This is a genomic window from Streptomyces sp. NPDC032721, assembly GCF_055579625.1.
This window is the reverse complement of the sequence record NZ_JBVIMX010000001.1, coordinates 1290526-1405868: the sequence shown is the minus strand read 5'-3', so window position 1 is coordinate 1405868 and position 115343 is coordinate 1290526. Positions and strand designations below refer to the sequence as shown.

85 protein-coding genes, 1 pseudogene and 1 riboswitch (2 of these 87 only partly in view) are annotated in these 115343 nt (G+C 71.6%); of the genes and pseudogenes, 63 read left to right on the top strand and 23 right to left on the bottom strand.

Annotation, left to right across the window (positions count from 1 at the left end; genetic code table 11):
• Nucleotides 1–874: the 3' portion of an IucA/IucC family protein gene (locus ACZ5PB_RS06015; RefSeq protein WP_468688307.1), read on the top strand. It extends 1028 nt beyond the left edge of the window; the window shows 874 of its 1902 coding nt (coding positions 1029–1902); the start codon falls outside the window, past its left edge; it ends in the stop codon at nt 872–874.
• 38 nt (nt 875–912) lie between these two features.
• Complete coding sequence (locus ACZ5PB_RS06010; RefSeq protein ID WP_468688118.1) at nt 913–2895, top strand: ATP-dependent DNA helicase; 1983 nt, start codon at nt 913–915, stop codon at nt 2893–2895.
• 96 nt (nt 2896–2991) lie between these two features.
• Here the strand turns inward: ACZ5PB_RS06010 and lexA are convergent, their stop codons facing one another.
• The gene (lexA, locus tag ACZ5PB_RS06005) at nt 2992–3777 is read right to left on the bottom strand and encodes a transcriptional repressor LexA (RefSeq protein WP_468688116.1); all 786 of its coding nucleotides are present in this window, start codon (nt 3775–3777) and stop codon (nt 2992–2994) included.
• A gap of 579 nt (nt 3778–4356) precedes the next feature.
• On the opposite strand from lexA, the gene nrdR reads away from it, so the two are divergent.
• Both nrdR and ACZ5PB_RS05995 read left to right on the top strand, forming a co-directional pair.
• Nucleotides 4357–4869, top strand: a complete 513-nt coding sequence (nrdR, locus tag ACZ5PB_RS06000) for a transcriptional regulator NrdR (protein WP_389245845.1) — start codon at nt 4357–4359, stop codon at nt 4867–4869.
• A 174-nt stretch (nt 4870–5043) separates the two neighbouring features.
• The gene (locus ACZ5PB_RS05995) at nt 5044–7926 is read left to right on the top strand and encodes a vitamin B12-dependent ribonucleotide reductase (protein ID WP_468688114.1); all 2883 of its coding nucleotides are present in this window, start codon (nt 5044–5046) and stop codon (nt 7924–7926) included.
• A gap of 118 nt (nt 7927–8044) precedes the next feature.
• Here the strand turns inward: ACZ5PB_RS05995 and ACZ5PB_RS05990 are convergent, their stop codons facing one another.
• The gene (locus ACZ5PB_RS05990) at nt 8045–8575 is read right to left on the bottom strand and encodes a TerD family protein (protein WP_468688113.1); all 531 of its coding nucleotides are present in this window, start codon (nt 8573–8575) and stop codon (nt 8045–8047) included.
• Nucleotides 8576–8748: 173 nt separating this feature from the next.
• On the opposite strand from ACZ5PB_RS05990, the gene ACZ5PB_RS05985 reads away from it, so the two are divergent.
• Entirely contained in the window at nt 8749–9354 is a 606-nt protein-coding gene (locus tag ACZ5PB_RS05985; protein ID WP_468688112.1) for a YdbC family protein, read from the top strand.
• Nucleotides 9355–9387: 33 nt separating this feature from the next.
• On the opposite strand, the gene ACZ5PB_RS05980 is transcribed toward ACZ5PB_RS05985, so the two are convergent.
• Complete coding sequence (locus ACZ5PB_RS05980; RefSeq protein WP_468688110.1) at nt 9388–10056, bottom strand: TetR/AcrR family transcriptional regulator; 669 nt, start codon at nt 10054–10056, stop codon at nt 9388–9390.
• Nucleotides 10057–10229: 173 nt separating this feature from the next.
• On the opposite strand from ACZ5PB_RS05980, the gene ACZ5PB_RS05975 reads away from it, so the two are divergent.
• The 6 genes from ACZ5PB_RS05975 (at nt 10230) to ACZ5PB_RS05950 (ending at nt 17134) form a co-directional block, all read left to right on the top strand.
• Entirely contained in the window at nt 10230–11807 is a 1578-nt protein-coding gene (locus tag ACZ5PB_RS05975) for an ABC-F family ATP-binding cassette domain-containing protein (protein WP_468688109.1), read from the top strand.
• Nucleotides 11808–11840: 33 nt separating this feature from the next.
• Nucleotides 11841–12521 (top strand): histidine phosphatase family protein, encoded by a 681-nt coding sequence (locus tag ACZ5PB_RS05970; RefSeq protein ID WP_468688107.1) that lies wholly within the window; start codon nt 11841–11843, stop codon nt 12519–12521.
• Between the two features lie 11 nt (nt 12522–12532).
• Complete coding sequence (locus ACZ5PB_RS05965) at nt 12533–13441, top strand: ADP-ribosylglycohydrolase family protein (RefSeq protein ID WP_468688105.1); 909 nt, start codon at nt 12533–12535, stop codon at nt 13439–13441.
• 248 nt (nt 13442–13689) lie between these two features.
• Nucleotides 13690–15507, top strand: coding sequence for a DUF4153 domain-containing protein (locus ACZ5PB_RS05960; RefSeq protein WP_468688104.1), 1818 nt, complete (start codon nt 13690–13692; stop codon nt 15505–15507).
• A gap of 131 nt (nt 15508–15638) precedes the next feature.
• Complete coding sequence (locus tag ACZ5PB_RS05955) at nt 15639–16349, top strand: ribonuclease HII (protein ID WP_468688102.1); 711 nt, start codon at nt 15639–15641, stop codon at nt 16347–16349.
• 131 nt (nt 16350–16480) lie between these two features.
• On the top strand, nt 16481–17134 hold the full coding sequence (locus tag ACZ5PB_RS05950) for a hypothetical protein (RefSeq protein WP_468688100.1): 654 nt from the start codon (nt 16481–16483) through the stop codon (nt 17132–17134).
• A 52-nt stretch (nt 17135–17186) separates the two neighbouring features.
• Here the strand turns inward: ACZ5PB_RS05950 and ACZ5PB_RS05945 are convergent, their stop codons facing one another.
• The gene (locus ACZ5PB_RS05945) at nt 17187–17816 is read right to left on the bottom strand and encodes a hypothetical protein (protein ID WP_468688098.1); all 630 of its coding nucleotides are present in this window, start codon (nt 17814–17816) and stop codon (nt 17187–17189) included.
• Between the two features lie 215 nt (nt 17817–18031).
• The gene (locus ACZ5PB_RS05940; protein ID WP_468688096.1) at nt 18032–20194 is read right to left on the bottom strand and encodes a RecQ family ATP-dependent DNA helicase; all 2163 of its coding nucleotides are present in this window, start codon (nt 20192–20194) and stop codon (nt 18032–18034) included.
• Between the two features lie 112 nt (nt 20195–20306).
• Between ACZ5PB_RS05940 and ACZ5PB_RS05935 the strand changes: the two genes are divergently transcribed.
• The 7 genes from ACZ5PB_RS05935 to ACZ5PB_RS05905 all read left to right on the top strand — a co-directional run bounded on the left by ACZ5PB_RS05935 (nt 20307) and on the right by ACZ5PB_RS05905 (nt 30868).
• Entirely contained in the window at nt 20307–21740 is a 1434-nt protein-coding gene (locus tag ACZ5PB_RS05935) for a DUF4192 domain-containing protein (protein WP_468688095.1), read from the top strand.
• Between the two features lie 152 nt (nt 21741–21892).
• A complete protein-coding gene (locus ACZ5PB_RS05930; protein ID WP_468688094.1) occupies nt 21893–23932 on the top strand; it encodes a glycogen debranching N-terminal domain-containing protein in 2040 nt (679 codons plus the stop codon).
• A gap of 145 nt (nt 23933–24077) precedes the next feature.
• Complete coding sequence (locus tag ACZ5PB_RS05925) at nt 24078–24878, top strand: NUDIX hydrolase (protein WP_468688092.1); 801 nt, start codon at nt 24078–24080, stop codon at nt 24876–24878.
• Nucleotides 24879–25053: 175 nt separating this feature from the next.
• A complete protein-coding gene (locus tag ACZ5PB_RS05920) occupies nt 25054–26889 on the top strand; it encodes an ATP-binding cassette domain-containing protein (protein ID WP_468688091.1) in 1836 nt (611 codons plus the stop codon).
• Between the two features lie 160 nt (nt 26890–27049).
• Entirely contained in the window at nt 27050–27937 is an 888-nt protein-coding gene (locus tag ACZ5PB_RS05915; RefSeq protein ID WP_468688090.1) for a FadR/GntR family transcriptional regulator, read from the top strand.
• Nucleotides 27938–28277: 340 nt separating this feature from the next.
• Complete coding sequence (locus ACZ5PB_RS05910; protein ID WP_468688089.1) at nt 28278–29822, top strand: RNA polymerase sigma factor; 1545 nt, start codon at nt 28278–28280, stop codon at nt 29820–29822.
• Nucleotides 29823–30037: 215 nt separating this feature from the next.
• Entirely contained in the window at nt 30038–30868 is an 831-nt protein-coding gene (locus ACZ5PB_RS05905; protein WP_468688087.1) for a S1 family peptidase, read from the top strand.
• Nucleotides 30869–31208: 340 nt separating this feature from the next.
• Here ACZ5PB_RS05905 and ACZ5PB_RS05900 read toward each other — a convergent pair whose 3' ends face one another.
• Complete coding sequence (locus ACZ5PB_RS05900; protein ID WP_468688086.1) at nt 31209–31439, bottom strand: DUF7455 domain-containing protein; 231 nt, start codon at nt 31437–31439, stop codon at nt 31209–31211.
• A gap of 461 nt (nt 31440–31900) precedes the next feature.
• On the opposite strand from ACZ5PB_RS05900, the gene ACZ5PB_RS05895 reads away from it, so the two are divergent.
• From ACZ5PB_RS05895 to ACZ5PB_RS05875, 5 genes are all read left to right on the top strand, one after another.
• Nucleotides 31901–34018 carry a DNA gyrase/topoisomerase IV subunit B gene (locus ACZ5PB_RS05895; protein ID WP_468688084.1) on the top strand — a complete coding sequence of 706 codons (2118 nt, stop codon included), beginning with the start codon at nt 31901–31903 and terminating at the stop codon, nt 34016–34018.
• Between the two features lie 169 nt (nt 34019–34187).
• A complete protein-coding gene (locus tag ACZ5PB_RS05890; protein WP_468688083.1) occupies nt 34188–35372 on the top strand; it encodes a sensor histidine kinase in 1185 nt (394 codons plus the stop codon).
• 122 nt (nt 35373–35494) lie between these two features.
• Entirely contained in the window at nt 35495–36241 is a 747-nt protein-coding gene (locus ACZ5PB_RS05885) for a response regulator transcription factor (RefSeq protein ID WP_468688305.1), read from the top strand.
• 98 nt (nt 36242–36339) lie between these two features.
• Nucleotides 36340–36825: a DUF485 domain-containing protein gene (locus ACZ5PB_RS05880; RefSeq protein WP_468688082.1), complete on the top strand. Its 486-nt coding sequence runs from the start codon at nt 36340–36342 to the stop codon at nt 36823–36825.
• A complete protein-coding gene (locus ACZ5PB_RS05875) occupies nt 36822–38420 on the top strand; it encodes a solute symporter family protein (RefSeq protein WP_468688081.1) in 1599 nt (532 codons plus the stop codon). Before ACZ5PB_RS05880 ends, ACZ5PB_RS05875 begins: the two co-directional genes overlap by 4 nt.
• Nucleotides 38421–38460: 40 nt before the next feature.
• Here ACZ5PB_RS05875 and ACZ5PB_RS05870 read toward each other — a convergent pair whose 3' ends face one another.
• From ACZ5PB_RS05870 to ACZ5PB_RS05860, 3 genes are all read right to left on the bottom strand, one after another.
• Complete coding sequence (locus tag ACZ5PB_RS05870) at nt 38461–40062, bottom strand: sensor histidine kinase (protein WP_468688080.1); 1602 nt, start codon at nt 40060–40062, stop codon at nt 38461–38463.
• Nucleotides 40063–40179: 117 nt separating this feature from the next.
• Nucleotides 40180–40416: a hypothetical protein gene (locus ACZ5PB_RS05865; RefSeq protein WP_468688079.1), complete on the bottom strand. Its 237-nt coding sequence runs from the start codon at nt 40414–40416 to the stop codon at nt 40180–40182.
• A gap of 145 nt (nt 40417–40561) precedes the next feature.
• Nucleotides 40562–41038, bottom strand: a complete 477-nt coding sequence (locus ACZ5PB_RS05860; protein ID WP_468688077.1) for a DUF6082 family protein — start codon at nt 41036–41038, stop codon at nt 40562–40564.
• Between the two features lie 306 nt (nt 41039–41344).
• Between ACZ5PB_RS05860 and ACZ5PB_RS05855 the strand changes: the two genes are divergently transcribed.
• Nucleotides 41345–42463 (top strand): CobW family GTP-binding protein, encoded by a 1119-nt coding sequence (locus tag ACZ5PB_RS05855; RefSeq protein WP_468688076.1) that lies wholly within the window; start codon nt 41345–41347, stop codon nt 42461–42463.
• Between the two features lie 96 nt (nt 42464–42559).
• Here the strand turns inward: ACZ5PB_RS05855 and ACZ5PB_RS05850 are convergent, their stop codons facing one another.
• Nucleotides 42560–45013 carry a DNA gyrase/topoisomerase IV subunit A gene (locus ACZ5PB_RS05850; protein WP_468688074.1) on the bottom strand — a complete coding sequence of 818 codons (2454 nt, stop codon included), beginning with the start codon at nt 45011–45013 and terminating at the stop codon, nt 42560–42562.
• 280 nt (nt 45014–45293) lie between these two features.
• On the opposite strand from ACZ5PB_RS05850, the gene ACZ5PB_RS05845 reads away from it, so the two are divergent.
• The 4 genes from ACZ5PB_RS05845 to ACZ5PB_RS05830 all read left to right on the top strand — a co-directional run bounded on the left by ACZ5PB_RS05845 (nt 45294) and on the right by ACZ5PB_RS05830 (nt 50115).
• Complete coding sequence (locus tag ACZ5PB_RS05845) at nt 45294–46634, top strand: M16 family metallopeptidase (protein ID WP_468688303.1); 1341 nt, start codon at nt 45294–45296, stop codon at nt 46632–46634.
• A 26-nt stretch (nt 46635–46660) separates the two neighbouring features.
• Nucleotides 46661–48028 (top strand): M16 family metallopeptidase, encoded by a 1368-nt coding sequence (locus ACZ5PB_RS05840; RefSeq protein WP_468688301.1) that lies wholly within the window; start codon nt 46661–46663, stop codon nt 48026–48028.
• 237 nt (nt 48029–48265) lie between these two features.
• Nucleotides 48266–48434, top strand: a riboswitch (cyclic di-AMP (ydaO/yuaA leader).
• Nucleotides 48435–48448: 14 nt separating this feature from the next.
• Nucleotides 48449–49243 (top strand): M23 family metallopeptidase, encoded by a 795-nt coding sequence (locus tag ACZ5PB_RS05835; protein WP_468688073.1) that lies wholly within the window; start codon nt 48449–48451, stop codon nt 49241–49243.
• Between the two features lie 212 nt (nt 49244–49455).
• Nucleotides 49456–50115 carry a GntR family transcriptional regulator gene (locus ACZ5PB_RS05830; protein WP_468688072.1) on the top strand — a complete coding sequence of 220 codons (660 nt, stop codon included), beginning with the start codon at nt 49456–49458 and terminating at the stop codon, nt 50113–50115.
• 159 nt (nt 50116–50274) lie between these two features.
• On the opposite strand, the gene ACZ5PB_RS05825 is transcribed toward ACZ5PB_RS05830, so the two are convergent.
• Nucleotides 50275–50556 carry an HPr family phosphocarrier protein gene (locus ACZ5PB_RS05825; RefSeq protein WP_266660333.1) on the bottom strand — a complete coding sequence of 94 codons (282 nt, stop codon included), beginning with the start codon at nt 50554–50556 and terminating at the stop codon, nt 50275–50277.
• A 203-nt stretch (nt 50557–50759) separates the two neighbouring features.
• On the opposite strand from ACZ5PB_RS05825, the gene ACZ5PB_RS05820 reads away from it, so the two are divergent.
• From ACZ5PB_RS05820 to ACZ5PB_RS05730, 19 genes and pseudogenes are all read left to right on the top strand, one after another.
• Complete coding sequence (locus tag ACZ5PB_RS05820) at nt 50760–53726, top strand: bifunctional acetate--CoA ligase family protein/GNAT family N-acetyltransferase (protein ID WP_468688298.1); 2967 nt, start codon at nt 50760–50762, stop codon at nt 53724–53726.
• 65 nt (nt 53727–53791) lie between these two features.
• Nucleotides 53792–54388, top strand: coding sequence for a DUF5998 family protein (locus tag ACZ5PB_RS05815; RefSeq protein ID WP_468688070.1), 597 nt, complete (start codon nt 53792–53794; stop codon nt 54386–54388).
• Entirely contained in the window at nt 54388–55578 is a 1191-nt protein-coding gene (locus tag ACZ5PB_RS05810) for an alkaline phosphatase family protein (RefSeq protein ID WP_468688069.1), read from the top strand. Before ACZ5PB_RS05815 ends, ACZ5PB_RS05810 begins: the two co-directional genes overlap by 1 nt.
• Before the next feature lie 64 nt (nt 55579–55642).
• On the top strand, nt 55643–56293 hold the full coding sequence (locus tag ACZ5PB_RS05805; RefSeq protein ID WP_468688067.1) for a thymidine kinase: 651 nt from the start codon (nt 55643–55645) through the stop codon (nt 56291–56293).
• Nucleotides 56294–56653: 360 nt separating this feature from the next.
• Nucleotides 56654–57172: an LmbU family transcriptional regulator gene (locus ACZ5PB_RS05800; RefSeq protein ID WP_468688065.1), complete on the top strand. Its 519-nt coding sequence runs from the start codon at nt 56654–56656 to the stop codon at nt 57170–57172.
• Between the two features lie 183 nt (nt 57173–57355).
• A complete protein-coding gene (locus ACZ5PB_RS05795) occupies nt 57356–57811 on the top strand; it encodes a PH domain-containing protein (RefSeq protein ID WP_468688063.1) in 456 nt (151 codons plus the stop codon).
• Nucleotides 57808–59517, top strand: coding sequence for a PH domain-containing protein (locus ACZ5PB_RS05790; RefSeq protein ID WP_468688062.1), 1710 nt, complete (start codon nt 57808–57810; stop codon nt 59515–59517). The genes ACZ5PB_RS05795 and ACZ5PB_RS05790 overlap by 4 nt, the downstream gene beginning before the upstream one ends.
• Before the next feature lie 116 nt (nt 59518–59633).
• Nucleotides 59634–60641: an aldo/keto reductase gene (locus ACZ5PB_RS05785; RefSeq protein WP_468688061.1), complete on the top strand. Its 1008-nt coding sequence runs from the start codon at nt 59634–59636 to the stop codon at nt 60639–60641.
• Nucleotides 60642–60741: 100 nt separating this feature from the next.
• Entirely contained in the window at nt 60742–61311 is a 570-nt protein-coding gene (locus ACZ5PB_RS05780) for a GNAT family N-acetyltransferase (protein ID WP_468688059.1), read from the top strand.
• Nucleotides 61312–61397: 86 nt separating this feature from the next.
• Entirely contained in the window at nt 61398–62399 is a 1002-nt protein-coding gene (locus ACZ5PB_RS05775) for an NAD-dependent epimerase/dehydratase family protein (RefSeq protein ID WP_468688058.1), read from the top strand.
• Between the two features lie 61 nt (nt 62400–62460).
• The gene (locus ACZ5PB_RS05770; protein ID WP_468688056.1) at nt 62461–63843 is read left to right on the top strand and encodes an activator-dependent family glycosyltransferase; all 1383 of its coding nucleotides are present in this window, start codon (nt 62461–62463) and stop codon (nt 63841–63843) included.
• 6 nt (nt 63844–63849) lie between these two features.
• Entirely contained in the window at nt 63850–65130 is a 1281-nt protein-coding gene (locus ACZ5PB_RS05765) for an activator-dependent family glycosyltransferase (RefSeq protein ID WP_468688054.1), read from the top strand.
• A 50-nt stretch (nt 65131–65180) separates the two neighbouring features.
• On the top strand, nt 65181–66488 hold the full coding sequence (locus tag ACZ5PB_RS05760; RefSeq protein WP_468688052.1) for an activator-dependent family glycosyltransferase: 1308 nt from the start codon (nt 65181–65183) through the stop codon (nt 66486–66488).
• A gap of 6 nt (nt 66489–66494) precedes the next feature.
• Complete coding sequence (locus ACZ5PB_RS05755) at nt 66495–67811, top strand: activator-dependent family glycosyltransferase (RefSeq protein WP_468688050.1); 1317 nt, start codon at nt 66495–66497, stop codon at nt 67809–67811.
• A gap of 53 nt (nt 67812–67864) precedes the next feature.
• On the top strand, nt 67865–69163 hold the full coding sequence (locus ACZ5PB_RS05750) for an activator-dependent family glycosyltransferase (protein WP_468688048.1): 1299 nt from the start codon (nt 67865–67867) through the stop codon (nt 69161–69163).
• The gene (locus ACZ5PB_RS05745) at nt 69163–70440 is read left to right on the top strand and encodes an activator-dependent family glycosyltransferase (protein WP_468688296.1); all 1278 of its coding nucleotides are present in this window, start codon (nt 69163–69165) and stop codon (nt 70438–70440) included. The genes ACZ5PB_RS05750 and ACZ5PB_RS05745 overlap by 1 nt, the downstream gene beginning before the upstream one ends.
• A 28-nt stretch (nt 70441–70468) precedes the next feature.
• The gene (locus ACZ5PB_RS05740) at nt 70469–71743 is read left to right on the top strand and encodes an activator-dependent family glycosyltransferase (RefSeq protein ID WP_468688047.1); all 1275 of its coding nucleotides are present in this window, start codon (nt 70469–70471) and stop codon (nt 71741–71743) included.
• 310 nt (nt 71744–72053) lie between these two features.
• Entirely contained in the window at nt 72054–72764 is a 711-nt protein-coding gene (locus tag ACZ5PB_RS05735) for a YqeB family protein (protein WP_468688046.1), read from the top strand.
• A gap of 171 nt (nt 72765–72935) precedes the next feature.
• Nucleotides 72936–74237 (top strand): annotated as a pseudogene (locus ACZ5PB_RS05730) (BTAD domain-containing putative transcriptional regulator); the annotation flags it as partial.
• 526 nt (nt 74238–74763) lie between these two features.
• On the opposite strand, the gene ACZ5PB_RS05725 reads toward ACZ5PB_RS05730, so the two are convergent.
• From ACZ5PB_RS05725 to ACZ5PB_RS05715, 3 genes are all read right to left on the bottom strand, one after another.
• A complete protein-coding gene (locus tag ACZ5PB_RS05725; RefSeq protein ID WP_468688044.1) occupies nt 74764–76335 on the bottom strand; it encodes a cation:proton antiporter in 1572 nt (523 codons plus the stop codon).
• Nucleotides 76332–76970: a flavin reductase family protein gene (locus ACZ5PB_RS05720; RefSeq protein ID WP_468688042.1), complete on the bottom strand. Its 639-nt coding sequence runs from the start codon at nt 76968–76970 to the stop codon at nt 76332–76334. Before ACZ5PB_RS05720 ends, ACZ5PB_RS05725 begins: the two co-directional genes overlap by 4 nt.
• 69 nt (nt 76971–77039) lie before the next feature.
• Nucleotides 77040–78269, bottom strand: a complete 1230-nt coding sequence (locus tag ACZ5PB_RS05715) for a methyltransferase domain-containing protein (RefSeq protein WP_468688040.1) — start codon at nt 78267–78269, stop codon at nt 77040–77042.
• 366 nt (nt 78270–78635) lie between these two features.
• Between ACZ5PB_RS05715 and sbnA the strand changes: the two genes are divergently transcribed.
• Nucleotides 78636–79727: a 2,3-diaminopropionate biosynthesis protein SbnA gene (gene sbnA, locus ACZ5PB_RS05710; RefSeq protein WP_468688038.1), complete on the top strand. Its 1092-nt coding sequence runs from the start codon at nt 78636–78638 to the stop codon at nt 79725–79727.
• Complete coding sequence (gene sbnB / locus ACZ5PB_RS05705) at nt 79721–80716, top strand: 2,3-diaminopropionate biosynthesis protein SbnB (protein ID WP_468688037.1); 996 nt, start codon at nt 79721–79723, stop codon at nt 80714–80716. Before sbnA ends, sbnB begins: the two co-directional genes overlap by 7 nt.
• Before the next feature lie 87 nt (nt 80717–80803).
• Here sbnB and ACZ5PB_RS05700 read toward each other — a convergent pair whose 3' ends face one another.
• The 5 genes from ACZ5PB_RS05700 to ACZ5PB_RS05680 form a co-directional block, all read right to left on the bottom strand.
• Nucleotides 80804–81811, bottom strand: a complete 1008-nt coding sequence (locus tag ACZ5PB_RS05700) for a Gfo/Idh/MocA family protein (protein WP_468688035.1) — start codon at nt 81809–81811, stop codon at nt 80804–80806.
• A gap of 64 nt (nt 81812–81875) precedes the next feature.
• Nucleotides 81876–82505, bottom strand: coding sequence for a dTDP-4-dehydrorhamnose 3,5-epimerase family protein (locus ACZ5PB_RS05695; RefSeq protein ID WP_468688034.1), 630 nt, complete (start codon nt 82503–82505; stop codon nt 81876–81878).
• A gap of 51 nt (nt 82506–82556) precedes the next feature.
• Nucleotides 82557–84029 (bottom strand): NDP-hexose 2,3-dehydratase family protein, encoded by a 1473-nt coding sequence (locus ACZ5PB_RS05690; RefSeq protein WP_468688032.1) that lies wholly within the window; start codon nt 84027–84029, stop codon nt 82557–82559.
• 70 nt (nt 84030–84099) lie between these two features.
• Nucleotides 84100–85209: a DegT/DnrJ/EryC1/StrS family aminotransferase gene (locus ACZ5PB_RS05685; protein WP_468688030.1), complete on the bottom strand. Its 1110-nt coding sequence runs from the start codon at nt 85207–85209 to the stop codon at nt 84100–84102.
• Between the two features lie 115 nt (nt 85210–85324).
• Nucleotides 85325–85858 (bottom strand): GNAT family N-acetyltransferase, encoded by a 534-nt coding sequence (locus tag ACZ5PB_RS05680; RefSeq protein ID WP_468688028.1) that lies wholly within the window; start codon nt 85856–85858, stop codon nt 85325–85327.
• A 360-nt stretch (nt 85859–86218) separates the two neighbouring features.
• Between ACZ5PB_RS05680 and ACZ5PB_RS05675 the strand changes: the two genes are divergently transcribed.
• From ACZ5PB_RS05675 to ACZ5PB_RS05665, 3 genes are read left to right on the top strand one after another with little or no spacing between them, the layout of a single operon-like run.
• Entirely contained in the window at nt 86219–91261 is a 5043-nt protein-coding gene (locus ACZ5PB_RS05675; RefSeq protein WP_468688026.1) for an amino acid adenylation domain-containing protein, read from the top strand.
• A complete protein-coding gene (locus tag ACZ5PB_RS05670; RefSeq protein ID WP_468688025.1) occupies nt 91258–97956 on the top strand; it encodes an amino acid adenylation domain-containing protein in 6699 nt (2232 codons plus the stop codon). Before ACZ5PB_RS05675 ends, ACZ5PB_RS05670 begins: the two co-directional genes overlap by 4 nt.
• Nucleotides 97953–98909, top strand: a complete 957-nt coding sequence (locus tag ACZ5PB_RS05665) for an ornithine carbamoyltransferase (protein ID WP_468688023.1) — start codon at nt 97953–97955, stop codon at nt 98907–98909. The genes ACZ5PB_RS05670 and ACZ5PB_RS05665 overlap by 4 nt, the downstream gene beginning before the upstream one ends.
• Before the next feature lie 72 nt (nt 98910–98981).
• Here the strand turns inward: ACZ5PB_RS05665 and ACZ5PB_RS05660 are convergent, their stop codons facing one another.
• Nucleotides 98982–99965 carry a TauD/TfdA family dioxygenase gene (locus tag ACZ5PB_RS05660; RefSeq protein WP_468688022.1) on the bottom strand — a complete coding sequence of 328 codons (984 nt, stop codon included), beginning with the start codon at nt 99963–99965 and terminating at the stop codon, nt 98982–98984.
• A 371-nt stretch (nt 99966–100336) separates the two neighbouring features.
• On the opposite strand from ACZ5PB_RS05660, the gene rfbA reads away from it, so the two are divergent.
• The 8 genes from rfbA (at nt 100337) to rfbC (ending at nt 108289) form a co-directional block, all read left to right on the top strand.
• On the top strand, nt 100337–101209 hold the full coding sequence (rfbA, locus tag ACZ5PB_RS05655; RefSeq protein WP_468688020.1) for a glucose-1-phosphate thymidylyltransferase RfbA: 873 nt from the start codon (nt 100337–100339) through the stop codon (nt 101207–101209).
• Between the two features lie 72 nt (nt 101210–101281).
• Complete coding sequence (locus ACZ5PB_RS05650; protein WP_468688019.1) at nt 101282–102457, top strand: class I adenylate-forming enzyme family protein; 1176 nt, start codon at nt 101282–101284, stop codon at nt 102455–102457.
• Between the two features lie 28 nt (nt 102458–102485).
• Entirely contained in the window at nt 102486–103952 is a 1467-nt protein-coding gene (locus ACZ5PB_RS05645; protein WP_468688017.1) for an aromatic amino acid lyase, read from the top strand.
• Between the two features lie 71 nt (nt 103953–104023).
• Complete coding sequence (locus ACZ5PB_RS05640) at nt 104024–104986, top strand: LLM class F420-dependent oxidoreductase (RefSeq protein ID WP_468688016.1); 963 nt, start codon at nt 104024–104026, stop codon at nt 104984–104986.
• Between the two features lie 4 nt (nt 104987–104990).
• On the top strand, nt 104991–105662 hold the full coding sequence (locus tag ACZ5PB_RS05635) for a 4'-phosphopantetheinyl transferase family protein (RefSeq protein ID WP_468688014.1): 672 nt from the start codon (nt 104991–104993) through the stop codon (nt 105660–105662).
• A gap of 91 nt (nt 105663–105753) precedes the next feature.
• Nucleotides 105754–106740, top strand: a complete 987-nt coding sequence (rfbB, locus tag ACZ5PB_RS05630; RefSeq protein ID WP_468688013.1) for a dTDP-glucose 4,6-dehydratase — start codon at nt 105754–105756, stop codon at nt 106738–106740.
• Nucleotides 106737–107690: a dTDP-4-dehydrorhamnose reductase gene (rfbD, locus tag ACZ5PB_RS05625; RefSeq protein ID WP_468688011.1), complete on the top strand. Its 954-nt coding sequence runs from the start codon at nt 106737–106739 to the stop codon at nt 107688–107690. Before rfbB ends, rfbD begins: the two co-directional genes overlap by 4 nt.
• A gap of 2 nt (nt 107691–107692) precedes the next feature.
• Nucleotides 107693–108289 (top strand): dTDP-4-dehydrorhamnose 3,5-epimerase, encoded by a 597-nt coding sequence (gene rfbC / locus ACZ5PB_RS05620; RefSeq protein WP_468688009.1) that lies wholly within the window; start codon nt 107693–107695, stop codon nt 108287–108289.
• Nucleotides 108290–108376: 87 nt separating this feature from the next.
• On the opposite strand, the gene ACZ5PB_RS05615 is transcribed toward rfbC, so the two are convergent.
• Both ACZ5PB_RS05615 and ACZ5PB_RS05610 read right to left on the bottom strand, forming a co-directional pair.
• Nucleotides 108377–109864 carry a 4-hydroxyphenylacetate 3-hydroxylase N-terminal domain-containing protein gene (locus ACZ5PB_RS05615; protein WP_468688294.1) on the bottom strand — a complete coding sequence of 496 codons (1488 nt, stop codon included), beginning with the start codon at nt 109862–109864 and terminating at the stop codon, nt 108377–108379.
• Nucleotides 109865–110056: 192 nt separating this feature from the next.
• A complete protein-coding gene (locus ACZ5PB_RS05610) occupies nt 110057–111655 on the bottom strand; it encodes a tryptophan halogenase family protein (RefSeq protein WP_468688008.1) in 1599 nt (532 codons plus the stop codon).
• A 213-nt stretch (nt 111656–111868) separates the two neighbouring features.
• On the opposite strand from ACZ5PB_RS05610, the gene ACZ5PB_RS05605 reads away from it, so the two are divergent.
• From ACZ5PB_RS05605 to ACZ5PB_RS05595, 3 genes are all read left to right on the top strand, one after another.
• The gene (locus tag ACZ5PB_RS05605; protein ID WP_468688007.1) at nt 111869–112666 is read left to right on the top strand and encodes a thioesterase II family protein; all 798 of its coding nucleotides are present in this window, start codon (nt 111869–111871) and stop codon (nt 112664–112666) included.
• Nucleotides 112667–112668: 2 nt separating this feature from the next.
• Nucleotides 112669–113886 (top strand): cytochrome P450, encoded by a 1218-nt coding sequence (locus ACZ5PB_RS05600; protein WP_468688006.1) that lies wholly within the window; start codon nt 112669–112671, stop codon nt 113884–113886.
• A gap of 78 nt (nt 113887–113964) precedes the next feature.
• Nucleotides 113965–115251, top strand: coding sequence for an activator-dependent family glycosyltransferase (locus ACZ5PB_RS05595; protein WP_468688005.1), 1287 nt, complete (start codon nt 113965–113967; stop codon nt 115249–115251).
• Nucleotides 115252–115285: 34 nt separating this feature from the next.
• Here ACZ5PB_RS05595 and ACZ5PB_RS05590 read toward each other — a convergent pair whose 3' ends face one another.
• Nucleotides 115286–115343, bottom strand: partial view of a macrolide family glycosyltransferase gene (locus ACZ5PB_RS05590; RefSeq protein WP_468688003.1) — the 3' end only. It continues 1175 nt past the right edge of the window; only the last 58 of its 1233 coding nucleotides appear in the window; its start codon lies off the right edge, out of view; its stop codon occupies nt 115286–115288.

Sequence of the window (115343 nt, the reverse complement as noted above, 5' to 3'; positions counted from 1 at the left end):
CACCGAGCGCACGGTCGCCGCACCCGCCGTCACCGCCTGGGTCCAGGGGCTCTACGAGAGGGACCCGTTCCTGCGGGACGTGTGCCGGGTCGTGCTGCTCGGCGAGGTCGCCTCGGTGGCGGTCGAGCACCCCGTCTACGACCACCTGCCCGAAGTCCCGTACCAGTACAAGGAACTCCTCGGCGCGATCTGGCGCGAACCCCTCGACAGCCGCCTCGCCCCCGGCGAACGCGCCCGCACCCTGGCCGCCCTCCTGCACACCGACCCGAACGGCAGGGCCTTCACCGCCGAACTCGTCGCCCGCTCAGGACTGGCCCCCGCCGCCTGGCTCCGCCGCCTCTTCGAGGCGTTACTGCCGCCCCTGCTGCACTTCCTCTACCGGTACGGGACCGTCTTCTCGCCGCACGGCGAGAACGCCATCGTGATCTACGACGAGAACGACGTCCCGGTCCGCCTCGCGATCAAGGACTTCGTCGACGACGTCAACGTCAGCGCCGAACCGCTGCCCGAGCACGACGGCATGCCCGACGACGTCCGGCGGACCCTGCTCACCGAGCCGCCGTCCTTCCTCACCCAGTTCATCCAGTCCGGCCTGTTCATCGGGGTGTTCCGCTACCTCGCCCCGCTCTGCCAAGCCCAACTGGGCGTACCGGAAGCGGAGTTCTGGTCACTCGTACGGGCCGAGATCCTCCGCCACCACGCGCGCTTCCCCGAGCTGAAGGACCGGTTCGAGACGTTCGACCTGCTGGTGCCGCGGCTGGAGCGGCTCTGTCTCAACCGCAACCGGCTGCACACCGACGGCTACCGCGACCGTCCGCACCGCCCGCACGCCACCGTGCACGGCACCGTCCCCAACCCGCTGCACCGGCCGTGACCGCCGTTGTCAGTGGTGCGTCGTAGGGTGGTCGGGCTATGACGAAGCCCTCACTCCCCGAGCTCCTCCACGCCGCCGTCGCCTCCGTCGGCGGCGTGGAACGGCCAGGCCAGGTCACCATGGCCGAGGCCGTCGCCGAAGCGGTCGACGACAATTCCCACCTGCTCGTCCAGGCGGGCACCGGCACCGGAAAGTCCCTGGGCTATCTGGTGCCGGCGCTGGCCCACGGCGAGCGCGTCGTGGTCGCCACGGCGACGCTGGCCCTCCAGCGGCAGCTCGCCGAGCGCGACCTGCCGCGCACGGTGGAGGCGCTGAAGCCGCTGCTGCGGCGCACCCCGCAGTTCGCCATGCTCAAGGGCCGCTCCAACTACCTCTGTCTGCACCGGCTCCACGAGGGCGCCCCGCAGGACGAGGAGGAGGGTCTCTTCAATCCGATCGAGCAGTACGACTCGTCCTCCGGCCCGTCCAGCAAGCTGGGCAAGGACCTGCTGCGGATGCGTGACTGGGCCGACGAGACCGAGACGGGCGACCGCGACGACCTCACCCCCGGAGTCGCCGACAAGGCGTGGGGGCAGGTGTCGGTGTCCTCGCGCGAGTGCCTGGGCGCCAGCAAGTGCGCGTACGGTGCCGAGTGCTTCGCCGAGGCGGCGCGCGAGCGGGCCAAGCTGGCCGACGTCGTCGTCACCAACCACGCACTCCTGGCCATCGACGCCATCGAGGGCGCCCCGGTGCTCCCCTCGCACGAGGTGCTGATCGTCGACGAGGCGCACGAACTGGTCTCCCGGGTCACCGGAGTGGCCACCGGCGAACTCACCCCCGGACAGGTCAACCGGGCGGTCAAGCGCGCCTCGAAGATCGTCAACGAGAAGGCCGCCGACGCGCTGATGACCGCGTCCGAGTCCTTCGAGCGGCTGATGGAACTGGCACTGCCAGGACGTATCGAAGAGGTCCCCGAGGACCTCGGGTACGCCCTGATGGCACTGCGCGACGCCGCGCGTACGGTGGTCTCCGCGCTGGGCTCCACCCGCGACAAGTCCGTCACCGACGAGGACGCCGTGCGCAAGCAGGCCCTCGCCATGATCGAGAACATCCACGGCGTGGCCGAGCGCATCTGCAACGGCTCCGAGTACGACGTCATCTGGGTCGAGCGCAACGACCGCTACGGGACCGCCGCGCTGCGCGTCGCCCCGCTCTCCGTCTCCGGCCTGCTGCGCGAGAAGCTCTTCACCGACCGCTCGGTGATCCTCACCTCCGCCACCCTCAAGCTGGGCGGCGACTTCAACGGTGTCGGCGCCTCGCTGGGGCTCGCCCCGGAGGGCACCCAGGGCGAGGATCTGCCGGTCTGGAAGGGCCTGGACGTCGGCTCGCCCTTCGACTACCCCAAGCAGGGGATCCTGTACGTCGCCAAGCGCCTCGCCCGCCCCACCCGGGACGCCGGACGCGAGGACATGCTCGACGAGCTGGCCGAGCTGATCGAGGCCGCCGGCGGGCGCACGCTGGGGCTCTTCTCGTCCATGAAGGCCGCCCAGACCGCGGCGGAGGCGCTGCGCGAGAGACTCGACGTGCCGATCCTGCTCCAGGGCGAGGACACCCTCGGAGAGCTGATCAAGAACTTCGCCGCCGACCCGCAGACCTGCCTGTTCGGCACGCTCTCGCTGTGGCAGGGCGTCGACGTACCGGGGGCGAGCTGCCAGCTCGTGGTGATGGACAAGATCCCCTTCCCGCGCCCCGACGATCCGCTGATGAGCGCCCGCCAGAAGGCGGTCGAGGAGAACGGCGGCAACGGCTTCATGGCCGTCGCGGCAACCCATGCGGCCCTGCTGATGGCCCAGGGCGCGGGCCGCCTGGTGCGTGCCATGGGCGACAAGGGTGTGGTCGCGGTCCTGGACCAGCGCCTCGCCACGGCCCGCTACGGCAGCTACCTCAAGGCCTCGATGCCCGACTTCTGGTTCACCACCGACCGCAACCAGGTCCGCCGCTCGCTGGCCGCCATCGACGCCGCGGCCAAGGCTTCGGAGTAGGGGGCGGGCCCGCTGCGGCATCCCGCAGCACGAAGGGCCGGACCCCGGAACCGGTCGCAGCGTGTTCCGGAGTCCGGCCCTGGCCGGCGGGCATGGTCAGACCCGCCGGAGCACCGCGACGACCTTGCCGAGGATGGTCGCGTCGTCGCCGGGAATCGGCTGGTACGCGGCGTTGTGCGGCAGCAGCCAGATGTGGTGGTCCTCGCGCTTGAACCGCTTCACCGTGGCCTCTCCGTCCAGCATCGCGGCCACGATGTCGCCGTTCTCCGCGACGGGCTGGCGGCGGACGGTGACCCAGTCGCCGTCACAGATCGCGGCCTCGATCATCGAGTCGCCGACCACCTTGAGCACGAACAGTTCGCCGTCGCCGACCAGCTGGCGGGGGAGCGGGAAGACGTCCTCGACGGACTCCTCGGCGAGGATCGGGCCACCGGCCGCGATCCGGCCCACCAGCGGCACGTAGGACGCGGCGGGCTTGCCCGCGGTGTCGGTCGTCTGCGTGCTCGGCTGGTCGGAGCCGCGCACCTCGTACGCGCGGGGACGGTGCGGGTCCCGGCGGAGGAAGCCCTTGCGCTCCAGCGCCATCAGCTGGTGGGCGACGGAGGACGTGCTGGAGAGGCCGACCGCCTGACCGATCTCGCGCATGGACGGCGGGTAGCCCCGCCGCTGCACGGAGTCCCTGATGACCTCGATGACCCGCCGCTGCCGGTCCGTGAGGCCCGAGCTGTCGGCCCTGATCCCGGGAGGTCGGCCGGGCAGCGAGCGCGTGGGCTTGGCGCCCTCGGCGTTCGTGTTCGCGTCGTTCATGGCATGCCCCGGCTCAAGTCGGCCCAGGGAGCGGTCCTGGGCTGCGATCGTTGCACTGTCTGCGGTGGTCGTCATGGTCGGCCCCTCTCGAATGGTCTCCCTGACCGCATAACGGTAGTAGCTTTCGAAAGGTTGCGCCAAACACACGTTCGAGTGAAAAACTGCAGAGTGCCTGCCGTATTCGTACGGATGGGTGTATGGGCGGAGAGTCGGGCCGCTGTGGCGCCAGATCTCCCGAACGGCAATTCGCCTCATTACGGTAACCTTCTCCGTCGGGTCGAAAGTCGCTCGATTACGCCCGAGGAGTCTCTCCGGGGTCCCCGCGGCCTCTCCGTGCGGGGTCCTCCCATGGCGCGGACGAGGACGCGAAAGCCGTCCGATGCGCCGTCCGGGGGACCGGAATCCCGATTGCCTCCCCGCGTCCCGTACCCTCGTGGTCGGCCCGCCCCCACCCCCGGAACGCCGCGACACGCGCGTAGGGGTGATGGCCCGGCCAAACCCCAGATCTAGTGGTTGAATCTCCGCAGCTGCCCACAAGTTGTGGTTCGCGGTCCGAGGGGGCCCGGTCATCGCCTATGCTGGGTGCTGCTTCGAAGGGACCGTTCCGCGGCCCCCGAAGCTCATGAGACGTGCCGCGAAGGAGGCCTTGGAACCATGCACTGCCCCTTCTGCAGGCACCCCGACAGCCGAGTGGTCGACAGTCGCACCACGGACGACGGGACGTCGATCCGCAGGCGTCGTCAGTGCCCCGACTGCTCCCGCCGTTTCACGACGGTGGAGACGGCCTCGCTGATGGTGGTCAAGCGCAGCGGGGTGACCGAGCCCTTCAGCCGTACGAAGGTCATCTCCGGTGTGCGCAAGGCCTGCCAGGGCCGCCCGGTCACCGAGGACGCCCTCGCCAAGCTCGGCCAGCAGGTCGAGGAAGCGGTACGGGCGACCGGCAGCGCCGAGCTGACCACCCACGACGTGGGCTTGGCCATCCTCGGACCGCTCCAGGAGCTCGACGTCGTCGCGTACCTGCGCTTCGCGTCCGTCTACCGGGCGTTCGATTCGCTGGAGGACTTCGAGGCCGCCATCACGGAACTCCGTGACCAGCGGCCGCCCGCTCAGGAGCGCGGGCCCGGCACACCCCCCGGGGTGCCCGTGCCCGCAGCGGCCGCCGAATAGCGGCCACGAGCAGATCGGCCCTCCTGCCGATCAGCCGCCGGTCGCCACGGCCGGCAGCACCAAGGACCCGTCACGGGTGACGCGCTGTGCGCGGCGCCCTCGACATCAGACACACACCGTGCTCAAGGAAGAACTGGGCACTTCTGGGCGTTTTAGCCCGATATGGGAGGCGGCATGACCGAGACGACGAGCGGCCCGGCACGAGGTTCCCGCAACAAGGGATCCAAGGCCAGCAAGGGTCTGCGTATCGACCGCATCCACACCACTCCGGGCGTGCACCCGTACGACGAGGTGGTCTGGGAGCATCGTGACGTCGTCATGACCAACTGGCGCGACGGCTCGATCAACTTCGAGCAGCGTGGCGTCGAGTTCCCCGACTTCTGGTCGGTGAACGCGGTCAACATCGTCACCAGCAAGTACTTCCGCGGCGCTGTCGGCACCCCGCAGCGCGAGACGGGCCTGCGCCAGCTGATCGACCGGATCGTCAAGACGTACCGGAAGGCCGGCGAGGAATACAATTACTTCGCCTCCCCGGCGGACGCCGAGATCTTCGAGCACGAGCTGGCGTACGCCCTCCTGCACCAGATCTTCAGCTTCAACTCCCCGGTCTGGTTCAACGTCGGCACGCCCCAGCCGCAGCAGGTCTCCGCCTGCTTCATCCTGGCCGTCGACGACTCCATGGAGTCGATCCTCGACTGGTACAAGGAAGAGGGAATGATCTTCAAGGGCGGCTCCGGCGCCGGCCTGAACCTCTCCCGCATCCGCTCCTCCAAGGAGCTCCTGTCCTCCGGCGGCAACGCGTCGGGCCCGGTCTCCTTCATGCGCGGTGCCGACGCCTCCGCAGGAACCATCAAGTCGGGCGGTGCGACCCGCCGCGCGGCCAAGATGGTCATCCTCGACGTCGACCACCCCGACATCGAGAACTTCATCGAGACCAAGGTGAAGGAGGAGGAGAAGATCCGCGCCCTGCGCGACGCGGGCTTCGACATGGACCTGGGCGGCGACGACATCACGTCCGTCCAGTACCAGAACGCCAACAACTCGGTCCGCGTGAACGACGAGTTCATGAAGGCCGTCGAGGCAGGCGGCAAGTTCGGCCTGCGCGCCCGCATGACCGGCGACGTCATCGAAGAGGTCGAGGCCAAGTCCCTCTTCCGCAAGATGGCCGAGGCCGCCTGGGCCTGCGCCGACCCGGGCATCCAGTACGACGACACCATCAACAAGTGGCACACCTGCCCGGAGTCCGGCCGGATCAACGGCTCGAACCCGTGCAGCGAGTACATGCACCTGGACAACACCTCGTGCAACCTCGCCTCGCTGAACCTGATGAAGTTCCTCAAGGACGACGGCAAGGGCAACCAGGCCTTCGAGTCCGAGCGCTTCGCCAAGGTCGTCGAGCTGGTCATCACCGCGATGGACATCTCCATCTGCTTCGCGGACTTCCCCACCGAGAAGATCGGTGAGAACACCCGCGCCTTCCGCCAGCTGGGCATTGGCTACGCCAACCTCGGCGCCCTCCTGATGGCGACCGGCCACGCGTACGACTCCGACGGCGGCCGTGCGCTGGCCGGCGCGATCACCTCGCTGATGACCGGTACCTCGTACAAGCGCAGCGCCGAGCTGGCCGCGGTCGTCGGCCCGTACGACGGCTACGCCCGCAACGCGCAGCCGCACCAGGCCGTGATGAAGCAGCACGCCGACGCCAACGCGGCGGCCGTGCACGTCGACGACCTGGACAACCCGATCTGGGCCGCCGCGACGGAAGCCTGGCAGGACGTCATCCGCCTCGGCGCGAAGAACGGTTTCCGCAACTCGCAGGCCTCGGTCATCGCCCCCACCGGCACCATCGGTCTCGCGATGTCCTGCGACACCACCGGTCTTGAGCCCGACCTCGCCCTGGTCAAGTTCAAGAAGCTGGTCGGCGGCGGCTCGATGCAGATCGTCAACGGCACCGTCCCGCAGGCCCTGCGCCGCCTGGGTTACCAGGAGGAGCAGATCGAGGCGATCGTCGCCCACATCGCCGAGAACGGCAATGTGATCGACGCCCCGGGCCTGAAGATCGAGCACTACGAGGTCTTCGACTGCGCCATGGGCGAGCGTTCCATCTCCGCGATGGGCCACGTCCGCATGATGGCCGCGATCCAGCCCTGGATCTCCGGCGCCCTGTCCAAGACGGTCAACCTGCCGGAGACGGCGACCGTCGAGGACGTCGAAGAGGTCTACTTCGAGGCGTGGAAGCTGGGCGTCAAGGCGCTCGCGATCTACCGCGACAACTGCAAGGTCGGTCAGCCCCTCTCCGCGAAGAAGAAGGAGCAGGAGAAGACCGAGGTCACCGCGAAGGCCGAGACGGAGATCCGCAAGGCCGTCGAGAAGGTCATCGAGTACCGCCCGGTCCGCAAGCGTCTGCCCAAGGGCCGCCCGGGGATCACCACCTCCTTCACGGTCGGTGGCGCCGAGGGTTACATGACCGCCAACTCCTACCCGGACGACGGTCTCGGCGAGGTCTTCCTCAAGATGTCCAAGCAGGGCTCGACCCTCGCGGGCATGATGGACGCCTTCTCCATCGCGGTCTCGGTCGGCCTCCAGTACGGCGTGCCGCTGGAGACGTACGTCTCGAAGTTCACCAACATGCGCTTCGAGCCGGCCGGCATGACGGACGACCCGGACGTGCGGATGGCGCAGTCGATCGTCGACTACATCTTCCGCCGCCTGGCGCTGGACTTCCTGCCCTTCGAGACGCGTTCCGCGCTCGGCATCCACTCCGCCGAGGAGCGTCAGCGCCACCTCGACACCGGTTCGTACGAGCCGGTCCTCGGCGAGGACGAGCTGGACGTGGAGGGCCTGTCCCAGTCCGCACCGCTGGCCCAGGTCGCCGCCCCCAAGGCGGAGGCCCCGGTTCCGGCCCCGAAGCAGGCGCACAACTCGGCGGAGCTCGTCGAGATGCAGCTCGGCGTCAGCGCCGACGCACCGCTCTGCTTCTCCTGCGGTACGAAGATGCAGCGTGCGGGCAGCTGCTACATCTGCGAGGGCTGCGGCTCGACCAGCGGCTGCAGCTGACACACGGTGCACGGTGAGTGACGCGTCCGTCGTACGGGCGTGAAGCGAAGGGCGGCGATCCCCGGGAGGGGGTCGCCGCCCTTCGCCGTACGTACGCCCGGAACTCGTGAGGCGTGTGTCAGTCCTGGCGTGCGCCCATCAGCCGGGTGAATTCCGTCGGTTCGGCATCGAACCCCCGGACCGTCTCACGCAATTCCCAGCTGCCGTCGGTGTCACGGACGAATTCGCCGATGGTGGCGGCGGTCGCGCCGGACAGCGTGGAGAAGTCATTGCTGACGAGCTCGGTGTGGCCTTCGAGGATTCGGATGTGGGTGCTCTGTATGTCGCCGAATACCTTTCTGCCGTCGCGCTGCTGGATCGCCACACCCAGCACCACGCGCGCGTACTCCTCGGAGAGACGGTCGAGTTCGAGCGTCATCTGCTCGTCCGTGCCGAAGCCCTGGCCGGTCTTGCTGTCCCGGTTGAGGGTGATGGTGCCGTCCGGCGACCGGCTGCCGAAGTGCACCAGGTACGCGGGGCTGCCGTACGGGTCGTCCGTACGGTAGGTCGCGGCGATGATGTCGAGGTCGCTGGCGGCCGTGCCGAGCGGGCTGGGGTCCCACTTCAGGGTGACCACGGCTTTGACGATCCCCTTGTTGAAGCTGCTCAACGTGCTTCCCTCCGCTTCCTGTTGTGCGTCGATCCTCACAGGGGAAGCACGAGCCGGACAAGTCGCACCCGGCAGGGGGCAGGTGAACCAGCAGCAGGGAAAGGGTGGTTGGGCGCTCGGTAGCCGCCTTCGCGGGGTGACCGGCGCCACCTTCGTGGCCGTACGATGGCGCGGTGCTGGTCAAGTGGATTCGCTGCACCGTGATCGACCGTAGAGGTTTCGAGCGGGGACAGCGGAAATGGGCGGGGCTGCTCGGCGAACCCGGATTCCGGGGCCAGAGCGGCGGTTGGAGCCGAGGGCGGGACGGGGTGGCCCATGTCTTCGCGTTCTGGGAGAGCCGCGCCTTCTACGACTCCTTCATGGCGCGCTCGCACGACCGGCTCGCGGCCGGGCAGTCGGGTACGTACAAGGACATCCAGGTCAAGCTCTTCGACCACCGCTTCGACATCAAGACCGGCTTCGAGCCGAGGTTCACCGATGCCGATGTGGTGCGGGTCGCGCACTGCAAGGTGCGCGAGGACCGCGTCGAACACTTCGCGCTGATGCAGGAGAAGGTCTGGAATCCGGCCATGGCGGGGTCGCCCGGGATGCTGCGCGGGCTGTTCGGGGAGGCGCCGGGCAACGAGTTCCTGGTGCTGTCGATGTGGCAGTCGGCCGCCGAGCACGGTAAGTACCGGGCGGAGCGGGTGGAACGGCTGTCGCTGCGGGCGCAGACCGAGGCGGACGTGGCGGCGCTGGCGGGGGACGTGGTGCAGCTGGAGCCGGGGTGGACGGTGTGAGGGGTTGGCGGGCTCCTCGTCCAGGGGCCGGGGCTAGGTGCCGGTGGTGCGGCGGTACGCGCCCGAGGTGATGGCGGCGAGGGTCGCTGCGGCGGTCTGGTCGGCGAGGGCCTCGTCGACCGGTTCGCGGGTGATGAACAGGCGTAGGAAGAGCGGTGCGGAGAGCGCGCGGACGACGGCGCCCGCATCGGTGTCCTGGGCGGCTTCGCCCCGGGCGACAGCGCGGGTGACCAGGGCCTCGCAGCGGGTGAACCGCACGGTGTAGAAGGCGTGCAGCGCCTGTGCCGCCTGCTGCGACTGGAACGCGGCGGCGATGAACGCGGTGGGGGCGGCGGCCGTGGCCGGATCGGTGAAGGATGCGGCGGTGTCGCGGGCCAGGGCGCGCAGATCGCCCGCCAGGCTGCCGGTGTCCGGCGGGGTCCAGTCGTCCTCGCCGGCCATGTCGAGGGCGTCGGCGACCATGCCTTCGAGGTTGCCCCAGCGGCGGTAGAGGGTCGTTTTGTGCACCCCGGAGCGCTCGGCCACGTATTCGACGGTGAGGCCCGGGTAGCCGTGCTCGCCGAGGCCGGTGAGGACGGCGTCGCGGACGGCGATGCGGGTGCGGGCGGTGCGGCCGCCGGGGCGGCGGGTGACGGGGGCCGGGGTCTTGGGCGGCGTCTGCGTCCGTGCCTGCCTCGGGGGAGAGGGGGGTTCCGAAGTCAATTGCTACTCCTGTTGCATTAGGCGGGAGGGGTGTGTCATGCTGATGGTAACGCAACATTGGTGGCATTAGAGGTTCTCGCCACCGTGCCTGACGTGGCCTGGCCTGACCTGATCCCCGTACCCCGGAGGCATGTTTGTCTGCTCGAACCCAGATTTCGCTGCGCGGAGTGACCGTGTCCCGTGGTGACCGCCTGCTGCTCGACGATGTCTCGCTGACCGTCCGCCCCGGTGAGCGGACCGGCATCGTGGGGGAGAACGGCGCGGGTAAGTCCACCCTGCTGAGGCTGCTCGCGGGCCTCGAAGCACCCGACGAGGGCGAGGTCGTGACCCTCTCCGAGCACGGGGCGGGGCTGCTCGCCCAGACCCCGCAACTGCCCCAGGACCGTACGGTCGGCGACGCCGTGGACGCCGCGCTGGCCGAACTGCGGGCCATCGAGGACCGGTTGCGGGTGCTGGAGGCGGACCTCGGCACCGCCGACGAGTCGGCGCTCGCGGAGTACGGCGACCTCCTCACCGTCTTCGAGCTGCGCGGCGGGTACGAGGCGGACGCCCGGGTCGACAAGGCGCTGCACGGCCTCGGTCTCGGCCGGATCGGACGGGAGCGGGTGCTCGGCAGCCTGTCCGGCGGGGAGCAGGCGCGGCTCGGCATCGCCTGCCTCATCGCGGCGGCCCCCGAGGTGATGCTGCTCGACGAGCCAACCAACCACCTGGACGAGTCCGCGCTCGACTGGCTGGAGGGCGCACTGCTCGCCCACGGCGGGACGGTCGTCGCCGTCTCGCACGACCGGCTCTTCCTGGAGCGGATCGCCACCACGATCCTGGAGGTCGACGCCGACCGGCGCACCGTCGTGCGGTACGGCGGCGGGTACGAGGGCTTCCGCGCCGGGCAGGCCGCCGCCCGGGCCCGCTGGGAGCAGGCGTACGCCCAGTGGTGCGAGGAGCGGGAGCGGCTGGAGGAGTACACCGGCACCACCGCGCACGCGGTCTCCCAGGGCCGCGCCATGCAGGACCGCAACAAGATGGCGTACGGCAGGGCGGGCAACCGGGTTCAGGCCTCGGTCTCCTCCCGGGTGCGCAACGCACAGGAGCGGATGCGCCGGCTGGACGAGGAGCCGGTGGCCAGACCGCCGGAGCCGATCCGGTTCCGGGCCAGGCCGGTGGCGGGGGCGGCCGAAGGGACCCTGGTCGCACTCGACGGCGTACGGGTCGCCGGACGGCTCGCGGTCGACGGGCTCACCGTCGACGCCGGGCAGCGGCTGCTGATCCACGGCGGCAACGGGGCGGGCAAGAGCACGCTGCTGCGCCTCATGGCGGGAGTCGCGCAGCCGGACGAGGGAACGGTGACCCGGCGGGGCCGCATCGGCTACCTCGCCCAGGAAATACCCGTGCACCGCCCCACGGAGCACGTGCTGGCCACCTTCGGGCGGGGACTGCCGCTCACCGAGGAGGAGCAGGAGGAACTGCTGCTGTCGTTCGGGCTCTTCCGCCCCCGCGACCTGCGGGTGCCGGTCGGCGCGCTCTCGGCCGGCCAGCGGCGCAGGCTCGCCCTGGCCAGGCTGCTGGCCAGGCCCGCCGACCTGCTGCTCCTCGACGAGCCCGCCAACCACCTGGCGCTCGCCCTGGTGGACGAGCTGGAGGAGGCGCTCGCGCGGTGGACCGGAGCCCTGGTGGTGGTCTCGCACGACCGGCTGCTGCGGCGCCGCTTCACCGGGGAAATACGCCGGATGGAGGCGGGGCAGCTGGCCGGTTGAGCCCTCGCCGCCCACTCGAACTAGGGTTTCGGCATGGCACGACCGCGACGCATCGTCCTCGTCCGGCACGGCGAATCCGAGGGCAACGCCGATGACACCGTGTACGAACGTGAGCCCGACCACGCGTTGAGGCTCACCGACAAGGGCTGGCAACAGGCCCGGCAGGCGGGGGAGCGACTGAGGGAACTGTTCGGCGACGAGGGGATCAGCGCGTACGTCTCCCCCTACCGGCGCACCCACGAGACCTTCCGCGCCTTCGACCTCGACCCCGCACAGGTGCGGGTCAGGGAGGAGCCGAGGCTGCGCGAGCAGGACTGGGGGAACTGGCAGGACAGGGACGACGTACGACTCCAGAAGGCGTACCGGGACGCGTACGGGCACTTCTTCTACCGCTTCGCCCAGGGGGAGTCAGGGGCGGACGTCTACGACCGGGTGGGCGCCTTCCTGGAGAGCCTCTACCGGAGCTTCGAGGCGGCCGACCACCCGGAGAACGTCCTGATCGTCACGCACGGGCTGACCATGCGGCTGTTCTGCATGCGCTGGTTCCACTGGCAGGTGGACGAGTTCGAGGTGCTGTCCAACCCGGACAACGCGGAGATGCGGGTGCTGGAGCTCGGCGAGGACGGAAGGTACACACTGGACAGGCCCTTCGCGCGCTGGCGTGCCCCGGAACCGTACGGAATCACCGGGGAGCGGTCGAAGGTCACCGGTTAGAGTGCACAGCGATGACCGCTGACTCCGCTTCCGACCCGCGCCACGCGCGCGCACTGGCCAGCCTTCGAGGGCTCGCCGTGGGAGACGCCCTGGGCTCCCAGTTCTTCGTACCCGCCAACTACCCCCTGCTCAAGCGCCGCGAACTGCCCGCCGGTGACTGGCAGTGGACCGACGACACCGAGATGGCCGCCTCCGTCCTGGCCGTACTCGCCGAGCAGGGCCGGATCGACCAGGACGCGCTCGCGCGCTCCTTCGCCGACCACCACGACTTCGACCGGGGCTACGGCCCCGCCGTCAACCGCATGCTGCGGCTGGTCAGGGAGGGCGGCGACTGGCGCGAGCTGGCCGCCGCACTGTTCGACGGGCGCGGCTCCTGGGGGAACGGCGCCGCCATGCGGATCGCCCCGCTCGGAGCCTGGTACGCGGACGACCCCGAGCAGGCGACCCATCAGGCCGAGATCTCCGCGTACGTCACCCACCAGCACCGCGAAGCCGTGATGGGCGCGATGGCGGTCGCCGCCGCTGCCGCGCTGGCGGCCGACCCGGCGGGTGCACCGACCCCGGCCGGGCTGCTCGACGGTGTGATCGCGCTCATTCCGCGCAGCGCGGTCGCGGCCGGGCTGCGCCGCGCCCGCAACATGCTCGACTACGACGACGCCGGTACGGTCGCCGCCGTGCTCGGCTGCGGCCGGCGCACCAGCGCCCACGACACGGTGCCGTTCGCGCTGTGGTCGGCGGCCAGGGGACTCGGCGACTTCGAAGGGGCCTTCTGGACGACCGCGCAGGTCGGCGGCGACGTCGACACCAACTGCGCGATCGTCGGCGGCATCCTCGCGGGCGCCTCGGCGGGAAGCCCGCCGGAAGCCTGGCTGAAGCGCACCGAGGCACTGCCCGGGTGGATGCCGGCCTCGGCGCGCTGAGCCAAGGCCGGCTGACGCGCGGTCACCGTCGCGCACGTGGGGGCCGGACCCCTGTGTGCGCGAGGGTGACCGTGTCCTGTCACGGTTCTGTCCGCATCCCCGGGGTGGGGGAACACGCGTCCGGTCGCCGGGCTACGCTGACGGCCACGCCGCTCCGTTGATCATCACGGGCGTGCGCCGAAATTGACACCGGGCCGCCCCGCCACGCCTTGCGCGAGACGCGAAGCGCCTGGTCGGGAGGGGGTCCCGTGCCTGACGACGCAGTACCGTCCGAGCCGTCCGCAGCCACACCGTCCGAGGCGGCTGCCGCACCGCCCGCAGCCGCGCAGTCCGCAGCCACACCGCCTGCTGCCGCACCGTCTGCCGCTGTGCCGCCCGCAGCCGCACCGCCCGCCGCGACACCGCCCGCCGGTGCGCCGCACGCCGCGACACCGCACGCTGCCGCACCGCACGCCGCCGCGCCGCCCGCTGGTCCCTCGTACATGCCGCCGCAGTCCGCGCTGCAAATGCGCCAGCAGCAGCAGTGGCAGCAGTGGCAGGCGCAGCAGCAGTGGCAGCGCGAGCGGAAGCAGAAGTTGGCCGAACCGCCCGCCTGGCGCGCCGGGGTCCGTCCCGACCCGCCCGCCAAGGCGCGCGCCGCCTCGCTCTGGGCCGCGGCGGCCACCGCACTGCTCAGCGGTCTCTTCCTCGGTGACGGGCTCGGCCTGAACCTCCTGGTCGTGGCCGTCCCCGCCGCCCTCGCCGCGTTCTTCGCCGCCCAGGCGGCCGGCCGCCGCATCCGCCCCTGGACCCTGGTCTGGGGACTCGGCGGGCTGGCCCTCCTCGCGATACCCGCGCTGCGGGACGCGGGCTGGCCGACCTTCCTCGCGGTGCTCTCCGCGCTCGCGCTCGGCTCGCTCGCCCTGCACGGCAGCCGGAGCTGGCTGGGCATCCTGATCGGCTCCCTGGGAATCGTCGGCTCGGTGATCCCGGGCATCCGGTGGGGCTGGCGGGGCCTGCGGGAGCGGGCAGGGGGCTCGCGCGACCGCTGGGGCCCCGTGGTGCGCACCGTGCTCATCGCCGTCGTCCTGCTGGTGGTGTTCGGCGCGCTGTTCGTCAGCGCGGACGCCGCCTTCGCCGAGATCCTCGGCAACCTGGTCCCCGACGCCTCGGTCTCCGACGGCCCGTGGCGGATCCTGCTGTGCGCGCTGGGCCTCGTCGGCGCGCTGGCCGCAGCCCGTACCGCCGCCGCACCGCACCAGTGGGACAAGGCCAGGATCGCCCCGGCACGTGCGCGAGGCCGCCTGGAATGGGCGCTTCCGCTCATCGTCCTCAACCTGCTCTTCGCGGCCTTCATCGCCGTACAGCTCACCGTGCTGCTCGGCGGGTACGAGAAGGTGTTCAAGGAGACCCGCCTGTCGTACTCCGAGTACGCCAGGCAAGGCTTCTGGCAGCTGCTCTGGGCGACCCTGCTGACCCTCGTGGTGATCGCCCTGGCCAAGCGCTGGGCACCGCGCTCGGGCGCCCGCGACGCGGTGCTCGTGCGCTCCGTGCTCGGTGTGCTCTGCCTGCTCACCCTGGTCGTGGTGGCGTCCGCACTGCGCAGGATGGACCTGTACGTCGAGACGTACGGACTGACCCGGCTGCGCGTCTCGGTCACCGCGATGGAGATCTGGCTCGGCGTGGTGATCGTACTGATCATGGCGGCGGGCGTGTTCGGTGCGCGCTGGCTGCCCAGGGCCGTCGCGGGCAGTGCCGCAGCCGCCGTTCTCGCCTTCGGTCTCGCCTCGCCCGACGCCATGGTCGCGGAGCGCAACGTCGCGCGCTTCAAGCACCAGGAGGTGATCGACGTCGACTACTTCCAGGACCTGTCCGCCGACGCCGTGCCCGCCCTCGACACCCTCCCCGAACCACAGCGGACCTGTGCGCTGCGCGGCATCATGAACGACCTCGAAGAGAGCCCGTGGTACGCCACCAGCCTCGGCCTGCAGCGCGCCCTCGACCTCGTCGCCGAGCGCCCGCTCGACGAGTCGGTGACCGACTGTTCCGGCCTCGACTCGGGCGACAGCGGGGAGTACGGGCGGTAGGCCCCGCCCCCGTACGGCACCTCGTGGCGTACGGGGGCGGGGCCGCGCCCCGCCCCGGTGACCGGCGAACGCGCCATCGGGGCGGGGCGGGTGTCGCGGCCCGCACCCGGCGGCGTACCCTGGCAGGCGCCATGCCGTACGAACCTCCCACTCACACCGTCGAGCGCTCACTGCGCGCCACCACCGGTGCCAAGATCGTCGCCGGAGTCGACGAGGTCGGGCGCGGAGCGTGGGCCGGACCGGTCACCGTGTGCGCCGCCGTCACCGGACTGCGCCGCCCGCCCGCCGGACTCACCGACTCCAAGCTCCTCAGCGTCAAGCGCCGCGACGCCCTCGTGGTCCTGCTGGAGGAGTGGGTCACCTCGTACGCACTGGGCCACTCCAGTCCCGAGGAGATCGACGCACTCGGGATGACGGCAGCCCTGCGGCTCGCCGCCGAACGTGCGCTAAATGCCTTGCCGGTACGGCCCGATGCGGTCATCCTCGACGGGAAGCACGACTACCTCGGGGCACCCTGGAAGGTCCGTACGGTGATCAAGGGAGACCAGTCCTGCATCGCGGTCGCGGCCGCCTCGGTGATCGCCAAGGTGCGCAGGGACGCGATGATGGCGGAGCTGGAGACGGAGGCCGGGGGCTGTGCGCCCTACGGATTCGCCGCCAACGCCGGCTACCCGTCGCCCGTGCACCAGGCCGCCCTCGCGGAACTCGGCCCCACCCCGCACCACCGCCTCTCCTGGTCCTATCTCGACGGACTCCCGCGGTGGCGGCACCTCAAGAAACACCGGATCTCGGCAGAGGCCGCAGCACTGGAAAGCGGGGGCCAACTCGGCTTCGATTTCTGACCGTTCACCGCTGGGCACAGCTCTGCCGGACGCGCGGCCTGCCCCGCGCGTCGCAGTGAAGCACCACCGCTGTACCGCTCGACGCACCACCGCCGGTGCCTGCCGCACCGGCGTCCGACAGATTTCCACTCATGCCTCTCATTCCCCAGGAGCCTCAGATTCACGAGAGCGCCCAGGGTCCCCGCGTCACGCCGGCCGCCGGCCGGACCGCGTCGACCCCTCGCCCCGTTCCCGGACCGCGTCCCGCGGCGGTGCCGCGCCCCGGTCCCGCCGCCCGTCCCGGCCCTCCGGCACAGCGGACGCGCACGTCGGCCGACCGGCCCCAGGCCCCCCTTGCGGAGAATCGTTCCGCACCGCAGGCCCCACCGGTCGCCGCTGCCGCCCCGGCCGCGGACCGGCCCCAGATCCAGCTCATCCCGGCCCCCGCGAACGGCGCACTCGACGCCGCCGGGGAGACCGTGGACCTGCTGCTCGACTCCGGCCGTGCGCCGGGCGACGTGCTGGTGCTGACCACGGGTGAGCAACACCCGTGGGCCGCCCACGAATTGTCGTTCGGCGAAGCGTCCTACTGGGCACAGCACGACGCCCGCGACGACGTCTTCTACGCGGACCTCGGTGCCGCCGAGCGCGCCGCCACCCGCCCGGTGGTCGTCGTCGCGGTCAACGACGAGGCCGGGGACACCCTGGCCCGGTCGCTGCCCCTGGCGCGGGAACGTGCCGGAGTGCTCTTGATCGTCTGCGGCGACCCGGAGCGCATCAACGCCGGGCTGGGCGCGGGCGTCTGAGACGCCGGCCGCCCGGCCGCGGCCCGCTGGATCCGGCAGTGCTCCTGCCGGATCAGCGGGCCGCCGCCCGGCGCAGGGCTTCCGAGGCGCCGCCGCCGGTGCGCTGCGGCGCGGGTTCGGGTTCGGCCAGCGAGTCCGCGAGGCCGGTGGGCCGCGACCCGGCGTAGGGCCGACGCCCGCCACGCCCCTCACCGAGCACCTGCCAGCCGCCGCGCGTCAGCGTGATGTACGCCCCGCAGCGCAGCCCGTGCAGGGTGCAGGCGTCACGCAGACCCCACATCCACGCCCCGTCCTCCTCCGTCCAGCGCTCGTCGCCGTCACGGCAGTAGAGCAGCACGGCGGTCCGCACCGGCGTACGTCGGCGCAGGTCGTGCGGGATGACCCTGCGCAGATGGGCCAGGAGTGAGTTGCGCAGCTCCCAGCCGTCCGCGGGGGAGGAGCGGCGGGCGAACGAGGCGCTGGCGATCAGCCGCTCCTCGGTGTCCAGTACGGCGACCACGGCGGTCGAGGTCGCGGGCTGATGACGGGCGTGCAGGCCGCTGACGACCTCACGGGGGTTGCGCAGCAGGGGAATTCCCGCCGAAGCCCACTCGGCGGGTTCCAGCGTCCGGCCCAGCCTGCTGGCCGGATCGGCCGACGACGGGCTCAGCGAACTTGGCGACGGAGCGAATCCGAAGGTCACGGTCCTCCCTTCGCATACGCCCACAGCTGCGGGCAAGGTCGACTGGGGGCGCGCCACGGCACAGCCCTTGCGGACCACAGGGAACCGTGCGGGGAGCGCTGCCAATTCTTCCTGGCGCGAGGGAATGCGGCAACGAGCAATTGGGGCGGCCGACCGGATTCTGTGGATACGACACTGATATCCCTGCCCAGTCGGGCCGCTCCCGATACCTCTCGTCACCCCTGAACGGCGAGGACCAGCGGAAACACCCCCTCCGCCCCGGCCCGGCGCAGCAGCCGTGCCGACATGGCGAGCGTCCAGCCCGTGTCGGAGAGATCGTCCACCAGCAGTACGGGGCCACCGGCCTCGGCCAGCGCCTGGGCCAACTGCCCCGGCACGGTCAGCACTTGGTGCAGCGAACGGACCCGCTGGGCACTGTTCGCCTGCGGCATCGGAGTCCCGGCGGATTCCGGCGCGTACTCCAGCGAACCGAGGAACGGCATCCGGCCCACCTCCGCGACCCGCCTGCCCAGCGACATGACCAGCGCCGGCCTGCGGTACGAGGGCACCGTGACGACCCCCACCGGGCGCGGCGGCGCGTCCGCCTCCCCGGACGCCCAGCCACCGGGCCCCTTCGCCCAGTCGGCCAGCACGGTCACCACCGCCTGGAACACATCGTCCGGAACGGGACCGTCCGGAGCCTGCGTCGCGAGCATCGGGCGCAGCCGGTTCCCCCAGCCGATGTCGGAGAGACGCCCCAGCCCCCGCCCCGGGAAGGCGGTCTCGCCCTGCGGAATGCGTCCCTTCAGGTCGATGCCCACCGCGGGCAGGCCGGTCGGCCACATCTTGCGCGGCTCCACCTCCACACCGGGACGGCCGAGTTCACCGCGGGCGGCGTCCAGGGCGGTGCCCGACACCTTGCCGTCGAACCTCGCTCCCGCGCAGTTGTCGCAGCGTCCGCAGGGCGCCGCCTCCTCGTCGTCCAGCTGCCGGCGCAGGAACTCCATGCGGCAGCCGGCCGTCGACGCGTACTCTCGCATCGCCTGCTGCTCGGTGCTGCGCTGCCGGGCCACCCACGCGTACCGCTCGGCGTCGTACACCCAGGGCCGGCCCGTGGCCGCCCAGCCACCCTTCTCCCGGTGCACCGCACCGTCCACGTCGAGCACCTTGAGCATGGCTTCGAGGCGGGTGCGCCGCAGGTCGACCATCGGTTCCAGCGCGGGCAGCGAGAGCGGGCGCGAGGACTGCGCGAGCGCGTCGAGGGTGCGCCGCACGAGCTCCTCCGGCGGGAAGGAGACCGACGCGAAGTACCGCCAGATCGCCTCGTCCTCCTTGCCCGGCAGCAGCAGCACCTCCGCGTGCTCCACCCCGCGGCCCGCACGGCCCACCTGCTGGTAGTAGGCGATCGGCGACGAGGGCGAGCCCAGGTGCACCACGAAGCCGAGGTCGGGCTTGTCGAAGCCCATGCCCAGCGCGGAGGTCGCGACCAGCGCCTTGACCCGGTTGGCGAGGAGGTCCTCCTCCGCCTGCATACGGTCGGCGTTCTCCGTGCGGCCGGTGTACGAGGAGACCGTGTGCCCGCACTGGCGCAGGTACGCGGTGACCTCCTCGGCGGCGGCCACGGTCAGCGTGTAGATGATTCCGGAGCCCGGCAGCTCGTTCAGATGATCGGCGAGCCAGGCCAGCCGGCTCGCCGCGTCGGGGAGCTGGAGGACGCTCAGGCTGAGGCTCTCCCGGTCCAGCGGCCCGCGCAGCACCAGCGCGTCGGTCCCGGCGCCCGTACCGAGCTGCTCGGCGACATCGGCGGTGACCCGGGAGTTGGCCGTGGCGGTGGTGGCCAGGACCGGGACGCCGGGCGGCAGTTCGGCGAGCATGGTGCGCAGCCGCCGGTAGTCGGGGCGGAAGTCGTGCCCCCAGTCGGAGATGCAGTGCGCCTCGTCCACCACCAGCAGCCCGGTGGCGGCGGACAGCTTGGGCAGAACGTTGTCACGGAAGTCCGGGTTGTTCAGCCGCTCCGGCGAGACGAGGAGCACGTCGACGTCCCCGGCGGCCACCTCGGCCTGGACCGCATCCCACTCCTCCTGGTTGGACGAGTTGATGGTGCGCGCCCGGATACCGGCCCGGGCCGCGGCCTCCACCTGGTTGCGCATGAGCGCCAGGAGCGGGGAGACGATCACCGTCGGTCCGTCGCCCTGCGCCCGCAGCAGCGAGGTCGCCACGAAGTACACGGCGGACTTGCCCCACCCGGTCCGCTGCACGACCAGCGCCCTGCGCTTGTCCGCGACGAGCGCCTCGATGGCCCGCCACTGGTCCTCGCGCAGCCGGGCCGTGCCGCTGGGGTCCCCGACGAGGCGGGCGAGTACGGAGTCGGCCTGTGCCCTGAGATCTGCGTTGGTCATGTCCCCATGCAACCCGATGGCACCGACATCGCGCGAACGTACCCCCGCTCCCTGTGGATAACGTTATCCACAGGGGTGGCGGGATTCCCGGCCCCCGATGCAACGTAGCGACATGAACACGAACAGTGAGCAGCACGGGCCCGGCGACACCGCCACGTCGGCCGACGAGCAGCAGATCACCCTGCGGGGGTCGGCCCAACTGGCCGACGCCCTGCCGTACTTGATGGGCTACTTCCCCAACGACTCCGTGGTCATGGTGGCCCTGCACGGGCGCCGGGGCAGGTTCGGCGGAAGGCTCAGGCTCGGCATCCCGAAATCCCCGAAGGAATGGGCGCCGCTGGCCGGACAGCTCGCCGACTCCCTCGTGGCCAACAGCGAGCGGCACAGCGGCCGCCCCGACGGCATCGTCATCTTCCTCTGCCAGGACCCGGTCGAAGGCCAGACCGGCAGACAGGTGATGGAGCGGCTGCGGACCTTCGCCCAGCGGCTGCGAGTGGCCTGCGGCGCCCTGGACGTCCCCGTGTTCGAGGCGCTCTGCATCTCGGGCGGCCGGTTCTGGTCCTACTGCTGCCCGGACGGCCGCTGCTGCCCGCAGGAGGGCACCAGGGTGGCCCCGCCCGGTACGTCGGTGATGGCCGCTGCCGCCGCGTACGCCGGGATCCAGGTACGAGGAACGCTGCGCGAGATGGAGGACCGGCTCACCGCCCGTCCGCACGACCCCGACACCCTCCGCGCGCAGGTGCGGTCACTGGACGCCGCCGGAGGCCGTGTCGTCCCCCGGATCCTCAGCGCGACCGGCCGCGCCGAGGTCGCCGAGGAGACCGTCGCCCTGGCCCGGGTCCTGATCAAGCGCTTCGGGCAGGCTCCGCCGCCCCGGGGTTCCTGGGCCGAGGCGGACCGTTGCGACGACGATCTGGTCAGCGACGAGGAGGCGGCCACCCTCGTCGTGGGGCTCCAGGACCGGGAGACCCGGGACCGTGCGGCGGAATGGATGGAGGGCCCCGAGGCGGCCCCCGCGCTACGGCTCTGGCGGGCACTGGCCAGGCGGTGCGTCGGACCGTACGACACCTACGCGGCGCCGCCACTGACCCTCGCGGGCTGGGTCGCCTGGTCCGCCGGCGACGAACCGGAGGCCCGCGCCGCCCTCGGCCTCGCCCTGCGCGCCGACGCCGAGTACACCTTCGCCCAACTGCTTCACCAGGCCTGCAACGAGGGCCTCGACCCGGAACGGCTGCGGGCCTGCCTGCGCGAGGACCGGTCCGCGCGCGAGGGGAAGGCCGGCGGCCGTCGCGCGGTGATGGCGAGCGGCCGGACCGGGGCCGGACCGGGGCGGCGCCCGCTGCCCGCACCGCCGAAGCCGCAGATGCGGAGTGCTCGCGGCGTGCGGGCGGGGGTACGGGGAGGGAGGCCGGGACGGCGGATCCGGCCGGGCCGTCCGGCGGACCGGCCCGTTGCCCGCGCGATCGGCGCGCGGCCCGGTCCGGTGGCGGCCCGGGAGGGGGTGCGCCGACGGGACACCCCGCACCGGGCCCGGCGCGGGCGATGACGGGAGTGCGCCCCTTCCCTCCGGTTTCCGCTTTCCCCGCCCCCGCCGACCGTGACCCGGTTGCCCGCGCCCGCGTTCACCTGTGTGGCGTCGCCGCACGCACCGCGCCGTCACATCCGTCGCCATCCTTCGGAGCGCAGAGAAGGCACCGCATGGCACTCACCGTCCCGCCGTCGTCCGCAACCCGCGGCACACCCCCGGGGCCCCGCCGCCCCGACCGGACCGCCCCGGTCAGAGGCGGCGCCCCAGGAGGCGGGCAGCCCGCCGCACTGCCCGCGGTGCACACGATGATCGTCTGCGCCGACCTGCCCTCCCTCGCCATCTCCGCCGAGCACGGCCAGCTCACCGGGAACGGGCTCGAAGGTTTCTACCAGTCGGGCCGCAGGCTGCTCTCGCGCTGTGTGCTGCGGGTGGCCGGCCGTGAACCCGTCGCCGTACGGGGCAGGTTGACCGGCGCGGACCGGGCCAGGTTCGTGTCGGTGGTCCGTACGCCCGGTGGCTGCGGCCCCGACCCCGGGGTCGCAGTCGAGCGGATCAGGACCGCCGACGGCATCGAGCGGATCACCCTGCGCAACTCGGTGCCCCGCCCGATCCGGGTGCCGGTGGAGATCTCCCTGGCCACCGACCTCGCGGACCTGGGCGCCATCGGAGCGGGCCGGCCGGGACCCGAACTGCCCGCCAGCGTCCACGACTCCGGCCTGCGCTGGGCCGCGTCCCACGCCCTGGCCGTGGTGACGGCCGACCCGCCGCCCGGCGACGCCCTCGCCTCGGCAGGACTGCTGCGCTGGGAGATGGAGCTGCCGCCCGGAGGCTCCCGCACCATCGAACTGCGGGTCAGGGCCGACCGGGTGGTCCGCTCCGCCGGCCGGAGCGGCAGCTGCCCGCTGCCGGAGGTGGACGCGGAGGGCGACGACCCCCGGGTGCGTGACCTGCTGCGGGCCGGCGTCGACGACCTGCGCTCCCTGCTGATGCGGGACCCCGCCCACCCGTCGGACGTGTATCCGGCGGCCGGTGTCCCGTGGCGCTGCGGGCTCGCCCCGGCCGAGGCGCTCTGGGCGGTCAGGATGGCCCTTCCGCTCGGCACCCGGCTGGCGGCGGCCACGCTGCGTACCGTCGCGCGGTCCCGGCAGGGCGGCGACGGCAGGATCCCTGGGCCGTTCCGGGACGCGGGACCGTACCTACCGGCGGGCTGCACCGGCGTGGAGGCGACCCTCGCCTTCCCCGTCGTACTCGCCGAGGCCAGGCGCTGGGGGCTTCCCGAGCCGGAACTCGCGGAGCTGCTGCCCGCCGCCGAGCAGTGCCTGCACTGGCTGCGCAGCGCGGTCGGCGAGGGGGTGTACCTGCGGGACGGCGGTCCCGGCGGACTGTGCCGGGCCGAGACACAGGCGCATGCGCATCGTGCGGCTCTGCTCGGCGCCGACCTGCTGGAGGCCTGCGGCAGGCCCGGGGCCGAGGGCTGGCGCGAATGGGCGGGCGCCCTGCGCCGTGCGTTCCGTCGGGAATTCTGGATCGAGGACCGGGCGGGCGGCCGCCCCGCGGCGGCCAGGACCCCCGACGGGCGGCTGGTTCCGCCGCTCGGCGCGGGAGCAGTGCACCTGCTGGACACGGGTCTGCTGGGGGCCGGACAGCTCGCACCGGGGCTGCTGGACAGGGTGCAGACCGAGCAGCTCGCCCGGCTGCTCGGCGGTCCGTCCATGGACTCGGGCTGGGGGCTGCGCGGACTCTGCGCGAAGGAGGCCGCGTACAACCCGTTCGGCCACCGCAGCGGCGCCGTACGGGTCCACGAGACGGCCGTCGCCGTCTCCGGACTGGCGGCCGCCGGATACGAGAAGGAGGCCGGATCCCTGCTGCGCGGACTGCTGGACGCGGCGGCCGCCTTCGACCACCGGCTGCCCGAGATGTACGCGGGGGAGCAGCGCACCGGCGGCAGCCTGCCGCTGCCGCACCCGGCGGCGTGCAGGCCCGCCGCGGTGTCGGCCGCGGCGGGCATCCACCTGCTGGCCACCCTCGTGGGCATCCGCCCGGACGCTCCGGCGGGCACGGTCCGGCTGGCACCGCTCAGCAGCGCACCGCTGGGCGCCCTGCAGCTCTCCGGGCTGCGGGTCGCGGCGGAGCCCTTCGCGGTACGGGTCAGCAGGCTCGGGCTCGGGATGATCGAGGAAGCCGCGGACGGGCTTCAGCTGGGTGTGTGAGGCCATGACGCGGGACGAAGCGGAACGGGACGGCGGAGCAGGCGGAGAAGGGGGTCGCGAAGGAGGCGGGGAAAGAGTCGCAGGGCAGGGCAAGGGGAGGGGCGCGGGGACTGTTTATCGTCAGGAAGACGACTATGATCGCGGCATGTCGCCCTACGATCCGTCGGCCTTTCCGCCCTTTGCCGTCACCGTGGATCTGGCCGTGCTCACCGTGCGCCGCCACGCGCTCTGCGCCCTGGTCGTACGCCGCGGTGAGTCGCCGTTCCAGGGGCGCTGGGCGCTGCCCGGCGGCTTCGTCCGTGCCGACGAGGACCTGGCGGCCGCCGCGGCCAGGGAGCTGGCCGAGGAGACCGGGCTGGTCGCGGTGTCCGCGCCCACCGCCCTGTCCGTGCCCACCGCGCACGACACGTCGGCCACCGGCCTCGGCAACGGTGCCCACCTGGAGCAGCTGGCCACCTACGGCGATCCGGGGCGGGACCCCCGGATGAGAGTCGTGAGCGTCGCCCACCTGGCGCTCGCCCCCGACCTGCCCGCCCCCCGTGCGGGCGGCGACGCCAACAGCGCCCGCTGGGCCCCGGTCGAGGACCTGCTCGACCACGCGGAGGGTTTCGGCAGGGAGGGCGAGCACAAGGCCCCGCTCGCCTTCGACCACGCGCAGATCCTCGCCGACGGTGTGGAGCGGGCCCGCTCCAAGATCGAGTACTCCTCGCTCGCCACCGCTTTCTGCCCGCCGGAGTTCACCGTCGGTGAGCTGCGCAGGGTGTACGAGGCGGTGTGGGGCGTGGTCCTCGACCCCCGCAACTTCCACCGCAAGGTGACGGGTACGCCCGGCTTCCTCGTACCCTCCGGCGGTACGACGACCCGTCAGGGCGGCCGTCCCGCGCAGCTGTTCAGGGCGGGCGGGTCGCCGGTGCTCAATCCGCCGATGCTGCGTCCCGAGGTCTGACGGCCGGCAGGGCCCGACAGCCGGCCAGGGTCTGACACCCGCAGTTCTTCCCGCTGCGCAAAAAGTCTGAAATGTCGCGTTATGTTGCTGCGGTACCCGTCCCAGCCGCCGAGCGGTCCCACCTCCCGAGGGAGAGACGGGAGATGCGGGAGACGCAAGAGACGCGAGGGAAGCGATGCTCCAGGCCATCGGACTCACCAGCACCCGGCGCAGGGCCCGCCCGCCCGCCGTGGACGACCTGACCTTCCAGGCCCGGCCGGGGCACGTCACCGCGCTCCTCGGCACCCCCGGATCCGGCAGGACCACCACACTGCGCCTGATGCTCTCCCTCGAACAGGGGCGTGGCGTCACCTACTTCAGGGGGCGGCCCCTGCACCGCATCGCCCACCCCGCCCGTGAGGTGGGCGCACTCCTGGGCGACGTACCCGGAAACCCTTCCCGGACCGCGCGCGGTCAGCTCCGGATGCTGTGCGCGGCGGCGGGGGTTCCCATGTCGCGCGCCGACGAACTGCTCGACGTCGTCGGCCTCGCGGGGCTGGGGCAACAGCGCCTCGGTTCGCTCTCCCTCGGCATGGACCGCCGGCTCGGTCTCGCCTCCGCGCTCCTCGCGGACCCGCACACCCTCCTGCTCGACGAACCCGCCGCCGGGCTCTCCCCCCGCGACAACAGCTGGCTCTTCGGGCTCCTGCGGGCACACGCCGCACACGGCGGCACCGTTCTGTACACCACGGGCGACCCCAAGGAGGCCGCCCGCGCCGCCGACCGCGTCATCACCCTCGAACAGGGCCGCCTCGTCGCCGACCAGGACGCCGCCGACTTCGCCCGCACCCGGTTGCGCCCCCGGGTCGCCGTACGCACCCCGCAGGCGCTCCGGCTCGGCGCCCTCCTCGGCAAGGAGGCCAGGGTGGGCCGTCGCTCCGTCGAGGTCGTACCGGAGGGCGGGAACCGGCTCTCCGTCTACGGCAGCAGTTGCGCGGAGATCGGCGAGACCGCCTTCCGGCACGGCGTACTGCTGCACCAACTCGCCGACGAGGTCGGCGACATGGGGCCGCGGGCCGAGCCCTTGCACGTACCCCGGCCGCCGGTGGAAGGCAGTGCTCCGGAAGCGGCGGGTGCCATCGGGCCCGAGCCCGCATCACCTGCCACACCCACCTCTGCCACCACCTCCATCGCTGCCGCCACCTCCGCCCCCGCAGTCACCGCGGCCCCCGCCCCCGCGTCCGCCCCGCCCCGCCCCCTCCGCAGCCCGCTCCGTCCCCTCCGGTACGAGCTCAGCCGCACCTTCGGCACCAGGACCACCGCGGTGACCGTCGCCGCCGTCCTGTGCGTCTCCGCCGTCCTCGCAGCGTTCCTCGCGCGCGGCGGCGCCACCCCCCTGCCCGTCGCGACGGCAGCCTGGCCCGACCTGCTTCCGCTGCCGCCCGCTGCCTTCGGTGCGGGCCTGCTCGGTGCGTTCGCCTTCGGGGACGAGTTCCGTTACCCGGCGCTCGCGGCCTCCCGGGGCACGTCCCCCCGGAAGCTGGGGCTCCTGCTGGCCAAGCTCACCGTGTCAGCAGGCCTCGCGCTGCTGCTCGCCGCGACGACGGCGGGGGCGGACTTCCTGCTCCTGCGCTTCTTGTACGGGGCGGAGTTGGCGCAACTCGCCCCGGATCTTCCTGCCAGGGCGGCGAGTTGGGCCGCGCTCTGCGTGGGCTGCGCCTGGGCCGGGCTGCTCGGTGCCGGGGTCTTCCGGGTCACCGCCGCCGGACTGGCCGCAGTACTCGCCGTACCCGTCGTGGTCGCGCCCGCGGTCCAGCACCTGCTCACAGGACCGGCCGCGCGTTCGATGGCCGGACTCCCGAGCAGGCTGCGGGAGCTGGTGTGGCTGAGGCTGCCCGGTGATGTGGACCAGTGGCTGCTGTCGGCGATGCGGCTCCTCGCCCAACCGGTCGGTGTGGCACTGGTGTTGTCGCTCCCTGCACTCCTGTGCGCGTATCTGCTCACCGGGCTTCGCCGCAAGGCGCGTTGGTGACCGCAAGTCGACGCAGAGTCGACGAAGCGCCCACAACTCCGCCGAGAACGCCCATTTCTTTCCGATAAGGCGTCAATTGAAGAGTGGGCGGTGATCACCCTTTCGTGTGCTTTTCACCAAAGACCTCAAGGGGCAACGGACTCCAGCCGACAACTCATCCGTGAGTACCCTTGCGCACACCATGATGACCGCCGCCCGCCCCGTCGACTCAGGTCTTGCCGGGCCTGGTGAACTCGACCGCTACCCCTACGCGGAGACTCCCGGCGCCGACCGGGTCGGCCCGCTCGGCTGGGACAGTCCGGAATCCGACCTGGGCCGGGTCGGCCGCCGCGCGGCCGGCAACCGGGGCCGCGGACTGCACGGCCAACTCGTCCAGCAGCTCGGGCAGATGATCGTCTCCGGCGATCTGGGCGCCGACCGCCCGCTGGTGCCCGAGGAGATCGGCCAGCGGTTCGAGGTCTCCCGCACCGTCGTCCGTGAGTCGCTGCGCGTCCTGGAGGCCAAGGGCCTGGTCAGCGCCCGTCCCAATGTGGGTACCCGTGTCCGCCCGGTCAGCGACTGGAATCTGCTCGACCCCGACATCATCGAATGGCGTGCCTTCGGCCCCCAGCGCGACGACCAGCGCCGCGAACTCGCCGAACTGCGCTGGACGATCGAGCCGCTCGCGGCCAGGCTCGCCGCCGGTCACGGGCGCGCGGACATGCAGCAGCGCATCGGTGACATGGTCGAGATCATGGGGCACGCGCTCGCCCAGGGCGACTCCCTCACCTTCTCCCGGGCCGATGCCGAGTTCCACTCCCTGCTCATCCAGCTCGCGGGCAACCGCATGCTGGAGCACCTCTCCGGCATCGTCTCGGCCGCCCTTCAGGTGTCCGGCGGGCCGATCTTCGGCTGCGACCGCCCCACCGACGCCTCGCTCTCCCACCACGCCCGGATCGCCGACGCCCTTGCGGCGGGGGACGGTTCGGGAGCGGAGTCGGCGATGCGTCAACTCCTCACGGTGCACCCCGAAGTGGAGCGCGTCGTTCCTGCGCCGCGTGAGCACTGACTCCGTACCGCTCCCGAATGCCCCGCTCCGTGCGGGAGGTTGCTCCTCGTGTCGCCGGACCCTTCGGGTTCGGCGACACGATTGTGGGCACTCATCACTTCTGTGACGTTCATGGTCATTCTGTTGTGACTCGGACCACGAAGATTGGGCGTAACACTCCTCGGAATCCCGCGATGACCTAAGAGGTGACAGCCGAGGAGGGAATGCGGAGCCGCTCGCGGCCCCGCGGCCCGCTCCCGGTCTTCGCCCGGTCCGCCGGTGCATCCCCAGCCGGTGGTCGTCGGCTCAGGCCCTCGCGGGCGGGGTCGGACGCCATTTCCATCGTTCCGAGAGGTTGTTCGTGTCGGCCAGCACATCCCGTACGCTCCCGCCGGAGATCGCCGAGTCCGAGTCCGTGTTGGCGCTCATCGAGCGGGGGAAGGCTGATGGGCAGATCGCCGGAGACGACGTGCGTCGGGCATTCGATGCCGACCGGATTCCGCCGACCCAGTGGAAGAACGTCCTGCGCAGCCTCAATCAGATCCTTGAGGAAGAGGGTGTGACGCTGATGGTGACCGCCGCGGAGCCGCCGAAGGGCGCCCGCAAGAGCGTCGCGGCGAAGACCCCGGCCAAGCGTGCCGTTCCCCGTACCTTCGCGGCAAGTGCGGCTGCCCCCCGGGCAGTTGCGGCCGCCGCGGCACCCGCCGCGGAGGCCGTGGACGCCGTCGTCGACGAGGAGGGCTCGGGGCCCGCCAAGAAGGCCGCCGCGAAGAAGACGACGGCCGGGAAGACCGCCGCGAAGAAGACCACCGCCAGGAAGACGGCGGCGAAGAAGTCCGCGGCGAAGAAGGACGCCCCGGCCGCAGCCGACGACGACTCGACCGAGGAGACCCCGGCCAAGGCGGGCGACGACGAGGAGAGCAGCGAGGGCAAGGGCTTCGTACTCTCCGACGACGACGAGGACGACGCCCCCGCGCAGCAGGTCGCGGTCGCGGGCGCCACCGCCGACCCGGTCAAGGACTACCTCAAGCAGATCGGCAAGGTCCCCCTCCTCAACGCCGAGCAGGAGGTGGAGCTCGCCAAGCGCATCGAGGCCGGACTGTTCGCCGAGGACAAACTGGCCAACTCCGACAAGCTCGCACCGAAGCTCAAGCGCGAGCTGGAGATCATCTCCCAGGACGGGGGACGCGCCAAGAACCACCTCCTGGAGGCCAACCTCCGCCTCGTGGTCTCCCTCGCCAAGCGCTACACCGGCCGGGGCATGCTGTTCCTGGACCTCATCCAGGAGGGCAACCTGGGTCTGATCCGCGCCGTCGAGAAGTTCGACTACACCAAGGGCTACAAGTTCTCGACGTACGCGACCTGGTGGATCCGCCAGGCGATCACCCGCGCCATGGCCGACCAGGCCCGCACCATCCGCATCCCGGTGCACATGGTCGAGGTCATCAACAAACTCGCGCGTGTGCAGCGCCAGATGCTCCAGGACCTGGGCCGCGAGCCCACCCCGGAGGAGCTGGCCAAGGAACTCGACATGACCCCCGAGAAGGTCGTCGAGGTCCAGAAGTACGGGCGTGAGCCGATCTCCCTGCACACTCCGCTCGGCGAGGACGGCGACAGCGAGTTCGGTGACCTCATCGAGGACTCGGAGGCCGTGGTTCCGGCCGACGCGGTCAGCTTCACCCTGCTCCAGGAGCAGCTGCACTCGGTCCTGGACACCCTCTCCGAGCGCGAGGCCGGCGTCGTCTCGATGCGCTTCGGTCTCACGGACGGCCAGCCCAAGACGCTGGACGAGATCGGCAAGGTCTACGGGGTGACGCGCGAGCGCATCCGCCAGATCGAGTCCAAGACGATGTCGAAGCTGCGTCACCCGTCGCGCTCGCAGGTGCTGCGCGACTACCTCGACTGACCGGCTACCTCGACTGACCGACTGACCGGCTGATCTGGTTGTCCGCCTGACCGGTCGGCCGAAGCGGGCCCGGTCCTTCCGGTACGGTCCCGGCGCGCTACGTGCGCGTCATGTGCCGCACGGAGGCCCGGGCCCTCGGCATGCGTGCGGGTGCGGCGCGATGGGGGCTGGATGACTCTGGGTGAGCTGAATTCACCCCCGAGTCAGGAGGACGCATGCGCCGACCCATCACCCGATCACTGACCGGGGCCCTTGCCCTGACCACTGCCGTGGCCGTGTCACCGCTGGTGACCGCGGGGTCTGCCGCCGCCGACGGTGTCGTCATAGGCGGGCAGCAGGTGCGGATCGCGGACAGCCCGTGGGCGGTGGCCCTCTCCAGCCGTGACCGGTTCGGGGGTACGCGGGCGGGGCAGTTCTGCGGGGGAGTGGTGGTGGCACCGACCAAGGTGGTAACTGCGGCCCACTGCCTGGGCCAGGACGTACTGGGCGTACCGCTGGCCGAGGTGCGCGACCTGAAGGTCATCGCCGGCCGAGGGGAACTGCGGGGCCAGGGCGGCCGGGAGATTGCGGTGCGCAGGACCTGGGTCAACCCCTCGTACGACCCGCTCTCGAACTCCGGCGACGTGGCCGTGCTGACCCTGTCCGCCGCGCTGCCCGCCCACTACGCGATCCGGATGGCGGGCGAGGGCAGCTCGGCCGCCGAGCCCGGCACGGCAGCGGCGGTCTACGGCTGGGGCGACACCACGGGCGGCGGGACCTATGCGAGCTCGCTGCGCTCCGCCCGGGTGCGGGTGCTGCCGGACGCCGCCTGCGCCGAGGCGTACCCCGGGAACGTGGACGGAAAGTACCTCCCGGCCACCATGCTGTGCGCCGGGGATCCGGAAGGGGGCCGTGACGCCTGCCAGGGGGACAGTGGGGGGCCATTGGTGGCCAGGGGGCGGCTGATCGGGTTGGTCTCCTGGGGGAGCGGCTGCGGGCAGGCGCAGAACCCCGGGGTGTACACCCGGATCTCGGCAGTGAGAGAGGTGCTGGCCGAGCAGGGCTGAGGAGGCGGAGAAGGGGGGGAAGGGGGGTGGGCCGCGGCTCGGGGGTGGTGCGGTGGGGCCCTGGGGTCGAGTGCAGGGCCCCGGGGCACTGCCGCGTGGGCGGCCAGGGGCGTTGCGACGGCCGTTGTGGGCCGCCTCGCGGCTGCGGCCCGGCGCCCGGGTCTCCTGGGACCCCGGTCGGGATTGCGGGCCACCAGGGCGTACGAGAGGCCGTTCGCCGGCCCGAGGAATCAGCGTGTCCCGGGCACGAGAACGGGCGGCCTGCCCCGCACACCCGGGGAGGGCCGCCCGTCGACCGGTCGTGACCGGTCCTTGGCTCGTCGTGGACGCTCTTAGGGCGTCAGCGTTCGCTGTCCTCCGAGGACGAAGGCGTGACCGTCAGCCGGTCCGTCTCGTCCTGTATTTCCGCGGCGATCTTCTTGAGCTCAGGCTCGAACTTGCGACCGTGGTGGGCGCAGAAGAGCAGTTCGCCGCCGCTGGCCAGGAGAACGCGCAGGTATGCCTGGGCGCCGCAGCGGTCGCATCGGTCAGCGGCCGTCAGGGGGCTCGCGGGGGTCAGAACAGTAGTCACGTCGCCTCTTCTCTAGCTCGACGAGCTGTCGTACCAGGGTCAACATCCAACCAGGCCGAAAACGTTCCCGCTCGTGGCTTTTACTTGAAACTTCTTCCGGAGGTCGTCCGGAGTGGTTGTCTGTTGCCGGTTGGCGGCGAATGAGCCGTATTGCTTCGCTTTACGGTTTCGCGTTGCTGGCTTGTCTCTGGTTTGTCAGGGGGGTGCGCCCGCCCGGCTGGATTGCCGGGTTGTTCATGAGGACGTGCCCGGAGCCTAAATGGTTCATGCCCGGAAGGGAACGTGACATGTGCTTCACTCCAACGAGGGATCGAACACTTGTACGTGTCTGGACTAGCATGAGTTTTCCCGAGGGTGGCGTTACACCCGCTCTACCAGGCCCCGTTACCCTCTGAGCGGCGAACGACGCCGACCCCGTACCCCATCGGGGCCCATTTGAAATTCAGCGAGGAGCGAACCGCGTGACCGCCGATACGACCGTCCCGTCCGCCGCACTGCTGAGCGGTGCCGACCGTGACGGTTCCAATTACACCGCGCGGCACCTGCTCGTCCTCGAAGGTCTTGAGGCGGTCCGCAAGCGGCCCGGCATGTACATCGGGTCCACCGACAGCCGCGGCCTGATGCACTGCCTCTGGGAGATCATCGACAACTCCGTGGACGAGGCCCTCGGCGGCTACTGCGACCGCATCGAGGTGATCCTCCACGACGACGGCTCGGTCGAGGTCCAGGACAACGGCCGGGGCATCCCGGTCGACGTCGAGCCCAAGACGGGCCTGTCCGGCGTCGAGGTCGTCATGACCAAGCTGCACGCGGGCGGAAAGTTCGGCGGCGGCTCCTACGCCGCCTCCGGCGGTCTGCACGGCGTGGGCGCCTCCGTGGTGAACGCGCTCTCCGCACGCCTCGACGTCGAGGTCGACCGAGGTGTCACGCACTCGATCAGCTTCCGGCGCGGTGTCCCCGGCATCTTCACCGAATCCGGCCCCGACGCCCCCTTCGATCCGGGGAACGGCCTGCTCAAGGGCAAGCGCGTGCCCAAGACCCGCACCGGTACCCGGGTGCGGTACTGGGCCGACCGGCAGATCTTCCTCAAGGACGCCAAGCTCTCCCTGGACCACCTCTACCAGCGGGCGCGCCAGACGGCGTTCCTGGTGCCGGGCCTGACCATCGTCGTACGCGACGAGCGGGACCTGGAGGGCGTCGGCAAGAGCGAAGAGACGTTCCGCTTCGACGGCGGCATCAGTGAGTTCTGCGAGTACCTCGCGCAGGACCGGGCGATCTGCGACGTGACGCGGCTCACCGGGCACGGCACCTTCAAGGAGACCGTTCCGGTCCTCGACGACCGCGGCCACATGACGCCCACCGAGGTCACCCGGGAACTGGCCGTCGACATCGCGCTCCGCTGGGGCACCGGGTACGACAGCACGGTCAAGTCCTTCGTCAACATCATCGCCACCCCCAAGGGCGGCACCCACGTCTCCGGTTTCGAGCGCTCCCTCACCAAGACGGTGAACGAGTCGCTCCGCGCCACCAAGCTGCTGCGCGTCGCCGAGGACGACGTCGTCAAGGACGATGCCATGGAGGGCCTCACCGCCGTGGTCACGGTGCGTCTCGCCGAGCCGCAGTTCGAGGGCCAGACCAAGGAAGTCCTCGGTACGTCGGCCGCCAACCGGATCGTCGCCGCCGTGGTCGCCAAGGAACTCAAGGCGTTCCTGACCTCCACCAAGCGCGATGCCAAGGCGCAGGCGCGCACGGTGATGGAGAAGATCGTCGCCGCCGCGCGCACCCGCATCGCGGCCCGCCAGCACAAGGACGCACAGCGCCGGAAGACGGCGCTGGAGTCGTCCTCGCTGCCGGCCAAGCTGGCCGACTGCCGCAGCGACGACGTGGAGCGCAGCGAGCTCTTCATCGTCGAGGGAGACTCCGCGCTGGGTACGGCGAAGCTGGCCCGGAACTCCGAGTTCCAGGCACTGCTGCCGATCCGGGGCAAGATCCTCAACGTTCAGAAGGCATCCGTCTCGGACATGCTGAAGAACGCCGAGTGCGGCGCGATCATCCAGGTCATAGGAGCGGGGTCCGGCCGGACCTTCGACATCGACGCGGCGCGGTACGGCAAGATCGTCCTCCTCGTCGACGCCGACGTCGACGGCGCGCACATCCGGATCCTGCTGCTCACGCTCTTCCAGCGGTACATGCGGCCGATGGTCGAGGCGGGGCGGGTCTTCGCGGCCGTACCGCCGCTGCACCGGATCGAGCTGGTCCAGCCCAAGAAGGGCCAGGACAAGTACGTCTACACGTACTCCGACAACGAGCTGCGGCAGACGCTGCTGGAGTTCCAGCGCAAGAACGTCCGGTACAAGGACGACATCCAGCGCTACAAGGGCCTCGGCGAGATGGACGCGGACCAGCTGGCGGAGACCACGCTGGACCCCCGCTTCCGGACGCTGCGGCGGATCAACATCGGGGACCTGGAGTCCGCGGAGCAGGTCTTCGACCTGCTGATGGGCAACGAGGTCGCGCCGCGCAAGGAGTTCATCACCAGCGCGGCGGCCACGCTGGACAGGTCGCGCATCGACGCCTGACCGGTTGCTTCGCCGGTCGGCTGTCCGTCTGGCCGGCCGGTCGTCCGTCCGGCCGGTTGTCCGTTCGGGGCGGCCGGCTGTCCGGCCGGTGTCTCAACCCGTGGGTGGAGCGAAAAGCTCCACCCACGCTCCGATCCGTGGCGGGTGCCGGATCCGTAATGTCGACGGCATGGGATCGCAGACGCAGCAGTCGAGCGGCGGATTCACCGCCTGGCCTCCCCCGGAGGCCCTGTCCAGGCTCGGAGTGCCCCGGGTCCGGATGGCCATCGACTTCGTCATGTGGCTCGGTATGGGCTTCTGGATGCTCTGGGAGGCGTACGACTCGGGGGCCTTCGGCGGGGTGGCTGTGGTGGTGCCGCCGTTCGCGCTGGCGGCGGTCGTCGGGGCCGCCCAGCTCTACGACCGGTTCACCCAGCGGCACTGGCTGCCGGCCTCGCTCGGAGTACTCGGCGCGGTGACGCTGCTGGCCGTCGGGTCGTACACGGCACGGGCGGACACGGCCGGAGCGATTCTGCTGGTCGTCTGCACGATTCAGGCCATGCAGCGGCTGCCGTTGGTGGTGGGGCTCCCGGTGAGCGGCGCGATCATGGGCGTGCACGCGGTGATGGGCGAGGTGAGTGCCCGGGAGATGGCCGTGGTGGGCTTCGGGGTCGTCGCCATCGGATACATGCTGCGGCTGGACGCACAGGCCAGGGGCTCCGGGTTCCGGCTCCTCGCGCAGGAGCGGGCCGCCAGGGCGGCGGAGGCCGAGACGGCGGCCCTGGCCGAGCGCGCCCGAATAGCCAGGGAGATACACGACGTCCTGGCTCACAGCCTCTCCGCGCAGATGGTGCACCTGGAGGCGGCGCGGCTGCTGATCGAGCGCGAGCCGCAGGGGGAGTTCAGGGACGGCGTGCTGGAGCGGGTCGTCGCAGCGCGGGGGATGGCCCGTGAGGGGCTCGCGGAGACCCGTCAGGCGCTCTCGGCGCTGCGCGGGGACATGGCGCCCGTGGAGGACTACCTGCGGGAGCTGGCGGCGGCCGACCGGGCCGATGTCCAAGTGGTCGGGGAGCGGCGGAAGTTGACCGCCGATGCCTCGCAGGTGGTGCGGAGGGTGGCGCAGGAGGCGTTGACCAATGTGCGCAAGCACGCGCCGGGGGCGGTGGTCAGGCTGGTGCTGACGTACGGAGGGGAGGAAGTGGAGCTGGAGGTACGGGACTTGGGGCGGCCGGGTGCGGCGCAGGGGGAACTCTCGGCCACGGGCGCCGGGTACGGTCTGCTGGGGATGCGAGAGCGGGCGGAACTGCTCGGGGGCACGCTCGAAGCGGGGCCTGAAGGGAAGGGGTTCGTGGTGAGGCTGCGGATGCCGGTGTGAAGGGTTCGGGTGTGGGGGATTCCGTCGGAAGTGACTCCGGCGACTCCCGTGGTTCCAGCGGTTCCAGCGGGACGGAGCCCAGCGGGACGGAGCGGGGAGCCGGGGGCGGTGGCAGTGGCGGGATCAGGGTGCTGGTCGTCGACGATCAGGCCATGGTGCGCGAGGGCATCGTGCTTCTGCTGGGACTGCTGCCCGGTATCGAGGTGGTCGGCTCGGCGGGGGACGGTGAGGAGGCCGTCGCCCTGGTGGCGGAACATGCGCCGGACGTGGTGCTGATGGACCTGCGGATGCCCCGCTGCGACGGGGTGGAGGCGACCCGCAGGATCCGCGACGGACATCCGTCGACGCAGGTCGTGGTGCTGACGACGTACGCGGACGACGACTGGCTCTTCCCGGCGCTGCGGGCGGGTGCCCGGGGGTACCTCACCAAGGACGCGGGCGGTGCGGAGATCCTGCGGGCGGTGCAGGACGTGATGTCGGGGCAGGCGGGGCTCTCGCCCGGTGTGCAGCGTCGGCTCCTTGAGCAGGTCACCGCGCCCGAGCCGGAGGCGGAAGGGCCCGAGGAGCTGCCGGACGGGCTCACTCCGCGCGAGGCCGAGGTACTGGGGCTGATCGCGGAAGGGATGCCCAACGCGGAGATCGCCAGGGCGCTCCGCATCGGGCCGGCCACGGTGAAGACCCACATCAACAACCTCTTCGCCAAGACCGGTGTGCGCGACCGTGCCCAGGCCATGCGGTACGCCTACCGGCAGGGCCTCGCCCGGCCGCCCCGGGCGGGCGCTCCGGACGTACCGGGAAGAACGGGAGGACCGGGAAGAGGGGGAAGAGTGGGAAGAGGTGGTGCCGGGACAGGTGCGGACGTCACCTAATGGGGTGAAGAGAGGGGATTGCCGAACCGAGGATCTTTCCGGTCTGCCCATCCTGGGGCGCGCGGACCAATCCGGCCGCGGACAAGGAGAGTTGTTCGGTGGACAAGCACGAAGGGCGTGAGTCCGCGGCGACGCGGTTCGACGACCCGTGGTATGACGCGCTCGCCTCCGGGTGGGGCGAAATGGGCGGTGCGGGCACCCCGGCGCACGCGGTGCCGCCCCAGCCCGCCGCCCCCGAGCGCGAACACAGTGCGGCCGACATCTACCTGGAAGTGCAGCGCAGTGCGGCATTCCGGCAAGTGCGCAGCCGCTACCGGCGGTTCGTCTTCCCCGCGACCCTCGGTTTCCTCGCCTGGTACTTCGCGTACGTCGTCGCGGCGACCGCGGCGCCGGAGCTGATGGCCCGGCCGGTGGCCGGGGCGGTCAATGTCGCGATGGTCGCGGGGCTCGGCCAGTTCCTCACCACCTTCCTGCTGACCTGGGCGTACGCACGGCACGCACGGCTGCGCCGGGACCGGGCCGCTCTCGAACTGCGCTGGGACACCCAGGAGCTGACGCGGTTCACCAGGGAGGACGTCCGGTGAATCACGGTCACCAGACCCTTGCCCTGCTCCTGTTCAGCGCGTTCGTCGCGACCACGCTGGCGATCACCACCTGGGTGAGCCGCAACCGGCACGGTTCGGCGGAGGAGTTCTACGTCGGCGGTCGCCTGTTCTCGCCCATGGAGAACGGTTTCGCCATCGCGGGCGACTACATGTCCGCAGCCTCCTTCCTCGGCATCTCCGGCCTCATCGCCCTCTTCGGGTACGACGGCATGCTCTACTCCGTCGGCTTCCTGGTGGCCTGGCTCGTCGTCCTGTTCCTGGTGGCCGAACTGGTCCGCAACTGCGGCCGGTTCACCCTCGCCGACGTGGTCGCCGCCCGGATGAGCGAACGGCCGGTGCGGATCGCCGCGGGAACGTCCTCGGTGACCGTCTCCGTTCTCTACCTGGTGGCCCAGATGGTCGGCGCCGGTTCCCTCGTCGGACTGCTGCTCGGCGGCAGCAGCGGGGCCGCCAGGACCTGGACGGTCATCGGCGTCGGCGCCCTGATGGTGATCTACGTGACCCTCGGCGGAATGCGGGCCACCACCTGGATCCAGATCGTCAAGGCCGTCCTGCTGATGGCCGGAGCACTCACGCTGACCGTGCTCGTACTGGTGCGCTTCCACGGCGACTTCAACCAGCTGCTGAGCACCGCCGCCGACCGCAGCGGACACGGCAAGGACTTCCTGGCGCCCGGCCTCAAGTACGGCGGGGACTGGACCGCGCGGTTCGACTTCATCAGCCTCGGACTCGCCCTCGTCCTCGGCACGGCGGGCCTGCCGCACATCCTGTCGCGCTTCTACACCGTGCCCACCGCCCGCGCCGCCCGCCGCTCCGTGGTCTGGTCGATCGGCCTCATCGGCAGCTTCTACCTGATGACCATCGTGCTGGGCTTCGGCGCCGCCGCGATCCTCGGCTCGGACCGGGTACGGGCGTCGAACGCGGCCGGAAACACCGCCGTTCCGCTGCTCGCCGCCGACCTGGGCGGAGGCGACGGTTCAACAGGCGGAACGGTTCTCTTCGCCGTCGTGGCGGCCATCGCCTTCGCGACCATCCTCGCCGTCGTCGCGGGCATCACCCTGGCCTCCTCCGCCTCCGTCGCCCACGACCTCTACGCCTCCCTGCGCAGCCGCAGCAAGCGCGCGAAGCAGTACAGCGAGGTCGCCGTCGCCCGGGTCGCCGCAGGCGGTATCGGAGTCGTGGCCATCGCACTGGGCCTGCTCGCCCAGGACCTGAACGTGGCGTTCCTGGTCGGCCTCGCCTTCGCCGTCGCGGCCTCCGCCAATCTCCCCGTGCTGCTCTACTCCCTCTTCTGGCGGAACTTCACCACGCGCGGCGCCGTCTGGTCGGTGTACGGCGGACTGATCCCGGCCGTGCTCCTGGTGGTGTTCTCACCGGTGGTCTCGGGCAGCCCCGAAGCGCTGTTCCCGGGCGCCGACTTCCAGTTCTTCCCGCTCCAGAACCCCGGCCTGGTCTCGATCCCGCTGGGCTTCTTCGCGGGCTGGCTGGGCACCGTCACCTCGTCCGAGCCGCCGGACGAGGCCAAACACGCGGAGACCGAGGTCCGCGCCCTCACCGGGGCAGGAGCCGCCTGAGCACGGCTCGGCCCCACGGGCGCGGGGTCCCGCGCGCCGTTCACGGTCGTACCGCCGCAGCCGGACCAGCCAGGGCTTCCGGCAGTACGACCGTGAACTCGGCGCCCCCGTCCGGCCCTTCGGCGACCCGCGCCGTACCGCCGTGCCGCTCGGCCAGCCGCCGTACCAGCGCGAGGCCCAGACCGCGCCTTCCATGGGCGGGCAGCTCCTTGGTCGACCAGCCCTCCGTGAAGATCAGCTCCCGCTGCTCCGCAGGAACTCCCGCCCCGCTGTCCGTCACCCGCAGCACCACCTCCCGGCCCCGCGCGTACAGCGCCACCTCCACAGCGGCACCCGGCGAACCGGCCGAGGCGTCCAGCGCGTTGTCCACCAGGTTGCCGACCACCGTCACCAGCCCCCGGGGGTCCACCAGCCGGTCCGGCAGCAGGGTGCCGTCCGCGAGACGCAGCACCACCGCACGTTCCGCCGCCACGGTGGCCTTGCCGACCAGGAGCGCCGCGAGCAGCGGATCGTGGATGCGCTCGGTGAACTGCTCGGCGGTGGCCCGGTGCACCCCGGCGACCTCGGTGACGAACTCCGCAGCCTCCTCGTACATCTCCAGCTCCAGCAGCCCCAGGAGCGTGTGCATCCGGTTGGCGTGCTCGTGGTCCTGGGCGCGCAGGGCGTCGATCAGGCCACGGGTGGAGTCGAGCTCACGGCCCAGCTGCTCCAGTTCGGTGCGGTCGCGCAGGGTGGCCACCGCGCCGCCGTCGTCGGTGGGCATCCGGTTGGCGACCAGCACGCGGGGCCCGCGGACGGTCAGCAGGTCCTCGCCGGTCACCCGGCCGACCAGCACGTCGGCGGTACGGCCCTGGCCCAGCACGTCGTCGAGGAGCCGGCCGGTGGCCTCGTCGCCGACGCCCAGCAGCCGCTGCGCCTCGTCGTTGATCAGCCGCACCCTGCCCCGCGGGTCGAGGGCGACGACCCCCTCGCGGATGCCGTGCAGCATCGCCTCGCGCTCCGCGAGCAGGCCCGCGAGATCGGAGAAGGCCAGGTCGTGGACCTGCCGGTGGAGCCTGCGGGAGATCAGGTACGCGGCCAGGGCGCCGAACGCGAGCGCCCCTCCCGCGTAGGCGAGCAGCCCGGGGATCGCCGCCAGCAGCCGCCCGCGCACCGTGTCGTACTCGATCCCGACCGAAACGGCCCCGACGATGCGTCCGTGCATATCGCGCAGCGGAACCTTGCCCCGGGCGGAGCGGCCGAGCGTGCCGCTGTCGATCTCCATGACCTCGGCGCCCGCGAGCGCGTCGCTGGGGTCGGTCGAGACGGTCCGGCCGATCTGCCCGGTCGAGGTGTGCGACCAGCGGATGCCGCGCCGGTCCATGATCACGACGTACTCCGCACCGGTCGCCCGCCGGATCCGTTCGGCCTCGGCCTGCACCGGGCCGCCCGCCGCCGCGGGCGAACCGAGGAGCGTTTCGGCGGTCCTCGGGGAGGCTGTGACCTGGGCGATCGCCAGCGCCCGCCGCATCGCCTGGTCGTCGAGCTGCGCACCCAGCGGGGCGAGGAAGAGGCCGGTGGCCAGAACGGTGACGCCTGCGGCGATCGCCAGCTGCATCAGCAGGAAACGGGAGACGACGCGCTGCGGCCAGTTGATGCGCATGGGGAGACACGCTAGAGGACGCGGTCGAGGGGGCCGCCGGGACGGGTACGCGGAAGAGCCCGGCGGCATACGGCTCCGCCGGGCTCTTCCTGGTACGTGGTGATTCGGCGCCGGTTACTAGGCGTCCGGGATGTCCGCCTTGGCGCGGATCAGGGTCTCGCGGGTGATCACCACGATCCGCTCGTAGTCGGCACGTCCGGCGTCTGCGGGGAGACCCCCGTCGAGGGCGGCGGTGGCGTCGGTCCCGATGACGGCGAAGTTGCCGTCATCGAGCTCGAAGATGTCCGGGCAGGTCTGACCGGACATGCTGCCGCGTTCGCGGGGGGATGCGCCGATACGGCGAAGGATGTTCACAGGAGCACCAATGCCTCATATGTGTACGGATGCGGGCATAAACCCCACATATGTAAACACCTGGCGCCGTACGAGATTGCCTCATTCAAGTCTTGCGGTGGAGGGCGTGCGGGGGCGTCCCCGGCGCGAAGACGGCGCACTCGCCTCAGGCGATCCACCACCGGTCCTGTTCCTCGCTCGCGCGCGCGACGATCTCGTCCACGTGTGCGGCCAGCATCCGTTCCTGGGAGCCGGCCGGGAGGCTCTCCCGGTGGTGCCTGGTGACGTCCCAGTAGTCCCGGAAGATCGGGTTCTGGCAGATGCCCCGGAGATGCCCCAGCGTTTCTTCGAGGTTCGTGGTGCCCAGTCTGTACGCGTGCAGCAGATTCCCGTAGAGCGCGTTCGCGAAGAGGAACTGCCGGTGCTGTTCCGGGCGTACCGCGTCCTCGTACGTGTCCAGCACCGCGGCCAGTACCGGATCGTCCATCGCCTTGCACAGCACGTCGAACTGGAGCCGGTGTTTGGCCGCCAGATCGGAACGGCGGTGCAGCTGCCGTTGTTGCACCATCAGCGCGACGACGGCTGCCCCGAAAGCCAGGCCCGCCGTGACCCCCCGCTGAGCCCCTTGTCCCTGCGTGGTCATGCCCCACCCCCGAAATCACAGGCGACCGTCCACCGAGCACCGGAGGGACGGAAGTACTGCGCGGGCCGGCGACGGTCGTTGACTGCGTGCCGCCCCCCAGGATGCCGAACCGCTCCGGTCGGCGGGAGGCGGAGACACGGCGCACGGAAGCAACGGCGAACCGGCACTCCTCGTGGCCTGCCGTGTATGTGCCCGTAACGCGCCGCCAACAATCGTTCACCAGCACTGCCGACCGGCGGAAACCCTCCCTCCGGACCGGTTGGCCGAAAACGTTTAGACCCCACCGGCTCGCCTACGATCGTGACCATGTCCAGGCAACAGATTCCGGTCGTCGTCCTCGCGGGGTTCCTGGGGGCGGGCAAGACGACCCTGCTCAACCACCTCCTGCGGCGCAGCAGGGGCACCCGCATCGGGGCGATCGTCAATGACTTCGGGGCCATCGAGATCGACGCCATGGCCGTCGCCGGGCAGCTCGGCGACTCGACGGTGTCGCTGGGCAACGGCTGCCTGTGCTGCGCCGTGGACGCGAGCGAGCTGGACCTCTATCTGGACAAGCTGGCCGAGCCCGGCGCGGGCATGGACGTGATCGTCATCGAGGCGAGCGGTCTCGCCGAGCCGCAGGAACTCGTGAAGATGCTGCTCGCCAGCGAGAATCCGCGGGTGGTGTACGGCGGGCTGGTCGAGGTCGTGGACGCCGCCGAGTTCGCGGCGACCCGGGAGCGGCACCCGGAGATCGTGCGGCACCTGGCCGTCGCGGACCTGGTGGTGCTCAACAAGGCGGACCGGGTGGGGGAGCGGGAGCTCGACACCCTGCGCAGGGAACTCGGGGCGCTGGGCGGCGGTGCCGTACTGCCGGTGGAGTACGGGCGGATCGACCCCGAAGTGCTCTTCGAGCGCCGCAGCGACGCCGAACACCGGGCGGACGGCTGGCAGCTCAGCTTCGAGGACCTGCGCGCGGAAGTGGCGGAAGGGGCGAGCGGGGACGAAAGCGGGTGCGGCGCGGCGGACTGCGGCCACGACCACGCCGCGCACCTGCACTCCTCGTACGAGAGCGTCGACTTCACGTCCGGGGTGCCGATGGATCCGGGGCGGCTGATGCAGTTCCTCGACGGGCGGCCCGAGGGGCTCTACCGGATCAAGGGGTACGTCGACTTCGGCGATGCGGACGCGCGCAACAGGTACGCGGTGCACGCCGTGGGCCGGTTCCTGCGGTTCTACCCGGAGCCCTGGGGGGAAGGCGAGGAGCGGCTCACCCAGCTCGTGCTCATCGGGTCGGGGACGGACGGGGCCGCGCTGCACGCGCGGCTGACGGAGTGCCGGGCGGACGGCGGGGCCGCCGTGGAGGAGGACCGGCGCGAGCGCGCCATGTGGGGCGTACTGCGCTACGTACAGGACCCGGACGAGCAGCCGCAGCAGGAGGCGTAGCGGTACGACGAGGGTGGGGGGGGGGGGGGGGGGGGGGTGTTCCCCCCCCCCCCCCCCCCCCCCCCCACCCCACCCTCGTTCAGCGGGAGCCGGGTCCTAGACCCCGCCCGCCAGCGCAGCGACCGGCTTCGCCAGCGGGGTGCCCGAGCCGTCGCGGCGCGGGTCCGGGGCCGGGAGGTCCACCGGGGTGCCGTTCCGCTGGGCGGCCCTGGCCGGGGAGGCGCCCGCCCAGGCCAGCATCAGGACGTCCTCGCCGCGCAGGAACCGCTGGCAGCGGACCCCGCCGGTGGCGCGGCCCTTGCGCGGGTACTGGTCGAACGGGGTGAGCTTGGCGGAGGACTCCGCGTCACCCATCAGGGTGCCCTTCGCGCCCGCCACCGTGAACACCACCGCGTCGGCCGCCGGGTCCACCGCGGTGAAGGAGATCACCTTGGCGTCCGGGGCCAGCTTGATGCCCGCCATGCCGCCGGCCGGGCGGCCCTGCGGACGGACCTGCGAGGCCTGGTAGCGCAGCAGCTGGGCGTCGTCGGTGATGAAGACGAGGTCCTCCTCGCCGGTACGCAGCTCGGCCGCGCCCACGATGCGGTCGCCGTCCTTGAGGGAGATGACCTCCAACTCGTCCTTGTTCGACGGGTAGTCCGGGACGACCCGCTTCACCACGCCCTGCTCCGTGCCGATCGCCAGGCCCGGCGACGACTCGTCGAGGGTGGTCAGACAGATCAGCGTCTCGTCGCCCTCCAGGGAGAGGAACTCGGAGACCGGCGCTCCCCCCGACAGGTTGGGCGCGGACGCGGTGTCCGGGAGCTGCGGCAGGTCGATCACGGCGAGCCGCAGCAGACGGCCCGCCGAGGTCACCGCGCCGACGTCGCCCCTGGCGGTCGCCGGGACGGCCGAGACGATCACGTCGTGCTTGGTGCGCCGTGCGTCGTCCAGGGCCAGCGGCTCGCCGTTGGGCGTACGGGCGAGGAGACCGGTCGAGGAGAGCAGTACGCGGCACGGGTCGTCCGGGACTTCGAGCGGAACGGCCGCCACCGCTGAGGCACCCGACTCCAGCAGGACCGTACGGCGCTCGGTGCCGAACTTCTTGGCCACGGCGGCCAGTTCACCCGAGACCAGCTTGCGCAGCTCCGAGTCGGAGTCGAGGATTCCGGTCAGCTCGTCGATCTCGCCGTTGAGCCGGTCGCGCTCCGACTCCAGCTCGATGCGGTCGAACTTGGTGAGGCGGCGCAGCGGGGTGTCCAGGATGTACTGCGTCTGGATCTCGGAGAGGCCGAAGCGCTCGATCAGCCGCTCCTTGGCCTGCGCCGAGTTCTCGCTGGAGCGGATGAGGCGGATGACCTCGTCGATGTCGATCAGCGCGACGAGCAGCCCCTCGACCAGGTGCAGCCGGTCGCGGCGCTTGGTACGGCGGAACTCGCTGCGGCGGCGCACGACCTCGAAGCGGTGGTCGAGGTAGACCTCCAGGAGCTCCTTGAGGCCGAGGGTGAGCGGCTGGCCGTCCACCAGGGCCACGTTGTTGATACCGAAGGACTCCTCCATCGGCGTCAGCTTGTAGAGCTGTTCGAGGACGGCCTCGGGCACGAAGCCGTTCTTGATCTCGATGACCAGGCGCAGGCCGTGCGAGCGGTCGGTGAGGTCCTTGACGTCGGCGATGCCCTGGATCTTCTTCGCGCCGACCAGGTCCTTGATCTTCGCGATCACCTTCTCCGGGCCGACGGTGAAGGGCAGTTCGGTGACGACCAGGCCCTTGCGGCGGGCCGTCACGTTCTCCACGGCGGCCGTGGCGCGGATCTTGAAGGTGCCGCGGCCCTTCTCGTACGCGTCCCTGATGCCGGCCAGGCCGACGATCCGGCCGCCGGTCGGCAGGTCGGGTCCTGGCACGAAGCGCATCAGCGTGTCGAGGTCGGCGGCCGGGTGCTTGATCAGGTGGCGGGCGGCGGCCACGATCTCGCCGAGGTTGTGCGGCGGCATGTTGGTGGCCATGCCGACCGCGATACCGGTGGCACCGTTGACCAGCAGGTTCGGGTACGCGGCGGGCAGGGCCGCGGGCTCGCGCTCCTTGCCGTCGTAGTTCGGGCTGAAGTCGACCGTGTTCTCGTCGATCGACTCGGTCATCAGCGACGCGGCGTCGGCCGCCCGGCACTCGGTGTAACGCATCGCGGCCGGCGGGTCGTCGTTGCCCAGCGAACCGAAGTTGCCGTGGCCGTCGACCAGCGGCAGCCGCATGGAGAACGGCTGCGCCATGCGGACCAGCGCGTCGTAGATCGACGCGTCGCCGTGCGGGTGCAGCTTTCCCATCACCTCGCCGACGACGCGGGCGCACTTGACGTACCCCCGGTCGGGGCGCAGGCCCATCTCGCTCATCTGGTAGACGATGCGGCGGTGCACCGGCTTCAGGCCGTCCCGCGCGTCCGGCAGGGCGCGCGAGTAGATCACCGAGTAGGCGTACTCGAGGAAGGAGCCCTGCATCTCGTCGACGACGTCGACGTCGAGGATCTTCTCCTCGAACGCCTCGTCCGGCTGCGGGGTCTTCGTGCTGCGGCGGGCCATCGCGGCTGCGGCTCCTTCTCACTGTTCAACGGGCAGGTGGTCACTGGGCGGGAACGCTCCGCTGGTGCGCGAGCGGTGGACCTGACGCGGACCATTGTGGACCGCCCCACTGACAACGCCGACCGCGACCCGTCCGTACCGGCCCGGAGGCCCCTCGGGAGAGCTCCCCAAGAAGGGTGTGGGGAACGGGAACTTCGCGGACTGTCGGTGCGCTTGCATACAGTGGCAGGACTTAATTGCAGGACTTGTCTCATACGCGATCGAAGGGACGTACATGCCCATGGGTCACACGGCCACAACGCAGGCCGGCTCCGGCGGCCTGACAGCGACCGAGCACCGGCTTGCCAACGGTCTGCGGGTGATCCTCTCCGAGGACCACCTGACCCCGGTCGCCGCGGTCTGCCTCTGGTACGACGTCGGCTCGCGCCACGAGGTCAAGGGCCGTACGGGCCTGGCCCACCTCTTCGAGCACCTGATGTTCCAGGGCTCCGCCCAGGTGCACGGCAACGGGCACTTCGAGCTGGTGCAGGGCGCCGGCGGTTCGCTCAACGGCACCACCAGCTTCGAGCGCACCAACTACTTCGAGACGATGCCCGCGCACCAGCTGGAACTGGCCCTGTGGCTGGAGGCCGACCGGATGGGCTCGCTGCTCACCGCGCTCGACGACGAGTCCATGGAGAACCAGCGCGACGTCGTCAAGAACGAGCGCCGCCAGCGGTACGACAACGTGCCCTACGGCACCGCGTTCGAGAAGCTCACCGCCCTCTCGTACCCCGAGGGCCACCCCTACCACCACACCCCCATCGGCTCCATGGCCGACCTGGACGCCGCCACGCTGGAGGACGCCCGCGCGTTCTTCCGCACGTACTACGCGCCCAACAACGCGGTGCTGTCCGTGGTCGGCGACATCGACCCGGAGGCGACGCTGGCCTGGGTCGAGAAGTACTTCGGCTCCATCCCCTCGCACGACGGCAAGCAGCCGCCGCGCGACGGCTCGCTGCCCGACGTCATCGGCGGCGAACTGCGCGAGGTCGTCGAGGAGGACGTCCCGGCGCGTGCGCTGATGGCCGCCTACCGGCTGCCGCACGACGGCACCCGCGAGGCGGACGCCGCCGACCTGGCGCTCACCGTCCTCGGCGGCGGCGAGTCCTCCCGGCTGCACAACCGGCTGGTCCGCCGTGACCAGACGGCGGTGGCCGCGGGCTTCGGCCTGCTGCGGCTGTCCGGGGCGCCCTCGCTGGGCTGGCTGGACGTCAAGACGTCCGGCGGCGTGGAGGTTCCGCAGATCGAGGCGGCCGTCGACGAGGAGCTCGCGCGGTTCGCCGCCGAGGGCCCGACGGCCGAGGAGATGGAGCGGGCCCAGGCCCAGCTGGAGCGCGAATGGCTGGACCGGCTGGGCACGGTGGCCGGCCGCGCCGACGAACTCTGCCGGTACGCCGTCCTGTTCGGCGACCCGCAGCTCGCCCTGACCGCCGTCGGACGGGTGCTGGACATCACCGCGGAGGAGGTCCGGGCCGTCGCCCAGGCGCGTCTGCGCCCCGACAACCGCGCGGTGCTGGTGTACGAACCGCTCGCCGCCGCCGATGACGTACAGGAAGACCAGGAAGGGGCGGAGAAGTGACCGAGACCGCAGCCGTGACCGGCGAAATGCAGTTCCACCCGCAGCCGCAGGCCGGCCCCGCGACCCCGTGGGCCTTCCCGGCCCCCGAGCGCGGCACCCTGCCCAACGGGATCACCCTGCTGCGCTGTCACCGCCCCGGCCAGCAGCTGGTCGCCGTCGAGGTCTTCCTCCAGGCCCCGCTGGAGGCCGAGCCCAAGGGCCTGGACGGGGTGGCCACGATCATGTCGCGCGCCTTCACCGAGGGCACCGACAAGCACACCGCCGAGGAGTTCGCCGCCGAGCTGGAGCGCTGCGGCGCCACCTTCGACGCGTTCGCCGACCACCCCGGCGTCCGGGTCTCCCTCGAAGTCCCGGTGCGCAGGCTGCCGAAGGCGCTCGGACTGCTCGCGGACGCGCTGCGCGCCCCCGCGTTCAGCGACGGCGAGATCGAGCGCCTGGTGCGCAACCGGCTCGACGAGATCCCGCACGAGGCGGCCAACCCGTCCCGGCGGGCCGCCAAGCAGCTCTCCAAGGAGCTCTTCCCGGACACCCTGCGGATGTCGCGCCCCCGCCAGGGCACCGAGGAGACGGTGAAGAACATCGACTCCGCGGCCGTGCGCGCCTTCTACGAGACGCACGTCCGCCCGGCCACCGCCACCGCCGTCGTCGTCGGTGACCTGGAGGGCACCGACCTGGACGCCGTCCTGGCGGACACCCTGGGGGAGTGGACCGGCAACACCGCCGAGCCGCGCCCCATGACGGCCGTCACGGCCGACGACACCGGACGGGTCGTCATCGTGGACCGCCCCGGTGCGGTGCAGACGCAGCTGCTGATCGGCCGCATCGGCGCCGACCGGCACGACCGCGTCTGGCCCGCCCAGGTCCTCGGTACGTACTGCCTGGGCGGCACCCTCACCTCCCGCCTGGACCGCGTCCTGCGCGAGGAGAAGGGCTACACCTACGGGGTACGCGCCTTCGGCCAGGTGCTGCGCTCCGCCGACGACGGCCGCGGCGCCGCCCTGCTGGCCATCAGCGGCTCCGTGGACACCGAATCGACCGGGCCCGCCCTGGAGGACCTCTGGAAGGTCCTGCGGACGCTGGCCGCCGAGGGTCTCACCGACGCCGAGCGCGACGTCGCCGTGCAGAACCTGGTGGGCGTCGCCCCGCTCAAGTACGAGACGGCGGCGGCCGTCGCGGCGACGCTGGCCGACCAGGTCGAGCAGGAGCTGCCCGACGACTTCCAGGCCCAGCTGTACGCCAGGCTCGCGCAGACCGGCACCGTGGAGGCCACCGCGGCCGTCGTGAACGCCTTCCCGGTGGACAAGCTGGTCACCGTGCTGGTCGGCGACGCCGCGCAGATCGAGGACCCGGTCCGCGCGCTCGGCATCGGCGAGGTCACGGTCGTCAGCGGCTGACGGTCGTCACCGGCTGACGGTCGCGCCTGCTGCTCGAACAGCGGTGCAAAGCAGGGCAAGTGGGACCCCGATGACGGGTGAGTCGTCGGGGTCCTCCCTTATGTCCGTTTTGATGCGGAGGTTGCGTGTCTGCCGTGTGGGCTGCATTACAAAATCCCGTCTCTGTTTGGTGATTGAAAGAAGGGCCGCTTAGCGTCGGTCCGGCTGTCCGTCAGAGAGCGCCGCAACCGCGGCACCGGGCAGTCATCGCCGAGTCCCCGTCAGGCGCGAGCCTGGGGAGCCGGGGACCCACTTACGTCCCTGGGGTGAATCGGACGCCATCGCCCTTCACGGGCCGGTGGGGCCCGTAGGAGACCTTCCTGCTCCGAACCCGTCAGCTAACCCGGTAGGCGAGAAGGAAGGAAAGGAAACAGCCACTTCATGGCGTTCACCCGTGCCGCCGGGAAGCACCGTCGTCCCTCCGTACTGTCGCGCAGGAGCGCGAAGTTCGCCGGAGTCGCCGCCCTCACCACGACCGGTGTCATCGGAACGCTGGCCCCGCAGGCCATCGCCGCCGAGCAGGACCTGGCCGCAGAAGACACCGGCGCCCTCCGTGCCGTCGTCCTGGAGGACTCCGTGACGGAGAACCTCAGCGACAAGATCGAGGCCCAGGCCGCCGCGCAGAAGCAGGCCTACGAGAAGGCCGAGGCCGAGCGGAAGGCCGCGGAGGCCCGCAAGGCGGAGGCCAAGCGCAAGGCCGAGGCGAAGATCAAGAAGGAGCGGGAGGAGCGCGAGCGCGCCGCCCGCGAGGCCGAGCGCAAGCGCCTCAACACCTTCCAGCTGCCGGTCGCCGGTTCGTACGTCTCCACCAGCTACAAGTCCGGTGGCGCCATGTGGTCCTCCGGCAGCCACTCCGGCGTCGACTTCCACGCCTCCTCCGGCAGCTCCGTCGTCGCCGTCGGCTCGGGCACGGTCGTCGAGGCCGGCTGGGGCGGCGCGTACGGCAACAACATCGTGATCAAGATGAACGACGGCTCGTACACCCAGTACGGCCACCTGTCCTCGATCGGCGTCTCCGTCGGCCAGTCCGTGACCCCCGGCGAGCAGATAGGCCTCTCCGGCTCCACGGGCAACTCCACGGGACCGCACCTGCACTTCGAGGCCCGTACCTCCCCCGAGTACGGCTCGGACATCGACCCGGTCGCGTACCTGCGCGGCCACGGCGTCAGCGTCTGACCAGGATTCCCCGAAGGCCCCGGCTCTCCGTGAGCCGGGGCCTTCGGCGTTCCCGCGTTCCCGCGCATTCCCGCCGTTTTCTCCTCCGGGGGACTTCCAGGTGGCCTTCAAGGGCCAAAATTCGGCCATGAATTTCCGCTCGCCGCCCGCAATTCCCGTCCGCTGCAATACAGTTCCGGGAAAGCCGCAGCAGAACGGACGGAGGGTCGGGCATGCGCATTCCCGCGCATTCGGTGTGTACGGCGATCCGCGACGACATCGTGTCCGGGGTGCTGCCGCGCGGCAGCCGGCTGACCGAGGAGGTACTGGCCCGCCGGTACGGCGTCTCGCGCGTCCCGGTCCGCGAGGCGCTGCGCACGCTGGAGTCCGAGGGCTTCGTTACCACCCGCAGGCACGCGGGCGCCTGCGTCGCCGAGCCGACCGCGCAGGAGGCCGCCGACCTCCTGGAGGTACGCACCCTGCTGGAGCCCCTGGGCGCGGCGCGGGCAGCCCTGCGGCGCAGCGAGGCGCACCTCAAGGTGCTCCGCGGGCTGGTCAGGCTGGGGCAGGAGCGGTCCAGGCGGGCGGACGGGGAGGATCTGACCGCACTGGGCGGGTGGTTCCACGAGACGCTCGCCCAGGCCTCCGCCAGCCCCGGACTGATCACGCTGCTCACCCAGCTGAAGCACAAGACCGCCTGGATGTACGTCGCCGAACGGCCCGCCCGCCCCGCCGAGCGGTGGGCCGAGCACGGCGCGATCGTGGACGCGGTGGCCCGCCGGGATGCCGAGCGGGCCAGGGCGCTGACCGCGCAGCATGCGGAGCGGGCGGTGGCCTCGTACCGCATGAGGATTCCGCAACACGCCGTAAACCTGACGAGCGGCCGGAATTAACAAAAGGGCCGTAGAACGGGCCGTACAGAAAACTTCCTGCGTGAATTACCTGAGTGCCGATGCCATGAGGAAATGACGAAAGCCGCGGCCCCCGGATTAGGGGACCGCGGCTTTCGTGCGAATTCGCCCGTACGGGCGCGACCTTTTGGGTCGTGAGGGTCAGACGGTCTCGGGGAGCTCGTCCAGGCCCTCGGCGACCAGCTTCGCCAGACGGTCCAGGGCGGCGTCCGCGCCCTCCGCCTCGGACGCCAGCACGATCTCCTCGCCGCCCTGCGCACCCAGACCCAGCAGCGCCAGCATCGAGGCGGCGTTGACCGGGTTGCCGCCCGCCTTGGTGATGGTGACGGGGACGCCGGTGGCCGTGACGGCGCGGACGAAGATGGAGGCGGGGCGGGCGTGCAGGCCCTCGGCCCAGCCGACGGTGACGCGGCGCTCAACCATGGTGTAGCCCTTCGTGTTCATGCTTGGTTGTCTAGACCAGTCTCTCATGTGGTGCGGGCTGCTCTGCCCGGCGAAAGTCCCGCCGGACGTCCCGCCGGGAGCCCTGCCGGACGTCGTGCCGAAAGTCCTGCCCGGCTGCCGTGAACAGGACCAGACTGCCCCGCCCGCACCGGGCCCGCGAGTCGTAGGCTGCCTGCATGGGCATGGCTGCGGACGATGCGGATCAGGCGAAGCGGGACTCCGACCCCGGGGACCAGGACCACGTGTACCCCGACCACTGGGAAGCCGACGTGGTGCTGCGCGACGGCGGGACGGCGCGCATCCGGCCCATCACCACCGACGACGCCGACCGGCTGGTCAGCTTCTACGAGCAGGTCTCCGACGAATCGAAGTACTACCGCTTCTTCGCGCCCTACCCCCGGCTCTCCGCCAAGGACGTGCACCGCTTCACCCACCACGACTTCGTGGACCGGGTCGGCCTCGCGGTCACCGTGGGCGGCGAGTTCATCGCCACCGTCCGCTTCGACCGGATCAACGAGGACGGCATGCCCGCCTCGGGCCCCGACGCCGACCGGGCCGAGGTCGCCTTCCTCGTCCAGGACGCCCACCAGGGGCGCGGCGTGGCCTCCGCCCTCCTCGAACACATCGGAGCGGTCGCCCGCGAGCGCGGCATCCGGCGGTTCATCGCCGAGGTGCTGCCCGCCAACTCCAAGATGATCAAGGTGTTCACGGACGCCGGCTACCAGCAGAAACGCTCCTTCGAGGACGGGGTGGTCCGCCTCGAATTCGACCTGGAGCCCACCGACCGCTCCCTGGCCGTACAGCGCGCCCGCGAGCACCGCGCCGAAGCACGCTCCGTGCAACGGCTGTTGACGCCCGCGTCGGTGGTCGTCGTCGGCGCCGGCCGGGCGCCCGGGGGAGTGGGCCGCACGGTCCTGCGCAACCTCGTCGCCGCCGGGTTCACCGGGCGTACGTACGCCGTGAACGCGGCCCTGCCGCCGGAGGTGACCGAGCTGGACGGCGTCCCGGCGTACCGCTCGGTGGCGGAGATCGGCGAGCCGGTGGACCTGGCGGTCGTCGTCGTACCGGCGCGGCAGGTGCCGGACGCGGTCACCGACTGCGGTGAGAGCGGGGTCCGGGGGCTGGTGGTGCTGGCCGCCGGGTACGCCGAGAGCGGCGGCGAAGGGCGGGAGCGGCAGCGGGAGTTGGTCCGCCGGGCCCGCTCGTACGGGATGCGGATCATCGGCCCCAACGCCTTCGGCATCATCAACACCTCCGACCTCGTACGCCTCAACGCGTCCCTCGCGCCCCAGCTTCCGACGCGCGGCCGGATCGGGCTCTTCGCCCAGTCCGGGGCGATCGGCATCGCCCTGCTCTCCGGGCTGAACCGGCGCGGAGCGGGCGTCTCGGCCTTCATCTCGGCGGGCAACCGGGCCGACGTGTCCGGGAACGACTTCCTCCAGTACTGCTACGAGGACCCGGACACGGACGCGGTCCTGCTCTACCTGGAGTCCATCGGCAATCCGCGCAAGTTCACCCGGCTCGCCCGGCGCACCGCCGCCGTCAAGCCGATCGTGGTCGTCAAGGGCGCCCGGCACAGCGGGAGCACGCCGCCCGGGCACGCGGTGCCGACGGCGCGGATCCCGGACGCGACGGTGTCGGCGCTGTTCCGGCAGGCGGGGGTCATCCGGGTCGACACGGTCACCGAGCTGGTCGACGCCGGGCTGATGTTCAGCGGCCAGCCGCTGCCGCGCGGGCCGCGCATCGCGATCCTCGGGAACTCCGAGTCGCTCGGGCTGCTCACGTACGACGCGTGTCTCGCGGAGGGGCTGCGTCCGCTGCCGCCGCGCGATCTGACGACGGCGGCGACCCCTGCGGACTTCCGGGCCGCGCTGGGTGCCGCGCTGGCGGATCCGGGGTGCGACGCGGTGGTGGTCACCGCGATTCCCTGGGTGGGCGAGAACGGGGCCATGGAGTCGGGGGACGGGGAGGTGCTGGCGGCGGCGCTGCGGGAGGCGGTGGCGGGGGCGGAGGCGGAGGGGAAGCCGGTGGCGGTGGTGCATGTGGAGATGGGGGAGTTGGCGGGGGCGTTGGCGGTGGCGGCCAGTACGGGGCCGGGGAAGGGGCGGTCGTCGGAGGCGGAGCCGGAGCGGGGCGGGGTGGGGGCGGAGGGGTCTGCTCCGCAGGGGGCCGCCCCTTGCCCACCCGTTCCGCCCCCTGGGCGGCCCAGCTGCCCAAGGGGCGGGGGTGGGGAGGGGGACGGGAGTGGTAGCGGTGTCGCAGACGGGGCCGCTTCTGTGCGGCGGATTCCGGCTTATCCGGCGGCGGAGCGGGCCGTGCGGGCGTTGGCGGAGGCGGAGCGGTATGCGCGGTGGCGGCGGGGGGCTGCCGAGTCCGGGAAGGTGCCCGAGTACGACGACATCGACGAGAGCGGGGCGGCCGCGCAGATCGACGCGCTGCTCGGGGCCGACGCGGATCCCCGGGGGCTGCCGCTCAAGGCCGACGCGGCCCGGGAGCTGCTCGGGCGGTACGGGATCGCGGTGCGCGACGCGCTGCCCGCGCCCGGTCCTGACGCCGCGGTGGCCGCCGCCGCGCGCCTCGGGTACCCGGTCGCGCTCAAGACCACCGCGCCGCACCTCAGGCACCGCCCCGACCTGGGTGGCGTACGGCTGGACCTCGCGGACGAGGACGATCTGCGGCGGGCGTACGACGAGCTGACCGAGGCGCTCGGCAAGCCCGAGGAGCTCTCCCTCGTGGTGCAGGCCATGGCGCCGCGCGGGGTCGACACCGTCGTACGGGCGAGCATCGACGCGGCGGCCGGTGCGGTGCTGTCGTTCGGGCTCGCCGGGGCCGCCTCCGAGCTGCTCGGGGACCTCGGGCACCGGCTGGTTCCGGCCACCGACCGGGATGCCGCCGAATTGATCCGGTCGATCCGGACGGCGCCGCTCCTGTTCGGCTGGCGGGGCTCCGCGCCCGTCGACACCAGGGCCCTGGAGGAGCTGCTGTTGCGGGTCTCGCGGCTGGTCGACGACCACTCCGAGGTGGTCGGTGTCGCCCTGGAACCCGTGGTCGTCGCCCCGGACGGGCTGTCCGTGCTCGGCGCCACCGTCCGGCTCGCGCCGCCCGCCGTACGGGACGACCTCGGCCCCCGGCGCCTCCCGAGCTACTGAGCCCTCACACAGCGCCCCGAAGCTCAAGGGACATCCGGGCTCCCGGGCCCCGTAGGATGGAACGCATGGCGAAGACCGGTACGACGACCCAGGGGCTGCGCGCAGCGATCGAGCGCAGCGGCTACTACCCGGCTCTTGTGGCCGAAGCGGTGGAGGCCGCTGTCGGCTCGGAGCCCGTCTCGTCGTTCCTCGTGCATCAGGAGACCACGTTCGACTCGAACGAGGTCCGCCGTCACGTCACCGTCCTGGTCCTCACCGGCACCCGCTTCATCGTCAGCCACACCGACGAGCAGAACGCGGACACCAGCTCCCCGACCCCGTACGCCACCACCTCCACCGAGTCCGTGAAGCTGGGCCGGATCTCGTCGGTCGTGGTCAGCCGGGTCGTCGCCAACCCGGAGAAGTACGTTCCGGGCACGCTGCCGCGCGAGGTCGTCCTCACCATCGGCTGGGGCGCCGTCGCCCGCCTCGACCTGGAGCCCGCCGCCTGCGGCGACCCCAACTGCGACGCCGACCACGGCTACACCGGCAACTCCACCGCCGACGACCTGAGCCTGCGGGTCAGCGAGGCCGGTGACGGCCCGGACACCGTGAAGCAGACCCTGGTCTTCGCGCAGGCGCTGTCCGAGGCGACCGCCGCGACCGGCACCTCCGCCCGCTGATGGCGCTGCCCGCCGCCTGGCAGGACCCCGTCCCCCTCGCACTCGACACCGCACCGCTCCCGGAGTACGGCTCGGGGTCCCTCGCGGACCTGCTGCCGACCCTGGCCGCAGGCATGGAAGTACCCGAAATGCGGGCCACGATCGGCGAGTTGACCCCCGCCGACCGGAACTGCGTCTTCCTGATCGACGGCCTCGGCTGGGAGCAGATCAAGGCGCACCCGGACGAAGCCCCGTACCTGCACTCCCTGTTGGGCACCTCGCGCGGAGGCACCGGCCGTCCGCTCACCGCCGGATTCCCCTCCACCACAGCGACCTCGCTCGCCTCGGTCGGCACCGGACTCACCCCCGGCACCCACGGCCTCGCCGGCTACACGGTCCGCAACCCCGACACCAACGCCCTGATGAACCAGCTGCGTTGGCGCCCCTGGTCGGAGCCGCACGTCTGGCAGCCGTACCCCACCGTCTTCCAGCTCGCGGACGCGGCGGGCGTGCACACCGCACAGGTCTCCTCGCCGGACTTCCAGCACACCCCGCTCACCAAGGTCGCGCTGAGCGGCGGCACCTTCCAGGGCCGCCTCACCGGCGAGGACCGGATGGACCTCGCCGCCCAGCACCTGGGCGCGGGCGACCGTTCGCTGGTCTACACGTACTACAGCGAGGTCGACGGCAACGGTCACCGCTACGGCGTCGACTCCGACGCCTGGCGCGGCCAGCTGATGTACGTCGACCGGCTCGCCCAGCGGCTCGCCGAACAGCTCCCGCCACGCAGCGCCCTCTACGTCACCGCCGACCACGGCATGATCGACATCCCCTTCGACGAGGAGTCGCGCATCGACTTCGACGAGGACTGGGAGCTGAGCGCGGGCGTCGCCCTGCTCGGCGGCGAGGGACGCGCCCGGCACGTGTACGCGGTCCCGGGCGCGGCGTCCGACGTCCTGGCGGTCTGGCGCGAGGTGCTCGGCGAACAGTTCTGGGTCGCGAGCCGCGACGAGGCGATCGAGGCCGGCTGGTTCGGCCCGCACATCGACGACCGGGTGCGCGGCCGCATCGGCGACGTTGTCGCCGCCGCCCACGCGGACGTGGTGATCACCGCATCGCGCAACGAGCCCGGCGAGTCCTCGATGGTCGGCATGCACGGCTCGATGACCCCGGTGGAACAGCACGTCCCGCTCCTCGAAGTCCGCTCCTGACCCTCCCCGACTTTCCCCGCTCGCCTCCCCCTCCCTCCGTACATCCCGAAAGGCCCGACCCGCCATGTCCGAGCTCGTCTTCTTCTCCGGGACCATGGACTGCGGGAAGTCGACCCTGGCGCTCCAGATCGTGCACAACCGTTCCGCGCGAGGCCTCCAGGGGCTGATCTTCACGCGGGACGACCGGGCGGGCGAGGGGAAGCTGTCCTCGCGACTGGGGCTGGTGACCGAGGCGGTGGAGGCCGCTGTCGGCATGGAGCTCTACGGGTACGTGGTGGAGCAGCTGTCGGGGGGCGAGCGGGTCGACTACGTGGTCGTGGACGAGGCCCAGTTCCTGGCCCCGGAGCAGATCGACCAGCTCGCCCGGGTCGTCGACGACCTCGACCTGGACGTCTTCGCCTTCGGCATCACCACCGACTTCCGCACCCGGCTCTTCCCCGGCTCGCAGCGGCTCATCGAGCTCGCCGACCGGCTGGAGACGCTCCAGGTGGAGGCGATGTGCTGGTGCGGGGCCAGGGCGACTCACAACGCCCGTACGGTCGGTGGCGAGATGGTCGTCGAGGGCGAGCAGGTGGTGATCGGGGACGTCGACCGTCCGGCGGTCGAGGTCGGCTACGAGGTGCTCTGCCGGCGGCACCACCGCAGGCGGATGACGAGTGCCTCCTCGCGGTCGGCGGCGCTCTCGCCGGACGTGCTTCCCGTCGCCTCCGGCTGAGGCGCCTCGCGGGGGCTGTCGCGGGTCGCTGTCCGGGGCGTCGCCCTGGGTGGGATAGAGGTAGGGGGAATTGCCCCTTTTGGGGTTCTTCGGTGTGGTGTTCAGGGGCAGGGGCTCCGGGCTGTCCCGCCAGCGGGACAGGGGCAGTTCGTTCGGGGTGGGGGCGTTCGTCGGAAGGCCCTCACCAGCGCATTTGGATGGCGTTCAGGTGCCATCAAGATCGCCGTGCCAATGTCCGTACCAACGGGCGAAGTACGAAAGGCGGTCGCAATGACTGGGACCATGCAGCAGAATCTGGTCGTTCCCCCCACGGGTAAAGCGACGGAAAAGCGAGAGGCGCCGGCCACCTACGGGCAGGCGATGAAGAGACGGACCTCGCTTTCCATCCCCCCGGGCATCCCGATCGGCGCATGGCGCAACCTGGGTCAGCACATCCACTCGATTTCCAGCTCTTCCGCGTGGTGGCTGGGGGACTGGCTGCTCTACGGCCAGGCGGAATACCCGAGCCGTTACAAGCACGCCGTCGCACAGACCTCGCTCGACTACCAGACGCTGCGCAACTACGCCTGGGTCGCCCGGCGCTTCGACTCGCAGCAGCGGGTGCACGGGCTGAGCTTCCAGCACCACGCGGAGGTCGCCGGGCTCGCCGCCGACGAGCGTGCGGGGTGGCTCAAGCGGGCCCATGAACTCGGCTGGTCGCGCAACGAGTTGCGGCGCCAGGTCAAGGCCCGCAAGGAGGTCGCCGCCGGAGTGCAGGCCGCCCCCCGGCTGAAGATGCGGCCCAACGACGACCAGCGCCAGCGCTGGCAGGAGGCGGCCGAGCAGCAGGACGTCGATCTGCTCGCGTGGATCACCAAGATTCTCGACGACGTTTCGTAGCCCGGACGGCGGGAGTGCGGCTGAACTGGGCACTCCGGAAGCTCCGGAAGTGACGTGCTGTGTGCGGAGGATGAGATGCGGGACCAGGGCACCACGGGTACCCAAGGCGCTACGGGAACGAAGCCACCACCGGTACTGGCCTCCCGTACCTCGGGGGCGTACCTGAGAGGACCCAGCCACCGGGTGGAACGCAGGGCGGTCCTCTGGTGGACACTGCGCACCCTCCTCGGCGCACTGCTCGCGCTCGGCGCGCTGGGGGTCACGTACTGGCTGTGGGAGCAGTCCAGGACCTGGGTCGGCCCCGTGTGGGTGGCGCTGGCCGCCGGGTTCCTGGTGACGCTGCTGGTCATGCCGGTCAGCCGCTACCGCATCCACCGCTGGGAGTGCACCGACAACGCGGTGTACGAGCTCAAGGGGTGGCTGATCCGCGAGTGGCGGATCATCCCGGTCTCCCGCATCCAGAGCGTCGACGTGGTGCGCGGCCCGCTGCAGCTGATGCTCGGGCTGGGCACCCTGCGCGTGATCACCGCCTCCCGGGAGGGCCGCATCAAGATCGGCGGCCTGGACGCGGAGGTCGTCGCCAGGGAGGCGGCTGCGCTCACCGAACTGACCCAGGCGACCCCCGGGGACGCGACGTGAGCCTGCGCGACGTGATGAGTGTGGTGGAGGAAGAGGAAGAGGATGAGAGGGAGCAGGTGCGGGCGGGGGGCGGTGAGGTGCCGTGGGAGCGGCTGCATCCCCGGCTGATCTGGGTCAACGGGGCGCGCTTCGTGCTCTCCCTCGTACCCACCCTGCTGTCGTTCTTCGTCTTCGGGACCGGCGGCGCCCTGCTCGACAACTGGCCCGCCCTGATCGCCACCGGGATCGGCGTGTTCATCAGCGTCGGCGACGTCCTGCGCTGGCTGCGCACCAGGTACCGGATCACCGACGACCTGGTCGAGATACGGACCGGACGCCTGGTGCGCACCTACCGGCAGATCCCCCGCGACCGCATCCGGGCCGTCGACGTGAAGACCAAGCTGCGCCACCGGCTCGCCGGGCTGCGCATCGTCTCCGTCAGCGCGGGACGCAGCAAGCCCGAGGTCAAACTGGACGCCGTCACCAAGCAGATGGCCCTCGCCCTCCAGCGCGAACTGATGGACGACCACCAGGAGGTGGCGGACGGCGAGGACGCGGCCGAGGCGGCCAGGGCTCGGGAGACGCCGATCGCCAGGCTGCGGCCGAGGTGGCTGGTCAACCACGTCGTCAACGTCACCTGCGTACTGGTCGGCGGACTGCTGCTGTGGAGCATGCACTCGATGCTCCTGATCGTCGGCGCGGACGTGGCCGGCACCATCGACGACCTGGTCAGGTGGCTCGCCCCCGGCGGCTACCCGCTCAGCTGGGTGTACTGGGGCATCGCGGTCGCCCTCCTCGGGTACTGCGCGCTGGGCATCGGATTCCTGCTGGAGAACTGGGGGTTCGTCCTGCTGCGGGTGCGCAAGGAGGACGGCACCGCGCTCCTCACCCGGCGCGGACTGCTCTCCACCCGCGAGGTGCACCGGGACGACCGGCGCACCCGGGGCATCCAGATCAGCGAACCGCTCGGCTCGCGCTGGCTCGGTACGACGGAGACCACCGTCCTGTCGACCGGGCTCGCCCTCATCGACTTCAGCGGCGACCCGGCCACCAGCATCCTGCCGCGCGCCCCCCGCGCCGAGGCGCTCCGGGTGGCGGCCCTCGTACTGCCGGGCCCGGTGCGGCCGTTGGAGGTGCCGCTGCGCAGACACCCCCGGTGGGCGCTGGGGCGCCGGCTGCTGTGGGCGCTGTGGGTGCCCGCCGGGGTGGCCGGGCTGCTGTGGTGGCTCGGCGCCACGGGCGTGACGGCGCCCTGGTCGTGGGCCGTCGGGGCCGGACTGGTGCCGGTGGCGGTGTGGCTGGCGTTCCTCGCGTACGACTCCCTGGGGCACACCTGGGAGGGCGGCTTCCTGGTGCTGCGCGCCGGGGTCTCGCGCCGTCAGACGGCCGCCCTGCGCACCGAGTCGGTCATCGGTCTCAAGGCCCGGCAGTCGGTGTTCCAGCGGCGCCTGGGCCTGGTGAACGGAGGCGTCTCCACCGCGGCCGGCGAACGCTTCTACGAGGCACCGGACATGAGCGTCGACCAGTTCCTGGTATTCGGTACGGAAGCGGCCCCGGGGCTCATCGAGGAGTTTCTCGTCGAACCGGCCGGGAAGCGCGATGGGAAGCACGACGGGGAGTGCGACGGGGAGTGCGACGGGAAGTACGACGGGAAGTACGACACGAATTCGGCCGGCGGGCGGAAATTCGGCGCCCGACAGCTCCCTGCGGCGAGTCCGCATGAGTAATCATCGTGGCATCTCTGAAGGCAGAAATTTTTTACGTGCGCCCCGGCGAAAGGCAACTGGCTTTCCCTGTCGGCCAGCCTTGAATCGTCGGAGCGAATTTCTGGGAGTTGCGGTATATGTGGGAAACAAAGCTGGCCGACGGATTTGCCGTCAGCGCACTCGGTCTCGGTTGCAGTTCGATGTCCCATGGATACGGTCCGGGGGACCGGGACGACGAGGAATCCGCCCGGGTCCTCCACCGGGCGGTCGACCTGGGCATCACCCTCTTCGACACCGCCGACGTGTACGGGCCCTTCGCCAATGAGGAACTGCTCGGCAGGACCCTGGAGCCGTACGGCGACCGGGTACGGTTCGCCACCAAGTGCGGTCTGATCGCCGGGCCGGACGGCAAACTGGCCCGCAACGGACGCCCGGAGCACCTCAGGGCGGCCTGCGAGGCGTCACTGCGCCGACTGCGCAAGGAGGCCATCGACCTCTACCAGCTGCACCGCGTCGACCCGGAGGTCCCCCTCGCGGAGACCTGGGGCGCGCTGGGCGAGCTGGTCACCGAGGGCAAGGTCCGCGCACTGGGGATATCGCACGCCACCACCGCCGAACTGGCGGAGGTGCACAGCATCTTCCGGCTCACCACCGTGCAGTACGAACTCTCCGTGTGGTCCCCGCAGAACGGGACGGAGGTACTGCCCTGGTGCCGCGAACACGGCGTGGGATTCCTCGCCTTCGCCCCCATCGGACGTGGCTTCCTGTCGGGCAAGGTGTCCCGCGAGAGCCTCTTCACGGGGGACTCGCGCAACCGCGACCCCCGGTTCGGGCAGGACGCGATGCGCGCCAACGAGGCCATCATCGCCGGACTGCGCGAGGTCAGCCTCCGGCACGGGGCCACCCTCTCGCAGGTGGCCATCGCCTGGGTGCTCGCCCAGGGGCCCGACGTGGTCCCGATCCCCGGCACCCGGCGGATGCACTGGCTGGAGGAGAACGCGGCGGCCACCCGGCTCCGGCTGACGGACGAGGACATGGCCCAGCTCGACGGGCTGCCCACGGCCACCGGCGAGATGCGCTGGGACGCGGTACGGCCCGGTGGGGCGGACCTGGTCAGGCCGGCCAGGCCCGCGGCCAGGAACTGATCACGACGGCCGCCGTCACCGCCCCCGGCAACCACCGCCCCCGGCAACCACCACCGCTCCGGCAACCACCACCCCCTCAGGACTGATTGGACGCATCACCGTGCTCTTTCCGCATACCCGGTCGCGCAGGCTGGAGTTCCGCCCCGCGTCCGCCGCCGACCGGTCGGAGTTCGTCCGCACCCTGATGCGCACCGGGATCGAGAGCGTCACCCCGGCGCGCGCCCGCACCACGCTCTCCTCCAGCGCCGCCTTCCTCGTCGCCCTGCGCTCCAGCGGTGAGGTCATCGGGTTCAGCACCCTGCACGGCATGGACCCGGCGGGGCACCTGCGCTCCGGGCTCTACCTCGACCCGGAGAAGGCCAAGCTGGGGGTCGGCGCCGAGGGGATGTACCTGACCACCAACTACGCCTTCGCGATGTTCCCCATCACCAAACTGCTCGGGCAGACCACGGAGGCCACCTTCGGCTCCATCGGCGTCAGCGACGACAGCGAGGCCAAGGGCGTCCTGGAGGACCACCTCTACTTCCAGGGCCGGCACTGGAACCTGCACAACTTCGAGGTCACCCGCCGTGAGTGGAACGTCCTGGTCGACGGCCGCCTCGGCAATGTGCTCGGCTCCGGCGTCAGCTGGCGCCACGACCCCCACCGGATGCTCCGTAAAGCGGAGTGAACCGCACCGGGCGGCCACCGCGCCCGCGTCACCCACCGGACCCACCGCACCCACGTAACCCTCATCACCGCAGCGAAGGAGGACCAGTGCCAGGTACTGGAACGGACGAACAACTGATCACCGTGCTCGGTGCGTCGGGCCTGCTGGGCACGGCCGTCGGCAGGCAGCTCGCGAGCAGACCGGGACGTCTGCGCCTCGTGGGCCGCAGGCCGGTGACGGTTCCCGAGCGGACCGTCGCCGACATCGAGGAGCTGAACCTCGACCTGACGGAGCCCGGCGCCATCGCCAAGGCCGTTGCCGGAGCGGACGCCGTCGTCCACCTGGTGGCACACACCGGAGGCCCCGGCACCTGGCGCGTCGCCGCCGGGGACACCCTCGCCGAGCGGGTCAACCTCGGCCTGGTGCACGACGTGCTCCAAGCCGTCAGGGACGGCCACACCGCCCCCGACCCGGTCCTGCTGTTCGCCGGGTCCGTCTCGCAGGCGGCCAGGCTGCCCGCCGCGGACGAGGGCGGGCCGCTGCCCGACCAGCCGCCGACCGCGTACGACCGGCACAAACTGGCCGCGGAGCAGGCCATCGAGGCGGCCACCGCCGAGGGCCTGGTGCGCGGCAGCACCCTGCGCCTGTCCACCCTCTACAGCCAGGGCATCGACAGCCCCGACCTGGACCGGGGCGTGGTGGCGACCATGGTGCGCCGCGCCTTCGCGGGGGAGCCGCTCACGCTGTGGCACGGCGGCCGGGCCGTACGCGACTTCATCGGCGTGGACGACACGGCGGCGGCCTTCCTCGCCGCACTGGACGCGCCCGTCGCCGTCAGCGGCATGCACTGGGACATCGGCACCGGCGAACGCACCAGCGTCGCCGAACTGTTCGCGCGCATCGCGGAGACCGTGGCGCGGCACACCGGCAAGCCGCCGGTCGCGGTCGAGGACACCTCGCCCGCCGGGCTCGCGATGCCCACCGACGAGATCGACTTCGTCCTCACCTCCCACGGGTTCACCGAGGCGACCGGCTGGCTGCCCCGGGTGCCGCTCGGCGAGGGACTGGACGGGCTGGCCGCCGCGGTGGCGTCCGGACACAGGCCGTAGGCCACAGGGCATTGGGCACAGGGCATTGGGCACAGCGCACAGGGAAACGGCGGGGGAAAACATGCGAGTTCTGTTCACGACCACACCGGACAAGAGCCTCTTCCAGCAGATGGTTCCGCTGGCCTGGGCGCTGCGCACCGCGGGCCACGAGGTCCGCGTCGCCTGCCAGCCGTCGTTCGCGCCCGTCGTCACCCAGGCCGGCCTCACCGCCGTCCCGGTCGGCAACGAGCGCTCCGTCTGGCGGCTGCCGCAGCTGACGCCCGAGCACACGGAGGCGGAGCGCAACGGCCTCGGCGTCCCCTACAACGCGGCGGAGGCCCGCCCCGAGGACCTCGACTGGACCACCCTGCGCGAGGGGTACGCACGCGTCGTCGGCCGCTGGCACAAGAACGACAACTTCCCCGTCACCGCCGACCTGGTGGCCTTCTCCCGCGCCTGGCAGCCGGACCTCATCCTCTGGGAGCCGCTCTCCTACGCGGGCGCCATCGCCGCCAAGGCCTGCGGCGCCGCGCACGCCCGGCTGCTCTGGAGCATCGACGTACTCGGCCTCGCCCGGGCCCGGTTCCTCGAACTCAAGGCCCAGCAGCCGCCCGAGGAGCAGGCGGACCCGCTCGCCGAGTGGCTGGGCAGCTACGCCCGCAAGTACGGGTCCGACTACAGCGAGGACATGGCCACCGGCCACTTCAGCATCGACCAGTTCCCCGAGTCGCTCCGCATGACCGCCCCGGGCAACCGCTACATACCGATGCGGTACGTGCCCTACGGCGGACCCGTCTCCGTACCCGACTGGCTGCGCGAGCCGCGCGACCCCGCGCGTCCCCGTGTCGCGCTCACCCTCGGCATCGCCGCGACCAACCGGTTCGCCGGATACGTGGCCAACGTGCCCGACATCCTCGACTCGCTGGCCGGACTCGACATCGAGGTCGTCGCCACCCTCGCGGAGTCCGAGCAGGCCAAGCTGACCCACGTCCCCGACAACGTCCGGCTGGTCAGTTACGTCCCGCTGCACGCCCTCCTCCAGACCTGCGACGCCGTCATCAACCACGCGGGCCCCGGCACCTTCCTCACCACCGCGCTCTGCGGCGTCCCCCAGGTCAACATCCCCTGGGACTTCGACGAGCCGGAACTCGCCAGGCGGGCCGCCGCACAGGGTGCCGGAGTGTCGCTCCGCGCCGACCTGGCCACCGGGGAAGCGGTGCGCGAAGCCGTGCTGAAGGTGCTGCACGAGCCGGAGTACAGGGCGGCGGCGCGTGAACTCCAGGCCCAGTTCATGGCGTTGACCAGCCCGAGCGAGCTGGTGCAGCGGCTGGAGGAACTGGCCGAGGACTACCGGTCGCCGGCGGGCTCCGACTTCCCGCCCTTCCCGTCGCCGGTGACGCTCGGGGCCCAGGTGCCGGACGGGGTGCTCATGGCCGACGGGTCCCTCGTACCGAACGGCGTGTGAGCTGCGATGCGTGTTCTGCTGGCGGTGAATCCGCACAAGAGCGTCTTCCAGTACCTGGTGCCGATGATGTGGGCGTTGCGTACGGCGGGTCATGAGGTACGGGTGGCCAGCCAGCCCTCGTTCGCGGAGACGGTCACCCGGGCCGGGCTGACCGCCGTACCCGTCGGCCGGGACCACGTACGGCTGCTGGCGGGCCGCTCCGTCGCCGACGAGTCCGCCGCCAGGTCGCGCGCGGGCATCCAGGCCCCGTACGACGCCTTCGACGACCCGGCGAAGGCGAACTGGGACTACCTGTCGGCGGGCATGGCGCGGACCGTCCGCGAGCGGCACCACCTGGCCAACTTCCCGATCATCGGCGACCTGGTGGCCTTCGCCCGCGAGTGGCGGCCGGACCTGGTGCTGTGGGACCCGCTGACGTACGCGGGCCCGATCGCGGCCAAGGCGTGCGGGGCGGCTCACGCGCGGCTGTTGTTCGGCATCGATGTGTTCGGTGGCGTACGGCAGTTGTACCTGCGGCTGAAGGAGCAGCAGCCGCAGGAGACGCGGGTGGATCCGCTGGCGGACTGGCTCGGGAGCTATGCCCGCAAGTACGGGGGCGAGTTCACGGAGGACATGGCGGTCGGGCACTTCACGATCGACCAGTTCCCGCAGAGCCTTCAAGTGGAGGCGCCGGGGCTGGAGTACGAGCGGATGCAGTACGTCGGTTACGGCGGACCAGCCGAGGTTCCCGGGTGGCTGTGGGAGGCGCCGAAGCGTCCTCGGGTGGCGTTGACCATGGGGCTCAGCGCCACCGATGTGTTCAGTGGGTACACGGTGGACACGCAGGAGGTGCTGGATTCCCTGGCGGATCTGGACATCGAGGTCGTGGCGACGGTCGCCGACTCGGAGAAGGCCCGGCTGAAGCGGATTCCGGAGAATGCGCGTCTGGTGCCCTTCGTGCCGATGCACGTACTGGCGGAGACGTGTTCCGCGGTGATCCACCACGCGGGAGCGGCAACCCTGGCGACCTTCGCCCGCTATCCGATCCCGCACCTGTCGTTGCACTACCACTTCGACCAGCCGGTCCTGGCAAGGAAGTTGACCGACTTCGGGGCGGGCCTGGACATCCACACCAGTGAGGTCACCGGGCCGTTGCTGCGCTCAAGCCTGCAACGGCTGCTGACCGAGCCTTCATTCACCTCCCGCGCCGCCGAACTGCGGGACGAGCTCCACGCGTTGCCCACGCCCAACGAGCTGGTGCCCCGGCTGGAGGAGCTCACCGCCCGCCACCGCACCCCCGCCGCCTGACCCGTAAGCACGCGCAAGCACGCACCCGTAAGCACGCGAGGGAGCACACGATGCGAGTCCTGTTCACCACCTACCCGGAGCGCACCCACTTCCTGCTGATGGTCCCGCTGGCCTGGGCGCTGCGCACCGCAGGGCACGAGGTCCGGTTCGCCAGCCAGCCCAAGTTCGCCGACACCATCACCCAGGCCGGCCTGACCGCCGTACCCGTCGGCAACAACCGCGACCTCTGGCAGATCCTGTCCCGCGACCCGAACTGGCTCGGCCCCGTCGAGCACGGCGGGATGCCCCTCCCGTACGACGTCACGACCCGGGACCCGCAGGACATCACCTGGGAGTACCTGAGCGAGGGCTTCACCCGGCAGACCCGGCGCTGGCACATGGCCAGCAACCTGCCGATGATCGCCGACCTGGCCGCCTTCGCCCAGGAATGGCGGCCCGACCTGGTCATCTGGGACCCGCTCACCTACGCGGGCCCGATCGCCGCCAAGGCCAGCGGAGCCGCCCACGCCCGGCTGATCTTCGGCACCGACATGTACGGAGTGACCCGCGACCACTTCCTGCGGCTGCGCGACCAGCAGCCGCCGGCCGAGCGCATCGACCCGATGCGCGACTGGCTGGCCGGACACGCCGCGCAGTACGGCGCCGAGTTCGACGAATCGATGATCACCGGCGAGTTCACCATCGACCTCGTCCCCGAGGTCCTCCAGCAGCGCGCCGACCGCGACTACCGCCCCCTGCGGTACGTCCCCTACGGCGGCCCGGCCACCGTCCCCGGCTGGCTGCGCACCGCGCCCGCGAAGCCGCGCGTCGCCCTCACCCTCGGACTGAGCACCATCGGGCACGGCGGGGAGTACGCCGCCGGGGTCCAGGACATCCTCACCGGACTCGCGGACCTGGACATCGAGGTCGTCGCCACCATCGCCGAGTCCGAGCAGGCCAAGCTCACCGACGTGCCCGCCAACGCCCGTGTCGTCTCCTACGCCCCGCTGGACCCGCTCGCCGCCACCTGCGACGCCGTGATCCACCACGGCGGGTACGGCACCCTCGCCACCACCGCGCTGCACGGGCTGCCGCACCTGATCCTGCCCTGGGACAACGACGGCCCTGCCCTCGCGGCCGCCGTCGAGCGGGCCGGGGCCGGGCTGGTGCTCAACCCAAAGGAGACCACCGGCGCCGAGGTCAGGGACGCCGTACTGCGACTGCTCCACGAGCCCGGCTTCCGCAAGGGCGCCCGAGCCCTGCGCGACACCATGCTCGAATCGCCCACGCCCAACCAACTGGTGCCCGAACTCGAACGGTTCGTGGCATCCCGGCAGCACGGCACGGCCCCGGTGGCCGCTGCCCGCACAGAGGGGTAACGGACCGTGCGAGTCCTCTTCGTCGCCAATCCCGAGAAGGCACACATGCTCGCCATGGTGCCGCTGGCCTGGGCGCTGCGTACCGCCGGGCACGAGGTGCGGTTCGCCAGCACCCCCTGGTTCGCGGACACCATCACCCAGGCGGGGCTGACCGCCGTCCCCGTCGGCCGCGACAGCGACCTGTGGGACCAGATGCGCCGGGGGATGCCCGAGGTCGAGTACCGGCCTGAGTACGGGATGCCCGCGCCCTACAACGTCGTACAGGACCCCTCGCGCGCGAACTGGGCCGAACTGCGGGACGGCTACGACCACTTGGTGCAGACGTGGCACCGGCCCGCCTGCTTCCCGATGATCACGGAGCTGGTGGAGTTCGCCCGGGCGTGGCGTCCCGACCTCGTGCTGTGGGAGCCGCTCGCCTTCGGCGGCCCCGTCGCCGCCAAGGCCTGCGGGGCCGCGCACGGCCGGCTGCTGTGGAGTTACGACGCCTTCGGCGAGACCCGCGAGATCTTCCTGCGGCTCAAGGAACGGCAGCCGGAGGGGGAGCGGTCCGACCCGCTGGCCGAGTGGCTGGGCGGGTACGCGCGCAAGTACGGCGGCGAGTTCACCGAGGACATGGTCACCGGGCAGTTCACCGTCGACCAGCTCCCCGAGTCGATGTCCGCACCGGACACCCGGGGCGTCGGCAGCGACACGGCCCCCCGGCTGCGGATGCGCTTCGAGCCGTACGGCGGGCCCGCCGTCGTGCCGCGCTGGCTGTGGGACGCGCCCACCCGCCCCCGGGTCGCCCTGACCCTCGGCGTGAGCGCCACCGACCACGACGCCGGATACGCGGTCAGCGTCCAGGACGTCCTGGACGCCCTCGCCGACCTCGACATCGAACTGGTCGCCACCCTCCCCGAGTCCGAACAGGCCAAGCTGCGACGCGTCCCGGAGAACGCCCGGCTGGTGTCCTACGTACCGCTCCAGGCGCTCGCCCCGACCTGCGACGCGGTCATCCACCACGCGGGCTACGGCACCTTCCTCACCCTGGCCCAGCACCCCGTGCCGCAGCTCCTGCTGCCGTGGGACTTCGACGGCCCGATGCTGGCGCGCGGGGCCGGGCGGCAGGGCGGCTCGCTGGTCATCCAGGCCGACCGGGCGACCGGTGCCTCGGTACGGGAAGCGGTCCTGCGCCTGCTGAACGAGCCCGCCCTCCGCGAGCGGGCCGCCGCGCTGCGCGACGAGATCGCCGCACTGCCGGGTCCCAGCGGGCTGGTCGCCCGGCTGGAGGAGCAGGCGGCGCGGGGCCGCGTGGCCGTCTCCGCCCGAGCCCTCCGGGCCTGAACCGATTCCCTCTGAACCGCCCACACACCACCCAGGCAAGGAAGGCAAGCGCCGTGCGCATCCTGTTCACCGTCAACCCGGGGACGAGCATCTTCCAGTCCATGGTCCCGCTGGCCTGGGCGCTGCGCACCGCGGGCCACGAGGTCCGGTTCGCCAGCCGGCCCTCGTTCGCGGACGAGATCACCCGGTCCGGGCTCACCGCCGTACCGGCCGGCCGCGACTTCGACCTCGGCCGGGTGCTTGAGGCGGCCGGTTCCAACCTGTACGAGGCCGCCCGCGCCGACCTGCCCGCCCCCTGGGACGTCGCCCACGCCCCCGAGCGGGCCACCTGGGAGCACATGCTCAAGGGGTACGAGGAGACCGTCGAGAACGTCGAGAAGCCGGAGAACTTCCCCCTCATCGGCGGCCTGGTGGAGTTCGCCAGGCAGTGGCGGCCCGACCTGGTGATCTGGGAACCGCTGTCCTGCGCGGGCGCCATCGCGGCCAAGGCCGTGGGCGCCGCTCACGCCCGCATCCTGTGGGGCATCGACGTCTTCGGGGTGGCCAGGGAACACTTCCTGCGGCTCAAGGAGCAGCGCCCGGAGGGCGAGCGCGCCGACCCGCTCGCCGACTGGCTGGGCGGCTACGCGCGCAGGTACGGGGGCGAGTTCAGCGAGGACATGGTCACCGGGCACTTCACCGTCGACCAGTTCCCCCGCGCCCTCCAGGAGGAGGCGCCCGGCCTCGACTACGAACGCATGCAGTACATCCCGTACAACGGCCCCTCGGTCGTCCCCGCCTGGCTCTGGAAGAAGCCGGAACGGCCCCGTGTCGCCCTCACCCTCGGCCTCACCGCGACCGACATCTTCGACGGCTACACCGTCAACACCCAGGACCTCCTGGACGAGTTGGCGGAGCTGAACATCGAGGTCGTCGCCACCATCGCCGACTCCGAGAAGGCCAAGCTGCGCCGCATCCCCGACAACGCGCGACTGCTGCCCTTCGTGCCGCTGCACGTCCTGGCCCCCACCTGCGACGTGGTGATCCACCACGCGGGCCCCGGCACGCTGGCCACGGTCGCCCGGTACGGGGTGCCGCAGGTGGCGATCCCGTACAGCTTCGACGAACCGCTCTTCGCGAAGAAGCTGGCGGACGCGGGCGCCGCCGTCTGGATACCGAACGGCGAGGCGACCGGCGCGGTCATCCGCGAGCAGGTCCGCAAGATCCTGGCCGACCCGGGGTACGCGCGCGGCGCGGCCGGGCTGCGCGAGGAGATCGAGCGACTCCCCACCCCGAACGGGCTGGTGGCGCGTCTTGAGGAGCTGACGGAGAAGTTCAGGACCCCGGGCGTGGGCGTCGGAGCGGGTGCGTGATGCGTGTTCTGCTGGCGGTGAATCCGCACAAGAGCGTCTTCCAGTACCTGGTGCCGATGATGTGGGCGTTGCGTACGGCGGGACATGAGGTACGGGTGGCCTGCCAGCCGTCGTTCGCCGAGACGGTCACCCAGGCGGGGCTGACCGCCGTACCCGTCGGGCGGCACCGCGACCTCAACCGGCCGCTGGACCTGCTCGACCCGCAGGTGATCGCCGAGTCCCGCAAGGGCCTGCCCCGCCCCTGGGACGTGGCCGCCGATCCGTCCCTGGCCACCTGGGACCACCTCCTTGAGGGCTTCGAGCTGGCGGTCGACTCCTGGCGCGAGGAGAACTTCCCCCTCATCGGCCAGCTGGTGGCCTTCGCCCGCGAATGGCGTCCCGACCTGGTGCTCTGGGACCCCTTCACCCAGGCGGGGGCCATCGCCGCCAAGGCGTGCGGGGCCGCCCACGCGCGGCTGCTCTTCGGGGCGGACGTCTTCGGGGTGGCCAGGGGGGAGTTCCTGCGGCTGAAGGAGCAGCAGCCCGAGGAGGAGCGGGTGGATCCGCTGGCGGACTGGCTCGGGGGTTACGCGCGGAAGTTCGGGGGCGGGTTCACGGAGGACATGGCGGTCGGGCACTTCACGATCGACCAGTTCCCGCGGAGTCTTCAGGTGGAGGCGCCGGGGCTGGCGTACGAGCGGATGCAGTACGTCGGTTACGGCGGGCCCGCGGTGGTGCCGGGGTGGTTGTGGGAGGCGCCGAAGCGGCCTCGCGTGGCGTTGACCATGGGGCTGAGCGCCACGGATGTGTTCAGTGGGTACACGGTGGACACGCAGGAGGTGCTGGATTCGCTGGCGGATCTGGACATCGAGGTGGTGGCGACGGTCGCCGACTCGGAGAAGGCCCGGCTGAAGCGGATTCCGGAGAATGCGCGTCTGGTGCCGTTCGTGCCGATGCACGTACTGGCGGAGACGTGTTCCGCGGTGATCCACCACGCGGGAGCGGCCACCCTGGCGACGTTCGCCCGCTATCCGATCCCGCATCTGTCGTTGCACTACCACTTCGACCAGCCCCTGCTGGCGGAGAAGCTGACGGCCTTCGGGGCGGGGCTGGACATCCACACCAGCGAGGTCACCGGGCCGTTGCTGCGCGCAAGTCTGCAACGGCTGCTGACCGAGCCTTCGTTCACCGCCCGCGCTGCTGAACTGCGGGACGAGCTCCACGCGTTGCCCACGCCCAACGAGCTGGTGCCCCGGCTGGAGGAGCTCACCGCCCACCATCGCACCCACCCCGCCTGACGCCGTCCGACACGGAGAGAGCAACCCGATGCGAGTCCTGTTCACCACCACCCCAGAGAAGACCATCTTCCTCAGCATGGTCCCGCTGGCCTGGGCGCTGCGTACCGCCGGGCACGAGGTCCGGTTCGCCAGCCAGCCCAAGTTCGCCGACACCATCACCCAGGCCGGCCTGACCGCCGTGCCCGTCGGCAGGGACAGCGACCTGTTCCGGGTCGCGCGGACGACGCCCGAGCTGCTGGAGGAGGCCCGCGCCGGGCTGCACGCGCCCTGGGACGTCGCACAGGACCCGTCGAAGGCGGTCTGGGAGCGCATGCTGACCGGCTACCGGGACGCCGTCGAGGAGGGCTTCAAGCCGGAGAACTTCCCGATGGCCGCCTCCCTGGCGGAGTTCGCCCGGCACTGGAAGCCCGACCTGGTGATCTGGGACCCGCTCACCTACGCGGGCCCGATCGCTGCCAAGGCCTGCGGCGCCGCCCACGCCCGGCTGCTGTTCGGCCCCGACGTCTTCGGGGTGGCCCGCGAGGAGTTCCTGCGGCTCAGGGAGGAGCAGCCAGAGGGAGAGCGGTCCGACCCGCTGGCCGAGTGGCTGGGCGGGTACGCCCGCAAGTACGGGGGCGCGTACACGGAGGACATGGCGGTCGGGCACTTCACCATCGACCAGTTCCCGCAGAGCCTCCAGGTGGCCGCGCCCGGCATCCACTACGAGCGGATGAACTACATCCCCTACAACGGGCCCGCCACCGTGCCCGGTTGGCTGTGGAAGAAGCCCGGCAGGCCGCGCATCGCCCTCACCATGGGCATGAGCGCCACCGACCTCTTCGAGGGCTACACCTTCGGCCTCCAGGACGTACTGGACTCCCTGGCCGACCTGGACGTCGAAGTGGTGGCCACCGTCGCGGACAGTGCGCGCGCGGCGCTGCGCGAAGTGCCCGCCAACGCCCGCCTGGTGCCCTTCGTTCCGCTGCACGCCCTGGCGCCCACCTGTGACGTGGTCATCCACCACGCGGGACCCGGCACGCTGGCCGCCGTCGCACGCCACGGGGTGCCGCAGCTGTCCCTCCCGTACAGCTTCGACGAACCGCTGCTCGCCGCCGCGCTCACCGGCTGCGGGGCGGGGCTGCACCTCGCCCCGGAGGCGACCAACGGCAGCACCGTCCGCGCCCAGGTGCAGCGGCTGCTGGCGGAGCCCGGCTTCGCGGCCGGCGCGCGGCGGCTGCGCGACGACTTCGCCGCGCTGCCATCGCCCAACGAACTGGTGCCTCGACTGGTGCAGTTGACGCGTAGTCAAATGAATCTTGGCTGAAATCGCGTAGTGCGGCAACGCGGGAGGAATCGGTGCGAGAGCGGCCCGCGTTGCAGGTCGTGAGGTATTCGAAGATCATCAATGAGCTGATCCACACGTCTGGTTTCGAGTACTGTCAACACGGCGCTCCGGTACTGATCACCCGGACGCCGCTCGCACTCGACTGCCCTTCGACGCGGTCGTACCCAGGTGAGGCGAATGTCCCCAATGGGGCACCGCCGGGAGCCACTTGACTCGTGGAGCCCGCCGCGGCGACCGCATGACAGACCGAGCCGAACCCCCCACGAGCGAACGGATGGATTGATCCACGGTGACGGACGAGAAGAAAGCGGCACCGGGTGAGCCCGGTGTCCTGAAACAGTCGACCCAAGAGCTGGTGCTTGTCGGTGCCGCCTTCCTGGTGCTGGGCGCCGGCCTCGGCCTGCTCATCAAGATCGCGGCGAAGTGGCTCGTCACCCTTCCCTGGGCGCCGATGCAGGGGCCCGCCAAGCTGGTGACGTCCCTGCCGGAGCCCGGACTGTCGATCGGCATCGCCGTACTCGGCGGTCTGATCGGCCTCGGTCTGGTGCTCTACGGGAACTACGAGGAGCTCTCCGTCGAGGTGGAGCGCGACAGCATCACGCTGACCCGCAAGGGGCAGTCGTGGCAGGTGGCCGGCCAGGACGTGGCCATGGTCTTCGTGGACGACAAGCAGTTCGTGCTGCTGGGCCACGACGGGGGTGAACTGGCCCGCGAGAAGTGCGACTTCAAGACCGAGCGGGCCAGGGCCGCGGTCACCGCACACGGCTACGCCTGGTCCGACAAGGACCCGTACAAGGACAGCTTCCGCCGCTGGGTTTCCGGCATGGCGGGACTTCCCGACGCGGCCCAACCCCTGCTCAAGGCGCGGTCCGCCGTGCTGGAGAAGGGGTCGGACGACGAGCAGCTGCGCGAACTGCGCACGGAGATCGGGCGGTTGGGCGTCGTGGTGCGGGACGAGAAGAAGCGCCAGTACTGGCGGATGGCCGATCCCCGGACCTGAGCGAGGGGACCGGGTCCGCGTGCGACGCGAGGACCCGGCACATGCAACAGGTCCGCACCGGCCAGAAGGGCGGGCCCCAGGGCCCGCCGGAACTCTCCGGCGGGCCCTGGTCCGTCCGACCGAACTGCCGTGAAAACCAGGGGCGATACAACTTTTTTTAGGACATATCTGATGCGGGGGCCTCAGGTGTTGAATTCCGAATTGAACGTTTCATTGCTCGGGTCTGTCGCAGCGACCCGGGGCGACCGGGCCGTCGACCTCGGCTCACCCACCCAGCGAACGGTCTTCGCCGTACTCGCCGCACACGAGAACCGGGTGGTCAGCAAGGGGGAACTGGTGCGCGCGGTCTGGGGCTCGGATGCCTCGGAGACCGTCATGAACAGCGTCTACACGTACATCGCCAGGCTCCGCAAGTGCCTGGAACCGGACCGGGTCCGCTTCGCACAGTCCGAGGTGCTCGTCTCCGACAGCCTGGGCTACATGCTCAGCATCCCGCCGCAGCAGGTCGACGCCCGGCGCTTCAGCTCGGCCCTGAGCGAGGCCAGACGGCTGCGCGCGGACAACGCCGCGCAGGAGGCAGCCGCGAAACTGGAGGAAGGGCTCGCGCTCTGGCGCGGCACCCCGTACGCCGGCACGGTCGGCGCCTTCGTGGAGGCGGAGCGCGTAAGGCTGGGCGAGATCCGGCTGCTCGCCATCGAGGACCACGCGGAACTGCTGCTCGAACTCGACCACCCCGAGCAGGCCATCTCCGAGATCTCCGCGCTCGTCCACCACTACCCGCTGCGCGAACGGCTCCGGCTGCTCCTGATGCGATGTCACATCGCCCTGGGAAGGCACGCCGACGCCGTCGGCGAGTACCACGCACTGCGCACCAGGCTCGCCGAGGACCAGGGCATCGAACCCGGCGAGAGCCTGCGCGAGCTGTACCAGCAGGTGGTGGACGCCGACCGGCCGAGGATGTCGCAACGGCCGAGGGTGCCGCACCGCCCGCAGCGGGTGGGACGGGCGGCCGCGCAGCCCACCGCGGAGCCGGCGGGACCCGCCGAGGGGCAGCCCGCGGAGCCGCTCCAGGGGCTGATCCCGGCCCAGCGGACGGCACCCCAGGAGGAGGTCGCCGTACGCCGGGTGCGGACGGCGACCGTCACCGGGGAAGTACGGTCCCTGGGCACCGTCGTACGGCAACTGCCGCGCCCCGGACGCTGGTTCGTCGGCCGCGACCGCGAAGTGGAGCGCCTGGAGGGCTTCGTGGAGCAGGCGGACGCGGCGGGGGAGGCCTCGCTGCTGCTGCTCACCGGCGGACCGGGAGTCGGCAAGACGGCACTCGCCACGCACTTCGCCCGCACCATGGCCCACCGGTACGCCGACGGCCAGTACCACCTCGACCTGCGCGCCTTCTCCGCGAGCGGCGCGCCCCGCAGCTCCTCCTTCGCGCTGCGCCAGCTCAACGCCGCCCTCGGCGGACGCCCCAAGGTGCCCGGCCTGGACGCGGAGAGCGAGTACCGCAGCCGGGTGGCGGACCGCCGCATCCTGCTGATCCTGGACAACGCGATCTCGGTGGAACAGGTCAGGCCGCTGCTGCCCGCCACCCCCTCCAGCCTGGTGATCGTCACCAGCCGGTGGGGCCTCTCCGGGCTGATCGCCCAGGACGACGCGCGCAGCTGCGTGGTGGAGCCGCTGGACCGCGCCGACTCGCTGCGGCTGTTCACCGGAATCACCGGGGAGGCGCTGGTGGCGCGCTACCGCGAGGAGGTCGACTACCTGATCCGGGCCTGCGAGGGGCTGCCGCTCGCCCTGCGGATAGCGGCCACCCGGATCAAGGTGTCGCCGTTCCCCCGGGAGGCGATCGAACGGCTGCGCACCAAGAACCTCAGCGCCGCGCTCTCCCTGCCCGGCGACGCGAGCTCCACGCTCAGCACGGTCTTCGGGTGGTCCTACGAAGGACTGCCCGAGGCGCCGGCACGGCTGTACCGGATCCTCGGGCAGCACCCTTCGGGCGAGGTCACTCTGAGCGAGGCGGCGGAGCTGAGCGGGACATGTCCGCCGGAGTGCCGGGGGAACCTCGACGTACTGGCCGATGCGAGCCTGCTGCGGGAGGTGGCACCGGACCGCTTCCGGATGGGGACGCTGCTGCACGCCCATGCGGGGCGGCTGGCGGCCTGAGTCCGCTGCCGGGCCCGGCGTCCGAACCGGCGGGCCCGGACGAGGAGTTGAGACGGGGGGTGCCCAGGCGGGGCAGGAGGATGCCCGTCAGGGCGGTGGTGAGGACGGCCAGCAGGACCAGCATGGTGAAACAGGCCGTGTTGATCAGGCCGGCCTCGTAACCGATCTTGGCGACGATCAGTTCCGTCACGCCCCGGCAGTTCATCAGGACGCCCAGCTGGAGGGAGTCGCGGGTCGGCATTCCGGTCAGTCTGGCCGCGCCGCCGGTGCCCAGCAGCTTGGACAGCTGGGCGACCACCAGCATCAGGGCGAACACACCCCAGAGCGCCGGGTCGGAACCGAAGGCACCGACCGACGTCTGCAGCCCGATGCCCGTGAAGAACAGCGGCAGCAGCACCAGCAGGGTGAAGTTCCGCAGCTGCCCGGTGATCCGGTCCACCACCGGCACCCCGCGCGGCACGACCGTACCGAAGAGGAACGCGCCGATGACCGGGTGCAGGTGCATGACCTGGGTGAGGACCGCGTACGCGACCGCGCCGATGACCAGGACGACGGTCAGCGCCCGCTCGGAGAGCCGGGTGACCGCCACCGCGAGCAGCGGCCGTACGCCCAGGAACGTCAGCGCCCCCAGGGCGGCGACCCAGCCCACGGTCCGCAGCAACTGGCCGGAGCCCCCGTCACCGGAACCGGTCAGCACCATGGTCAGCGCCAGCCAGGCGAGCCCGTCGCCGACGGCGGCACAGGTCATCGCCAGACTGCCGACCGGCGTGCGGTCCATCTTGAGGTCGACCAGGATCCGCGCCAGCACCGGCACCGCGGTGATGGCCAGTGCCAGGCCGACGAAGAGGGCGTACGTGGTGGTGGTCGTGCGGCCCCCGATCAGCAGGGGGGTGAAGCCGAGCGCGAAGACCGCACCGCACACGAAGGGCAGCGCGATGCCGCCCACCAGGGTCGCGCCGAGCGGCCCCTGGTTGCGCAGCCGCCCCGTCCGCACCTCGCAGCCGATCAGGAACATGAAAATGACCAGGCCCAGTTGGGCGACCTTGTCGAGACTGTCCAGCACGGCCGGCGGGAAGAGGTACGAGGTCGCCTCCGGCCACAGCAGGCCCAGCGCGGACGGGCCGAGCAGCAGCCCGCCGAGGATCTCACCGAGCACCGGGGGCTGCCCGGCCCTGCGCATCAGATCACCCAGCAGATGACTGACGCACAGGATCACGGCGACGGTGAGCAGGAAACGGGTCAGCGGCTGGGACCACAACGACCCCTGCCCGCCCTCGAACAGCCCGGTGAGGGCGAGGAAGACGGCCGACCCCGCGAGGACGGCCAACGGAACGATCAGACGCCGGTTGGGCGCCGGGCCAGGGCCGCCCCGGCCCGGGCGGTCCTGGCCCGGGCGGACAGGGGCGGTCACCGGGCCACCGCCGGAGAACCCAGCTCCACGGCGTCGGCCGGGTCCAGCGAACGGAACCCCCGCCTGCCGTACAGCAGCGGCCGGTCGACCCCGTTCCTGACGTGGTCGACCCGGCCGAAGACGGCCACGTGGTCGCCGATGGTCACGGTCTCCGCGACCCGGCACTCGGCGAGGGCGTACGCGTCGTCGTACAGCCAGGGCAGCCCGTGCTGCGGGGAGGGCCGCCAGGCGGTCCGCTCGAACCGGTCGGGCCGGTTCGAGGCGAACACGCCGGCGGTGTCCGCCCCGCCCTGGTGCAGCAGGTTCACCGCGAAGGTGCCCCTGTCGAGCAGGGCCGCCAGGGTGCCGCTGTGCGACGCCAGGCAGACCTGGAGCGTGGCCGGGGAGAGCGCCACGCTCGTCAGCGAACTGCACGTCAGGCCGTGCGGACGGCCCTCGGGATCGACGGCGGTGACGATCGAGACACCGGTGAAGTACGAACCCATGAAGTCGCGGAACGCGACCGAGGGCCCGCCCGGTGCACCGGCCCCGTCCTCCTCCCCGAAGGAGGAGTCGAGGATCTCGCGGACCGGGGCGTCACGGAGCGCCGCTGACCCCTTCCCTCCGCCGGTCATGTGCCGTATGTCGGTCTCCACAGTGCCCTCTTCTCCCCGCCGTCTTTCTCTGCCGTCTTTCTCTTCCGACCGGACCTCGTGCCGCCCGCGCTACACGACCCGGACGTCGGGCACGTAGAGGATCCACTTGCCGCCCGCCTCGCGGAACGCCTCCTCCTTCGCCATGATTTCCTCGGCGTGGTTCCACGCGAACAGCAGCGCGTAGTCCGGGTATTCGGCCGCGAACGCCTCCGGGGTCACCACCGGGATGTGCGTACCGGGGGTGAGCCGGCCCTGCTTGGCCGGGGTGGTGTCGCAGACCGAGGACACCAGCTCGGGGGTGATGCCGCAGAGGTTGGCGACCGTGGCGCTCTTGGCCGTCGCGCCGTACGCGACGACCTTCTTGCCCTCGTCCTTGAGGCGGGTCAGCAGCGCCGTCAGATCGTCGCGGATCTTCGTGACGTTCTCGCCGAAGCCCTGGAGCGTGGCGAGCTCGCCGAGCGCGGCCTTCTCCTCGTACGCCAGCAGCTCGGCGACGGCCTCGCTGGGGGTGCGCTGCCCGGCCGGGGCCAGGGTGTAGCGGACCTCGCCGCCGTGCACCGTCAGGCGCTCCACGTCGACCAGTTCCAGGCCGTTGCGGCGGGCCATCTCGCCCACCGAGCGGGCGGTGAAGAAGAAGAAGTGCTCGTCGTAGATCTGGTCGAACGAGGTGCGCTCGACGATGTCACCGAGGTACGGGTCCTCGAAGACGAAGACACCGGTCGGCTTCAGCAGTGCGACGACACCCGCCAGGATCGAATCCATGTACGGGATGTGGCACAGGGTGTTGGCCGCGTAGATGGCGTCGGCCTTGCCGTCCTCGGCCTCGATCTCGCGGGCCGTCTTCTCCTCGAAGAAGGACTTGCGGACCCGGACGCCCTTGGCGGCGGCCACGTCGGCGACCCCGCCGGACGGCTCGACGCCCAGGTGCCGGACGCCGGCCTCGGCCATCACCTTGAGCATCACGCCGTCGTTGCAGCCCAGTTCGACGACGAACGGGTCCTCGGCGGTCAGCTCGGTGGCCAGCAGCTGCTTGGCCAGTCCTTCGAAGTGGTTGCGCATGAAGGTCGAGCCCGAGGAGAAGTACGGGTACTCCTCGTGGAACATCTTGTCCCGGGGCACCTCCTCCATGAGCTGGACCATGGTGCAGCCGCCGCACAGGCCGACCGCGAGCCGGAAGAAGAACTCCGACGAGTGGTCGGCGCCGGGCACGGGGAAAGCGTCGGACAACGGCTGCTTGCCGAAGTCGTAGAACTCGGTTACCTGGTCACCGCAAATGCGGCACTGAGTGGTGCGAGACATGGATTCTCCTGGAATGGCACGGACGGCGCTCTGCGGAAAACCGTCGGGAAATCCGCCTGTCTTGACGCGCAAGTCGTGACGCGCAAGCCACGCCAAAGCGGATGGACAAATCATTTGCCGAAGCGGTGCTGCGGCGGAAGTGCGGATATTCGAATTCTGTCCCGCTGGCGGGACATCCGCCACGGTCCGCCGCCGGAAACGGGGAAGCGGGCCCGCCGCGCCCCAGACCCGGCCGGAGACCTTGACGTACGGGTCGGGCAGGTGCGAACCCGGGCAACAGATTCGGCCCACGGATATGGACAGGCGCCGTAATAGCCCCCGTACGGTTATCGAAAACCGTTAGCCAGAGGACAGGGGCGAAAGCGCATGGGTGAACCGCACAGTCTCCTTCGGGAACACGAGGAGCCCGTGGCCGCGGCCGGGATCAAGGGAATCCTCTCGACCGTCGGGGGAACCCCGCTGGTCGAGCTGGAGAAACTGGCAGCAGATTTCGACTTCCGTGTCTTCGCGAAGGTCGAACGTTTTAATCCGGGCGGAAGCATCAAGGACCGCCCGGCACTGAACATGTTGCTGGAAAAGGTCCGTGCCGGAGAGCTGGTGCCCGGCCGGCACACCGTCGTCGAGTCCAGCTCGGGGAACCTCGCCATCGGCCTCGCGCAGGCCTGCTGCTACTTCGGGCTGCGCTTCGTCTGCGTCGTCGACGTCCGGACCACCGAGCAGAACCTCGCGGTCCTCGGCGCCTACGGGGCCGAGGTCGAGGTCGTCACCGCACCGGACCCGGCGACCGGGGAGTACCTGCCCAGGCGGCTGCGCCGGGTCGCCGAACTGGCCGCCGAGATACCGAACTCCTACGTGCCCGACCAGTACGCCAACCCGCGCAACGCGCAGGCCCACCTGACGACCATGCGGGAGATCGACGAGGCCCTGGACGGGCGGATCGACTACCTCTTCTGCGCGGCCGGCACCACCGGCACCCTGGGCGGCTGCGCCGCCTACGTGCGCCGGCACGGGCTGGACACCCAGCTGGTCGCGGTCGACGCGGTGGGCAGCGTGCTCTTCGGCCCGACCACGCCGTGCTCCCGGCTCATCCCGGGCCACGGCACCTCCGTCACACCGGCCCTGTTCGACCCGACGGCCGCCGACCACGTCGTGCACGTCAGCGACCTGGAGTCGGTCGTCGGCTGCCGCAGGCTGGTGCGCCGCGAGGCACTGCTCGCCGGCGGCTCGTCCGGGGCGCTGGTCGCGGCCCTGGAGAAGACGGCCCCGGACATCCCGGCAGGCTCCAACGTCGTGCTGGTACTGCCCGACGGCGGCGACCGCTATCTCGACACCGTCTATTCCGACACCTGGGTACGCCGTCACTTCGGCGAGGTCTCGCACCTCTGGAAGGAGCCCGCGCCCCGCGCGGACCCGCCGTACGACAGCACCCCCGACAGCAAGGAGAGCGTCACGTGCTGATCATCGGACACCGCGAGGTCCACCGCGTACTGGAGGGCCGGGAAGCGGCCGTCCTGGACCTGGTGGACAGGACCTACCAGCTCCACGAGGCGGGCAGGACCGCCGTCCCGCACTCCGTCTTCCTGCGCTTCCCCGACAGCCCCCGCGACCGCATCATCGGCCTGCCCGCCTACGCGGGCGGCGAGCGGCCGGTCGCCGGGATGAAGTGGATCGCCAGCTTCCCCGGCAACGTGGCCCGCGGCAAGGAGCGCGCCAGCGCGGCGATCCTCCTCAACGACATGACGGACGGCACCCCGCGCGCCTGCGTGGAGGCCTCCGTCGTCTCCGCCAGGCGCACCGCCGCCTCCGCGGCGCTGGCCGCCGCCCGGCTGGTCACCACCCCCGACCCGCGCGGCATCGCCCTGCTGGGCACCGGGCCGATCAACCGCGAGGTGCTGCGCTTCGTGACGGCGGCCCTGCCGTCGATCCGCGAGGTCACCGTCTTCGACCTGGACGCGGGCCGGGCCGCCGAGTTCGCCGGCCGGCGGGCCGCGGACCACCCGGAGCTGACCTTCAAGGTGGCCGGGAGCGCCCAGGAGGCCCTGGGCGCCCACCCGTTGGTCTCGCTGGCCACCACTGCGGGCGAGCCCCACATGGACCTCTCCGACTGCCTGCCCGGCGCCACCGTGCTGCACGTCTCGCTGCGCGACCTGAGCGTGGAGGCGGTGCTCGGCGCCCAGAACATCGTCGACGACGCCGACCACGTCTGCCGCGAGCGCACCTCGCTGCACCTGGCCGAACAGGCCACCGGCGGCCGGGAGTTCATCGACGCGACCATCGGTGAGCTGCTCACCGGCGGCTCCGGCTTCCGCCGCGACCCACAGAAGATCGCCGTCTTCTCCCCGTTCGGCCTGGGCGTCCTGGACATCGCGCTCACCCAGTACGTGTACGACGCGTGCGAGCGCGAGGGCCTGGGCGTCCGCGTGGACGGCTTCCTGCCCGCCTCCTGACGCACCCCCCCGCGCGTACGACGAAGCGCATACGGAAGAGGCCCCCCGCACCACTGGTGCGGGGGGCCTCTTCCGTATGCTCGGTCCTCAGATCCGCACGTACTGCGCGGCCTCCCGGATCTGGTCGATCAGCGCCGCCTGGCGCAGCGTTCCCTCCTGCTGCTCGTGCACCGACCGGTGGCCGGCCACCGCCTGGACGAACGTCTCGACGATGTTGCCGAACTGGTCGTCGGCGGGCAGGGTCAGCGTCTCGCTGTGGTCCTGCCGCTCGATCCGCAGCTGCGGCTGGTACGAGGCGGGCGGGGTGAACGCACGGTCCAGCGTCAGCCGCCCCGTACTGCCGGACAGGCTGTAGGTGTTGCCGTAGCTGTGTTCCATGCCGAAGGTGAGCTGTGCGGGAATCCCGTCGGGGGTGCACAGCAGCACGCTGCCCGACATGGCGACCCCGTACTCCCGGTGCTCGCGGAACACCGCGCCCACCACCCGCAGTTCGCTGCCCAGGAAGTACTGCGCGGCACGCACGGGGTAGCCCCCGAAGTCCAGGAAGGGACCGCCGCCGACCGAGCTCTGGTAGCGGATGTCGCCCGGGGGCTTGGGCGGGATGGTGAACGCGCTGGAGAACCCGCGCAGTTCACCGATGGAGTCCGCCGCCAGGGTCTTGCGGACGGCCTCGTGCTGGGAGTGGTACAGGAACATGTAGTTCTCCAGCAGCACCAGCCCGCGGGCGCGGGCCAGTTCCACCAGCCGGAGGGTCTCGGCGTGGCTGCCGGTCATCGGCTTCTCGACCAGGACGTGCAGCCCCGCCTCCAGCGCCCGCTCGACCCAGTGGGCGTGCAGCAGCCCGGGCAGCGGGATGTACAGCGCGTCGAGGCCGTCCAGCTCCAGCAGCGACTCGTACCCCTCAAGGGGGACGCCGCCGAAGCGGTCGGTGAACTCGACGGCGGTGGCCCTGGTCCTGCTGGCCACCGCCGCGACCTCCACCGCGGGATTGCCCGCCATGGCCGGAAGGGTGCGCCGCCAGGCGATGTCGGCGCACCCCATGACGCCGATGCGCAGCCTGTCGCGCGGGTTGGAGGCGCGCGTTTCTAGGGACATGGAAGAACTCCGCTCAGCAACGTGGGACGGTGAAAGGCGGCCGGCCCTCCGCCGTGGCAGGGGGTCAGCGGGCGTCGGCCGGTCGCTTCGCGAGGGCCTCGTAGTGCGCGACGCAGTCCTGGTAGGACGGCAGCATGCCGAGTGCCTGCGCCTCGGCCAGGGTGGGAGCGGACGCGTCCTTCTCCGACATCACGGGAGGCTCCTTGAGGTCCCACGGGATGCCGATCTCCGGGTCCAGCGGGTTGACCTCGATCATCGTGCCCGGGACGTACGCCTCGGAGCACAGGTAGTTCATGCAGGCGTCGTCCGTGAGGGTCAGGAAGGCGTGGCCGATGCCGTCGGCCAGGTAGACCGCCGTGCCCGACTCCTCGTCCTGCGGGGTGACGTCCCACATCCCGAACGTGGGGGAGCCGACCCGCAGGTCGACCGCCACGTCCAGCACGGCGCCGCGCACACAGGTGACCAGCTTGGCCTGGCCCGGCGGCAGCGAGGTGCTGTGGATGCCCCGGACGGTGTTGCGCCGGCTGAGCGAGTAGTTCGCCTGCCGGACCGCGAAGGGATAGCCGACCAGATCGGTCAGGACCTCCGAACGGAAGGCCTCGAAGAACCAGCCGCGCTGGTCCGGGTACTTCTTGGGGGTGATCCGGTACGCGTCCCGGATCCGCATCTCGCTGACGTGTGCAGCCTCAAACATGTCCGACCAGCCTCCGGAAGTGATTGCGTGCGCGGGAATACCAGCCGAGGGTCAGCACAGGCTGTACAGACAGGTGAGCAGGGACCGCGCCTCGACGTTCAGGTAGTGCCCGTGCCGCAGCAGACCGCCGAGCTGATGCACCGTCATCCAGCAGAAGCCGTCGGGTACTTCCAGCGGGAAGTCCTCCTGGGCCTCCAGGATCTGATAGCGCGTCAGCGCGTTGTAGAACCGGCCGCCCTCCTCGGAGAGCACCTGGTCGTAGCGCGAGGTGACCGCGCCCCGGGCCAGGGCGTCCCGCAGGAACGGCTCCGCCACGTCGTCCAGGTCCTGCCCCGGGAGGAGGTGCACCGTGGGCGCCATCTCCACCTGGTCCATCAGCCCGTACTCGGGGCGGGCGCGCACCAGCAGGTGCAGCACCCCGTCGATCGCCCGGGTCAGGAACGCGGCGCGCGCCTGCCCGTACGGCTGGAGCAGCGGCTGCCGCCAGCCCGTGACCTCACGGGTGTTGGCGGCGACGTCCACCCCGATGATGCGGAAGTTGCGGCCGCTCTCCTCGCCGCTGTCCGCCGCGCTGTGCTCGCCGCTGTCCTCGGCGATCTGGGACTCGTCGCGGGTCCAGCCCGCCACGTCGTTCAGCGGGACCAGCCTGGCCGTCCACTCGCACCGGGTCTTGGCCTCGGTGAACCAGCTCAGGATCTCGTTCCGGGTGCGGTACGAGGACCCTGGCGCGCCCTGGTGCGAGCGGACCAGGGCGGCGCCGTAGGCGTCACCCGCGTCCGTCGGGGCGTCCGGCAGTGCGAACGGCATGCAGGAGAGCACCGTCCGGGCGTCCATGTTGAGCAGGTTGTCCTGCTGGGTGAGCACCCGGATCTGGGCGAGCGTGAGCCAGACGAAGTCGTCGCCCACCGGCACGTCGTCGGTGGCCAGGACCACCATGTTCCGGTTGCGCTTGCGCCAGAACCAGGCGCCCTGCTCCGACTGGAGCACGTCCACCAGGACCTGGTCCCGGTCCGGGCCGACGAACCGCTCCAAGTAGCGCGTTCCGCCGCCCTGGTGGACCCGGGTGAAGTTGCTGCGGGTGGCCTGCACGGTGGGGGAGAGCTGGAGGGTGTTGATGTTCCCCGGCTCCATCTTGGCCTGCATCAAAGCGTGCAGGACGCCGTCGAACTCCTTGACGACGATGCCCAGGATCCCGATCTCGGGCTGGTGGATGACCGGCTGCTGCCAGACGTCCCGCCCGCCCTCGCTGACCCGCAGGCCCTCGACGGTGAAGAACCGGCCGCTCTCGTGGCCCAGGTTCCCCGTCCGCGCGTCGAACCCCCAGGAGCCGAGCCGGTCGAAGGGGACGCGCTCGACGGAGAACCCGCCGGAGCGCAGCCGCTCGTCCCACCACCGGTGGAATTCCGCCAGGGAGACCTGCGAAGGTCCGCCGCCCGCGGGGTCCGCGGTGGCGAGCCCGTGCGTGCCGCGTGTCCCGTACGTGCGGTCGGTTCCGTACGTCCCGGGTTCCACGACGTGTGTCATCTCTGGTCACTCCCTGGCTGTGGTGCGCCGGCCCGGCTCTGGCGCGCGGTACGGACCTCGGTCACCTGTGTCAGAGCCTTCCCGTGACATCGAGCAGCTTCTCGATGACCCGCTCCTGGTCCGCGTCGGACAGCGAGGCGTACATCGGCAGCGAGAAGATCTCCTTCGCCAGCCGGGTGGTGACCGGCAGGTCGTCGGGGCCGTAGCCGAGGTGGCTGAACCCGGACTGGGTGTGCACCGGCCACGGGTAGCTGATGTTCAGCACGATGTCGTGCTTCTTCAGCTCCTCGATGATCCGGTCGCGCTCGGGGTGGCGGACCACGTAGACGTAGTAGACGTGGTCGTTGCCCGGCGCGAGCACCGGAGTCACGATGTCGGTGCCCTTGAACGCCTCCTCGTAGCGGGCGGCGATCTCGCGGCGGCGCTCCAGGTAGCCGTCCAGCCGCCCCAGCTTGCCGCGCAGGATCTCCGCCTGCACCTCGTCGAGGCGGCTGTTGTGACCGGGCGTCTCGATGACGTAGTAGCGGTCCTCCATGCCGTAGAAGCGCAGCCGGCGCAGCCTGGCGTCGACGTCCGCGTCATTGGTCACGGTGGCACCGCCGTCGCCGTACGCGCCCAGGACCTTGGTCGGGTAGAAGGAGAACGCGGAGGCGTCGCCCATCGACCCGGCGATCTGCCCGTGGTGGCGGGCGCCGTGGGACTGCGCGCAGTCCTCCAGGATCTTCAGGCCGTGCTCGGCGGCGAGCGCCTTGAGCGGGGCCATGTCGACGCACTGGCCGTACAGGTGGACCGGCACGATGCAGGTGGTGCGCGGCGTGATCGCCGCGGCGACCTGGCTCACGTCCATCAGATAGGTGTCCGGGTCGATGTCGACGAACACCGGCGTCGCCCCGACGGCGTCGATCGCGATGACGGTCGGCGCGGCGGTGTTGGAGACGGTGATCACCTCGTCCCCGGGCTTGATGCCCAGCGCCCGCAGGCCGAGCACGATCGCGTTGGTCCCGTTGTCGACACCGACGCAGTGGGCCGATTCGTTGTACTCGGCGAATTCCTGCTCGAAGGCACGGACGCTTTTGCCGAGCACGAGCTGGCCGGAGCTGAACACCGTGTCCACGGCCTTCAGGATCTCCGTGCGTTCCTGCTCGTACTCCAGCAAGTACCCCCACACATGCTGGGTCATCGCGCCTCCAGGTCTATGTCGATGCAAGATGCAGATTCGGAATTTTTTCGAGGGTGGAGCTGAGGTGTGGCGAAATGCTCGGGTGAAGCGGTGGTGACGTTCCGGCTGGCCGGCCTCAGAGGATCTGCTTGAGCAGGTCCAGGCCGAGCGTGTCCCAGTCCGTACGGTGCACGGCGAGGACGTAGACGTCCCACAACCGGCCGTGGAAATAGGTGTGTTCGGGCAGTACGGTCTCGGCCCGCAGCAGCGGACCGTATTCGTCGCCGAAGCCGATGGGCAAGGTGTCCGGCGACGTCAGATGTACGTAGATCTTCCGGGTGCGCCACATGGAGAAGGCGAAGTTCGCCGTCAGCGCATAGGTGTCCGTGGCGAATTCACCCAGGGCGTCGGAGGCGATGGAGACCTCCATGCGGAGGTGTCCGGCGGCCGTCAGTTCGGTGAGCGTACTCACCCCGACCACCTTGCTCGTTTCCACATCCTCCACGAGGAAGACCGCGGAAAGCCCTTCGCCGAACGATTCCACGTAATCGTCGATCAGCGGAAGGCTGGCAGCACCCAGACGGAAGAGGATCTCGTACGCCTCGTGGGCGTCCTCCGCGCCGGCCGAACGCAGCCGGACCCGGCGGGAATTGGTGTGAGGGAAAAGCAAATCGATCTCTTCCTTCTTCTCTTCAGCTCTTCTGCGATGGATTTCTACTCCGAAGACCGTCGGTCGGGGAACGGGGCGAGGGCAAGACCCGGACGCCACCGGTCGAAGCCAAGTGGCCTGCGGGCGGAGCCGGTCGGGGGCGGGCAGGGGCAGCTGTCCCGCCGGCGGGACAGGGGGCGGGAGTGTGCGTTGACCCTGCGTCGAAAGCGAAGTTACGGTCGCCATTCACCTCTGGCTGAACTCTGTTGTCCGCCGGGTCATGTTGTTTCTGGAACAGCCAATTGCCGTGCCGTCAATTCGAGGGTCCGCATTTATTCCGCGCCCCTGGCACGCGGCGCTGTCTTGTCGAAGAGAGGTTTCGTGGATATCTGGACGCCGTCCGCTCCGCTGGCCGAGCTGATCGCCGAACAGGCCCTGCGCACGCCCGAGGCGGTCGCGGTCGAGGACGCGGGCGGGTCCGGGGCGCGCCTCGACTACGCCGGGCTGATGACCCGCACCGAAGAGCTGGCGCGGCGGCTGCGCGCGCTCGGCGCCGGACCGGGGCACCGGATCGGCGTGTGCCTGCGCCGCTCCACGGACCTGGTCGCCGTACTCCTCGCCGTGTGGCGGACGGGCGCGGCCTATGTGCCGCTGGACCCCGAGCACCCGGCGCAGCGGCTCTCCTGGATCCTGGACGACGCCGGGGTCTCGGCGGTCGTCACGGAACGGGGCTCGCGGGACGCGCTGCCCGAACTGGCGGGCGTGGGCGTGTTGTTGGCCGAGGAGGTAGTGGGCGAGGAAGGGCCGCTGCCCGTAGTTCCCTCGCGGGCGCGTGCCGCGGAACCCGCGTACGTCCTGCACACCTCGGGATCCACCGGCCGTCCCAAGGGCGTCGTGGTCCCGCACGCGGGCATCGCCAACCGGGTGCGCCACCTCGCCCGCCGGCACGGCCTGGGCCCCGGCGACCGGATGCTCCAGAAGACCACCGTCGGCTTCGACGCCGCGGGCCTCGAACTCTTCGCGCCGCTGATCTGCGGCGCCACCGTCGTCCTCGCCCCGCACGGCGCCGAGCGCGACCCCGCCGCACTCCTGGACGCGGTCGCCGCCCAGCGCGTCACCGTCCTCCAGGCGGTCCCCTCCGTACTGCGCGCCCTGGCCGCGGCGCCCGGCTGGGCGGGCTGCGACGCGCTGCGCCTGCTGTTCAGTGCGGGCGAACCCCTGCACGCCGAGCTCTGCCACCAACTCCTCCACCTGGCACCCCAGTTGGAGATCTGGAACACCTACGGGCCCACCGAGTGCTCCGTCGACCTCACCGAGCACCGCTTCGACCCGGCGCAGACGCACGGCCCGGTGCCGATCGGCCGCCCGATCGGCGGCCTGCGCTGCCTGGTCCTCGACGCACACGGCGACGCCGTGGCGCCCGGCGAGGAGGGCGAGCTGTACGCGGCGGGCGCCGGAGTGGCGCTCGGCTACCTCGGCCGCCCGGCCGGTACGGCGGAGCGATTCGTTCCGGATCCCTCCGGGGAGCCGGGTGCCCGCGCCTACCGCACCGGCGACCGGGTACGGCTGGGCGCCGACGGCGTACTGGAGTACCTGGGCAGGCTCGACCAGCAGCTCAAGGTCAACGGCGTACGGATCGAACCCGACGAGGTCGAGACCGCCCTGCGCAGCCACCCCCGGGTGGACGACGCCGTCGTCGGCGCGGCCCCCGACGCCACGGGCGGCACGCGTCTGGTCGCCTGGATCCAGGTGCGTGGCACCGCGCCCGTCCCCTCCGAACTCCGCGTTTTCCTGAGCGAGTTGCTGCCCCGGCCGTTCGTCCCCGCCGTCTTCGTGGCGCTGGCCGCCTTCCCCCGTACGCCCAGCGGCAAGACCGACCGGGCGGCCCTTCCCGCGCCCGGCGCGGCCGGAGCGGGAAGCGGTGCGCCCTCGGTGGCGCCCCGCAGCGCCGCGGAGGAGACGGTGGCCGGGATCTGGGCCGACCTCCTCGCACTGCCCGCCGACTCCGTCGGGGTGCACGACGACTTCTTCGCCCGGGGCGGCTCCTCGCTGCTGCTCGCCCGGCTCGCCGTGCGGCTGAACGAGCACGGGGGCGCGGTCCGCACCCCGGAACTGTTCACCGCCGCGACGGTCGAGAGCCAGGCCGCCCTGCTGGCGGGCGCCGGAGCGGGGGACGGAGCCCCGGTGGCCCCGTACGCCCCGGTCGTTCCCGTACCGCGTCCGGCGCGCGGGCTGCCCCTGTCGCCCGGCCAGCAGGGCATGTGGCTGATGGAGCAGATGAACCCCGGCAGCCCGGAATGGATCACTCCGCAGTGGCTGCGGCTGCCCGCCGCCTGGAGCGAGCAGACCGTGGGCCAGGCGCTGGGACGGCTCGCCGACCGGCACGAGATCCTGCGCACCCGGTACGAGGCGACCGGCGAGGGCCCCGTCCAGCTCGCCTCACCGACCGGCGGCCCCGTGCCCTTCCGGGTGGTGCCCGCGTCCGGTCCCTCCGGCCTGGCGGCCCTCGCCGCCGAGGAACTGGCGCACGGCTTCGACCTGGAGCAGGGCCCCGTCTGGCGGGCCGTGCTGGTGCCCCGGGGCGCCGCCGACGGAGACCACCTCCTGCTCCTGATGAGCCATCACATCTGCTGCGACGGCTGGTCCTCCGTCCTCCTGGAACGCGACCTCTACCTCATCGGCGCCGCCCTACACACCGGCGAACAGCCCGAACTGCCAGCTCTCACCGTGCAGTTCGCCGACCACGCCGCCCGGCAGAACAACCCCGACGACGCGGACCGCGCACAGACCGAGGCGGACCTCGCCCACTGGCGGTCCGTCCTCGACGGCATCACCCCGCTGGAACTCCCCGGCGACCGGCCCCGGCCCGCCGAGCGCGACGGACTGGGCGGCCTGGTCACCCTTACGGTGCCCGCCGCCCTCACCGAGTCCCTCACCGCACTCGGCCGCACCCGTGGCGCCACCCTCCACCAGACGCTGCTGACCGCGTTCTCCGTCCTGCTCACCCGGCTCACCGGGCGCACCGACCTCACCGTCGGCATGCCGGTGGCGGGCAGGAACCGCCCCGAGACCGCCCAGAGCGTCGGCTTCTTCCTCAACACCCTGGTCCTGCGCTGCCGCACGGACGCGGACGGCACCGTCGCCGACGCGCTGGACTCGGTGCGTAACACCGTCCTGGACGCCCTCGCCCACCAGGAACTCCCCTTCGACCGGCTCGTCCAGGAGCTGGAGCCGGCCCGCGACCTCTCCCGTACGCCGCTCTACCAGGTGGTGTTCGACTTCCACGAGGAGGGGCGCACCGCGACCGCACTCCCCGCCGAGGGCCTCGCCGCGCTCCAGGACGGCTGGACCTCCGCACGTACCGACCTCTCCCTGGTCGTACAGCACCACGCCGACGGCTCCCTGACCGCGCGCGCCCACTACGCGTCCGCCCTGTTCGACGCCGCGACCGTGCGGCGCCACCTCGACTGCTGGGCCCAGCTCCTGGAAGCCTTCGTCCAGGACCCCTCGGCGCCGCTCGACTCGGTCGAACTGCTCCCCGAGCCGGAGCGCGCCAGGATCATCGCCCTCGGCAGCCCCGAGGTCCGCTACGACGGCGTGGACGAGTGCACCTACACCGTCTTCGCCGAATCGGTCCGGCGCACCCCCGACGCCACCGCCCTGACCTGCGGCGACGAGGAGTGGACGTACGCCGAACTCGCCGCCAGGGCAACCGGATTCGCCCACGCGGTGCGGGTGGCGGGCGCGGGACCCGAGCGGACCGTCGCGGTACTGCTGCCGCGCTCCGCCGACCTGGTGGCGGCCCTGTTCGGCATCTGGCAGGCCGGCGCGGCCTGCGTACCGCTCGACGGCGGCTCCCCGGACGAGCGCATCGCGCACATCGTCACCGACGCGAAGGTGACGGCGGTCCTCACCGACGGCCCCGGCGCCGAGCGGCTGGCACCCTTCCACCAGGGCGACTTCATCCGCACCGACGCGCTGCCGGAGCAGCCGCCGGGCCCCTTCGCCGCCGGCCCCGTGGACCGTGACCCGGCCCGCCTCGCGTACCTCATCTACACCTCCGGCACCACGGGACGCCCCAAGGGCGCCGCCGTGGAGCACCGGGCCCTGGTCCGCGCGCTGCGCACCGGCGGCGCCCACCTCGGGTTCGGCGACGGCGGCGACGACGCCTGGCTGGCCACCGCCCCGGTCACCTTCGACATCGCCTTCACCGAACTGGTCATGCCGCTGCTCAGGGGCGGCCGCATCGTCCTGGCCCGCGACGCGGAGACCACCGACGCCCCCGCACTGCTCGCCCTGATGGACCGGCACGAGGTCACCCACATCCAGGTCGGCTACCCGCAGTGGAACATGCTGATCGACGCCGGGCTCGGCAGCCGCCCGCTGACCGGCCAGACCGGCGGCGAGGCCTGCCCGCCCGCCCTCGCCCGCGACCTGTCGGGCCGCCTCAAGCGGTTCGTCAACGAGTACGGGCTCACCGAGACCACCATCGCCGCCACCCGCTGGGAGGCCGACAGCACGGCGGACACCGTCGCCATCGGACGCCCCTACCCGCACGTCACCACCCATGTGCTCGACGCACGGCTGCGCCCCGTCCCGGTCGGCACCGTCGGCGAGCTGTGCATCGGCGGCAGCGGACTGTTCCGGGGGTACGCGGGCAGCCCCGCGCAGACCGCAGGGCGGCTGCTGCCCGACCCGTACGGCCCGGCCGGCTCCCGGCTGCTGCGCACCGGCGACCTGGCCCGGATGACGGCCGACGGCACCCTGCACTTCGTGGGGCGGGCCGACGGCCAGGTCAAGATCCGGGGCAGGCGGGTCGAGACCGGCGAGGTGCAGGCCGTGCTCGGCGAGCACCCCGCCGTCGGAGAAGTGGTCGTGGTGCCGCGCGGCACCGGCGAGGAGGCCCGTCTCGTCGCCTACTGCGTGCCCGCCGGCGGCCACGAACTCCCGTACCTGGGCGAGCTGCTGGACCACTGCGCGCGTGCCCTGCCCGAGCACATGCTGCCCACCTACATCGTCCCGCTCGACAAGCTGCCGCTCACCCGGCACCGCAAGGTGGACACCGCCGCGCTGCCCGACCCCGGCGCCACGGCGGGCGACGACGAGTCCTATGTCGCACCCCAGGGCGAGCTGGAGGAGACGATCGCCCGCATCTGGGGCGAGGTGCTGGCCGACGCCGACGGCACGGCCCCGCGCATCGGCGCCCGGACGGGCTTCTTCCGGATCGGCGGGGACTCGCTGCGGGCCGCCCGGGTCATCGCCCGGGTCCGCGAGGAGTACGCGATCAGGCTGGCGCCCCGCACCCTCTTCGACCAGCCGACCGTCGCGGGCCTGGCCGCCGCCGTGGAGGACGCCGTCCGCGCGGAGATCGCCGAGCTGACCGACGCCGAACTGGCCGCCGCACACAAGGAGTTCCGCCCGTGAACCGTCCCCAGGATGGCGCACCCGACGCCACCGCAGCCGAGGCCACCGCCCCCGCCGCCCCCGCCTCCGCCGCCGCGCTCCGTGAGGAGTTGTTGCGGCGGCGGTTGGCGGGGCGGGCCGCCCGTCCCGCCGCCGCAGCCGCGAGCGGTATCCCCCGGGTGGCGCGCGGCGGTCCGCTGCCGCTCTCCGCCGGGCAGCGGCAGTTCTGGTTCCTGCACCAACTCGCCCCGCAGGCGCCGGAGTACCTCCTGCCGATGGCCTACCGGCTGCGCGGGCCGCTCGACGAGCAGGCGCTGCGCACCGCGTTCGACCAGCTCGCCGCACGGCACGAGATCCTGCGCACCCGGTACGTCCTCGACGGCGCGGACCCCCGCCAGGTCATCGACCCGGCGGGCCCCGCCGACCTCGTACGGACGGACCGCGCCGAACCATCCCCCGAAGCGCGGGAAGCGGCGGTGGCCCACCTCCTGCGGGAGGCCTCGCAGCGCCCCATCGACCTCGCGGAAGCGCCCCCGATGCGCGTCCACCTGACCCGCTTCGCCGACGACGACCACCTCCTGGTCGTCGTGCTGCACCACATCGTGTGCGACGGGGCCACCCGCCTCCTCCTGCTCACCGAACTCTCCGAGCTGTACGCCGCCCAGCAAGGTGGCCGTACACCCCAACTCCCGGCCGAGCCTGTCCAGTTCGCCGACTACGCCGCCTGGCTGAACACCCGCCAGGACGGCCCCGAGGTCCGCGAGGACCTCGACTGGTGGCGGGGGCAGCTCGCCGGGATCGCCCCCCTCGACCTGCCCACCGACCGCCCGCGCGGCGCGGTCAGGTCCTGGGAGGGCGACAACCGGCGGTTCACCGTGCCGCAGCCGGTGGCCGCACGGCTGCGCGCCCTGGCGCAGGAGCACGGGGCGTCGCTGTTCATGGTCACCCTCACCGCGTTCCAGGCGCTGCTCGCCCGGCACACCGGCGGACGCGACATCGCCGTGGGCACCGCCGTCTCCGCACGGACCCGCCCCGAGCTGGCCACCATGGCCGGGTACGCCTTCAACACCCTGGTGATGCGCGCCCGTTGGGAGGGCAGCCCCTCGTTCCACCAGCTGCTGGCCGCCAACCGGGACACCGTACTGGCCTCACTCGACCACGCCTCGGCCCCCTTCGACCGGGTCGTGGAGTCCCTGGAGCTGCCGCGCGACCTGTCCACCACCCCCGTCTACCAGGTGATGTTCGACCTGGCCGAGGCGGCGGGCGCGGACCCGCTGCGGCTGCCCGGCCTCACGGCCGACGCCGTCGACGTACCCCAGGGCGTCTCCCGCTTCGACCTCACCGTGCACCTGGAGGAGCGGCCCGACGGCGGCATCGACGGCACCCTCGAATACGCCACCGCACTCTTCGACGCGGCCACCGCCGAGCGCCTCACCGGCCAGTACACCCGGCTGCTCGCCGCCGCGTCCTCGGCGCCCGAAGAGAGCGTCGCCGCCCTCGACATCTTCGACGACGCCGAGCGCACCCTCCTCGTCGACGGCCGCCCCGACCCGGTCGGCACCCGCACCCCGCTCGACCCCGCCGCCCTGCGCCCCGTCCACCAGACCGTCGCCGAGCAGGCCGCCCGCACCCCCGACACGATCGCCGTCCACCACGGCGAGCGCTCCGTGACGTACCGCGAACTCGACGCGTACGCCTGCCGGATGGGCCACCTCCTCGGCGGACTCGGCGCCGGACCCGAGCGGACCGTCGCCGTCCTCCTCGACAACACCCCGGAAGTCGTCGCCACCCTGCTCGGCATCTGGCGCACCGGCGGCGCCTACGTGCCGCTCGACCCCGGCTACCCCGACGACCGGCTCGCCTACATGGTCGCCGACACCGGCTCGCGGCTGATCGTCACCCAGCGGCGGTACGCCGAACGGCTGGCCGGTCTCGGCGCCCGGCTCGTGGTCATCGACGACCCGCAGGACCGGGACCGCATCGCCGCCTGCCCGAGCACCCCGCCCGCACCCCCGGCCGGCGGCCACGACCTCGACCACCTCGCGTACGTCATCTACACCTCGGGATCCACCGGCCGTCCCAAGGGCGTACTGGTCCCGCACCGGGGGCTCGCCAACTACCTGGGCTGGACCGTCGACGCGTACGCGAGCGCGGGCACCGGCGGCGCCCCGTTCTTCTCCTCGCTCGCCTTCGACCTCGGCGTACCCGACCTCTACACCCCCCTGATGACCGGCCAGAGCGTCCACCTGATCGACCGGGACGCCGACATCACCGAGCTGGGACAGCTGCTGATGCGGCGCGCCCCGTACGCCTTCGTGAAGCTCACCCCCGGCCATCTCGACCTGCTCACCCAGCAGTTGACGGACCAGGAAGCCGCCTCGCTGGCCGGAGTCGTGATCGCGGCGGGCGACGCCTTCACCGGACGGCTCGCCAACCGCTGGCGGCGCAAGGCGGGCCCGGACGGCACCCGGCTCGCCGCCGAGTACGGGCCGACCGAGATCACCGTCGGCAACTCCGCCTACTTCATCGACGGCCACCAGGACGTCGAGCTGATCTCCATCGGCCGGGCCATCCCGCACACCACCATGCGGGTCCTCGACGAGGGCCTGCACCCGGTGCCGATCGGCGGCGTCGGCGAGGTGTACGTCAGCGGCATCGGCCTCGCCCGCGGCTACGCGGGCCGCCCGGGGCAGAGCGCCGAACGGTTCCTGCCCGACCCGTACGGGGCGCCGGGCGAGCGGCTCTACCGCACCGGCGACCTCGCCAGGGTGCTGCCCGACGGCAACCTGGACTTCGTCTCGCGCGCCGACCACCAGATCAAGCTGCGCGGCTACCGCATCGAGCCCGGCGAGATCGAGACCGTGCTCACCGCCCTGCCGGGCGTCGCGGAGGCGGTCGTACTCGTACGGGAGGACGCCCGCGGGGAGGGGCGGCTGGTGGCGTACCTGGTGCCGGACGCGACCGACGCCCCCGACCAGCAGGACAACGCCCTCGCCCCCGAGCGCCTGCGCGCCCTGCTCGACGACTCGCTGCCCGACTACATGATCCCCGCCGCCTTCGTCGTCCTCGACGCGCTGCCGCTGACCGCCAACGGCAAGCTCGACCGGGCCGCCCTGCCGGCCCCCGGCCGCGCCGCCGCCGCCGTCGGCGAGCACACCGCCCCGCGCACCGACGAGGAGCGGGCCATGGCCGCCGTCTGGTGCGGGGTGCTGGGCCTGGACGAGGTCGGGGTGCACGACAACTTCTTCGACCTGGGCGGCGACTCCATGCGCGCGGTCGCCCTCGCGGGCGCACTGCGCGAGCAGGGCCGGCCCGTCGCGGTCCGCGACATCTTCGAGCACCGTACGGTCGCCGGACTGTGCCGGGTCCTCGCAGAGGGCGGCGGGGGAGGCGGCGAACGCTTCACCCCCGTCGAGCCGTTCGCGCTGATCTCCGTACCGGACCGGGACGCGCTCCCGGCGGACGCCGTCGACGCCTACCCGCTCTCCCGCACCCAGGCGGGCATGTTCGTCGAGATGTACGCCGACGAGGAGCACCGCTACCACAACATCACCTCCTTCCGGATCCGCGACGAACACCCCTTCGACCCGGCCGCGTTCCAGCGGGCCGCCGACCTCGTCGTGGCACGCCACGAGGTGATGCGCACCTCCTTCGTGTTTTCCGGCTACTCCAGGCCGCTCCAGATCGTCCACGCGGCGGCCTCGATGCCCTGCCTCCACGAGGACCTGCGCCACCTCCCCGAGGACCGCCGCTGGCCCGCCCTCACCGAGTTCGCCGACACCGACCGGATGCGGCTGCTCGATCCGGCCCGCGCACCGCTGATGCGCATGGCCACCCACGTACTGGACGACGGCGGCTGGTGGCTGTCCATCACCGAGGGCCACCCGGCCATCGAGGGCTGGAGCTACCACAACCAGCTCATGGAGATGCTCCGCGCGTACGAGAACCTGCGCGACGGCCGCGAACCCGACCCGGCGCCCGAGCAACCCGCCCTGCGCTACGCCGACTTCATCGCCGCCGAGCTCCGCTCCCTCGCGGGCACCGAGGACCGCGCCCACTGGCGCGCACTCATCGACGCGCACGAGAAGTTCCGCATCCCGCAGGGCTGGGCGGGCGACCCCGAACAGCCCTCGGAGCAGTCCTCGGGACAGCCCGCGGCACGGGCAACGGCTCCCGAACCGGGGTCGCGCTACCGCATCGACATCCCGCTGCACGACCTCCAGCCCGGCCTGCGCGACCTCGCCAGCCGGACCGAGGTCCCCTATAAGAGCGTCCTGCACGCCGCCCACAGCAAGGTCCTCTCCCTGCTCACCCGGCAGCGCACCTTCCGGGGCGGCATGGTCATCGACGCCCGCCCCGAGGTCAGCGGCGCCGACCGGGTCTCCGGGATGTACCTCAACTCGGTGCCCTTCCCGTACGAGAGGGGCGCCCGCACCTGGGGCGAACTGGCCAGGCAGCTCTTCACCACCGAGGTCGGGGTGTGGCCGCACCGCCGGTTCCCGATGCCCGCCATGCGGCAGGAGGGCGGCGAACACCACCTGGTGGACGTCCTCTTCCACTACCTGGACTTCTACCAGGTGGACGGCGGTCTGGTGGACAGCGCGATCTCACGCGACGTCAGCCCCAACGAGTTCCCCCTCGTCGTCGGTACGCCGACCACGGGCCTGCTCAGCATCGCCTCGCACACCCGTGTCCTGCGCCGCGACCGCGCGGAGCGGCTGGCCCGGCTCTACCGGGCGGTCCTGGAGGACATGGCGGCCACCGGACCCGACGGGGACGCCACCCTCGGCTACCCGGAGGCCGGCGAACAGGGCACCAGGACCGCCGTCCACCCCGGCACGCCCCGCGCGCTCGACGCGCTCACCGCGTTCGAGGAGCAGGCCCGCCACACCCCGGACACGCCCGCCGTCGCCATGGGCGCGGCCGGACTGACGTACGGCGAACTCGACGCACGGGCCGACCTGCTGGCGCACCGGCTGCGCGCCGAGGGGGCGGGCCCGGAGAGCTGTGTGGGTGTGCTGCTCGACCGGAGTCCCGACCTGGTCGTCGCGCTGCTCGCGGTCTGGAAGGCGGGCGCCGCCTACGTGCCCTTCGACCCGTGCACCCCGCAGGCCCGGCTGCACGCACTGCTCCGCGGCGCGGACTGCCCGCTGGTCGTCACCGAGTCCCGCCACGAGGCGCGCCTCGCACCGCTCGCCGGGCTCGTCACGCTCGTCGTGGACTCCGATGAGGAGCGCGCGGCACAGCGGCCGCTGCCGACGGGCCCGCCGGACGTGGTCCGCGACCCCGACCGGCTCGCCTACGTGCTGCACACCTCCGGCTCCACCGGCAGCCCCAAGGGCGTCGCCGTCACCCACCGGGCGCTCGGCCACTACCTGGGCTGGGCCCTGGAGAACTACCTCGGCGCACCCGAGGGCGGCGCTCCCTTCTTCACCTCCGTCGCGGCCGACCTGGGCGTACCCGCGCTCTTCGGGACGCTGCTCGCCGGCCGGACCGTCACGCTGCTGCCGCAGAGGTGGCGGGCGGAGGAGTTCGGCGAACTGCTCTCGGCCGGGGCGCCGTACGCCTTCGTCGGACCGACCCCCGGCCACCTGGCGATCCTGGAGGAACAGCTCGACGACAAGGAACTCGCCCGGCTCGCACCGCTGTTGGTCACCGCAGGTGAGGCGCTGCCCGGCGCACAGGCGGCCCGCGTCACCGCTCGGGTCGCCGCCGCTGGCGGCTCGCTGCGCCTGATCGCCGAGTACGGCCCCACCGAAGCGACCGTGGCCGCCTCCGCGCACCGGGTCGACGGGATCTACGGGGCCGATGGGGCCGCAGGGGTCTACGGGGCCGCCGCGCGCGGCCCGGTGCCGCTGGGCGCCGCCCTGCCCGGCACCACCCTGCGGGTCCTCGACGAACACCTGGCGCCCGTCCCCGACGGTGCGGTGGGCGAGGTCCACATCGGCGGACCCGGGCTCGCCCGGGGCTACCGGGGACGGCCGGGCCACACGGCGGAGCGCTTCCTGCCCGACCCGTACGGACCGCCCGGCGCCAGGCTCTACCGGACCGGCGACCTGGCCCGCGTACTGCCGGGCGGCGAGCTGGAGTTCGCCGGGCGCGCCGACCGGCAGCTGAACATCAGGGGCCACCGCGTGGAGCCCGCCGAGATCGAGTCCGCGCTGCTCGCCGACCCGAGGGTGCGCGAGGCGGTGGCCGTGGCCGCACCCGGAAGCGGAGGCGGCAGCACCGTCGCCGTCTGGGCCGTCCCCGCCGAGGGCGTTACCGGCCTCACCGGCGGCGACCTGCGCACCGCGTTGCGCGCGGTGCTGCCCGAGGTGCTGGTCCCGGCCACGTACCGCGTCGTGGCCGCACTGCCGCTCACCGAGAACGGCAAGTACGACCGCGAGGCCCTCGCCGGGGAGCCCGTGGAGCGCGCCGACACCGCCACCGACGCCCCGTACACGGCACCGCGCACTCCCACCGAGCAGCGGATCGCCGAGGTGTGGCAGCGGGTGCTCGGTCTTGACCGGGTCGGGGTGCACGACCGGTTCCGCGACCTGGGCGGCGACTCGCTGCTCACGCTCGGCGTGCTGGCCGGCGCCCGCTCGGCCGGGCTGGCACTGGACCTGCCCACGATCCTGCGGCACGCCACCGTGGCGGCACTCGCCGCCGCACTCGACACCCCCTCACCCTCACCGGGCACAGCCCTCGACACCGGGAAAGAGAACTCATGACCACCGTGCGCCACTTCATCTCCCTGGACGACCTCGCCGACGAGGAGCTGTACGCGATCGCCGAACGCGGCGCGCAGTTCCGTGCCCGTGCCGAGGCGACCGGCCGGGCGGCCGACGCGGCCGGACCGGACCGGCCGCTCGCGGACAAGGTGGCGGGCATCTACTTCGCCAAGACCTCCACCCGTACCCGTACCGCCTTCTCCGCCGGGGTGCAGCGGCTCGGCGGCTCGGTCGTGGCCTACGGGCCCGGGGACCTCCAGACCAACACCGGGGAGACCAGCGAGGACACCGGCCGGGTGTTCTCCCGGATGCTCGACGTCCTGGTCGCCAGGACGGCCGGCCCCATGGGGGAGATGCGCGACTGGGCACGCCAGGAGCGGATGTCCGTAGTCAACGCGATGAGCGCGGAGGAGCACCCCACCCAGGCGATGGCCGATCTGGTCACGCTGCTGGGGCAGTTCGGGCGGATCGACGGACTGCGCGTCCTGTACGCGGGCGAGGGCAACAACACCGCCGCCGCCCTCGCGCTCGCCCTGAGCCGCTACCCCGGTGCGGAACTGGATCTGCGGACCCCGCCCGGGTACGGGCTGGCGTCCGACGTGCTCGCCTCCGCGCAGAAGCACGCGGCACGCACCGGCGCCACGGTGCGCGAGGCCCACCACATGGACGACCTGCCGACCGGCGTCGACGCCATCTACACCACCCGCTGGGAGACCACCGGCACCGTGAAGCCCGACCCCGACTGGCGCACGGTGTTCGCCCCGTTCCAGGTCGGCGCCGGACTCTGGGAGGCCAGCCCCGACGCGGTGTTCCTGCACGACCTGCCCGCCCACCGGGGCGACGAGGTGACCGCGGAGGTCCTGGACGGGCCCCGGAGCATCGCCTTCAGCCAGGCGGAGAACAAGATGCACAGCGCGATGGCCGTACTGGAGTGGTGCCAGGCGGACGCGTGACCCACGACAGAGGGCGCTCCCGGATCGCGGGAGCGCCCTCTGTCGTACGGGTACCGGGTTGTCGTACGGGTGCTAGCGGAGCACCGCCCCGCCGTCCTCGGAGTCCGGCCGCACCCGCCGCCAGTCCTGGACCGCGTACACCCGGTGCAGCCACCTGTCGGTGCCGTCGAAGCGCGGGGTGAACGACGTACGGCCGTGCACGGTCAGCCGGTTGTCGACCACCGCCAGGTCACCGGGCGTCAGCTCGTGGCCGATCGCGATCCGCTCGAAGACCGTCCGCAGCTCCTCCATCGCCCGCCGGGCGCCGTCGTCCAGCGGGTGCGTACTGGCGAAGTCCACGACCACGTCGGGGTCGCTGAGGTCGCCCTGGAGTACGGCGTGCTGGGGAGTGACCCCGCCCAGGTCGCCGAAGGAGGGCGGCGGCTCCGTCATGAACCGCTGCTCGCCGAGTATCCGCCGCACCTCGTCGGAGAGCAGCGGCAGGGCGCGGCGCACCGACGCGGTGCACAGCCTGGCGTCGCCCGTGGGGTCGGCCCGTACGCACAACAGGCCCACGTGGTGCGGCCGGTTGGGGTGGAAGGCGTTCTCCGTGTGCATGTGCAGGGTGACGGATCCCGCGTTGCTCTGCTGCTTCTCGTGGCCCGGGACGGGCACGACGTCCTGGACTAGGGCGCCGGACTTCTCGCTCCGGAACGCGATCACCTCACCGAGCTGGAGCATCACCGCGGTGATCGTCGAGCTGGCGAGGGTCGCGGTCCTGCGCACCGAACCAGGGCGTACGGGTGTGGCGGGCAGGTCCTCCTCCACGGGAAGATTGCGGATCACCAGCTGCCCGTCGGGGCCGGCGTCACGGCGGAACTCCCGCAGCTCGTGGCGGAGTTCGCGGGGGAGACCCTGGGAGGCGGCGCGGGCGGCCGTCAGCCAGGCGGGTTCGTCGATGACCGAGCCCGCGACGCGGGAGAGCTCGGCAGCCAGCGCGCGCACCTGATCGTGCTGCGCCTGGGAAAGCGTCACCACCGAGGTGACGACGGGCGGGGAAGAAGTGGTGTCCGTCATGTGCGAATGCCTTTTCGTGGTTGCCAAATGGTGAGTTGCCGGATAGGGAATTGTCGGATAGGGAATTGCCGGACAGGGAAACGGCGCGGCAGCACGGCAGCGACGGAAGAATCGTCGGGACGGGCCGTGTGCATTTCGGGTTCCGGTCAATTACGCGCCTGCGCGAGGGAACCCAGTCCTGTGTGACGCTAACGAGCCGCCGTTTCGCGGTCAACGCATCTCGGCGCAACTTGGCGATCTGCCCGCACAAGCCCGCTGTCCCGCCAGCGGGACACGGATCCGGCGGGTGCGCCTTCCGCTGCGGCCGATCCGGCTGCCACACTCGCTGAATGACGCACCATTCGATCCACGAAGAATGAACGGGGGGAACGGTGAAGGGAATCGTCCTTGCCGGTGGAAAAGGTACCCGCATGTACCCGTCCACCTTGACGACTTCGAAGCAGCTGCTCGCTGTCTACGACAAGCCGATGGTTTATCACCCGCTCTCGGTGCTGATGCTCGCCGGCATCAGGGAGATCCTGGTGATCTCCACACCCGACAGCATCGAGGCACTGGAAGCCCTGCTCAAGGACGGGTCCCACCTGGGCCTTGAGATCAGCTACGCGGTACAGGACGAACCCCGGGGCATCGCCGAGGCGTTCCTCATCGGGGCGGAGTTCATCGGCGACAGCCAGGTGGCACTCATTCTCGGCGACAACATCTTCCACGGCGCCGGATTCACGAAAATGCTGCGCGAAGCCCGTGAACAGCTCGACGGGTGCACGCTCTTCGGATATCCGGTGTCCGACCCCGAGCGATTCGGGGTCGGTGAGACGGACGCCGCCGGAAATCTCATCTCGTTGGAGGAGAAGCCGCTCAGGCCCCGTTCCGACAACGCGGTCACCGGGCTTTACTTCTATGACTCCGACGTGGTGGAAATCGCCCGCGAAATCACCCCGTCCGACCGTGGTGAGCTGGAGATCACGGATGTCAACCAGATCTATCTGAAGGACGGCAGGGCCCGCCTCATCCGGCTCGGCCGCGGATACACCTGGCTCGACGCGGGCACCCACGCCTCGCTCCTCGATGCCAGCCAGTACGTGCACGTCATCGAGAAGCGCCAGGGCGTGCGCGTGGCCTGTATCGAGGAAATCGCGCTGCGCATGGGATACATCGACGCCGACCAGTGCCATGAACTCGGTCTGCGGATGAAGAATTCCGAATACGGCCAGTACCTCATGCAGGTTTCGCAGTCCATCGTCTGACCGGACAGGGCCGGTCCGAGGCCGGTCCGAGGCCGGCCGAGGCCCGTCGAGGCCGATCCGAGGGGAGTACGTGTGGGTTACCAGGAGCTGACGCCGGAGGAAGTGCTCCGTCCGGGACATGCCGCCCCGGAGATCAACGACACCGCGTGGCAAGTCCGTTGGGACGCGCCGGGGGCGACGGGCAGCGCCCCCGCCCCCGCGGACCGCGAGGAACTGGTGCGGTCCCTCGTACCGCCCGAGCTGGACTTCCACACCTCGGGCAGTACGGGACCCAGCCGTTGCTGGCGGCGCACCTTCGACGACGCGTGGTCGGAAGCGGGCATGCTCGGGGAGTTCGTCTCCTCGGGCGGGCACGGCCGGCCGGGCGCCGTGGTCAGCTTCGCCCCGCCCCTGCACGTCTACGGAGCGCTGGCCGGCTGGCTGATGCCCGCCCGGCTCGGCGTCCCCATCTGGTACCGCAAGAGCTACGTGGGAGCGATGCCGGAGACCGGCCACCGGCACACCGCGGTGGTGGCCACTCCGTGGATCTTCTCGCTGCTGCTGCGGAACCTCGACTGGGTGCGGTCCTTCGACCACCTCACCGTCCTCTACAGCAGTGCCATGCTCCCGGGCGACGCCCACACCCTCCTCGCGGAGGCGGGCCCCGGCCGGGTGACCCTCGTCGAACTGCTCGGCTCCACCGAGACCGGCGGCATCGCACTGCGCCGCTGGAGCGGCGGCGAACCACCCGCCTGGACCCTCTTCCCCGACGTCACCCTCGCCACGGACGCTCCTACCGGCAGCCCACAGGCGCCGACGGGCGCGGACTTGGCCGAGGAAGCCGTACCCCTGGTGATCCGCAGCCCCCGCCTGGGTCACCGCCCCGGCGAGCCCCGCCCCGCCGACTGGTCCACCGGCGACCTGGTGGAGCCCGTGGACACCCGCACCTTCCGCCTCGTCGGACGGGTCGGCCGACTGGTCAAGGTCAACGGCCGGCGGATCAACCTCGACGAGAGCGAGGACGTCCTGCGCGCGGCCATCCGCGTCGCGGACCTCGCCCTGCTCGCCGTCAACGACTCGATGACCGGCGAGCAGATCGACCTCTACGTCGTCCCCCGGGACGAGCCGGAGGCCGGCGCGGGCCCGGCCGGCACCGACCTCTCCGAGGTACCCGCCCTGCTGGGCGTACGTCCCCGGAAGGTGCACGCAGTACCCCACCTCCACCGGTCGGCGACGGGCAAGTTGCTGCACCGTCCCACCCCGTCCTGAACGCCGTCACAGAGCCAGGGAGAACACCGTGTCACTGATCCACGCACCGCTGCCGGAGAAGATCGGCCCCCTCACGGACGCCGACATCACCGCGATGAAGTCCAGCGCCGCCACCATCGACGCCCACCTCGCCAGTGGCCGCCCGGTCTACGGCCTGACCCAGGGCTTCGGCCCGCTGGTCACCTACGGCGCCTCCGAGTCGGAGGACGAGCAGGGCAACGGGCTGATATCCCACCTCGGCACCGCCCAGGGCCGCCCCCTCGACCCCGAGGCCTGCCGCCTCGTCGTCTGGCTGCGCCTCAGCAGCATGCGCAAGGGCTTCTCCGCGGTCTCGCCCGACTTCTGGCAGCGCCTGGCCGACCTGTGGAACGCCGGCTTCACCCCCGCCATCCCCCGCGACGGCACGGTCAGCGCGAGCGGTGACCTCCAGCCGCTGGCCCACGCCGCCCTCGCCTTCGCCGGACAGGGCGAGGCCTGGGTACAGGGCGAGGGCGGCCGCTGGTCGCTCGCCCCGGCCCGCGAAGTACTCGCAGGACTCGGTACGGAGCCGCTGGCCTGGCCCGTCCGCGAGGCCCTCGCCTTCGTCAACGGCACCGGCGTCAGCCTCGCCGTCTCGATCCTCAACCAGCGCTCCACCGTGCGCCTGGTCCGCGCCGTCACCTCCCTCACCGCCCGCCTCACCGACCTGCTCGGCGGCAACGCGGAGCACTTCGAGGAGGGCGTCGGCCAGGCCCGCAACCAGGTCGGCCAGCTCAAGGTGGCCCGCTGGCTGCGCGCGGAACTGCCCGCAGGCCACACCCGCAACGAGTCCCGCCCCCTCCAGGAGCCGTACAGCCTGCGCTGCGCCCCCCAGGTCCTGGGCGCCGTACTCGACCAGCTGGACATGGCGGGTGACGTCCTGGACCGCGAGGCGGGCGGCTGCACCGACAACCCGCTCACCTACGAGGGCAAGGTCCTGCACGGCGGCAACTTCCACGCCATGCCCGTCGGCTTCGCCTCCGAGCAGACCGGCCTCGCCCTGCACATGGCCGCCTACCTGGCGGAGCGTCAGCTCGGCGTCGTGCTCAACCCCACCACCAACAACGACCTGCCCATCATGCTGACCCCCCGGGCCGGCGCGGGCAGCGGTCTGGCCGGTGTGCAGATCAGCGCCACCTCCTTCATCTCCCGGATGCGCCAGCTCGTCACCCCCGCGTCCCTCACCACCCTGCCCACCAACGGCTGGAACCAGGACCACGTCCCGATGGCCCTCAACGGCGCCAACGGCGTCGGCGAGGCCCTGGAGCTGGGCTGGCTGGCCGTCGGCTCCCTCGCACTGGCCGCCGCACAGCTCGCCGCCATCACCGGGCGCGCCGACGAGGCCACCGGAGTCTGGGCCGAACTGGCGCGGATCTCCCCGCCGTTGGACGCCGACCGCCCGATGGCCGTCGAGGTCCGCCGGGCCGCCGAACTGCTGCGCGACCACGCCGAGCAGCTGCTCGCCGAGGCCGCCTGAGCCACGGCGGCCGAGCCCCGGCACGAGCCGCACCACGGAGAGACGAAAACCCGGAGACCGGAGAGAACGTGATGAATCGCTGGGGGATCGTCCTTCCCCTGCCGGGCGTACCGCTGCTGGAACACCGGTCGCTGGTACGCCGGCTGCCGGACCTGGGGTACACCGACGTCTGGACCGCGGAGACCGCGGGCACCGACGCCTTCACCCCGCTGGTGCTCGCCTCGCAGTGGACGGACGGGCTGCGGTTCGGCACCGCCATCGTCCCGGTGTTCACCCGTGGACCCGGACTGCTGGCGATGACCGCCGCCTCGGTCGCCGACTGCGCCCCCGGCCGGTTCGTCCTCGGTATCGGGGCCTCCTCGCCGAGGATCGTGCACAAGTGGAACGCCATCGACCACGACGCACCCTTCGCCAGGACGCGCGACACCCTGCGCTTCCTGCGGACCGCCTTCACCGGCAAGGCGGTCAGCGAGGAGTACCCGACCTTCACGGTCGAGCAGTTCCGGCTGGACAGGCCGCCCGTCCAGCCGCCGCCGGTACTGCTCGCCGCACTGCGGCCGGGCATGCTGCGGCTGGCGGCGGCCGAGGCGGACGGCGCCATCACCAACTGGGTCGCCCCCGCCGACGTACCGAGGATCCGGGCCGTCACCGGACCGGAACCGGAACTCGTCGCGCCGGTCTTCGTCTGTCCCACCGAGGACGCGGCGGAGGCCCGCAACGTGGGCCGGATGCTGATCAGCACCTACCTCCAGGTGCCCGCCTACCGGAAGTTCCAGGACTGGCTCGGCCGGGGCGACGACCTCGCCGCCATGCACCAGGCGCAGGACGCGGGCGAGCACTGGTGGCGGGCCGGCCAGGCCATCCCCGACCGCCTCATCGACGAACTGATCGTGCACGGAGCCCCGGAGAAGTGCCGCGAGCGCCTCTCCGAGTACCACACGGCCGGTCTCGACACCCCGCTCGTCGTACCGCTCCCGGTGCGCGGCGGCGACCCCGTCGCCCTCGTCGAAGCACTCGCCCCGGGCCGGGGCTGACCCCGTGCCCACCACCCCTCTGCTCGCCCGCATCACCCCGCCGTCGGCCGCCGTCGCGGAGTCCTTCACGGACCTGCCCTCCGCCTGGCTCCACCCGGCGGAGCGCACCCACGCCGCCGCGCTGCCGGACGGGCGGCGGGCCGAGTTCGCCACCGTGCGGCACTGCGCCCGCAGTGCCGCACGGGACCTCGGACTCGCCCCGTTCCCGCTGCTGCCCGGCAGCGGGGGAGCACCCGGCTGGCCGCCCGGCACCGTCGGCAGCCTGACGCACTGCGCCGGCTACCGGGGCGCGGCGGTCGCCCCCGGCACCCGGCTGCGCGCCCTGGGCATCGACGCCGAACCCGACCGGCCGCTGCCCGACGGCATGCTGGAGCGGATCGCCCTTCCCCTGGAACGCAGCGACCACGACGCCCTGCGCAAGGCCGACCCCCGTATCAACTGGGACCGGCTGCTGTTCTGCGCCAAGGAAGCGGTCTACAAGGTCTGGTCGCCGCTGACCGGGGAGTGGCTCGGCTTCCACGAGGCGTCCGTACGCATCCGGCGCTCGCCGCAGGTCTTCCGCGTACGGCTGCTCAGGAACGCCCCCGAAGGCGCCGACGCCGTGCCCCCCGTACTCCACGGGCGCTGGCTCGCCCAGGACGGCCTGCTGCTCGCCGCGATCGCCGTACCCCGGTGAGCGCCCCTCCTCTTCGTACCACTGCCCGAATTCCCGAAGTGTCCGCTGACCCACGGCCCTTGGCGGCCCCGCACACCAGGTGGAAGCACCCATGACCACTCGCATACTCGTCACCGGCGGCGCCGGCTTCATCGGCTCCCACTACGTGCGTACGCTGCTGGGCCCCGACGGCCCCGGCGACGTCTCCGTGACCGTGCTGGACAGCCTCACCTACGCGGGCAACATCGCCAACCTGGCAGAGGTCCGCAACCACCCCGGCTTCGCCTTCGTCCAGGGCGACATCTGCTCCACCGAGGTCGTCACCCGGCTCGTCCGCGAACACGACGAGGTCGTGCACTTCGCCGCCGAGTCCCACGTCGACCGCTCGATCGACGGCGGCGCCGAGTTCATCCGCACCAACGTCGTGGGCACCCACACCCTCGTCGACGCCGCCCACCGCGCGGGCATCAAGACCTTCGTGCAGATCTCCACCGACGAGGTGTACGGGTCCATCGAGCAGGGCTCCTGGCCCGAGACGCACCCGCTGCGCCCCAGCTCCCCGTACTCCTCCTCCAAGGCATCCGGCGACCTGGTGGCGCTCTCCTACCACCACACCCACGGCCTGGACGTCCGGCTGACCCGCTGCTCCAACAACTACGGCCACCACCACTTCCCCGAGAAGCTCATCCCGCTGTTCGTCACCAACCTGCTCGACGGACAGAAGGTCCCGCTGTACGGCGACGGCGGCAACGTCCGCGACTGGCTGCACATCGACGACCACATCCAGGGCATCGAGCTCGTCCGCACCAGGGGCAGGGCCGGTGAGACGTACAACATCGGCGGCGGCACCGAACTCTCCAACGACGAACTGACCCGCCTCCTCCTCAAGGAGTGCGGCGCCGACTGGGACGCCAGCGTCCTGTACGTCGACGACCGCAAGGGCCACGACCGCCGCTACTCGGTGGACTGCACCAAGATCCGCGAGGAACTGGGGTACGAGCCCCGCGTCGCCATCGAGGACGGCCTCGCCCGCACCGTGCAGTGGTACCGCGACAACCGCGACTGGTGGATGCCGCTGAAGCAGCGGGCGGCCCTGTGACACCGGACGCCCCCTCCCGTGCCGCGCGCCCCGGTCCCTGGCTGGTGACCGGTGCGCGCGGCATGCTCGCCCGCGACGTACTGGCCGCCCTGGCCGACGCGGGCGAGCGACCGCTGCCCGCGGGCCGGGCCGAACTCGACCTGACCGACGCCGGGTCGGTGCACGCCTTTCTGCGCGCCCACCGGCCGGCCGTCGTCGTCAACTGCGCCGCCTGGACGGCCGTCGACGACGCCGAGTCGCACGAGCCCGAGGCCCTCGCGGTCAACGGCACCGGCGCCGAAAACCTCGCACGGGCCTGCCGGGAGGCGGGCGCCGTGCTCCTGCACGTCTCCACCGACTACGTCTTCGACGGCGAATCCCGCCTGCCCTACCCGGAGGACGCCGCCCCCGCCCCCCGCACCGCCTACGGGCGCACCAAACTCGCCGGGGAGCGGGCCGTCCGCGCCGCCCTCCCCGACACCGGGTACGTCGTGCGCACCGGCTGGCTCTACGGCGCCGGGGGCAAGAGCTTCGTCTCCACCATGCTCCGGCTGGAACGCGAACGCGAGACCCTGGACGTCGTCGACGACCAGCACGGCCAGCCCACCTGGACCGTCGACCTCGCCCGCCTGCTCGTCGAGCTGGGCCGGGCGGCGCTCCTGGGCACCGCCCCCGCGGGCACCTACCACGGCACCTCCTCCGGCCGCACCACCTGGTGCGCGCTCGGCCAGGAGGTCTTCCGGCTGGCCGGCGCCGACCCGGCACGGGTGCGCCCCACCACCAGCGCCGCCTACCCCACCGCCGCCCACCGGCCCGCCTACAGCGTCCTGGGCCACCGCGGCTGGCGCGCCGCGGGCATCGAGCCGATCGGGGACTGGCGCGCCGCACTGGCGCGAGCCCTGCCCGGACTGCTCGCGGCCCGCGACCAGCCATCGCCGAAGTCCCACTCCCCTCTATCCGCGAGGAACTGACCATGCGACCCCTGTCGATCGAAGGTGCGTGGCTCCACGAGCCGAAGGTCTTCCCGGACGAGCGCGGCGACTTCCACGAGTGGTTCCGCAGCGAGGAGTTCGGCGCGGCCACCGGGCAGGAGCTGAACCTGTCCCAGGCCAACCTGTCCGTCTCCCGGCGCGGCGCGCTGCGCGGGGTGCACTTCGCCGACGTGCCGCCCGGCCAGGCCAAGTACATCAAGTGCGTGCGCGGCGCGGTGCTTGACGTCGTCGTCGACGTACGGACCGGGTCGCCGACCTTCGGGCAGTGGGAGAGCAAGCGGCTCGACGACACCAACCACCGGGCGGTCTTCCTCTCCGAGGGCCTCGGGCACGGTTTCATCGCCCTGACCGAGGACGCGACGGTGGTCTACCTCTGCTCCGAGGGGTACGCCCCGGGGCGCGAACACGGCATCCACCCGCTGGACCCCGCACTGGGCATCGAGTGGCCGGCCGGTCTGACCCCGCTGCTCTCCGCGAAGGACACCGAGGCCCCCACGCTCGCCGAACGCGAGCGCGACGGCAGCCTGCCCTCGTACGCCCAGTGCCTGGCCTACCGCTCGCGGCTCGCCCCCGCGTGACCCGAACCCCGTACCACGGGCAGACCAAAGGCCGGGGAGGCTCTCGCCTCCCCGGCCTTTCGGGGCTCCTCCCGTGGCTCCCGGTGCTCAGCCCCGGCGGGGGAACAGGTCCGGCCTCGTCCAGCCGTCCAGGTCGTACTCGGACATGCACTGCTCCGCGAAGCCCTTGAGCGAGTTCGCCTGGCCGCCGGCCTGGTACGCCATCAGGGTCTGGACGCGGATGCCCTCGTGGTCGCCGCCGTAGTTGCGCTCGTACAGCTCGTGCCGGGCGCCGAACTCGGAGCCGACCGCGTCCCAGAGCAGCTTGAGGAGCTTGACCCGGTCGACCGCCTCGATGCCGTGCGAACCCCGCAGATAGGTGTCCAGGTAGGGCCGGATCTCCGGGTTCTTCCAGTCGCTGGAATGGGAGTTGAGGTAGATCAGGCCGCTGCCCACGCTCTGCTGGATGATCTCGCGGATCCGCGGGTAGCCCACGCCCATGAACGTCCGGTACGCCAGCCCGTAGTGCAGATTGGGCTGTACGGAACCGCTGGACCAGTCCGTCGCGGACGCCGCCATCGAGTCGGAGAGCCCCCAGAACAGGTCCCGCCAGTTGAGCACCTCGCCGACCTGCGCCTGGACGCCCCGGAAGCCCGAGGTACCGGTCGCCTCGACGGCCTTGAGCAGGCAGCCCGCGATGAAGTCCAGCTTCACCGCGAGACGCGCGCAGCCGTGGAAGGTGAACCGCTCCAGGAAGCCGGACTTCGACGCGAAGGAGTTGGCCGCCATCGCGTCGTACATGAAGACGTTCTCCCACGGCACGAGCACGCGGTCCAGCACGATGATCGCGTCGTTCTCGTCGAGCCGGCTGGAGAGCGGCCGGTCGAAGGGCGAGCCGACGGCCGCCGCCTGCAACTCGTAGGAGGTGCGGCAGATGAGCTTCAGCCCGGGGCTGTTCATCGGCACCGTGAAGGTCAGCCCGTACTCCTTCTTGCGGAGCGGGGCGCCCATGTGCGCGATCAGGTTGGCGTTGGTGAGCGCGGAACCCGTCGCGACGACCTTCGCGCCGCTGACGATCAGCCCCGCGTCGGTCTCCTGCTCCACGTGCACGGTCACGTCCTCCACCCGGTCGGCCGGGCGGTCCCGGTCGATGGGCGGGTTGACGATCGCGTGGTTGAAGTAGAGGACCCGCTCCTGGGCCCGCTTGTACCAGGCGCGGGCGTTGTCGGCGTACGGGCCGTAGAAGGCGGCGTGCGCGTTGAGCGTGCCGAAGAACGCCGCCTTGTAGTCGGGGGTCCGGCCCATCCACCCGTACACCAGCCGCTGCCAGTCCACGATGGCGTCGCGGGCCTGGTACAGGTCCCGCTTGCTGCGGGCGGTCTTGAAGAACGGGTGGGTGAAGCCGCCGTTGCCGGTGTCCGTCGGCACGGCGAGCGTGCCCCTGGCCTCCGGCGCGTGCAGGGCGTCGTACAGCTGGGCGATGGAACGCGCGCTGTTGCGGAACGCCGGGTGCGTGGTGACGTCGGTGACGCGCTCGCCCTGGATGTAGACCTCCCGCCCGTCGCGCAGCGAGTCGAGGTACTCGTCGCCGGTCATCGGGCGGACGTCGTTGAGGGTTCCGGCCGGTGCGGTCGGCTCTGCGAATGTCGTCAATTGTCGTTCCTGCAATTCTCTCGGGGACATGAGTGATGAGGGTGGGGCGCCGAGGGCCAAGCACACCGGCCGGGGAGCGGCCGCACGGCGCGGCCGCTCCCCGGCCGGTGCGGGGATTCCGGAGAGCGGGCCCGGTCAGGCGTGCAGGCGCTTGAGGTACTCGTAGGCGCTCGGCAGGGTGTCGACCAGGTGCTGCTGACGGCGCTTGACCTCCTCGAAGAGGGGCTGCGCCGCGGCGACCGAGGCCGGCTTGTGGGCGAGGGAGGGCAGCGGGGCGTCCGGCTCCAGGCCGAGCCCGGCGAAGATGCAGTAGTAGCTGCCGTTGGTCCAGAAGTTGCGGAACTCCGCCTCGAAGTTGCCGTAGTACGTGGACTCGTCGGAGATCGGCGGGTTGATGGGCAGGCCCGCACGGTAGGCGGCGATCTTGTCCTTGATGTTCTGGGGGAGTTCGAGCTCCTTGTTGGCGCGCCAGAACGGGGTGTCGGTGCGCGGCGCGTAGTAGAAGTGCGCCTGGAGGAAGTCCCGGGTGTCGTCGAACATCAACTCGATCTCGCGGTTGAAGCTGTCGACGAGACCCTGGTTGAAGGTGCGGTCGGGGAAGTGCCTGGCCAGCTGGTAGATGGCGGCGCTGGTGAAGTAGATGCCGGTCGACTCCAGCGGCTCCAGGAAGCAGGACGACAGACCGATGCTGACCACGTTGTTCACCCAGGCACGGCGGTTGCGGCCGACCCGGAAGCGCACGTGGTTGAACTCGGTCTCCGCCGGGTCCAGGTCCCACAGCTGGCAGAACTCCTCGGTCGCCTCCTCCTGGGAGGTGAACTTGCTGGAGTACACGTAGCCCGTGCCGAACCGGCCCAGCATCGGGATCTTCCAGGACCAGCCGGAGGACATGGCGATGGCGGAGGTGTACGGCTCGACGCCGTTCTTCTCGTCGTCGTGCGGGACCTGGGTGGCCACCGCGCTGTCGCACAGCAGGTGGTCGCTCATGTCGATGAAGGGCTCTTCGAGCGCCTTGTTGATCAGCAGCCCGCGGAAGCCGGAGCAGTCCACGAACAGATCGCCCTCAAGGACCTGACCGCCCTTGGTGTGCAGCGCGGTGACGTAGCCCCGCTCGTCCTGCTCCACCCGGACCATCTCGTCCTGTACGTGGTTCACGCCCTGCTTCTGGGTGGCGAACCGGCTCAGGAAGTCGGCGACCAGCTGGGCGTCGAAGTGCCAGGCGTAACGCGTCGCGGCCTCGCCGTCCAGCGAACGGGGCGCCCGCATGGCGTCCATCACCGGCGGCTCGGGGAAGCACGCGTAGTCGAAGGGCTCGGTGGACTCGCCGTCGTACTTCCGCTTGAACCAGTAGTGCGACAGCGGCGTCTGGTCGTGATCGGGCAGCAGCCCGAACGGGTGGTAGAAGTGGTCGGGGCCGTCACCCGGCAGGGAACGCGGGTTGGGCTCGCCGCGGCCCTCCGTCCGCCAGTTGATGAAGCGCACCGCCATCTTGAAGCTGGCGTTGCACTCCCGCATCCACTCCTCCTCGGGGATCCCGAGGTAGTCGAAGAAGGAACGCTGGAGGTTGGGGACGGTCGCCTCGCCCACCCCGATGCGGGGGATGCTCGGTGCCTCCAGGACCGTGATGTCGACCGAGTCCTGGAGCGCCTTGCCGAGGTAGGCGGCGGTCATCCAGCCCGCGGTGCCGCCACCGAGGATGACGACCTTCCGAATCCGTGTGTCCCCACTGTTCATGTTGCTCACCCTCGTGTCGGGTCGCAGCGGTCGAGTCCGCGGCGGTCGAGCCATCAGTCTCCGAAGGGGGTCGATCACTCGGCTATCGCTCGCCGTGCGGCCGCCGGTAGAGAAACGGTAGAGGGCCTGCCGACGCTTCTCGGACGCTGCGCGGGGACTGCCCCGGGCGCGCTACGGACACCGCGGTACGGACACGGGGAAGGCACACCACGCATGGGCGACACGGACGGCTGGATCACGAGCTGGCGGCACCGGGGAGAGGGCACCGAAGCGCGCCCCGCCGGGCTTCCCGTGCTCCTGTGCGTACCGCCCGCGGGGGCCGGCGCCCAGCGGTTCCGTGCCTGGCAGGAGCACCTCGCGGGCGTCGCGGAGGTGTGGGGCGTCCAGCTCCCGGGCCGCGAGGAACGCTGGCACGACCCGATGCCCGCCACCTTCGACGAGGCCGTCGCCGCCGTGGTCACCGCCGTCCGCGAACGGCTCGCCCCCGGGCGTGGCCTTGTCGTGTACGGGCACAGCTTCGGCGGGCTCCTCGCGTACGAGGTGGCGCGCCGCAGCACTCCGTACGCCCTGGTGGTGAGCGGCTGCCGGGCACCCGGGCCGAGCGTGCCGGGCGCCCCGGGCGCCGTCGGTGACGAGGAGATCGACCGGCTCTTCGACGCCGACGACCCCGACCTCGACCCCGTCCGCAGGGCCGCCCTGCGCGACGAACTCCTGCGCGACCTGATCCGGGAGATGCTCCACAAGGACGTCGTGCTCTCCCGCACCCGCGTCCACCGGACCGAGCCCGCGCTGCGCGTCCCCCTCCACGTGTGGGGCGCGGACGACGACACCACCGCCCCGCCGGCCGCACTCGACCACTGGGCCCGGGCCACCGAGGGCCCGCTGCACCGCCACCGCGTCCCCGGCGGCCACCACACGATCCTGCACCGGCCCGCGCGGCTGCTGGCCGCCCTGCGGGTGCTGCTCGCAGAGGCCGCCGAAGACCACACCTCCGTACCCACGGGAGCCTGACCATGCACATCGACCTGCTCGACCCGGCCCCGTTCGCCAGGAACGACTTCTGGGACACCTTCACCTGGCTCCGCGCCAACGACCCGGTGCACCGCCACCCCGAGCCCGACGGCGAGGGCTTCTGGGCACTCACCCGGCACCGGGACATCACCCGCGTCTACGCCGACACGGAGACCTTCAGCTCCGCCTCCGGAATGCGCCTCGGCAGCCACCCCGGCGCCGTGTCCGCCGTCGCCAACCGCATGCTGATCGTCTCCGACGCCCCCCAGCACACCCGCCTCAAGCGTGCCCTGCACCAGGCCGTCGGCCCGCAGCGCATGCCGTACATCGAGGCCCTCGTCGAGAAGGTCGTCGCCGAACTCACCCAGGAGGCCCTGGACCGCGAGGAGTTCGACTTCATCGACATCGCCAAACAGCTCCCCAACCGGGTGGTGTGCGCCCTGATGGGCATCCCCGTCAAGGACTGGGCGTGGATCGGCGAACTCACCACCGACGCCTTCGAGTCCGAGGACGAACAGGAGCGCTCCAACGCCAACACCGAGATCTTCCTGTACTTCATGGAGCTCCTCGGCGAACGCCGCCGCGCCCGCCCCGGCGACGACCTCATCAGCATCGTCGCCCACGACACCCAGGTCGACGAGGGCGACGGCGAGCAACGCCCGCTCACCGACGAGGAGATCGTCTTCAACCTCAGCGGCATCCTCTCCGGCGCCAACGAGACCACCCGCTACTCCGCGGCCGGCGCCATCCACCAGTTCGCCGCCCGGCCCGAGCAGTGGCGACTCCTGCGCGAGCGCGGCCCGGAGGGCGCCAAGGCGGCCGTCGAGGAGATCCTGCGCTGGACCACCCCCGGCGTCCACGCCCTGCGCACCGTCCTGCGCGACACCGAGATCAACGGCATCCCGATCGCGAAGGGCGAGCGCGTCACCCTGTGGAACATCTCCGCCAACCGCGACGAGGACCTCTTCGAGGACCCGCACTCCTTCCGCGTCGACCGCACACCCAACCGCCACATCGCCTTCGGCCACGGCCGGCACCTCTGCCTCGGCGCCCACATGGCCCGCTTCGAACTGGCCGCGATGCTCCGCACCTTCATGGGCGTACTCGACGGTTTCGAGGCCACCGCCCCCGCCCGCTTCAACTCCTCCAACTTCACCTGGGGCATCACCAGCCTCCCGGTACGCCTGCTGCGCGGCGGGGCCATGGCGCCCACCGCGTAAAGCCGCCCGCCGTCACCCGACGCCGCCCGACGCCGCGGGACTTCAGCGACGTACCGACCAAGGAAGGGAACCACCGCCATGCGCATCCTGTTCACCTGCTACCCGGAACGCACCCACTTCCTCCTGATGGCCCCGCTGGCCTGGGCGCTGCGCTCGGCCGGCCACGACGTACGCGTCGCCTGCCAGCCGAAGATGACCGCCGCGATCAACCAGGCAGGGCTGACGGCCGTCCCGGTGGGCAGCGACCGCGACCTGTGGCAGGTGCACGGCCGCCTCGACGCCGAGGGCGCGCGCACCGCGCCCGGCCTGCTCTCCCCGTACGACGCGGCGGAAATGCGCCCCGAGGACCTCACCCTCGACTCCCTCCGCGACGGCTACCGGGTCAGGGTCGCCAGCACCCACAAGATGATGAACACCCCGCTCACCACGGCGCTCGTCGCGTACGCGAAGCAGTGGCGGCCCGACCTCGTGGTCTGGGAACCCATGACCTACGCGGGCGCGATAGCCGCCCAGGCGGTCGGCGCCGCACACTGCCGGCTGCTGATCGGCGCCGATGTGTACGGCGTCACCCGGGGCCACTTCAACCGGCTCTCCGCCCAGGCGGGGGCCGCTGGGACGGGCAAGGGCGCCGACCCGCTGGGGGAGTGGCTCGGCGGCTACGCACGCCAGTACGGCGGTGAGTTCACCGAGGAGCTGGTCACCGGACAGCTCAGCATCGACATGCTGCCCCCGTCCCTCCAGTTCCACGACCCGGACCTCAGTTACCGGCCGATGCGCTTCACGCCGTACGGCGGTCCGGCCGTCGTGCCGCGCTGGCTGTGGGAGCCGCCGGCCCGCCCGAGGGTGGCGCTCACCCTGGGCCTCACGGTCACCGACCACGGCATCGGACTCCCCATCGACGTCGAGGAGATCCTCGAATCGGTCGCGGACCTGGACATCGAGGTGGTCGCCACCGTCGGCGAGGCGGCACAGCGCAAACTGGGGCGCGTCCCCGACAACGCACGGCTGGTCTCGTACGTCCCGATGCAGGCGCTCCTGCCCACCTGCTCGGCCGTCATCCACCACGCGGGCGTCGGCACCCTCTCCACGGCTGCCTTCTACGGCATCCCGCAGCTGGCCCTCCCGTGGGACGTGGACCAGCCCATGCTGTCCGGCCGGCTGGCCGAGCAGGGAGCCGCCCTCACCACCCATTCCTCGGTGGCGACCGGGGCGATCGTCAGGGAGAGCATCCAGCGCATCCTGGGCGAGCACACCTTCCGCGACCGCGCCAGGGACCTGCGCGCGGAAATGCTCGCTATGCCGCACCCGAACGACTTCGTACCGGAACTGGAGAGCCTGGCGGCGGGGAACAGGGTGGCGGTGTAGGGGGTACGGGGACGGGGGCCGGGTTGGAGCGGTGTCAGGCCTTCTCCTGCTCCCGCGCCCGTTCCTGCTCCCGCTCCCGCCCCGGGAGCTCC

What these genes read in the sequence shown, in the direction of transcription:
- ACZ5PB_RS06010 (WP_468688118.1), top strand. Translation starts at nt 913, where the DNA reads ATGACGAAGCCCTCACTCCCCGAGCTCCTCCACGCCGCCGTCGCCTCC.
- lexA (WP_468688116.1), bottom strand. Translation starts at nt 3,777, where the DNA reads ATGACGACCACCGCAGACAGTGCAACGATCGCAGCCCAGGACCGCTCC.
- nrdR (WP_389245845.1), top strand. Translation starts at nt 4,357, where the DNA reads ATGCACTGCCCCTTCTGCAGGCACCCCGACAGCCGAGTGGTCGACAGT.
- ACZ5PB_RS05995 (WP_468688114.1), top strand. Translation starts at nt 5,044, where the DNA reads ATGACCGAGACGACGAGCGGCCCGGCACGAGGTTCCCGCAACAAGGGA.
- ACZ5PB_RS05970 (WP_468688107.1), top strand. Translation starts at nt 11,841, where the DNA reads ATGGCACGACCGCGACGCATCGTCCTCGTCCGGCACGGCGAATCCGAG.
- ACZ5PB_RS05965 (WP_468688105.1), top strand. Translation starts at nt 12,533, where the DNA reads ATGACCGCTGACTCCGCTTCCGACCCGCGCCACGCGCGCGCACTGGCC.
- ACZ5PB_RS05955 (WP_468688102.1), top strand. Translation starts at nt 15,639, where the DNA reads ATGCCGTACGAACCTCCCACTCACACCGTCGAGCGCTCACTGCGCGCC.
- ACZ5PB_RS05950 (WP_468688100.1), top strand. Translation starts at nt 16,481, where the DNA reads ATGCCTCTCATTCCCCAGGAGCCTCAGATTCACGAGAGCGCCCAGGGT.
- ACZ5PB_RS05940 (WP_468688096.1), bottom strand. Translation starts at nt 20,194, where the DNA reads ATGACCAACGCAGATCTCAGGGCACAGGCCGACTCCGTACTCGCCCGC.
- ACZ5PB_RS05935 (WP_468688095.1), top strand. Translation starts at nt 20,307, where the DNA reads ATGAACACGAACAGTGAGCAGCACGGGCCCGGCGACACCGCCACGTCG.
- ACZ5PB_RS05930 (WP_468688094.1), top strand. Translation starts at nt 21,893, where the DNA reads ATGGCACTCACCGTCCCGCCGTCGTCCGCAACCCGCGGCACACCCCCG.
- ACZ5PB_RS05925 (WP_468688092.1), top strand. Translation starts at nt 24,078, where the DNA reads ATGTCGCCCTACGATCCGTCGGCCTTTCCGCCCTTTGCCGTCACCGTG.
- ACZ5PB_RS05920 (WP_468688091.1), top strand. Translation starts at nt 25,054, where the DNA reads ATGCTCCAGGCCATCGGACTCACCAGCACCCGGCGCAGGGCCCGCCCG.
- ACZ5PB_RS05905 (WP_468688087.1), top strand. Translation starts at nt 30,038, where the DNA reads ATGCGCCGACCCATCACCCGATCACTGACCGGGGCCCTTGCCCTGACC.
- ACZ5PB_RS05890 (WP_468688083.1), top strand. Translation starts at nt 34,188, where the DNA reads ATGGGATCGCAGACGCAGCAGTCGAGCGGCGGATTCACCGCCTGGCCT.
- ACZ5PB_RS05870 (WP_468688080.1), bottom strand. Translation starts at nt 40,062, where the DNA reads ATGCGCATCAACTGGCCGCAGCGCGTCGTCTCCCGTTTCCTGCTGATG.
- ACZ5PB_RS05860 (WP_468688077.1), bottom strand. Translation starts at nt 41,038, where the DNA reads ATGACCACGCAGGGACAAGGGGCTCAGCGGGGGGTCACGGCGGGCCTG.
- ACZ5PB_RS05855 (WP_468688076.1), top strand. Translation starts at nt 41,345, where the DNA reads ATGTCCAGGCAACAGATTCCGGTCGTCGTCCTCGCGGGGTTCCTGGGG.
- ACZ5PB_RS05850 (WP_468688074.1), bottom strand. Translation starts at nt 45,013, where the DNA reads ATGGCCCGCCGCAGCACGAAGACCCCGCAGCCGGACGAGGCGTTCGAG.
- ACZ5PB_RS05845 (WP_468688303.1), top strand. Translation starts at nt 45,294, where the DNA reads ATGGGTCACACGGCCACAACGCAGGCCGGCTCCGGCGGCCTGACAGCG.
- ACZ5PB_RS05840 (WP_468688301.1), top strand. Translation starts at nt 46,661, where the DNA reads ATGCAGTTCCACCCGCAGCCGCAGGCCGGCCCCGCGACCCCGTGGGCC.
- ACZ5PB_RS05835 (WP_468688073.1), top strand. Translation starts at nt 48,449, where the DNA reads ATGGCGTTCACCCGTGCCGCCGGGAAGCACCGTCGTCCCTCCGTACTG.
- ACZ5PB_RS05830 (WP_468688072.1), top strand. Translation starts at nt 49,456, where the DNA reads ATGCGCATTCCCGCGCATTCGGTGTGTACGGCGATCCGCGACGACATC.
- ACZ5PB_RS05825 (WP_266660333.1), bottom strand. Translation starts at nt 50,556, where the DNA reads ATGGTTGAGCGCCGCGTCACCGTCGGCTGGGCCGAGGGCCTGCACGCC.
- ACZ5PB_RS05820 (WP_468688298.1), top strand. Translation starts at nt 50,760, where the DNA reads ATGGCTGCGGACGATGCGGATCAGGCGAAGCGGGACTCCGACCCCGGG.
- ACZ5PB_RS05815 (WP_468688070.1), top strand. Translation starts at nt 53,792, where the DNA reads ATGGCGAAGACCGGTACGACGACCCAGGGGCTGCGCGCAGCGATCGAG.
- ACZ5PB_RS05810 (WP_468688069.1), top strand. Translation starts at nt 54,388, where the DNA reads ATGGCGCTGCCCGCCGCCTGGCAGGACCCCGTCCCCCTCGCACTCGAC.
- ACZ5PB_RS05805 (WP_468688067.1), top strand. Translation starts at nt 55,643, where the DNA reads ATGTCCGAGCTCGTCTTCTTCTCCGGGACCATGGACTGCGGGAAGTCG.
- ACZ5PB_RS05800 (WP_468688065.1), top strand. Translation starts at nt 56,654, where the DNA reads ATGAAGAGACGGACCTCGCTTTCCATCCCCCCGGGCATCCCGATCGGC.
- ACZ5PB_RS05785 (WP_468688061.1), top strand. Translation starts at nt 59,634, where the DNA reads ATGTGGGAAACAAAGCTGGCCGACGGATTTGCCGTCAGCGCACTCGGT.
- ACZ5PB_RS05770 (WP_468688056.1), top strand. Translation starts at nt 62,461, where the DNA reads ATGCGAGTTCTGTTCACGACCACACCGGACAAGAGCCTCTTCCAGCAG.
- ACZ5PB_RS05765 (WP_468688054.1), top strand. Translation starts at nt 63,850, where the DNA reads ATGCGTGTTCTGCTGGCGGTGAATCCGCACAAGAGCGTCTTCCAGTAC.
- ACZ5PB_RS05760 (WP_468688052.1), top strand. Translation starts at nt 65,181, where the DNA reads ATGCGAGTCCTGTTCACCACCTACCCGGAGCGCACCCACTTCCTGCTG.
- ACZ5PB_RS05745 (WP_468688296.1), top strand. Translation starts at nt 69,163, where the DNA reads ATGCGTGTTCTGCTGGCGGTGAATCCGCACAAGAGCGTCTTCCAGTAC.
- ACZ5PB_RS05740 (WP_468688047.1), top strand. Translation starts at nt 70,469, where the DNA reads ATGCGAGTCCTGTTCACCACCACCCCAGAGAAGACCATCTTCCTCAGC.
- ACZ5PB_RS05715 (WP_468688040.1), bottom strand. Translation starts at nt 78,269, where the DNA reads ATGTCTCGCACCACTCAGTGCCGCATTTGCGGTGACCAGGTAACCGAG.
- sbnA (WP_468688038.1), top strand. Translation starts at nt 78,636, where the DNA reads ATGGGTGAACCGCACAGTCTCCTTCGGGAACACGAGGAGCCCGTGGCC.
- ACZ5PB_RS05700 (WP_468688035.1), bottom strand. Translation starts at nt 81,811, where the DNA reads ATGTCCCTAGAAACGCGCGCCTCCAACCCGCGCGACAGGCTGCGCATC.
- ACZ5PB_RS05695 (WP_468688034.1), bottom strand. Translation starts at nt 82,505, where the DNA reads ATGTTTGAGGCTGCACACGTCAGCGAGATGCGGATCCGGGACGCGTAC.
- ACZ5PB_RS05690 (WP_468688032.1), bottom strand. Translation starts at nt 84,029, where the DNA reads ATGACACACGTCGTGGAACCCGGGACGTACGGAACCGACCGCACGTAC.
- ACZ5PB_RS05685 (WP_468688030.1), bottom strand. Translation starts at nt 85,209, where the DNA reads ATGACCCAGCATGTGTGGGGGTACTTGCTGGAGTACGAGCAGGAACGC.
- ACZ5PB_RS05665 (WP_468688023.1), top strand. Translation starts at nt 97,953, where the DNA reads ATGACCACCGTGCGCCACTTCATCTCCCTGGACGACCTCGCCGACGAG.
- ACZ5PB_RS05660 (WP_468688022.1), bottom strand. Translation starts at nt 99,965, where the DNA reads ATGACGGACACCACTTCTTCCCCGCCCGTCGTCACCTCGGTGGTGACG.
- ACZ5PB_RS05640 (WP_468688016.1), top strand. Translation starts at nt 104,024, where the DNA reads ATGAATCGCTGGGGGATCGTCCTTCCCCTGCCGGGCGTACCGCTGCTG.
- rfbB (WP_468688013.1), top strand. Translation starts at nt 105,754, where the DNA reads ATGACCACTCGCATACTCGTCACCGGCGGCGCCGGCTTCATCGGCTCC.
- rfbC (WP_468688009.1), top strand. Translation starts at nt 107,693, where the DNA reads ATGCGACCCCTGTCGATCGAAGGTGCGTGGCTCCACGAGCCGAAGGTC.
- ACZ5PB_RS05615 (WP_468688294.1), bottom strand. Translation starts at nt 109,864, where the DNA reads ATGACCGGCGACGAGTACCTCGACTCGCTGCGCGACGGGCGGGAGGTC.
- ACZ5PB_RS05610 (WP_468688008.1), bottom strand. Translation starts at nt 111,655, where the DNA reads ATGAACAGTGGGGACACACGGATTCGGAAGGTCGTCATCCTCGGTGGC.
- ACZ5PB_RS05605 (WP_468688007.1), top strand. Translation starts at nt 111,869, where the DNA reads ATGGGCGACACGGACGGCTGGATCACGAGCTGGCGGCACCGGGGAGAG.
- ACZ5PB_RS05600 (WP_468688006.1), top strand. Translation starts at nt 112,669, where the DNA reads ATGCACATCGACCTGCTCGACCCGGCCCCGTTCGCCAGGAACGACTTC.
- ACZ5PB_RS05595 (WP_468688005.1), top strand. Translation starts at nt 113,965, where the DNA reads ATGCGCATCCTGTTCACCTGCTACCCGGAACGCACCCACTTCCTCCTG.